The following is a 115,343-nucleotide window of genomic DNA, read 5'->3' as shown; positions in this document are numbered from 1 at the left end:
CGAAATCCGTACCCCCATGAACGGCGTGCTGGGCATGACCGAGCTGTTGCTGGGCACGCCGTTGTCGGTGAAACAGCGGGACTACGTACAGACCATCCACAGCGCCGGCAACGAACTGCTCACGCTGATCAACGAGATCCTCGACATCTCCAAGCTCGAATCCGGGCAGATCGAACTGGACGACGTGCAGTTCGACCTCAACGCATTGATCGACGACTGCCTGAGCATCTTCCGCGCCAAGGCCGAACAACAGAACGTCGAGCTGATCAGCTTTATCCAGCCTCAGGTGCCACGCGTCATCAGTGGCGACCCGACCCGCCTGCGCCAGGCGCTGTTGAGCCTGCTGGAAAACGCCCTGCAAAAGACCGATGAAGGCGAAGTGCTGATCGTCGTCGCCCTCGATGAACGCAGCACCAAGCCGCGCCTGCGCATCGCCGTGCAAGACAGCGGCCTGCCGATGGAAGCGGCCGAACGCGACGCGCTGCTGCACAGCGAACTGCACAGCAAGAATTTCCTCTCGGCCACCCGCTTGAGCGGCCACCTGGGCCTGGTCATCGCCCGACAACTGATCCTGTTGATGAACGGCGAGTTCGGCATCAAGAGCGGCAGCCACCAGGGCAGCACCCTGTGGCTGACCCTGCCGCTGGACCCGGAACGCCTGGAACACCCGACGTCCGACCTAGACGGCCCGCTCAAGGGCGCGCGCGTTCTGGTGGTGGACGACAACGACACCTGCCGCAAAGTGCTGGTGCAGCAATGCACGGCCTGGGGCCTCAACGTCAGCGCCGTACCTTCGGGCAAGGAAGCCCTGGCGCTGCTGCGCACCAAGGCGCACCTGCGCGACTACTTCGACGTGGTCCTGCTGGACCAGAACATGCCCGGCATGACCGGCATGCAACTGGCGGCGAAGATCAAGGAAGACCCGAGCCTGAACCACGACATCCTGCTGATCATGCTCACCGGCATCAGCAATGCGCCGAGCAAAATCATCGCGCGCAATTGCGGGATCAAGCGCATCCTCGCCAAGCCAGTGGCGGGCTACACCCTCAAGACCACCCTGGCCGACGAACTGACCCAACGCAGCAAAGGCACCGTGCAATCACGCCCGACGCCAAGTGCACCGGCCGCCGTGACCGTGCCCGCCGACTTCCGCATCCTGGTGGCCGAAGACAACAGCATCTCCACCAAAGTGATCCGCGGCATGCTCGGCAAACTCAACCTCAACCCGGACACCGCCAGCAACGGCGAAGAAGCCCTGGAAGCGATGAAAGCCCAGCGTTATGACTTGGTGTTGATGGACTGCGAAATGCCGATCCTCGATGGCTTCTCGGCGACCCAGCAACTGCGCGCGTGGGAAGTGAGCCACCAGCGCATCCGCACGCCGGTGGTGGCGCTGACCGCACACATCCTCTCCGAACACAAAGAGCGCGCGCGCCAGGCCGGGATGGACGGGCACATGGCCAAGCCGGTGGAACTGTCGCAGTTGCGCGAGTTGGTGGAGTACTGGGTTGCACAGCGCCAGCAACGCCCAGAACACGCCCCCTCCTGACCTGCAATGCAGTTCCCCTGTGGGAGACCCCATGGTGGAGGGGCAACATCTTCACCAGCAGTGCCGCCGCCTTCGCAGCCTCGCTAAAGCTCGACAACTCCCACAGGAGATTGGCAGTGTCTGGGCGATCTCCAGCCGAACACTCACTACCCATCAACACCAATCACCTGTGGGAGCGGGCTTGCCCGCGAATGCGGTGGTTCAGCCAACACCTCTGCCAACAGTACCGCCGCCTTCGCAGCCTCGCTAAAGCTCGACAACTCCCACAGGGGATTGGCAGTGTCTGGGCGATCTCCAGCCGAACACTCACTACCCATCAACACCAATCACCTGTGGGAGCGGGCTTGCCCGCGAATGCGGTTGTTCAGCCAACACCTCTGCTAACAGTACCGCCGCCTTCGCAGCCTCGCTAAAGCTCGACAACTCCCACAGGGGATTGGCAGTGTCTGGGCGATCTCCAGCCGAACACTCACTACCCATCAACACCAATCACCTGTGGGAGCGGGCTTGCCCGCGAATGCGGTGGTTCAGCCAGCACCTCTGCCAACAGTACCGCCGCCTTCGCAGCCTCGCTAAAGCTCGACAACTCCCACAGGGAGTTGGCAGTGTCTGGGGGATCTCCAGCCGAGCGCTGACAGCCCAGCAAGCCCGCTCCCACATTTGATCTCTGGCGCCTGATAGACTCGACACACTTCTCTCATCGCGAGCCACTCACATGCTCCACGTGTTATTCAGCGTCTACCTGAAAATGCTGGTGCTCTACAGCCCCTTCTTCGTGCTGTCCTGCTTTATCAGCCTGACCCGTGGTTACTCCAGCAAGGAGCGCCGACGCCTGGCGTGGAAGGTCGCGCTGGCGACCCTGGTGTCGAGCGTGTTGCTCTACCTGTTCGGCCGTGTGATTTTCAGTGTGTTCGGGATCACCGTGGATGCGTTCCGCATCGGCGCCGGCAGTGTGCTGTTCATCTCGGCCCTGGGCATGGCCCAAGGCAAGTCGGCGGTGCAGACCGACAACGTGCAGCAGGACGTCACCATCGTGCCGCTGACCATTCCCCTGACCGTCGGCCCCGGCACCATCGGTGCGCTGCTGGTGATGGGCGTCAGCCAGCCGCACTGGGACGACAAACTCACCGCCATCCTCAGCATCGCCCTGGCCAGCCTCACGGTGGGCGTGGTGCTCTACCTGTCCAACCGCATCGAGCGGATTCTGGGCGACCAGGGTTTGCAGATTGTCAGCCGCTTGATGGGCCTGTTCGTCTGCGCCCTGGCCGCGCAAATCATCTTTACCGGGGTACGCGGCTACCTGGTGCCTTAGATCCGGTACTTGGCGATTGCCAGCTGCACCTTGTCACCCGCGCTCTCGCGCATCAGTTGGATGGTTTTTTCGTTGACCACCGAGGTATTCAGCACCAGGCACGTCTGCCCGCTGAAGGCCTCGAACGAGGAACTGTCCCACTCCAGGAACGGTAGGCCGACCTGCTTGCTCACGCCGAGGGTGCTGTAGGTCACCAGCACCATCGTCACTTCGCCATCGGTTTGCGCACAGGAGGCCAGGCCGAAATCCCCCCCTTGCTGCATGGTGCTGTTGCGCTTGAACAGCTCGAACGACGCTGGCGCCTGTTTCAAGGCCTCCAGCGCATCCGCCGCCAACTTAGGCAACGCCGCGAAAGCCGGCCCGACCAGTGACGTCGAGGCCAACATCGCCGCGATCATATTCAATGCCGCCAGTTGCACCGTCAGGCCCTTGCCGCTGCTGGAAACCCGCTCAAAGCTGCTACGCAACGGTAGCCAGCCCAGGCTGATCATCACCTTGATAAATTCGTCGTACCAGCCCTCGGTGCCGCGCTGGACCTTCAACACATCGCTGACGTAACTGCTGGCCAGCAAATAGCTTTTGCGGATGTACTCACGATTCAACGCCGACATGCCCTCGACGAACGAAATCACGCCGTTGTTCACCACCGCCGCATTGCAGTCATCCGCCATATCCACCGGCAGCGCGGCATTCAATCCCGAAGCCCCCGGCAGCTTGTAGGCGGCGATCAATTTACGCCTCTTGGTACTGTTGATCCTTCTTTTTTGATGTCGCTCCATTTCCAGTTCTCCACAAACACCCCACATGGGGCTTACCTGCACACTAGTCCAGCGGCTGGCGGGCTTGCCAGGCGACAAACATGCCTTGGCCGGGCGTGTCAGCCCCCAGCGTCCAGCAACCGCGCGGGCCTTGCGGATTTCAGCACGCAAAAAAAGAAAAAGCCCCGGACAACCGCAGGTAAATCCCTGGGTCATTCGGAGCTTTCGGGCAGCCACGAGGCTGTTTTCAGGAGAGGGGTTTTTCGCCGTACCAGCGTGGCGTGTACACCCACTCACCACCACCGGCGCGCGGGAACGCGCAGGTGGTGGACGAGCCGATCAACACCATGGTGCGCATGTCCACTTGCTCGGGCGTGAGCTGCCCCAGGGTGGTGACGCGCAAGGTCTGGCCCGGTCGACCGATGTCGCGGCCCAGCACCACCGGGGTTTGCGGCGTGCGGTGCAGCGCGACGATTTGCAGGGCACGCCCCAGTTGCCACGGCCGCGAGCGCGAGATCGGGTTGTAGAACGCCAGGGCAAGATCGGCCTGGGACGCGAGGTCCAGGCGCTTTTCGATGATTGCCCAAGGCTTGAGGTTGTCCGACAGCGACATCACGCAGAAGTCGTGCCCCAACGGCGCACCCGCCTGGGCGGCGGTGGCCAGCGAAGCCGAGACGCCCGGCAGGATCTGCAGGTCGACCTGATGCCACGCCGGATCGCTGGACTCGTGCAGCGCCTCGATCACCGCCGCCGCCATGGCGAACACGCCCGGGTCGCCGGACGACACCACCACCACCGAACGGCCTTGCGCGGCCAGCTCGAACGCGTGGCGCGCGCGCTGCATTTCTTCGCGGTTATCGGTGCAGTGCTGCACCTGGTCGTCACGGAACGGCCCGGCCATGCGCACGTAGGTTTCGTAACCCAGCACATCGGTGCAGCGTGCCAATTCGGCCTTCACCGCCGGCACCATCAATTCGGCCGCGCCAGGCCCCAGGCCGATCACGGCCAGACGCCCGCGCACACGCCCTACCTGGGACAGGTCCAACGGCTGCTCGGCAACGGTGATCACGATGTCGGCGTCCTGGCTGACGCAGGCAAAACGCAGCGGCACCCCCAGTGTCGCCGCGGCTTCATGCAACGACGCCTCGGCCATCTGCGTATCACTGGCCAACAGGCACGCCAGGGATTGCACGGCGATGCCCGCCTCACGCAACGCCGTGCGCACACGCTCGGCCAGTTGCGCGCCGGGCTTGCAGGTCACGCTGACGTTCTTCGGATAGATCAGCAGTTCGTTGGCCGCAGGCGTGCGCTCGGCACTGCCCACGTGAATCGCCAACTGCGCCTGCTGGTCCTGGCGCAGGTTGGCTTGATCCAACCACGGCGCCGCGCCTTCAATGCGCACGCTTGCGCCCGCCAGCAGGTCCGAGACAAAGCGCTTGCCCAGCTCCAGGTCGGCCAGCTCATAACCACTTGGAGGATTGAGCAGGCAGGTGCCGAAACGCAACTCGCCGCTGGTAGTGATCGCCGCAGCCACGTTCAACGCTGCCGCGATGTCCCGCGCCATGACGTTCACACCGCCCAGGCCACCGAGCAGCGGCACCACGGCGCTGCCGTCTTCGGCCACGGCCAGCACGGCGGGCTCTTCGCCTTTTTCCAGCAGCAGCGGCGCCAGGGTGCGGATCACGATACCGGCGGCACACAGCGCAATCAGCGGCGTGCCTTGTTGGTACAAGTGCCGCAGGGTCGCGCCGAACTCGCTGTAGGTCTGGTCCGCGCCTTCAACCCGTGCGGCCAAGCCGTGGATCAATGCGCCCGGGTAAACCTGCTGAATCTTGCGCGCAGTGGCCAGGCTGCCCTGGCCCAGAATGACAATCGCCGGCGTCATCAACCTTGCCACCGTTCACCGGGCACGATGATCAGCGAAAAGTACGGCGACGACGACGGGTCCACCTGATCCAGCGCCACGATCTTCTGATTCGCCATGGTGGCGCGTTCCACATACAACGCGCGCCCGGCCAGGCCGAGCTCTTCCAGCACCTGGCGCACCTTGGGGAAGTTGCGGCCCAGCTTCATGATCACCGCCGCGTCGGCATCGGCCAGGCGGCGCTTGAGATCGTCATGGGGCAACACGCCGGAAAGCACCGACAGGCTCTGGTTGCGATACACCAGCGGCGCGCCCAGCACCGAGGCGCCACCGAGCATCGAGCACACGCCAGGAATCACTTGGGCTTCATAACGTTCGGCCAGGCGGTCGTGCAGGTACATGTAGGAGCCATAGAAGAACGGATCGCCTTCACAGATCACCGCCACATCGCGGCCGGCGTCCAGGTGCGCGGCCACATCGACACTGGCCGCGTCGTAGAAATCGCTGATCACTTGCTCGTATGACATCGGCGCCGGCAAGGCTTCGGTGGTCACCGGGTACACCAGCGGCATCAGGGTCTGCTGCGCCACCAAGTGATCCTCGATGATGCCGAACGCGTTGCCCTTCTTGCCCTTGGCCACGAAGTACGCCACCACCGGCGACTCACGCAGCAGGCGCAGGGCCTTGAGGGTGATCAGTTCCGGGTCGCCGGGGCCTACGCCCAGGCCGATCAACCGTCCGCGAGCCTGCATTATTCGACCTCCGTGGCCAGGGCATTCACCGCGGCGGCAGCCATGGCACTGCCGCCCAGGCGGCCCTGCATGATCACGAACGGCACGCCACGGCTATCGGCGGCGAGCATCGCCTTGGATTCGGCGGCGCCGACAAAGCCCACCGGGAAGCCGAGGATCAGTGCCGGTTTCGGTGCGCCGGCATCCAGCATTTCCAGCAGGTAGAACAACGCGGTCGGCGCGTTGCCGATCACCACCACGCTGCCTTCCAGGTGCGGGCGCCACAGTTCCAGCGCCGCAGCGGAACGCGTGTTGCCCAGCTCCCGCGCCAGCTCCGGCACACTGTCGTCGCGCAAGGTGCAGATCACCGCGTTGTTGGCCGGCAGGCGCGTACGGGTCACGCCTTCGGAGACCATCCGCGCATCGCACAGAATCGGCGCGCCGGCCGCCAGCGCATCGCGCCCGGCCTTGCCCGCACCTTCGGAGAATTGCAGGCCGTCGATGGCGTCGACCATGCCGCAGGCATGAATCACCCGCACCGCGAGTTTCTCCAGGTCGGCCGGGATGCGCTCCAACTTGGCTTCCGCGCGAATAATGGCGAAGGAGTTGCGATAGATCTCCTGACCGTCGCGGATGTAATCAATCATCGGTGTTGCTCCGTGGGCGGGCGCGCAGCAAGGCACCCGTCGCTTCAATAGAAAGGGCGTGCGCGTGCAGCCGGCCGAAACCCGGGTGGGCTGCATCGCGAAAATAGAGGTCGTAGTGGCCGGGGCTTACCGCCAGCAAGGTCACCGGCGCGATGTGCGCGGCGGCGCAGGAACGCGGGCAGCCGGACAAGTGCACACCGTGCCCCGGGTCCAGGGCGGCGAGTCGCACGGCGTCGGCCTTGGTATCGGCCAGGGCCTTGGCGCAACCGCTGGAGCCGGTGCAGGCGGTCATGTGCGCCAGGGGCTGGTCGACTGAGCAGAGGAAGCCCAGTTGCGCCAGGCGTTCGGTCACGGCATGGGGTTTTTCGACGCCGGGCAGCAGCACGCCTTGCCAAGGGGTGAAGCGCAAGGTGCCGTCGCCGTGCTCGCTGGCCAGTTGCGCGACGCCTTTGAGCATCGTCGAATCCAGGCGCCCCAAGGGCGCGATGGCAGCGACATAGAACTGATTTTTTTGCACCTGTGGATAAGTCCCCAGGTGCAATAACGCGCCGCTGGGCGGGCGTTTGAAGCCATCCGCTGGCAGCAGCGGCAGGCTGAGGTGGCTCAATAACTTATCCACAGCCAGATGGCGCATGCGGGTTTGCGCCGGGGTCGCCAGGTCGAGAAAGGCTTCCAGCACCGCCACCACCAGCGCATGGCCCTGCTCCAGCGGCACGGCGGCCACCGGCGCATCGAGCCCCGGGCAACCGGCCAGGCCGAACGCGAGGAGCGTCTGGCCATCGCGCACGAACGCCGACAGCCACAGGTCATGATGATGTTCGAGCATCGCCAGGTCCTCGCCGCCATCCAGTTGCACGGCGAACTTGGCCGACAACTCGTGGAAACGCGGGTGGCTTTGCAGGGTGTTCAGGATCTGCCCGGCCAGCGGGCGCGTGTCGAACAGCATCTGCGGGTCGATCCCGGCGCTGGGGCTGAGCATCAGGTTGCGCACGTCGTCGCCAGCGGCGTTGTTGGGGCCGAGGTCGGCGGCCAACAGCATCGCGATCAAGGCCCCCTCTTCGGTGCCGATCCCGCGGATCTGCAGGTTGGCGCGATTGGTCGCCTCGATCACCCCGCCTGCATAGGTCTGGGCGGCTTCCGCCACCGCATGGGCCTGGGCGGCGGTGATCGAACCGCCGGCCAGTTTGATCCGGCAAATACCGCCATCCAACGCCTGGACGATACGCAGCAACCCCGGACAAGCCGAGGGGCGCAAGGTATTCACAGCGGGCGTTGGTTTCACGGGGCTTCCGGTTGACGGGTAAAGGCGCGGTATTATGCCTGCTTTGTCCGGCAGCATGAAAAGCCTGCCCGTCGGATGTCGCTCAAGGAATTTTTATGTCGCCCTGGCTGACGGTTGTAGGCATCGGTGAAGACGGCTTCAAGGGGCTGGGCAGGAATGCCCGGCATGCCCTGTTGCACGCTTCGCGGATTATAGGCGGCCAACGCCAGTTGGACCTGTTGCCGGTGTGTATTCGTGGTGCGCGCGAGGTGTGGCCGAGCCCGTTTTCCCTGGAGCCGGTACTGGCCCGGCGCGGTACGCCGGTGTGCGTGCTGGCCAGCGGTGATCCGATGCTCTATGGCGTTGGCGCGAGCCTGGCGCGGCAGGTGGCGGCGGATGAACTGCTGATCCTGCCGGCGCCGTCGTCGGTGTCCCTGGCCGCAGCGCGGTTGGGCTGGCCGTTGCAAGAGGTGGTGACGCTGTCCGTGGTGGCCCGGCCGTTGGCGGCACTGCATGCCCATCTGGCCAGTGGCGTGCGCTTGTTGGTGTTGAGCAATGACGGCAGTAGCCCGGCGTTGATCGCTGCTTTATTGGCCGAGTCGGGATTCGGACCGAGCCGTGTGAGCGTGTTTGAACACTTGGGCGGCACGGGTGAGCGGCGTCTCGATGGGTTGGCTGCGGATTGGCAACATACTGGAATCGCCGATTTGAACCTGGTTGCCATCGAGTGCGTGGCCTCTGGCGAAACACCCCGCCTGTCACGCTTGGCAGGCCTGCCGGATTCGGCGTTCAAACACGACGGCCAACTGACCAAGCGCGATGTGCGCGCCATGACCCTGGCCCGCCTCGCACCGATGCCCGGCGAACTGCTGTGGGACGTGGGCGCGGGCAGCGGTTCCATCGGGATTGAATGGATGCGCACCCATCCCAGCTGCCGAGCCCTGGCGATTGAAGCCGACGAGGGCCGCCAAGGCCTGATCGAACACAACCGCGACGCCCTCGGCGTGCCCGGCCTGCAACTGATCCGCGGCAAGGCCCCGGACGCGCTGCACGGCCTGCAAGCGCCAGATGCAATCTTCATCGGCGGCGGCGTCACCCGCGACGGCGTGCTCGACACCTGCTGGCAACACCTGCGGCCGGGCGGGCGCTTGGTCGCCAACGCCGTGACCCTGCAAAGCGAAATGACCTTGATGGACTGGCGCGCCCGGCATGGCGGCGAACTGACGCGCATCCACGTGGCCCAGGCGCAGCCGCTCGGGGACTTTGATACGTGGCGACAGGCGTTGCCGATCACCTTGCTGGACGTGGTCAAGCCACGATGAAACGCATCCTGCTGCTGGGCGGCGTGACCGAAGCCCTGGCCATTGCCCGCACATTGGGCCCGGAACATATCTACAGCCTGGCCGGCGTTGGGCGGGTGCCGACCGATCTGACCTGCCAAGTGCGGGTCGGTGGGTATGGCGGCGCCGAGGGCTTGGCGCGGTTTGTCCGGGATGAGGGCATTAGCTTGATTCTCGACGCAACCCACCCGTATGCGGCACAGATCAGCCGTAATGCCGCCGAGGCGGCGCAGTTGAGCGGCGTACCATGCTGGGCCTTGCGCCGCCCGGCGTGGCAGCCGCAGGCGGGGGATGATTGGCGGGAGGTCAGCGATTGGGCCGCCTTGATAGAAGCGTTGAAACCGTTCAAGCGCCCGCTGTTCACCTTGGGACGTGAGCCGTTGCAGCACCTTGATGAGATCCCGCCGGACCAGTTCTGGACACTGCGCGCACTGGATGTGTACCCGGGCAATGAGCGCTGTGAAGTGATCGGCGCACGCGGGCCGTTTCTGATCGAGGATGAGCGGGTGTTGTTCGAGCGGCGTGGGATTGATGTGCTGATCAGCAAGAACAGCGGCAGCACGGCGACGGAGCCGAAGCTGGAAGTGGCAAGGGAGCTTGGGGTGCCGGTGTTGGTGTTGAAGCGGCCGGTGTTGGCGGCGGTGGATCGAGAATTCACCACCGTGCCTGCGTTACTCCAGGCAATCACCACGCTCTAAACACCACAAATCCCCTGTGGGAGCGGGCAAGCCCGCTCCCACATTTGGGCGGTATTGTCAGGCAGCAGTTGTCGCTGGGCCGCAGCCCTTGTGCACACGATCAGCCAGCAACTGCGCCAGCTCAATCAATTGCGCAACGCCGAGCAACTCCTCTCGTTTCGAGCCTTCCAGGTTAAATGCCAGATCGCAGCTCAGCGCATTGGCTGAGGCGAGGGTTTCGCCGAGGTTGACCAACAGGTCTTCGGTGCTGATGCCGTCGGCAACGGTGAAGAGCCGGACGGGGGGATTGGGGGTGGGTTTGATCATTGTGAAGCTCCGGAGAAGTAAAAAGGAGCTGCCACTGATCGCCGCGACGCGATGAGGGTGGCAGCTGTACGCAGGTTCGCGGACCGATTCTCCAGAACACCGGCATACCCGAAGGTATCCCGCGCACAGCCGCCATAGCGCCGCACAGTAGACGATAAAAAAACGCCAACTGAAAGGAGACAATGACGCTTCAACGTCTGGAGAAATCCGGGCCGCGACGCCCGACCGCTGCGCTTGCAGCGGTGTACGGAGACTAGGGATTGAGTTTCCTAGGGGCAACCTTAAAGGCTTGTCGGATATTTCTGTCGAATGACTCCATATTCGAGCCGAACACAATCCAAAATGTGGGAGCGGGCTTGCTCGCGAAGACGGTGTGTCAGTCACCCCATGTATTGGCTGACACTGCGCTTTCGCGAGCAAGCCCGCTCCCACATTTAGCACCGCATTGCCCTTGATATCGGCAACCTATCCGTTCCCGTCTATCCTCAACCATTGAGTGTGCGACACCAAACCACACCACCCTTTTTTACTTATCCCCTACGATCAGGCTAAATACCCGCCTGATCGTTTAACCCTACGGATTGTCCGCCATGGCCCGTCAACGCTTTGCAATCGTCTGGATCGCCTGCTTTGCAGTGCTGTTCAACGCCTTTGCCATGCCGCTGGCCAGCGCGATGCAACAGTCCAAGGACCCGGCGCAGCAATTGCTGTGGGGCAGTTTCTGTTCCTCCAATGGCGCCAGTCTCAAGACCATCGCCCTGGGCAAGCTGGAGATTCCGGCGCCGCAGCAGGACGATCATTCCACCATGCAGCATTGCTGGTGCTGCTCGGGCTCGGCGCCGTTGGTGGCGTTGCCGGGGCATGTGCCGCAGTTGTACCTCACCCAATTCAACACCTCACAAAGCTTGCCGCCGCCCCGGCTGCAAGGCCCGACCCCGCGCCAGCAATGGCCGAGCCTCAATCCCCGCGCCTCTCCAACGGTCTGATGTCTTCGCAAGTGAACTGCGTTTAGAACCGTTCTGGAGAACTGCCATGCTCAAATCTTCCCTGCTTCTGGCCGCGTTGTTGCTGCCGGTGTTCAGTGCTGCCAATGCCGATGACTACAAAACCGGCGACCTCGTGGTCAGCGACCCCTGGTCCCAGGAGTTGCCGCCGAATGCGCCCACCGTCGCGGCGTACTTTGTGATTCATAACACCGGGGAAACGCCGGACCGCCTGCTCAGTGTCGAGACGCCGGTAGCCGACAAAGCCGAGCTGCACGAGCACGTCATGCAGGGCGACCTGATGAAGATGCAGCAAGTGCCCACCGTCGCCGTCCCGGCCAAGGGCGACCTGACCTTCGCGCCCATGGCGTATCACGTGATGCTGCTGGGCCTCAAAGACCGCAGCCTGCTGGCCAACGGCAAGCACTTCCCACTGACCCTGACCTTCGAAAAAGCCGGCAAGGTCGAGGTGCAAGTGTCGGTGCAGAAGATGCCGCCGATGGCCGGCCACGAGCATAAACACGCCCAATAGGCCAACACTCGATGGGCGTCCCCCGCGCCAGGTTGTCCCCACCGTCGCGTGTGAAACGCGGCAGTTGGATCAGCCTGTTCGCCATGCTGATGATCTTTATCGGTCCGCTGATTTCCCAAGCGATGCCGATGGATCATCACGCCGGTATGTCGATGGACATGCCGATGGACCACGGCGCCGCCCATCACCCCAAGGCGCCTGACGAACACCACGCCCTCTGGTCCAAGTGCGGCTACTGCGACCTGCTCTACAGTTGCCCCGCCCTGCCCGGTGGCGTCTCGACATTCACCCTGAACACCCCACCACCGGCCCACGCCCTCACCCCCGCCACGCGCCTGGGCCATGCCCGGCAGAGCATCTTCCCCGGCGCCCGCAGCCGGGCGCCGCCCATCATCTCGTAGGCACTTCACAGCGTTACTTCACCCCGGCCGACTCTAGACAGACAGCCGCAGGCTGCTGGCCGTGTTGTTTACGATTGATTGATGGAATTTGTCATGTCCAGGTTTACTGCTGACTCCCGTTTGGGATGTACCCCCGTGCTCGCTGCCCTGTGCGGCGCGCTGCTCGCCCCCCATGCCCTGGCCGATGAACATGCCGAGCATGAACTGAGCCCCACGGTGATCACCGCAATCGCCCCCAGCTCACCGCTGACCGTAATCACCAACCCCAAGGACCCGCGCCAACCAGTGCCCGCCAGCGATGGCGGCGACTACCTCAAGACCATCCCCGGCTTCGCCCTGGTGCGCAACGGCGGCACCAACGGCGACCCGGTGCTGCGCGGCATGTTCGGCTCGCGCCTGAACATCCTCACCAATGGCAGCATGATGCTCGGCGCCTGCCCCGGCCGCATGGACGCGCCGACCTCGTACATTTCTCCGGAAACCTACGACAAGCTCACCGTGATCAAAGGCCCGCAAACCGTGCTCTGGGGCCCGGGCGCGTCCGCCGGCACGATCCTGTTCGAACGAGAGCCTGAGCAGTTCGGCGAACTGGGCACGCGCCTCAACGCCAGCGTGCTGGCCGGTTCCAACGGGCGCTTCGACAAGGTCATCGATGCCGCCGCCGGTGGCCCGCTGGGCTACGTGCGCGTGATCGGCAACCAGGCCCACGCCGACGATTACAAGGACGGCAACAACGACACCGTGGCCTCGCGCTACGACAAGTGGAACGGCGACGTCGCCGTCGGCTTCACCCCCGACGCCGATACCCTGCTGGAACTCACTGCCGGGCGCGGCGATGGCGAAGCACGCTACGCCGGACGTGGCATGGACGGCTCGCAGTTCCTGCGCGAAAGCCTCGGGCTGCGCTTTGAAAAATCCAACCTCGGCGAGGTGCTGGACAAGGTCGAGGCCCAGGTCTACTACAACTACGCCGACCATGTGATGGACAACTACAGCCTGCGCACACCGTCAGGCACCGGCATGATGGCCGGGCCGATGGCGTCCAACGTCGACCGCCGCACCCTCGGCGCACGCATCAAGGCCACCTGGCGCTGGGCCGATGTGCAGTTGATCAGCGGCCTGGATGCGCAGACCAACGAACACCGCCAACGCAGCAGCATGGGCGTGGACACCTACAAGGATCTGCCGCGAAACAAGGATGCCAACTTCCATAACTACGGCGTGTTCGGCGAACTGACCTGGTACGCCGCCGACCGCGAACGCCTGATCAGCGGCGCGCGCCTGGATCGCGCCTCGGCTAAAGACTTCCGGCAAACCACCGGCTCCGCAATGATGAAGCGCGCCAACCCGACGGCCGACGACACCCGTGCCGACACCCTGCCCTCCGGTTTCGTGCGCTACGAGCATGATCTGGCCGACAGCCCCACCACCCTCTACGCGGGCCTGGGCCATTCGGAGCGTTTCCCGGATTACTGGGAGCTGTTCTCGCCGAACACCGGCGCGGTCGGCTCGGTGAACGCCTTCGACGGCGTGAAGCCAGAGAAGACCACTCAACTCGACTTCGGCGCACAGTACAAATCCGCCGACCTCGAAGCCTGGGCCTCGGGTTACATCGGCCGTGTACAGGACTTCATCCTGTTCGACTACAAGCCCGGGATGATGGGCACCACCTCCCAGGCGCGTAACGTCGACGCACGCATCATGGGCGGCGAACTGGGCGCCGCGTACAAGCTGACGCGTAACTGGAAAACCGACGCCACCCTCGCCTACGCCTGGGGCAAGAACAGCAGCGACGGCAAGGCGCTGCCGCAAATGCCACCGCTGGACGCCCGCCTGGGCCTCACCTACAGCGAAGACGACTGGAGCGCCGGCGCCTTGTGGCGCGTGGTCGCGGCGCAAAACCGCATCGACCAGAACAAGGGCAACGTGGTCGGCAAGGACTACGACAAGAGCGGCGGTTTTGGCGTGTTCTCGCTGAACGCGGCGTACCGCATCAACAAAAACTTCAAGGTCAGCACCGGCGTCGACAACCTGTTCGGCAAGGCTTATGCCGAGCATCTGAACCTGGCCGGCAACGCCGGGTTCGGCTACCCGGCCAATGATCCGCAGGCCATCAAGGAGCCCGGTCGCACCCTGTGGACCAAGGTCGACATGAGCTTCTAAAAGCTTCGCGGGCAAGCCCGCTCCCACAGTTTGGAATGTGTTCACAAATCTGAATGTGGGAGCTGGCTTGCCTGCGATGGCGGCCTAACCAACAAAATAATCCAAGCCTTTGCGGAGCATCCCTGATGAGCACCCCCAAAATCTCCTTCTACAACCTGGCCTGGCGCTGGCATTTCTACGCCGGCCTGTTTGTCGCGCCGTTCATGGTGCTGCTGGCCCTGACCGGCATCATCTACCTGTTCAAGCCCCAGCTCGACCCGCTGATGTACGGCCACTTGCTCACGGTCCCGGTCGCCGAACACCGTCTGAGCGCCGACGAACAACTGCAACGCGCCAAGGCTGCCTATCCCAAGGCCGCCATCAGCAAATACCTGCCCCCGGCCGACGCCACCAGCAGCGCACAATTCGTGATGCACAACGACGGCCGTGAAGTGACGGTGTTTGTCGACCCGTATCGCGGCACAGTCCTCGGCGAGCAAGACGCCAAATACAACCTGCAAGCCATCGCCCGTGCCCTGCACGGCGAACTGATGATCGGCACCGTCGGCGACCGCCTGGTGGAGCTCGCCGCCGGTTGGGGGGTGATGCTGGTGGTGTCCGGCGTGTACCTGTGGTGGCCGCGCGGCAAGTCGTCGGCCGGTGTGTTGTGGCCGCGTTTCAACACGCGCGGTCGCGTATTTTGGCGCGACCTGCACGCCGTCACCGGTTTCTGGGGCGCGTCATTGTTGCTGGTGATGCTGCTCAGCGGCATGACCTGGACCGGCTTCTGGGGCAAGCAATACGCCGACCTGTGGAACACCTTCCCGGCGGCGATGTGGAACGCCGTGCCGCAGTCCGACCAGCAGGCCCGCGTGCTCAATACCGCGACGCAACAGACCGTGCCATGGGCCCTGGAAAACACGCCGATGCCGATCTCCGGCGACCACGCCGAACACATGAACCACGGCGCCATGCACGCCGCTCCTGCCGCCCCCACGTTGCGCCTGCAACAGGTGGTGGACCTTGCCACCGCACTCAAAGTCGAACCCGGCTACAGCATCACCTTCCCCACCACCGCCGAAGGCGTGTTTACCGTCGCGGTGTTCGCCAACGACCCGCGCAACGACGCCACCCTGCACGTGGACCAGTACACCGGCAAGGTCCTCGCCGATGTGCGCTGGGAGCACTACAGCACGGTCGCGCGCGCCACCGAGACCGGCGTGATGCTGCACGAAGGCAAGATGTTCGGCTGGGTCAACCAACTGATCGTGCTGCTGATCTGCCTGATGATCCTGCTCAGCGCCGTCAGTGGCGTGGTGATCTGGTGGAAGCGCAAACCCCAGGGCAAGCTCGGTGTGCCGCCACTGCGTCACGACCTGCCAAAGTGGAAAACCGCGATGGTGATCATGCTCGGCCTGGCGATCATTTTTCCGCTGGTGGGCGCGTCGCTGATCGCCGTGTGGGTCCTGGATCGCCTGATCTTCTCACGCTTTTTTGGCCAACATGAGCCCGTCTCAGGTTCGTCATGAGCCCGGTGAGATGCCCGTTGCAGAGCACTTCTGTAGCCTTGCGCGACTTTTGCCGCGCAGCGAATAAGTGTTAACTTATAACACTTGTTGCGTTATCGTTGCTCGCCGCCACACGCGGCGAGCATCCCTAGAAGAAGACTGAACACCCCATGAACAAGTACCTAGCGTCCGGCCTGTGCCTGCTCGCCCTGCACACCCATGCCCAGGCCCTGACCCTGCCCGCCAGCGCTGTCAACGCACCCGCCGTGGACGACGAACATGTCGACCTCAAGACCCCGACCACCGCCGGCTCGCGCCTGAACCTCAGTGCCCTGCAAACCCCCGGCAGCGTCGAAAGCCAGACCGGCGCGCAGATCCGCGCGCGCGGCGACGCCAGCGTGCAAGACGCGATTTCCCGCGCCACCGGCATCAGCCGCACCGGCACGCCGGGTGACGGCGGCACCTCGTTGGCGGCCCGAGGCTTCAGCGGCCAGGGGTCGGTGATGCAGCTCTATGACGGCAACCGCATGTACATGGGCATGGGCACCTCGACCTTCCCGGTGGATACTTGGGCGGTGGAACGCGTCGACGTGCTGCGCGGCCCGGCCTCGGTGCTGTATGGCGAAGGCGCCACGGGTGCGGTGATCAACACCGTGCCGAAAAAGCCGTTTGAAGGCGCGATCGAAAACCACATCCGCCTCGGCTACGGTTCCTATGACCGCCAGCAACAAGCCCTCGACAGCGGCGGTTCGCTGAGCGACACCCTGAGCTATCGCCTCAACCTCAATCGCCTGCGCAGCAACGGTTTCATCGATCGTGGCGATTCCTCAAGCGACTTCATCAGCGGCGCCCTGCGCTGGCAGGCGGCCGACAACCTGAGCTTCACATTGGCCAGCGACTACGGCGACCAACGCCCGCAAAACTACTTCGGCACGCCGCTGATCAACGGCCAATTGCACAAGGGCCTGCGCGACAAGAACTACAACGTGCGCAACGACGAGCAGCATTACAACGACCAGTGGACGCGCCTGACCAGCGAGTGGCAGATCAACGACAGCGTCAGCGCCACCAACGAATTGTTCTACCTGAAAAACCAGCGCCGCTGGCAGAACGCCGAGAACTACAACTTCACTAACGGCCAGCTCACCCGCAGCGGCAATTACGGCATCAAGCACAACCAGGAACAGGTCGGTGACCGCCAGACCTTCACCTTCAAGCACACCCTGTTCGGCCTCGACAGCCAGACCGTGACCGGCGTGGAATACAACCGCATCCGCTTCCGACTGGCCAGCAATTCGCCGTTCACCGACAGCTTCACCGATGGCCAACCCATCGATGTGAATCATCCGGCACCCGGTCAGTTTGCAAGCAACAGCGCGTTCCTGCCGCTGTTCGCCACCACCACCAAAACCGTCGCCGGCTTCGCCGAAAACCGCCTGCAACTCACCGACAAGCTGGCGCTGGTCACCGGTATCCGCCGCGACTACGCCCACGTCGACCGCGATGATCTGCGCGATGGCAGCCAGGCCGACAAAACCCTCACCGGCAACAACTGGAAGGCCGGCCTGGTCTACGCGATCACCCCGGACACCTCGGTCTACGGCCAGCAAGCCACCAGCACCGACGGCGTCGGCGGGCTGATTTCCCTGAGCCCCGGCCAGCAACAATTCGACCTGTCCAGCGCACGGCAGACCGAGATCGGCATCAAGCAAGCCTTCTGGGACCAGCGCGGTGAGTGGACCCTGGCCGCGTATCACATCGTCAAAAAGAAACTGCTCACCGACGTGCCCGGCAACCCGGACCTCAAGCAGCAAGTCGGCCAGCAATCCTCCCGTGGCCTGGAGGCCAGCCTCGACCTGCAACTGCCGGACGCCTGGCAGCTGCAAGCCAACGCGGCCATCGTCCACGCGCAGTACGACGACTTCAAACAGGCCGTCGACGGTGTGCAAGTCTCCCGCGACGGCAACCGTCCGGTAGACGTGCCGCGCCGCACCGCCAACCTGTGGCTGAGCAAGGCCGTGACCGACGACATCCGCGCCGGCGCCGGCGTGCGTTATGTGGATGCGCGGTATGCCGACATGGCCAACCAAAATGAGCTACCGAGCTATACCGTGGTGGATGCGACGGTTTCGTGGAAGGCCATGCGCAATACCACGTTGGGGCTGCAGTTGAATAACCTGTTTGATCGCACCTATGCGGTCAGCCAATACAATGACGGGCAACAGTGGCTCCTCGGTGAGCCGCGCTCGTTCTTCGTGACGGCGGACTACACCTTCTAACCGATACACCACAGGTCAAAAAGTGTGGGAGCGGGCTTGCTCGCGAATGCGCTGGGTCAGTAACAGATGTATTGACTGATACACCGCATTCGCGAGCAAGCCCGCTCCCACATTTGGACCGGTTTTAACTTGAGAGACTTGATGACTTCACTCAGCCTCACCGACCTTACCTGGTCCCCCGCAGGCCACTGCCATCACCAGTTCCACCTGCGTGACGCCAGCCTGCAGGTCGGTGCGGGGGAGTTCGTCGGCCTGATCGGCCCCAACGGCAGCGGCAAGACCAGCCTGTTGCGCTGCGCCTATCGTTTCACCAGGCCCGCACGCGGCGACGTGCTGCTCGACCACCAGAACGTGTGGAAGCAAAGCGCCAAATGGTGCGCCCAGCGCATCGCCGTGGTGCTGCAGGAGTTCCCCGACGCCTTCGGCCTGCGCGTGGATGAAGTGGTCGCCATGGGCCGCACGCCCCACAAAGGCCTGTTCGATGGCGACACGTTGCACGACCGGCAACTTGTTCGCAGCGCGCTGGAGTCAGTGGGCATGCTCGGCTTCGAAGACCACGGGTTCGCCACCCTCTCCGGCGGCGAAAAACAACGTGTGATCCTGGCCCGCGCCCTGGCCCAGCAGCCGCAACTGCTGATCCTCGACGAGCCCACCAACCACCTCGACCCACGCTATCAGCTGGAGTTGCTGCGTCGGGTCAAGCGCTTGAACATCGGCACCCTGGCGAGCATCCACGACCTCAACCTGGCCGCCGCGTTCTGTGATCGCCTGTACGTGATCAACCACGGCCGCATCGTCGCCAGCGGCACGCCCCATGAAGTGCTGACCGCCGAACTGCTGCGCGAAGTGTTCGGCGTCGAAGCACTGATCGACACCCACCCCCTGTCCGGCTACCCCCGAATCACCTGGATAACCCAACCATGATCCTGCGCGCTCTCCTAGCCTTCGCCTTGTCTCTCGCGGCAGCCCCCGCGTTCGCCGACGCCACCCACTACCCGGTCACCGTGAAAAGCTGCAACCGCGACGTGACCTTCCAGCAAGCCCCCAAGCACGCCGTCAGCCATGACATCAACATGACCCAGATGATGCTCGCCCTCGGCCTCAAGCCGCGCATGGCCGGCTACAGCGGAGTGACCGGCTGGAAGTCGGTCACCCCCGAAATGGCCTCGCTCCTCGACGGCCTGCCAGAGCTGGCGAGCAAATACCCGTCGGTAGAAACCCTGCTCAACGCCAACGTGGACTTCTTCTTCGCCGGCTGGGACTACGGCATGCGCGTGGGCGGCGACCTCACGCCGAGCAGCCTGCAACCCCTGGGCATCAACGTGTACGAACTGACCGAATCCTGCGCCTTCGTGATGAAGCGCCCGGCCGCGACCCTCGACGACACCTATAACGACCTGCGCAACCTGGGCCGGATCTTCGACGTGCAGGACCGCGCCCACACCCTGATCGCGCAGATGCAGGCCCAGGTCGATGAGGTGCAACAAGACCTGCCTGAAGACAAGCCGCGGGTGTTCCTCTACGACAGCGGCGAAGACCGCGCCATGACCTCCGGGCGCCTGGGTATGCCCCAGGCGCTGATCGACGCGGCCGGCGGGCGCAACATCCTCGATGACGTCGACGCCAGCTGGACCCGCGTCAACTGGGAGACCGTGGTGGAACGCAACCCGCAGGTGATCGTGATCGTCGACTACAGCGAAACCACCGCCGCGCAGAAGCAGCAGTTCCTGCTGGACAACCCGGCGCTGCAAGCGGTGGACGCGATCAAGAACCAGCGCTTTATCGTGATCCCGTACGTGCAGGCCACGCCGGGGATCGACAACGTGCTGGCGGTGGAAACCCTGGCCAAGGGGTTCCACGGCGAATGACCTCCCGTCGCTACGCCTTGCTGCTGGTCGCCCTCGCGGCGCTGTTGCTGGCCTCGTGCGTGATCTCCCTGGGCTTTGGTCCGGCGCGGGTGCCGGTGGACGTGGTGTGGCGGATCATGCTGTACAAGGCTTTGGGCATCGGCGAGGTGAATTGGCCGGCGGGGCAGGAACATATTGTCTGGCTGATCCGCGTACCGCGCATGCTGCTGGGGGCATTGGTCGGCGCCGGTTTGGCGTTGATCGGCGCGGTGTTGCAGGCGGTTACGCGCAACCCGCTGGCCGACCCGCACCTGCTCGGCGTGACCTCCGGCGCGACGTTGGGCGCGGTGATCGTGGTACTGCATGTGGGCGAAATCATCGGCCTGCTGACCCTGCCCATCGCCGCGTTTATCGGTGCCATGCTGAGCATGCTGGTGGTGCTGGCGGTGGCCAGCCGCAATGGGCGGCTGGAGAGTGATCGCCTGCTGCTGTGCGGGGTGGCGGTGTCGTTCGTGATGATGGCGGCAGCCAACCTGTTGTTGTTCATGGGCGACCACCGCGCGGCCTCGGCGGTGATGTTCTGGATGCTCGGCGGCCTCGGCCTGGCGCGTTGGGAACTGCTGGCGATCCCGTGCGCCACGGTGCTGCTGGGTCTGCTGGTATTGCTGGGCATGGCCCGCCCGCTGAACGCATTGATGGCCGGCGAACAGACCGCCGTGACCCTGGGCCTGAACGCCCGCACGGTGCGCTTGAAGGTGTTCCTGGTAGCCTCGCTGATGACCGGCGTGCTGGTGTCCATCAGTGGCTCCATCGGCTTTGTCGGGCTGATGGTGCCGCATATCGCAAGGCGTCTCGTCGGTGCCGAGCATCGCCGGTTGTTGCCCACGTGCGCGCTGCTCGGCAGCCTGTTCCTGGTGTGGGTCGACGTGGCGGCACGCACCCTGATCGCCCCCGAAGACCTGCCCATCGGCGTAGCCACGGCGGCGATTGGCGGGGTGTTTTTTATTGGCTTGATGCGCAAACGCTGAACCCCGGGTGTTCAGAATTCGTCTTTTTCAGGGTGCGTCGGCTGCACCTGGATCGGTGGCGGCTGCTCGTCGACACTGAGCGTCCAGTTCACCTTCACCACACCTTTGCGTGTCCAGTAGTCATCTGTATCGAGTACATCGAGCACACCATCGGTCGCTAATCGAGCGACCCATGCCGTCGGCGCGTAATCGTCCGGGCCGAAGAACAACTGCCCGGTAAACAGGTCCTCCTCTTGCGGGTAGAACCCGGGCACATATTTGAGCAGTGCGCCTTGGCGTGTGGACAGATAACAAAAAGCACCTTTCACCCCGCCGACCTTCAACAGGTTTCGATAGAAGCCCAGCTCGTCCCGAGCAACAAAATGCTCGCCGAGCTGCTGGTCTGCGGGGGCCCAATCGCGACGTGCCCCCATCGTTTTGTAAAACACATGCGCCGCCAGCAACTGAAAACCTGCCGGATACGCCGGCTTCGGCGGCGAAGGCCCGAGCAGGGTGTCCGCATACAAAAACAGACGCTGCGGTACCGGCGACTCAATCCCCTCATCCTTGAGGGGCTCAGCGGCGACATACAGGGTTTGCCTTTCATCGACCAACACCAGGCCTACGAACGCATGACGCTCGAAACGACCGGCGCGATGACGGGCATGCCGTGCGGCATCGTCAGGATGGCAAAACAACGGACCGAATCTCAGCGCCGCAGCGCGGGACACAACCGGCGCAGGCGAATTCATTCGCCATTGCGGGCTGACGGCACCCGGCGTGTGCCAAAGGCCGCTGGTGACTAACACTGTCATTGGCCAGGCTGCCGCCACTTGTCGGACGTATGCCTGGGGCTTGAGTGTGCCGGCCTGCAAGCGCGACCACGCGGTAGCCACCTGCGGCACGAACGCTTGGGGGTCGCGCCGCTCGAACGTGAGCCAGGCACCATCGGTGCAGCCCAGGTAAATCGGCAAGTAGCCCTGGCCGTTCGGCCCCTTGAGATTCACCACGCGCGCCAGGTCCCGTGGGCTGACGAAATGGGGATAGATCGGATCGCTGGCGAGTATGTCAGGCTGCACAGGAGGGCAAAGGTAAAGGCCCTGTACGTCATACCCCTGGGGCGCCAACCCATCGACGAACACACGATCGAGCGTCAACGCCGCGTCGGCGGCCACCAGGGGAAAACTCCCCAGGTAATGCGCGGCCTTGCGCGCTTTCAAGATCAACCCGAAGACCAGGTGCCGGCGCTGGGCGGCCTGGCGATGCAGGTAATGCAACAAGTCCGGCAACTGCACAAACACTGCACTGGTGCCCGTGTCCATCATCACCGGTTCCAATAGGTCCTGCGCCGTACCGGGCTCCCACTGTCTGATCTGGCGGGGGCGTCCCCACACGGCGCTGCCTTGCACCACGCGAAGCATACCGGCACGCGCGACGCGGTTGACGTATTCCACCGGCGTCAGTTGGCAATCACGCAGGGCCTGTTCCAGTCGGTTGTCCTTGGGATGATTGCGTGAAGCACTGGCCACTTGGCTGGCCAGTGAATGCTCCAGCGCACCGCCCCTGACGGTGTAACAGAGAATGGCACCGTCGGTGCAGAACCGGTATTCGCAGCCAAGGGTGTGTTTGAGGGGGACAGTCGAAGGCCGCAGCACTGCGCCGAGAAAATCGCTGGCGAACATGTCCAGGTACACCGCGCGCTGCACGTCGGCAAGACCGAAGGGCGGCTCACACGCGACGGCCGAATGGTAGCGCGCCACGGCGGTACTGGCCGCCAGAAACCGGGCCTGGTTGACCAGCTCGTCCAGGCGAATCCAGCTCGGCGCAAAGTCTTCCACACCCACCGGCAGCGGCTCTGTGGCCGTGAACAAGCCATCGCTGCGGCGCAGGATCAACCCACCATAGACACGGTCACGTCGGCTGCCCAGCGTAAACAGCGCATGCCGCGCGGCGTCGTCCTGGGAAATAAACACTGGCCCCAACAGGCGCCGGGCCACCTGCGCAAACGGTGCCCAAAGAGCGCCGACCGGCCCTGACACATCCCAATAGTCACTGGTGACCAGCACCGACAACTGCCCACTCTGGGCGACCTGCTGCACCAGGCTATGGGGCGTCAGGGTCAAGGCGAGTTTTTTCGCCAGCACCTGTTCATCCACCTGGCCCGACTCATTCTTGAACAACGGATGCGGATCCTGCTGCGTGCGGTACTCCAGCAGCGCACCATCGAGTGTCGACAGGTACAACGGCAACGGTGCAAGCCCGACACCACGGCGAACACCTTGTTGGTCGTACAGCGCAGCATAAAAGTCCAGCGCACCGATAAAGTGTCGAGCCAGCCAGGCCTCTTGTCCCATCACCCCGTGGGGCAACCCACGTGCCGAGTAATACACGGCATGCACCTGGAACGTTGCGGTGAGTGCCGTCGCGCCAAAACGACTGGCGTGGTACAGCCTGTCCAGGCGTGGGCCACCAACCGTCTGCGTGGCCACGAACTCATCACGCGCCTGGTGTTTGAGTACCAGCCCCAGGCCACAATGGTCCAGGCCATAGCGGCTGCGCCAATGGGTGCAAGCGGCCTCCACGGCTGCGCGGGCCGAGGTGTGGACCGGGCCGAGCTGCGGCTGGCCGGGCACCTCGGCCAGGTCTGCGGCGCCGGCCGGGACCCAACGGCTGTCGAGCGGCCCGGGCGGGCCCCATATGCGATTGCCGACCACCACGCTCAGTAAGCCGGACAAGGTCATTTCGCTGACCACGTCGCTGGGCACCAGCGTGCCGTCGTTCAACGCCTGGAACAGGCGGCTGCCGCCCTCACCGGGTTGTGCACGCTCCAGCAAGCGATGCGTCATATCCGGCAGGTAGGGTCGATAAGCCAGCAGGCAGTCCGCCGAACCTGACAGGTAAGCCACCGGCAGGCCAGGCATTGCCAGGATGCGCTGGATGTCGGTGTCCATGAACATCTGCGCCCCCACCCGCGCCTCATCACCCTCCCAATGGCCGTGGTAATCATCCAGCCAACGCGAGCTGTACACCCCATGCAGCACCTGTCCCGACGTCAGGGCAACCGGCAATCCCGACCGGTCGGTCGGGAAATACCGGTTGAAGTCAAAGCGTTCACCTTTGAATGCCATGGGTTCGGTAGCAACAAAGCGCTGGTCGTCACGCTTCAAAATCAAGCCGAGATAACCGCGCTCGCGACGGCTGCCAATCCGTTCGTGGGCATGCCGGGCCGCATCATCCGCCTGCACAAAAGCCGGGCTCAACACAGGCCGATGCAGACCCGCGTAAGGCTGCCAGTCACGCCCGACCCTGGCGGCGACGTCCCACAGGCTGCTGGTCTTGAGCACATGCAACTGGCCTGTGCTACGGAGCTGTCGCACAAAGTCGCTGGGGGTCAGCGCGCCTTTATCCAGGTCGGCTTGCAAGCCATTGTCAATCGGTTGGGTGGACGAATGGAGCGGGTTGAAAAATGGCATTGGGGCCTGAGGGGCCGCCACGGTGTAGCGCAACTGCGCACCGTCGAAGGTACTCAGGTAATACGTAAAACCCTTCTTTTTCAGGCCATGGGCCAACCACAGGGCTTCAGCCAGCATCCGTGGTGAAAAAAAGCGTTCGTACAGCCAGGGTTCCTTGGCCGTCTCAGGGGCGGGCCTGTCCGGGGCAAAGCTGTAGACGCCGACGATATCGCATTGGCACGAGTAGATAAGGCGACCATCAGGGGTTGTCGGAAATACCGCGGCCGGATCAAACGGGTTCGCGCTCACCGCAACGGGCTCGGTGACCATGTAGTTCTCAACGTGTTGGTGCTTTAGCAAAAAGCCAATCTGGAGCACTGTCGGATGGCGCATCATCAACGGGTGTGCAAAAGCCAGGGCCGACGCCGCATCCGGAAAGATCGGGCTCACCCACGGATCAGGGGTCGCAGGGACCGGGTCGGGCACATACGCTTTCCATTTCGGCGTCAATGTGCCGCGCCATCCCGCCCAAATGGCAGACGTCACGATGACCTTGAGCTGACCAAAGTCCCTCAGACGGCGCACATATTCCTCGGCCGATGCCTCCAGCACCGGTTCGGGTTCTGCGTGTATCCGCGCGTTCAGCCTGTGGAAGTAATCCGCCACACCGGGTCGGTCGATCAGCCCGAACCTCACAAGTGAGCCCTCAGGCCCAATCCGGTAGAACACCACGCCAAGCTGGATACACGACACTACCGCCTTGGCCGGCGCAACACTCTGCTGCAAAGCGATGCTGTCCGCTGACCACGCTGGGCGCAGCCTGGCGATTTGCGCGTGCCGATCAATGTCGAAAAAGTAATAGCCCACATACCGATACCCTGCGGGCAACCGACGGTCCCTGCTGCTCTCCATGCTGATCGCGTCTTCGAACAACAACTCATCGAGCGAACCACGAAGAGGTGCCGAGGCATAGCAACGGCCATCATCCGCATTGAGAATGTAGCCGCCCTGAGAATAGGCTGCCTGCCGATCGACCTGGGCGAGCGCATAACGCGCCGCGTCATCGCAAGCCGCAAAAGCCGGGCTTAATGTATGCAATAACCGCTGTGCGGTGATTGTCTTGAGGTTGTCCATTACCTTTTATCCTTGACGTTTTTTTGCGCGTGTTTGAGGTCCGTGTACACCCGGCACCTCAGTTCAAAGCTCATCTTTTTCGGGCGCACCCGGCGTCACGCCGTTTTGAGGCAGCCCCTCCTGCCCCAGTGCACCGCGTCTTGCCCAGAAGCTGCCTGCGTGCACAACCCGCAACTCGCCGATGCGTGCCAATTCAGCGATCACCCAGGAAGGTTCGGGCGCAAACTGTGTGTACCCATGCTCCTCGGACCATTTGCCGGTGGTGGCCAGCAGGTTGTATTCCGCGTCGCTGAAACGCGGGGTGTAGCGCAGCAGTGCACCATCGCGGGCGCTCAGGTAGAACGCGTCGATGGACAGGCCATCGCGGGTCAATTGATGGATGTAGTACGCCAGTTCGCGCCATGACACGAAGTACTCGCGGTAAGGGTCCTCAGCCACGGCGGGCGGCTGGTCGAGGCCGGCATGAAACACCAGGTGCGCCGCACACAACCGATAGCCCTTGGGCCATTGCGCCCCGGTAAACACCCGTGGCGCCATCGTGGAAGGAAAGCCCGCATCCACCACCGGCATCATCGCAACCCAACTGCTCGCCGCAGGATTTTCCAGCAGCGCCCCCAGGTATTGCGTACCGCTGAAGCGTCCGATGCGCCCATGCACGTAGCCCACCGCGTCATCCGCATGCGCATGGATCGGCCCCAAGCCCCCTTGCGTCGCCGCACCCTGCGGCCAGTTCACGCTGGACACCAACACGGTCAACACGCCGGCCGCCCGCATGCGCTGGATAAAGTCGGCCGGACGGAGTAACCGCAAACGCAGTTTCAACTCATCGCCGTAGCCGACAAACCGGGGGTCTCGCACCACAAACCGCAGCAGTGCGCCGTCTGCGCAGGACAGGTACAACGGCAGGCTCTGGCGCGTACTCGTGGCGTGTACTTGAAACATCGCCTCGATCAGGTCGGTGGGTGAAAACAACCCCTGATAAATCCCGTCGCTGCTTTGCTCACGGCCCTCGGGATAAAACCCCGCCGGCCGCGAAACGCACAGATACAGACCCGCCAACTGGTAGCCATAGGGATAACCGGCATCGCTGAATACACGGCGCCGCGCCAGCCTGGAACCCGCATCGCTGACCGGCAGGGTCGCAGTGTATTGGCCGTTGTGCCGAGCCTTGAGCACGTAGCCAAAGCGTAATTCGGTACGCTCCATCGGCAGGCCATGCACGTGCCGCGCCGCGTCGTCGGCCTGGCTGAACAGCGGGGTGCACGCCGGATCATGGCGCGCCATGGGGTAACCACGCGCCGTCGCCACCTCCGACACCAGCGGGTGCCACCCCGCCACCACGCCCTGCGGGCCCCATAACGGGCTGCCGATCACCACCTGTAAATCAAAGCTGTCGGCCACGCGGTTGACGTAATCAATCGGCATCAGTTCGGCGTTGCGCAGTTGGCGCTCCAGCGGGCTGTCCAGCCAGTCATGACGGTGGCGAGGCTTGAGCTTGAGCTGAGCCGCGCTGATCAGCGGGTTGTCCACCTGGGGCGCGCCGAGCAGGCGCAAGAGTGCACCGTCACTGGCCAGCAAATAGTGATACTGCCTGGCGGACGCGTCCTCTATCGCCTGGGCCAGTTGCCGAGTGGAAAACATCGTGCCGTACACTTTGGCCTGGACCGGCGACAGAAACAGCGGCACCACCCTTGCAGGCCGAGATACGTAGCGCGCCACCACCGAGGTGCGTACCGGGTACAGCCCGCGAGTCACCAGCTCATCCGGAAACACCCACGCGATGTCGAACACTTCATCCCGCACTTGCAGCGGTTCGGTGGCGACAAACCAGCCATCGTCGCGGCGCAGGATCACGCCACCGTAGTGCAGCGCCAAGTCAGTGGGCACCCGTTGCCGCACATACCGAGCCGCGTCGTCCATCGACACAAAGGCCGGGCTCAGGCGACGCCGCTCAAGAAACCGGTAGGGGCTCCACAACCCGGAGACCGGCCCCTCGCGATCCCAGCACGGGCTTGTGCGGATCACCCGTAACGCCCCGGACATCGCGAAACGCCGCACCACCTGCACCGGCAGCAAGGTCCCGGCATTCAGCTTGGCCTGCAACACCTCGGCTGAATCCCCCTCGCTTTGCGCCTCGAACAGGCCACGCGCGGACGGCGACTGGTAACGCAGCAAGGCGCCTTCCGGCGTGGCGATGTACACCAACGCGCCATGGGGCGGCATCGGTGCATTGAGCCGGGCCTGGGCGATGGCCGTGTTCAAGTCTTGCAGGCCGATGAAAAAACGCTCCAGCCATGTTGTCGACGTACTGCTTGCCCACGGCTGGGTGTAGAACAGGCCATGACAGCTGAAACCCGCCGGCAAGGTGTCGCCGTACAGGCCCGACAGTGACAACAGCGGTGACTTGCGGGTAACGGGGATCGGCTCGCTGGCCAGGTACTCATCCTTGTTATCGGCCTTGAGAATGAAGGCGAAATAGCGGCTGACGTGCTGTTCACCAAAGTCCTGCACGTCGCGCTCTAGCAGGTCGAGGGCAGCGCCGTCGGCACTCGCGAACAGCGCGCCGTGGCTCACTGGCTGCGGTCGTTGATAATCGAGCACCTGGGTGAATGGCGCCCAATCCGCGTCAAGCGTGCCGGCCGGCCCCCACAGCGCGTTGCCCTGCAGTACCCGCAGCGTGCCGCCTTCGGTCAGCTTGCGCACCACATCCACCGGTTTGAGCGAGCCGTGGGCAAGGTTGCGTGCGATCGGGCTGTCACCGGTCTTGGAGTCGGTTATCCATTGCGCCCGCCACTGTGCCGTGGACTCGCCCAATTGATAGGCCAGCAACCCCTCCTGGGCGCAAGAGAGATACGCCATGAGCCGATGGTGCAACAACGCTTCGATATCCTGGTCGTGGAACATCTGCGCATCCACCTGCGTATCCTCGCGCCGCCAGGCGGGTTGCGCCAAGGCACTGGGCTCAAACACCGAAATCGCCGGGCGCGAGCCATACACGGCATGCCGCTGGTGACCGGCGTGCAACACGATCGGTTGGCCCTGGCGGTCCTTGGGATAGGGCCCGCCCTCGGTAAACGGGTGGGTACCGACGGACACTGGCGCGGTGATCACGAAACGGCCGTCCTGACGTTTGAGCACCAAGCCGCCATACGCATGCCCACGCAGTGCGTCGATGCGTTCATGGGCATGGCGTGCGGCATCGTCGGCCGTCAGGAACGCACGACTGAGGGCCGGCAACGAAAAATCCGCATAGGGTTGCCACTGCGGGTCGACCACTCCGGGGCGGTCCCACAGGGCACTGGTTTTTTCCACACTCAGCTCACCCGCTGCAGCGACTTGCCACACATAGTCACGGGTCAGCCGTTGCCCACTCGACAAGGCCGCCTGGATGCCGTGGTCGATGACCTCACCGTGCTCATCCCTGGTGAATAACTCGGATTCGGCCGCCGAGCCTGAAAAACGGTAGCGCAATACGGCCTCATCGCGCATGCGCAGGTACAGCGAGGCGCCCAACGTGGGCTGCCCGCCCTGACTGTACTGACGAAATCGTGCGATGTGGCCGGCCAACTCGGGCGGGCTGACAAAGTTCTTGTAGAGCCAGCCCTCCAGCGCCGGGTAGTGCCCAGGCAAAGGCCGGGAATGGACGTAGATGCCGTGCAGGTGCCAGCCCGCCGGCAGCAATGGCAATGCATCGGGCGTCTGCGGCTCGCTGGCCACATAACCTTCGCCCGCCGTCTGTTGCAGGATCAACACCTGTTGTCGCGCCGCAGGTGTGCGCTGGATCAGCGACCAGGCATAGGAGAACACCTCAAGCTTGTCGTTGAACACCGGGCCGCAGGCGACTGGCAGCGCGGCCGCACTGAACGCCCGGTAAGGCTGCCAGTCGGCCGGCACCGCACCGATCGAACCACCCCAGGCAGCGCTGGAGAGCACAAAGGTCAGTTGCCCCACCGACGCGAGCTTTTTGTAGACCCCCTCCAATGTTCCATCGTGAGCGTGCACCGACTCCCACGGGCCATTGGTGTCGAGCCAATGCACAAACCCGGCCTCGGCCGCCGAGCCGCTGGGCTGGTACTTGAGCAACGCGCCATCCGGCCCGGACAGGTACGCCGCGGTAAAGCGTGCACGGTCCTGATAGTTGAAGCTGATGTCCGGGACCGAATAGAAGCTCATGAACGCCCTGGCCTGTTGCTGCGTCCAACGCGGGTTCTGGTGCTGGGTCGTCGCCAACGTATCGGGATGGGAGTGCAGGCTGGCGACAATGCGATAGCCGACCGGGTGGATAAACTCGCCGGTGGCACGGTCGCGGTCCAGCAGCCGGTTCCAGTCGAAAGACGTCGCCTTGCCCATCACCGGCTCGCTGGCGACAAACCATCGATCCGACAGGCGCTGCAGGATGACGCTCGCGTATTCGACGCTACGCCGCGCGCCAATGCGCTGGTGGGCCCAGCGCGCAGCATCATCGCTGCTGAGAAACGCGGGGCTCAGTCGGCCCGGCTTGGGGAGGAGTTTTTCGTCCATGAATGCACCTGAAACCTGAAAATGAAAGGTGCCCACCATCCTGATCCCGTGCCTGCGACGCTGGCGCTACATAGTTAAATCGTGCACGCACCATGACGGTGCCCATCGCGCACCAACGCCGCCGTCCGGCGCCTATTCAGTGCGCGAGCCGCGTACCGCCATCTGCCCGCAGGCCCCAGCCACGCCCTTTTCGAAAGCAGGCACAGCCTTTGCAATCGCCCCTGTATCTGTCCAACAACAACACTTGGGTTCTCGGAGATCGCACCATGAAGCGTCGCAGCTTGATCAAGGCTTTCACTCTTTCGGCATCCATCGCCGCCATGGGCATGACCTGGACCCTCCAGGCCGCCGAGACCATCAAGGTCGGCATCCTGCACTCGTTGTCCGGCACCATGGCCATCTCCGAAACGTCGCTTAAAGACATGGCGCTGATGACGATCGACGAGATCAACGCCAAGGGCGGCGTGAACGGCAAGATGCTCGAACCCGTCGTCGTGGACCCCGCCTCCAACTGGCCGCTGTTCGCTGAAAAAGGCCGGCAGTTGCTGACCCAGGACAAGGTCGCCGTGGTGTTCGGCTGCTGGACCTCGGTGTCGCGCAAATCCGTATTGCCGGTGTTTGAAGAACTCAACGGCCTGCTGTTCTACCCGGTGCAATACGAAGGCGAAGAGATGTCGCCGAACGTGTTCTACACCGGCGCAGCGCCGAACCAGCAGGCGATCCCGGCGGTGGAATACCTGATGAGCGAAGAAGGCGGCAGCGCCAAGCGCTTCTTCCTGCTGGGCACCGACTACGTGTACCCGCGCACTACCAACAAGATCCTGCGTTCGTTCCTGCATTCCAAAGGCGTGGCAGACAAAGACATCGAAGAGGTCTACACCCCGTTCGGCCACGCCGACTACCAGACCATCGTCGCCAACATCAAGAAGTTCTCCGCCGGCGGCAAGACTGCGGTGATCTCCACCGTGAACGGCGACTCCAACGTGCCGTTCTACAAAGAGCTGGCCAACCAGGGCCTGAAGGCCACCGACGTACCCGTGGTGGCGTTCTCGGTGGGCGAAGAAGAACTGCGCGGCATCGACACCAAGCCGCTGGTGGGTAACCTCGCGGCGTGGAACTACTTCCAGTCGGTGGAAAACCCGGTAAACAAAAAGTTCGTCGCCGACTGGAAAGCCTACGCCAAGAAACACAACCTGCCGGGCGCCGACAAAGCCGTGACCAACGACCCGATGGAAGCCACCTACGTGGGCATTCACATGTGGGCGCAGGCGGCGGAGAAAGCCAAGTCCACCGACGTCGACAAAGTGCGTGAAGCCCTCGGCGGGCAGACGTTTGCCGCACCGTCGGGCTTCACCCTGACCATGGACAAGACCAACCACCACCTGCACAAGCCAGTGATGATCGGCGAAATCCAGGCCGACGGGCAGTTCTCGGTGGTATGGCAGACCCAGGAGCCGATTCGTGCGCAGCCGTGGAGCCCGTACATCCCGGGCAACGACAAAAAGCCGGACTATGCGGTGAAAAGCAACTAAGCCCTACCTCGGTTCAACTGTGGGAAGGAGCTTGTGTGGGAGCGGGCTTGCGCGCGAAGAGGGAGTGTCATCCAGTACACCTGATACTGATACACCGCATTCGCGAGCAAGCCCGCTCCCACATAAAGCCAGTCCGCGCATGATCAGGACACTTTGTTATGCCTACTGCCCTGTACCGTTTCATTATCACGGCGCTGCTGTTGCTGCCTCTGGCCGCACACGCCAGCGACGCCGAAGATTTCATCAACGCCAACCCGGCCCAGCAAGCCAAGCTCCTCCAGGACTGGGCCGCCCAGCCCGACCCGGCGCGCATCGAATTGGTCGACGCCCTTGAACAAGGCCAACTCAGCGTCAACGGTGAAACCAAAACCGTACGCCTGAACAACCGCCTGCGCGGCTTGATCGATAACGTGCAAGCCAGCCAGCAACTGCTCGCCGCCGACCCCAAGGTGCGTCTGGCCGCAGCACAGACCCTGCAAAAAAGCGCGCAACCTGCGCAGCTCAAATTCCTCGACCAGCGGGTCGCCGCCGAAACCGACGAAGACGTGCATACCGCGCTGAGCCTCGCGCTGGCCAACCTGCAACTGGTCGACGCCGACCCCGTGGTGCGCCTCGCCGCCGTGCGCCTGCTCGGCAGCACCGGCGACCCGCTGGCGCGCACGCGCCTTGAAGCGCTGCTCGCCCCCGGCGTGGAAACCGATGCCGCCGTGCACACCGCCGCCGAGACCAGCCTGGCCCAGGTCAAACGCAAGCTGATGTTTGGCGAGATCCTCGGCCAGGCCTTCAGCGGCATGTCCCTCGGCTCGATCCTGCTGCTCGCCGCCCTCGGCCTGGCGATCACCTTCGGCCTGCTCGGCGTGATCAACATGGCCCACGGCGAGATGCTGATGCTCGGCGCCTACTCGACCTACGTGGTGCAAATGCTGATGCAGCGCTACGTGCCGCAGGCCATCGAGTTCTACCCGCTGATTGCGCTGCCGGTGGCATTTTTCGTCACCGCCGCCATCGGTATGGCGCTGGAGCGCACGGTGATTCGTCACCTGTACGGCCGCCCCCTGGAAACCCTGCTCGCCACCTGGGGCATCAGCCTGATGCTGATCCAACTGGTGCGCCTGGTGTTCGGTGCGCAGAACGTCGAAGTGTCCAACCCCGTGTGGTTGTCCGGTGGCATCCAGGTGCTGCCCAACCTGGTGCTGCCATACAACCGCATCGTGATCATTGCCTTCGCCCTGTGCGTGGTGGTGCTGACCTGGCTGCTGCTGAACAAGACGCGCCTGGGTCTCAACGTGCGCGCCGTCACCCAGAACCGCAACATGGCGGCGTGCTGCGGCGTGCCCACCGGGCGCGTGGACATGCTCGCGTTCGGCCTCGGTTCCGGCATTGCCGGCCTGGGCGGCGTGGCGCTGAGCCAGATCGGCAACGTCGGCCCGGACCTGGGCCAGAGCTACATCATCGATTCGTTCCTGGTGGTGGTATTGGGCGGCGTCGGCCAGTTGGCCGGTAGCGTGACGGCCGCGTTTGGCCTGGGGATCGCCAACAAGATTCTCGAACCGCAGATCGGTGCCGTGCTCGGCAAGATCCTGATCCTCGCGCTGATCATTCTGTTTATCCAGAAACGCCCGCAGGGACTCTTCGCACTGAAAGGACGGGTGATCGACTGATGAACCAACCATTGATGCTCACGGCCACGCAAAAGGCCGGCCCCAAGGTGACGATTGCCGTCGGCGCCGTGATCCTCGCGCTGCTGCTGGCGCTGCCGTTGCTCTCACTGCTGCCAGCCGACAGTGCCTTTCATGTGTCGGCCTACACCCTGACGCTGGTGGGCAAGATCCTCTGCTACGCCATCGTCGCCCTCGCCCTGGACCTGGTGTGGGGTTACGCCGGCATGCTGTCCCTCGGCCACGGTTTGTTCTTTGCCCTGGGCGGCTACGCAATGGGCATGTACCTGATGCGCCAGGCGTCCGGCGATGAATTGCCGGCGTTCATGACGTTTTTGTCGTGGACTGAATTGCCGTGGTACTGGGCTGGCACCGACCACTTCCTCTGGGCCCTGTGCCTGGTGGTGCTGGCCCCCGGTTTACTGGCGCTGGTGTTCGGTTTCTTCGCCTTCCGCTCACGGATCAAGGGCGTGTATTTCTCGATCATGACCCAGGCGCTGACCTTCGCCGGGATGCTGCTGTTCTTTCGCAACGAGACCGGGTTTGGCGGCAACAACGGCTTCACCAATTTCCGCAGCATCCTCGGTTTCGGCATTACCGAACCGGGCACGCGGGCGGTGTTGTTCGTGGCCACGGTGCTGCTGCTCGTGACAAGCCTGTACATCGGCTGGCGCCTGGCGCAGAGCAAGTTCGGCCGGGTGCTGACCGCGCTGCGTGACGCCGAGAACCGCCTGATGTTCTGCGGCTACGACCCGCGGGGGTTCAAATTGTTCGTGTGGGTGTTGAGCGCGGTGTTGTGTGGCCTGGCCGGGGCGCTGTATGTGCCGCAGGTGGGCATCATCAACCCCAGCGAAATGTCACCGACCAACTCCATCGAAGCCGCCGTGTGGGTCGCCCTCGGTGGGCGCGGCACGCTGATCGGCCCGCTGCTCGGCGCCGGTGTGGTGAACGGCATGAAGAGCTGGTTCACCGTGGCGTTCCCGGAATATTGGCTGTTCTTCCTCGGGGCGCTGTTCATCATCGTCACCCTGTACCTGCCCAAGGGCGTTATCGGCCTGCTGAAGAAATGAGGAACGTCATGCTGGAACCTATTTTCGACGCAGGCAGCGGCCGTGAGGCCATCGGCCTTGGCCAGGTCGCGGGCAAGGGCCTTAACACCCGCCATGGCACCATCCTGACCCTGGAAGACATCAGCGTCAGCTTTGATGGTTTCAAGGCGCTCAACAACCTGAACCTGTACATCGGCGTCGGCGAATTGCGCTGCATCATCGGCCCCAACGGCGCGGGCAAGACCACGCTGATGGACGTGATCACCGGCAAGACCCGGCCCAGCCACGGCACCGCCTGGTTCGGCGAAAACCTCGACCTCACCGGCATGAGCGAAGTGCAGATCGCCCAGGCCGGTATCGGCCGCAAGTTCCAGAAACCCACGGTGTTCGAAGCCTTGAGCGTGTTCGAAAACCTGGAGCTGGCGCAGAAGACCGACAAATCCGTATGGGCCAGCCTGCGTGCACGCCTGAGCGGCGAGCAGAAAGAGCGTATCGACGAGGTGCTCGACACCATCCGCCTGACCGCCTCGGCACAGCGCCCGGCGGGGCTGTTGTCCCACGGGCAAAAGCAGTTCCTGGAAATCGGCATGCTGCTGATGCAAGACCCGCAACTGTTGCTGCTCGACGAACCTGTGGCGGGCATGACCGACGCCGAAACCGAGTTCACCGCCGAACTGTTCAAGCGCCTGGCGGGCAAGCATTCGCTGATGGTGGTGGAACACGACATGGGGTTTGTCGGCTCGATTGCCGACCACGTCACCGTGTTGCACCAGGGCAGTGTGCTGGCTGAGGGGTCGTTGGAGCAGGTGCAGGAAAACGAGCGCGTCATTGAGGTGTACCTCGGTCGCTAACCCAGACAAGCACTTGCTTTATGTGGGAGCGGGCTTGCTCGCGAATGCGGTGTATCAGTCACTACACCTTTCACTGACCCACCGCATTCGCGAGCAAGCCCGCTCCCACAAGGGATTTGAGGAGAATTGGAAGATGTTGCAAGTCGAAAAATTGCACCAGTACTACGGCGGTAGCCACATCCTGCGCGGGCTTTCATTTGATGTGAAAGTCGGTGAAGTCACCTGCCTGCTCGGCCGTAACGGCGTGGGCAAGACCACCTTGCTCAAATGCCTGATGGGCCTGCTGCCTTCCAAGGAAGGCGTGGTGAACTGGGAAGGCAAGGCCATCACCACGTTCAAGCCGCACCAGCGCGTGTATGCCGGGATCGCCTACGTGCCCCAGGGCCGCGAGATTTTCGGGCGGCTGACGGTGGAAGAAAACCTGCTGATGGGCCTGGCGCGCTTCCCCGGTGCCGAAGCCAAGGAAGTCCCGGCCTTCATCTACGAGCTGTTCCCGGTGCTGCTGCAAATGAAACACCGGCGTGGCGGCGACCTGTCCGGCGGCCAGCAGCAACAGTTGGCCATCGGCCGCGCGCTGGCCAGCCGTCCACGCCTGCTGATCCTCGATGAACCCACCGAAGGCATCCAGCCCTCGGTGATCAAGGAGATCGGCGCGGTGATCAAGAAACTCGCCGAGCGTGGCGACATGGCGATCCTGCTGGTGGAGCAGTTCTACGACTTTGCCGCCGAACTGGCCGACCAGTACCTGGTGATGTCCCGTGGCGAAATCGTGCAGCAGGGCCGTGGCGAAAATATGGAAAGCGAAGGTGTACGCGGCCTGGTTACGATCTAATCTGTAGCGTCCTAACGATAAGCACAACGACATGAACCTGCCCTCTGCCCTGTTCACCCCCAGCTGGCACGCCGAGCTGAACCTCGGCTACGCCCGCTTCGGCGACACCACGCGCCCGGTGATGCGCCGCCACCTCGGCCCGCTGCGCGTGCAAAAACACCTGTACGCCGAAGGCCCCGAGGTGTGCCAGCACATCATCGTGCACCCGCCCGGCGGGATTGCCGGCGGTGACCGCCTGGACATCAGCGCCCACGTCGGCAGCGGCGCCTGGGCGCAATTGACCAGCCCCGGCGCGGCCAAGTGGTATCGCGCCAGCGGCCCGGCGTTTCAACAACTCGAGCTCACGGTTGAAGCCGGCGCGACCCTGGAATGGTTGCCCCAGGAAACCATCGTATTCAGCGCGGCCCAGGCCGAACTCACCACGCGCATCGCGCTGCAGGGCGATGCACGCCTGTTCTACTGGGACGTGATCGCCCTCGGCCGCCCGGCCAGCGGCGAGCGTTTTGACCTTGGTCACTTTCAATCGCACCTGGACATCCGCCGCGACGGCCAGTTGCTTTGGCATGAGCGCCAGCGCATTGTCGGCGCCGACGCTTTGCTCGACTCGCCGATCGGGCTGGACGGGCAACCGGTGTTTGCCACGTTGCTGCTCACGGGTGACATCGACCCCGACCTGCTGGAAACCTGCCGCACCCTGCCCCATGCGGTACGCGGCGACCTGACGCAATTGCCCGGCTTGCTGGTGGCCCGCTGCCTGGCCGCTGAGGCGCTGTTGGCAAGGGCATGGTTGATTGACTTATGGAAACTGTTACGCCCAGCCGTACTGGGCCGAGAAGCAGTTGCACCGAGAATCTGGAGCACATGACGATCCAAATGTGGGAATCGGTTTGTGTGGGAGCGGGCTTGCTCGCGAATGCAGTGTGTCAGTCAATGCATCTATTGCTGATCCACCGCATTCGCGAGCAAGCCCGCTCCCACACAAGCTCACTCAACATTTGATCTCGGGTGTATTTGAGAATGTATTGATGAAGGATCTTGAACCATGGACCTGACCCCACGGGAAAAAGACAAATTGCTGATCTTCACCGCCGGCCTGGTCGCCGAGCGTCGCCTCGCGCGTGGCGTGAAGCTCAACTACCCGGAGACCATCGCCTACATCTCCGCCGCGCTGATGGAAGGCGCCCGCGATGGCCGCACGGTGGCCGACCTGATGCACTTCGGCACCACCCTGCTCAGCCGCGAACAAGTGATGGAAGGCATCCCGGAAATGATCCCGGACATCCAGGTGGAAGCCACCTTTCCCGACGGCACCAAGCTCGTCACCGTCCACCAGCCCATCGCGTGAGGCACGGCCATGATTCGTGATGCACTTGAAAGCGACCTGCCGGCGATCCGCGACATCTACAACGATGCGGTGCTGAATACGACGGCGATCTGGAACGAGCACCCCGTGGACCTGGCTAACCGCCAAGCCTGGTTCAACGCACGCCAGGCGCAGCGCTATCCGATCCTGGTGTCGGTGGAAAACGGTGAAGTCACCGGCTACGCCTCGTTCGGTGACTGGCGGCCCTTCGAAGGCTTCCGCTACAGCGTCGAGCACTCGGTGTACGTGCGCAACGACCAGCGCGGCAAGGGCCTTGGCCCGCTGCTGATGCAAGCCCTGATCGCGCGCGCGCGCAGCGCTGGCAAACACGTGATGGTCGCCGCCATCGAAAGCGGCAACCAGGCCTCGATCCGCCTGCACGAGCGCCTGGGCTTCGTCACCACCGGGCAGATGCCGCAAGTGGGCATCAAGTTCGGCCGCTGGCTGGACCTGACCTTCATGCAACTGGCGTTGAACCCGGGTGCCGAGCCGCCCAAGGAGTGAGATCGATGAGCGCTACACAACTGCGTCGAGTCAATGCTGAAAGTTTTGCCCACTACCGCTTGGGCTTGATCGAGCTGTTGCTGGACGCGGTCAGGCACGGCGCGTCGGTCGGGTTCATGGCCGACTTCGACGAGGCCCAGGCCCGCAGCTATTTGAGCGGCGTGCAGGCGAGCATCGAAGACGCCAGCCTGTTGCTGTGGGTGGTGGTACGCGATGAACACGTGATCGCCAGCGTGCAATTGGCGCTGTGCCAGAAGGCCAACGGGTTGAACCGCGCCGAGGTGCAAAAACTGCTGGTGCACAGCAGCGCACGGCGCCACGGCCTCGGCCAACAGTTGATGAACACCCTGGAACTCGCCGCACGCCAGTACAAGCGCGGCCTGCTGTACCTGGACACCGAGGCCGGCTCACCGGCCGAAGCGTTCTACCAGTCGTTGCGCTACACCAAGATCGGTGAGTTGCCCGACTACTGCCAAAGCCCGGACGGGCGCTACAGCCCGACCGCCATCTACTTCAAGACCCTGGGGCAACCCTCATGATTCCTGGTGAATATCAGATCCAGCCTGGCGACATCGAACTCAACGTCGGCCGCCGCACCATCAGCCTGAGCGTGGCCAACAGTGGCGACCGGCCGATCCAGGTGGGTTCGCATTACCATTTTTTCGAGACCAATGACGCGCTGACGTTTGACCGCGCGGCGAGCCGTGGCATGCGCTTGAACATTCCGGCGGGGACGGCGGTGCGGTTTGAGCCGGGGCAGAGTCGCGAGGTGGAGTTAGTGGATTTGAGTGGGGGCCGGCGGGTGTTTGGGTTTGCCGGGCGGGTCATGGGTGATCTTTAGGGCCTCTTCGCGAGCAAGCCCGCTCCCACATTTTGACCGCGTTCGCTTGAACAACACCGATCCCATGTGGGAGCGGGCTTGCTCGCGAAAGCAGTCTCACATTCAACACAAATATTTCAGGGCAACCACATGAAAATCAGCCGCCAAGCCTACGCCGACATGTACGGCCCCACCGTCGGTGACAAGGTCCGCCTGGCCGACACCGAACTGTTCGTCGAAGTCGAACAGGACTTCACCGTCTACGGCGAAGAAGTCAAATTCGGCGGTGGCAAGGTCATCCGCGACGGCCAGGGCCAGAGCCAATTGCTCGCCAGTGAAGTGGTCGACACCCTGATCACCAACGCGCTGATCATCGACCACTGGGGCATCGTCAAGGCTGACGTCGGCCTCAAGAACGGGCGCATCCATGCGATCGGCAAGGCCGGCAACCCGGACATCCAGCCCGGCGTGACCATGGCCATCGGCGCCAGCACCGAGGTGATCGCCGGCGAAGGCATGATCCTCACCGCCGGCGGCATCGACAGCCATGTGCATTTCATCTGCCCGCAGCAGATCGAAGAAGCGCTGACCAGCGGCGTCACCACCATGATCGGCGGCGGCACGGGACCGGCCACCGGCACCAATGCGACCACCTGCACCTCGGGCCCATGGCACCTGGCGCGCATGCTCCAGGCCAGTGATTCGTTCCCGATGAACATCGGCTTCACCGGCAAGGGCAACGCCAGCCTGCCGGAGCCGTTGATCGAACAGGTCAAGGCCGGCGCCATCGGTTTGAAGCTGCATGAAGACTGGGGCACCACCCCGGCAAGCATCGACAACTGCCTGAGCGTGGCCGACGACTACGACGTGCAGGTGGCGATCCACAGCGACACCCTCAACGAGTCGGGCTTCGTCGAAACCACCCTAGCCGCCCTCAAGGGCCGCACCATCCACACCTATCACACCGAAGGTGCCGGCGGCGGCCACGCGCCAGACATCATCAAGGCCTGCGGCTTCCCCAACGTGCTGCCCAGCTCGACCAACCCGACACGCCCGTTCACCCGTAACACCATCGACGAACACCTCGACATGCTGATGGTCTGCCATCACCTGGACCCGAGCATTGCCGAAGACGTGGCCTTCGCCGAAAGCCGCATCCGCCGCGAAACCATCGCCGCCGAAGACATCCTGCACGACCTCGGCGCGTTCTCCATGATCAGTTCCGACAGCCAGGCCATGGGCCGCGTCGGCGAGGTGATCACGCGCACTTGGCAGACCGCCGACAAGATGAAAAAACAACGCGGCCCGCTGCCCGGCGACGGCCCCGGCAACGACAACTTCCGCGCCAAGCGCTACATCGCCAAGTACACCATCAACCCGGCGATCACCCATGGCGTGAGCCACATTGTCGGCTCCATCGAAGTCGGCAAGTGGGCCGACCTGGTGCTGTGGCGCCCGGCGTTTTTCGGTATCAAGCCGACCCTGATCCTCAAGGGCGGTGCGATTGCCTCCAGCCTGATGGGCGACGCCAACGCCTCGATCCCCACGCCGCAGCCGGTGCACTACCGCCCGATGTTCGCCAGCTTCGGCGCCTCGCTGCACGCCACCAGCCTGACCTTTATCAGCCAGGCTGCCCAGGACGCCGGGTTGCCCGCAGCCCTGGGCTTGAAGAAGCAGATCGCGGTGGTCAAAGGCTGCCGCGACGTGCAGAAAACCGACCTGATCCACAACGATTACCTGCCGGACATCGAGGTAGACCCCCAGACCTACCAGGTCAAGGCTGACGGCGTGTTGCTGTGGTGCGAACCGGCCGAGGTGCTGCCGATGGCCCAGCGTTACTTCCTATTCTGAGGCGTACGCCCCATCAAGCGGTCAGTCAGCCGGCGCAGGACGTTTTTGCGTTCCTCGCCGAGCTTGGCCATCTCGGCAAAATACTCGTCGTCGCGGATGTCCTGCAGGACCGCATACCGGTTAATCAATACCTCGCTCCTGGCGTTGACAGCCTCGAACTCAGCGGGAAACTCCGCCTGTACATAGTCGACCCAGAACGGTTGGTCGATGATGCCCTCGCGTAACAGCTCGCCACGCTCCAGCGCGACGACGCGCGTGTAGGCGTCTTCGATCATCGCGTCGGTGACGTCCGGTTCCCGGTACAACATGCCCGTCTGCCACGGCAGGTCCAGCCGATCGGCCAGCCGCGTGACATAGGCCAAATGAATTTCCACCTCATCGATACTGGGCACCGGGCGGCCCTGGGCGTCGACCTGCTGAATCAGGCCGCCCTCGCTGTCGTATTGGGGGAACGGGCGCCCCTGGTCGACCAGCTCACTCACCCGGGCATGGGCGATGCGTCCCAGCTCATCGAGCCGTGCCTTGCCCCTGGCCAGGTCCAACAGTTCCAACCGCTTCAAGTCAGGATTGGGCAGCAACAACGCCTCATGCAGCAGTACCTCGACCCCCATGGCATTGAACAACTGCGCCCCTGCATCGACACAGGTGGTGGGCGCCGCGGCCATCTGGAACAAGCGCTCGCGCAGGTCGGCACTACCCGCCATCGCCTCCAGCATGCGCCAGACCTTGGCGGTCAAGTCGATCTTGTACGCCTGCGGTCGTTGATCCAGGTGTTCGCCGAGCTTGCGGATTTCATCGAAAAACGGCTCGCTGTCCACCGCCTCTTCCAGGTCATTCCAGTCCATTTGCTTACTCAGCCACTGCTCCTGGGTCAGCCCACTCATCCAGTGCGCGCTGTCCTGGGCGCCGCGTGGCGGCAACCGTCGATCCGGGTCCAGGCCGACGGATTCGAGGTACAACTTGAGCTTGACGAGTACCTCGGGGGCCAGCCAATCCCGGGTCACCGCCGTCCTGGCCAGGACCCTTGCCCGCTCGGAACCGGGGGCAACGTCCGGGATGGCCGTGAGGCGGTTACCGGTCAGTTCCAACAGAAACTCCCGTGGCCGTGGGAAGGCAAATATTCCGACGGGCCACGCCTGCAAATCGCAACCCGACAGATACAGCCATCGCAGCCGTGGCATACGGCTGATGTCCACTGGCCTGGACAACGGGTTGCCCTGCAGCGCCAGCCATTCCATGCGATGCATGGCGCGGATCTGCAACGCAGCCTCCTGTGTGAGCACCACTGCGTTGTCGGACAGGTCCAGGCCTTCGATGTACCGCATGTCCGCACACACTTCGGGCAAGCGCGTCAGTTGGTTGCCCTCCAGGTTGAGGATGCGTAAGCGACGAAAAGCCGATAGAAATCCCGCCCCCTGATCGGTCAACCCGCACCCGGGCAAGTGAATGCTGGTGACATGGTCGAAGTTACCCGGCAATGGCGGCAGGGTTGCGATTTGTGCGCCCATCGCCGTGTCATTCAGACGTATCCGCTGCCCACGGTAGTTGCCCTGCACATCGACATCCCACTCACCGCTTTTGGCCCAGACCGCTTTAAGGGTGTCATACAGCCTGCGGCGGAGCCTGAGGGTCGCCCTGTCCCTGGGGCCGTCCACCAACCAGCGGCTCAAGACGCTGTCCAGTAGCTTGAACTCGGCTTCCAACGCCTTGAGCCAGCTGTCATCTTCCAGGTTGCGGCCGCGCAGGTACTCCTCCATCTGCGCGGGGTTGATGGTGCGGTAGAGGTTCCTCACGCGCTCTTCGATGATCCCGCGCCAAGTGCCGCGCCCACGCCCGCTGAGGGGATAGCCCAAACGGTTGTCGGACAGGCGTTGCGGCCACCTGAACCAGGGTTTGCGTACCGACTGCATACCGAGCACCTGGCGCAGCCGCTCGCGGGGCAGGGCCTTGGCGATCAGCAGGTTTTTCAGCTGTTCGCCCTGCCCGACATGGGGCAAGCCGATCGCGTTGCGGTGGGCGTCGGTCAATGCATGTTGCAGGGCCCCGTACAGACCGTTCACTCCATGCAACTCCTGACCCTGGGCATCGAACGCCTGATACTGCCCCTCAGCGACCCGCACCAGCGCCTTGTACTGCGCGGCATCCGCCGCACCGAAACTGGCACGCAATTGGCCCCCCAGGCTGCCTTCGAGCACCTCCAGGCGCAGGCCATCGTGCCAACCGGGAAGGTTGGCCAGGCTGTTGAGCACCAGGGCTTCGGTGTCTTGGTTGGCCAGGGCTTCGAGGTAGAGCCCTTCGTATGCATGTATCAGCCGCACCCGTTGCTGCAGCCGTCGCGCTTGTTCCGCCAACCGCAACGGCACCCGCACTCCGCGCGCCAAGGCCGCCTGCTCTGCCGGTGTGGCGTCGGCCAGCATCTCGCGCACCATCAAGCTCGGTAGCCCCTTGAAGTCACGCTGCACCAACTTCACCGCCGCGTCGGTCATCGGTTCGGCAGAGGTGTACACGCTGCGCATCAGGCGGGAGCGGCAGTAGTGCGCCCGGGCCTGCAACTGCTGGCGCAAAGCGGCGGTCCGCGACGGCACGTCGCGCCGCGTTTGGCGGCCCACGAGGGTATCGAGCTCGGCTTCGTCGAGGAATTCAACGATGCGCCGGGGTAATTGCCCGGTCATCAGCTCGCGGCGGCTGACCGTCAGGGTGTCCGCCGCGCTCGCCAGGGCGTCGCCGTACCTGACCGAGGCCTCGTACAGGCCAGCGTCCGCCAGTGCTTCGATCGCCTTGCCCGGCGGCCAGCCAGGCAGCTCGACGACCAGCGACGCCGCATAGCCGCACAGATCGGCGGGCAATAGGCCCGCACCGATCCCACGGGCCACTTCCATCGCAGCGTCGTAGGCACGGAACTGGCGAATCGTATCCAACAGCGCCGCCGGCACCGGTTCGCCGTCCACATGCAGGCGGCGCAGCACGTCTTCTTCTACGCCACTGACACGGCGGATCTGTTCCAGTTGCAGATCGCTGAACCCCTCCACCACCGGCCCCAGACGACGCATCAACGTCACCCCTTGCCAACTCAGGGGCTGCTCCAACTCGTGGTTCCAGGCGCCGTTGCCGTTTTCCACCAGTTGCGGTCGATAGGCATCGGGGCGACTGGGATGCTCGATGTAGTAACCCTCGCTCAGCGGGTCCTGGCGCACGCTGTAGCGCTTGCCCTCCAGGGTCAGAAAATGACGATCACCGACCTTGTGCAGCCCGCGCTCATCGCGAACCGGCTCACCGGGCAAAGGGCTCGTGTGCTCGTAGGCAGACAGGTCGGGGTTCCACAGGCGCGTCTTGCCGCTGGGCAATTGCACCGACTGCAGGTGTTCGATAAACGGCGACACCGTGAAGTGAAACACCGCCGCACCCGCCGCCAACTGCGCCAGGTTTTCCAGCACGTCGCTGATATGCGCCCAACCCGCCTCGCGGTCGCCCTGGCTGAGTTCGATCACACCGTCGAGCACTTCATAGAGCATCTGCCCGACCATCACCACCGACATCACCGCGCCCAATGGCGGTACGGCAATGGCCAGCAGGTTGACCGCGAACAGGCCGATATTCAGGTAATGCTGCAGGCGCAGGGCGCCGGCGGCCTTGTCGGCGTCGGCGGTGGGAATGGCCTGGGCGCGGCCGTCATCGAGCACACGCCGACGCATCGCGTCGAAGCGCTGCGGCCACAGGTCGAACTCGCCCCACATGCCGCCGATGGCGTCAGCATTGATATTGAACTCAGGGTCGGCGATCGGTACGCGCACCTGCGGTTGCGCCGCGCCGGGCAGGGAGTTGAGCGGTGCCAGCGACGGCGCGATGATCTTCGCGGCCAGTTTGCCCCACTCCGAACGCAGCCACTGCGCGGCGAACGGTTGCGGCGGCGCGTCCACCACCAGTTCGGTGAGACGACGGAAATAATGCGGCCGATCCTTGTAGGCAATGAACCGGCTGATAAAGCGCTGGTAGTCGTCCTGGCGGCCATTGCGGGTCTTGAGGCGCCGGCTCAGGTCATTCTGGAACTCGCTAAAGGAGGCATAGCGCTTGATGGGGTGATCGGGGTCATCGGGCAGATAGGCGATAAACCAATCCGAGTACCCGTATTTGACGCAAGGCTCGATGATCAGGCAATCGTGCAGGTGCAGGTTCATCAGACACGGCGTGCGGTACCACACCTGCTTGTCGCCGAGCATGATCGGGCGCTCGCCGGCGGCGACCCTGAGCAGCAGCGCATGGTCGTCGGCGCCGATATCACCCTTGAGCAGCGCGAGGAATGCCGCGGCCAACAGCGCGTCTTTCTGGTAGCGCAGGTAACGTTCGCGCAGGACACCTTCGGCCACAGTGTCCGACGGGTAGAGCAAGGCGTTGAGGTGGGCCTGGTAACGCGCGCCCAAGTCGAGTTGCCGGCACAACTGGACGAACGTGTCCAGGGGCATGGCAGTGGTGTCGCGCTCGAAGTGCCCGCGGGCGTCCGGCGCGGTGATAAACCCCGAGGCGACGTTGAAATAACCGGCGGCGGCCTCCCGCGCTTCGAAATTGTTCAGCGCCGCCTGCAACAGGGACAGGGTCTTGACCTGAAACCCCGCCGTGGCCACCCCGAACGCATCCTCGGCGGGGCTGTACAGGCGCAGCCAGGTGCGGTTCACATCCAGTGGGAAACCCGCGTCTTTGAGCGCCGCCTCCAACAAGGGTTGGCCGAAGGTCTGCACCGACTGCAGCTTGCCCAGGGTTTTCTCCAGCGCATTGAGCGATTCGCAACGCGCGTCCAGCAGAGCCTTGAGCTGTGCCTGCTGGGACTCGCTGCTCGCCGCGTACCATGCCGGCACCTGTGGCGACGTGTGCTTGAGCGCCTGCCGACGCTCGGGGGAGGATTGCACCAGGCAGGACGAGACCGCCTGGCGAATGAACGCATAATGCCGACCTTGCTCGCCAGGTCGTAGGGTTGGGGAATCAGGCATGGCATAACCAACTTTCAGGAGTGAAAGAAGGCCATCCTAGGCCGCGCGGTTTGGCGCGCGGCGCTAACTATCTACCCGCCGCCGTTCAGTCCAGGGGGTGTTCAAGCAGTTCCTGACGCGTCAGGCTTTCGATCAGGGCCGACTCTTCCACTGCCAGTTGTGCCTGCAAATCCTTGGCTTGGGCTTCATAGGTCGCGCGGCTGAGCGAGCCCGCTTCAGCCTGGTCATGCAAGACCGCCAGGCGTTCGTGGTAGGGCTTGCTGAGGGTGTCGAACTGCGGGCGGTATTTACTGGTGATGAAATCCTGCCAAAACTCCCTGGCCATCAACGCCTGGAACTCCTGCGGCGACCCGTTGAGCCTGAGCACCTGGGCCTCGGCCGCGTCGAGCATGGCCGGGGTGACCCGGCCCAGTACGGTAAACCGCGTCTGGTCGGGCTGCCCCGGTAGGTCCAGGCGCTGCGGCCCCTTGAGCCCCACGCGGTAGGCCAGCCGGATTTCCACTTCTTCAAGCTGGGCGATGCGGTGCTGTTTTTGCGCCGTCGACAGGCTCGGGTCCTGGTTGATCGCCGCAGTGCGCGTGGCGATATCGTTCAAGGCGATGCTCTCGACCTGATCCAGGCGAAACAACCCGCGGGACAGTTTCATCAACGCCGGCCCCTGGGCCAGGTCAGTGGCCTGCGCTCGCGCCCGCTCCACCAGGGTCATGACTTCCACATTGCTGAACGACAACGCGGCGCGGTCGCAGCAGGCGGCGCGTCCGGCCCAGTCGAACATGCGCTCGCGCAAGGCTTCGGACTCGGCCGTGTGCTCGGTGACGCTATCGATCACCTCCCACACCCGTCGCTGCAACTCCGCGTGGCCGACCCCGGCCTCCTGCAGGTCGTTCAACATCTGGAAAAAGCCGTCCGAGCCCGCCTGCCCGCGCAAACCTCGCCACTGGGCTCTACGGGCAATCACCTGAGCAGCGTCGAGACCTTGGGTCCAACGCTGGAACGGGGCGGACACAAAGTCTGCATCAAGAAGAGCGCTGCGCCTGCCGGCCGTGCTCACCAAGGCATTGGGCCGCTGCGCAGTGAGCAGCCCGGCCTCACGCAACCGGCCGGCATACGCGTTGACTTGCTGCAGCGTGGCGTCGGACAGCGGGTTGTCCGCGAGGAGGGTCACGCCGCTGATCCGCGCACTGTGCGCCAGGTCTTCAGGGGGCGGGTTGATCAGTGCTGCCGGAATGTCGGTCAGTCGGTTGTCACTCAGGTCGATACGGTCCAGCAACGGTTGCTCCCACAGCCCCGTGGGCCAGGTGTCGAGCCCGGCACTGTGCAGGCTCAATGACCGCATATCGCCAATGTTGCTGAAGTCCGGCGACATGCCCAGCGGGTTATTGTCCAACAGCAGCGCACGCAGGGTCACGCGCCCGGCCAGGATCTGCCGGGTCTGCGGCGTCAGGCGAAGCCGGTTGTTTTGCAGGCTCAAGCGGGTCAAGCCTTGCATATGCTCCAGCGCGGGGGGCAGCTCGCGCAGTCGGTTGTTGGACAGGTCCAGCCAGCGCACACCGCGAAAGTTCATCAGGAAGCTCTCCGGGGAAGTCTCCAGCCCCATGTTGCTCAAGTTGAGCGAGCCCACATGGCTGAAATCCGCCTCCAGGCTCGGCAGGCTGGGCAGTGGCAGACCGCTGAGGTCGAGCGCGAAGCCGATGGGCGTGCCGTCACGTGCGTTTCGCGTCGGCGCGTCACGCAGCCAGCATTTGACGATCAGCTCCCGGGCAGTGAAGCGTGCATCGCGGGTCGGGACGTTGCGCTGCAAACGGTCGCCACGGATATAACGCTGATGCGCCCCCCCTCCAGAAAAAGCCCAGGCATTGAGCTGTTCGTAAAGTCGATCGAATTCCTGCACCTGGAGCGTCAAATGGGCCTCGGCGTCCTCCCCCAAGCTCCAAATCAGCTCCCTGGCACGCATGTACGTCATGTCGGGGTGCATGTGCAGCACTTGCCGGATCATTGGCGATTCGACGCTGAAGGCGTCGGTGATACTACTGGTGAGCAATTCGGGGTGCTGCCGGGAGAGGCGCAGCCAGTAGTCGTCCACTTGGCGAGCCACCTCGGGTGGAAACGGATTGCCCGCGATCAGGGTCACGCCGTTGATGCGCACCCTCTGCTGGAAATCCTCGGGGGCCGGCTCCAGGTTTTCCCTAGGGATTGCGCGCAGCCGATTGAACTGCAAATCGAAACGCTGCAGGTTGAGCTGATCGCGCACCCCGGCTGGCCACTGCTCGATCCCGGCGTATTTCAAGTCCACGTATTTGAGCTGGGGCATGCCGCTGAAGTCCGGCGCAATCCCCAGGTTGTTGTGGGACAGGTCCACGTACTCCAGGCGTTCCAGCGCCGCCAGGCGGGCCGCGCTGTGCGCCGTCAGTCGCAAGCCATTGTTCTGCATCGACAGGTAGGTCAGCTCGCGCATGGCACCGATGGCCTCGGGCAATTGCTGCACGCCACTGCGGTCGAGCGTGAGCACCTTGAGGCCAGTGAAGTTACTCAGAAAGGTGTCCGCCTCGGGCGACCAGCTCATCGCGCGTATGACCACCGTCTGAACATGCCCGAAGCCGGCGGTGAGCGCAGGTAAACCATGGGGTTGGGCCGGGGTCAGGCGCAATTCGCTGCCCGTCTCGCGCCGCCAGCAGCGTTTGATTTGCTGGGCGACATAGCGCGCATTGCTCTGCGAGAGCGGCGAGGCATGACGAGTGCTGTGGACCCAGGCTTTGAGGTGCTGCTTGAGGTCGGCGTACTCGGTTTCCAGCCGCGTCAACTCACCGCGTACGTTGGGGCCCAATGACTCGATAAAGCCTGTGATTTGCTCATCGCTGAACGTACGAAACAGCCGGCGCACACGCACTTGGGGTGTACGCAGGGCATTGGCGGTACTCGCCAGCAATTGCGGCAACCCGCGACCGCCACCGAGCAGGCGCATCGCCGGGTCATAGGCGGGTTTGACGATGGGGTGTTCCAGCAGCACCGTGCGCAATGGCGCCCGTGGCAACGGCGTTTGCGCGATGGCCGATTTGAGCTCGGCCACGTTATTCACGCCCAGGGCCTGGCGCTCGGCGCTGCTCAACAGGTGCCACAAGGCCGAGTGGAAGTCGCGCCCGCCCGGGCTGTCGAATTGGCCATCCGCAGTCAGGATCAGGCTGCGCCGGGCGCCCGCGTCCGGGGAGCCGATGGCATCGAGCAGCTCACCGTCGGCCGAAAACTGGCGCAGCTCGATTCGCGAACCGCGCTGCCAGCCCGGCAAGGTTTCCAGCGTGCGCAGGGCCAGGCGCTGGGTGTCGAGGCCCGCCGATTCATCGAGGAACAGCCCTTCATAGGCGCGGGCGACACGGGTTTCCTGCTCCGCCCAACGCGCCCGCTCATCCAGCGTCTCGGGCAGCCGGCCGCCATTGCCCAGGGCCTGGCGCTCGAGCGTGCTGGTGCAGTCGAGCAGTGACCGGGCAACCGGCACCGGCAGTTTCGGGTACTGGGTCAAGAGCTGCTGGACTGCCGGATCGGCGTCCGGGTACAGCGCCCGGTAGCGCTCCTCAAGCAGCGCGTGCTTGAGGTCCGCGGCCTGCTGCGCCAGGTATCGGCGCAGCAGGGTCGCACGCTGGTCGATGCTATCGGCGGCAGTGCCGGGGATGTCCTTGAGTTCGGGGTCTTGGTCTTGCAGGGTGCGCAGCACCTCGGTCAGCCCTGCGCCATTGGCATCCTGCACGTGATTGAGCACCACTTGCGTACGCGGGGTAGCGGCCGGTGCCGGATCGTCCCAGAGCACCTCGCCGGTACTGCCCAACACCCGCAGCGGCTGGTTGCCGAGCAAGCCACGGCGCAGCATCAGGTCCAGTTGCGCGGCCAGGTCGGCCTGCGCGTAGGTGGCCGGGTCGGCACTGCCCAACTGTTCGATGAAGGTAGTCAGCTCCTGGTGCAGGCGAAAGCGCTGGAGGGAGTCGGCCAGCAGCAGTGGCGTGGGTTGCTGATCGGCGTGCACGGTGCGCAGGGTATCGGTGTCTATGCCGCTGGCCAGTTGCGCCTGCTGGCGCGCCTCGCTATTGAGGGACTGCACATCATGGCCTAGGCGCCTGAGCACGGTTGTGGCGTCCCAGGTCAGCGGTTCTTCGGCCTCGTGGCTCCAGGCACCCTGCTGGTTGTGTTCCAGCAAGGGCTCGTAGGCGTGCGGCCGGGTGGGGTGTTGTACGCGGTAATCGCCGCTGTCGACATCCTGCCTGACGCGGTAAAAATCGCCATCCAGGGCCAGCACTTTTTGCCCCTGGTGCTCGAACAGGCCCAGGGCATCAGGCTGGGCGTCCGGTGCCAGTTCGAGGTCGACCTTGTAGGGCGCCAGGTCCGGTTTCCATAAGCGCTGTTCACCGTTCGATAAAGTGACCGGCTTGAGTTGCTCGGCCACACGCGACACCTGAATGCGCGGCAGCACGTACGCGCCGGCGCCGATAAACCCCACGTTCAACGCCACGCTGGAAAAGTGCGCCCACATCGCGCGGATGTCGTCATTTTCAAAAGCCTCGATGCCTTCATACACCTCGTGGCACATCTGCACCGCTCCCACCGCCAGCATGATCGGCCCCAGGCCGGGCACCACGAAGGCGGCCAGGTTGAACACGCTGACCACCGCATCCAGATAGCTCTGTAGCCGCTCCTTGCGCGCCTTGCTGTCTTCATCGCCGGTAGGCACGGCTACGGCGCGAGCGTCGGCGCGGATTTTCTCGACCATCGCCCGGCGCAATTGCGGCCACAGGTTGCCCCTGAGGGTGACGTCGCCCAACGGCAGCTGGGCGGGGTTCGACCGCAATGGGAAATCGCCTTGCGCGTCCCTGTCCGTGGGCTGGTACAGCCGGTTGAACTTGCGAAAGAACTCACCTTGCTGGCGCACCGGAATAAAGCGGCTGAAGAATCGCCGGTAGGCGACGCTGTGCAGGCGCATCCTCAGGTCCGCCATGAACGCGGCGCTGTGCTCATACTCGCGTAACGGTTGTTGCGGATCGTTGGGCAGGTACACCACCAGGCGCTGGGGCGTGCCGGCGCCGGACCGGCTCGGCCCGATCAGCAGCGGGCCCACCAGCACAATACCGAATACCTTGAGCGCCTGGACGACCACCGGCCGGCCATCCAGGGTGATGGCCGGAGCATCGGCCAGCAGCTGTTTGAGCATGTCATAGACCGGCGCGCTGATGCCGGACGCCACTTGGGTACTGTTCGGTTTATGCGCATATTGCAGGTGCGCGATTTCGGTACTCACCGCCAGATGCTGGCGCTGGTGCTCTTCCAGTTGCCCCTCCAACGCCTCGCGCTCGCCGGGGTCGGCCGGTTGCAGGATGTCATTGATGTGTTGTTGGTAGCGCGTGCCCAGGTCGAGGTTACGGCAGAGCGTGGCGAACAGATGGGGGGCGATGGCGACGGCTTCGGCGCTGACCGTGGGATAGCGCACAATAATATCGCCGTCGTAGCTGCCCCATCGGGTGATGACCTGGCAATCGCTGCAACGCGGCGGCTTTTGCTCGGCGGGTTCGAAGTTGGCCAAGGCCGCTTCCAACAAGGAAATGCCACGGTATTCATGGTTCAGCGACGGGTCGTTGGTGCGGTCCAGCACCAGGAAGCCCCACAGGTCATCGCGATCCTTGAACGCATACTTGCGCGCGAAATAGACATTGCGCACATCCACATCAAGACCGAAGCGGCTCTTGATCGCGTCCTTGAGCGGCTGTTCGGCGAACTCGAAAATGTCGTTGAGGTTGCCCAGGCGGTTTTCCAGTTGGTTCAACGCCTGGCGAAAATGACGGTGTGCGCTCGACAACGCAGCGTGCTGCTGCGGCGTCGCCCGGCGATACCAGGACGGCAGATGCAGTTCGTAGTTGCCCAACTCGGCCTGGCGCGATGCCGGGGCCTGGGAAAACCAGGCCGGCACACGCTCCTTGAGCACGTCGTAATGAACGCCGCGCAGGTCGGCATTGAGGGTGCCGCCTTCGGCGGGCGGAGGTTGCAGGTCAGGCATGAGGGTCATCCATTAGGTGTGAAAAGACCCTCAGCCTACTGAGCCTGTGCGCCGAAAAAGCCTGACTATGTACCCCGTGCTCGCTTCACGGGAACAAGGCCTTGACCATGTTTTCGGTGTAGCGGTAATTCAGGCGCAGCTCGGCTCCCGCGGGGATATCTTGCGACGCCCACAGCGTATTGAGCAGCAGGTCCTTGGTCACCGTGCGGGCATTCGGCCCCATACCCAGCAGCATCTCGACCTCCACGGCAAAGGGTATGTTCTTGAGGTTGTACCCCTCGCTCGCCTGGCGCACCGGTTTGCCCTGGGCGTCATACTCAAACAGCGTATTGATCCTTGAGAGGATGTTGTCCCCCGTCTGAACGATCGGCTTGGTGACGAGCGCACCGCCCTCAACCACCCGGCGACTGCCCACGGTCATGGCGAACGTGTGCCCCTCAGTACCCTCGACTCCCGCGGGCAGTACAGTACCGCCGTAGACCCCGACGATTTCGCCTTTGGCGATACGCCGGTTGGCCACCACCGTGATTTGCCCCACCAGTGCCTGCTCCCCCGGCGCCTTCATATCCGCCGGGGTGAACGTGCGCACTTGCAGTTGCTCGTCATACAGCCTGGCCACGTCCTCGTACCCGCCGAACCGGATGTAAGGCTTGATCTGATCGGAGCTGTACTTGACCCCGCCGATTTCGACGACCTTCTCCAACTGGGTGATGCGCATCGCTCGGCCCTGGAAATCGCGCAGCGGGTATTTACCGTTGTTGACGCGGTTGTAGGTGCCCGGCAGATTGCGCGTGGTCGCGAAATGGTCGGCGCGGCGCATCGCAGCGCGTTCCTCGGCGGTGTAGGGGGCGGCCGGCATGGATTCCGAGGCCACCTCGAACTCATCGTCGGAGCGATCCGAGGCCGATGCAAATTCATCATCGGACGGCGTCGTCAGGCCCCCGCCGAGCGATCCCCGGCGCCGCCACACGCCGTTGATGTCGGGTTTGGCGAGAATCCCACTGCTGACCAGCGCTTGCGGATCATTCGGTGCAGCTACCCGCAACACATAGTGCAAGCCATCCCCGGCATCCGGCATGCTCGCCACGAAATAGGTCTTGCCGTTGAATGAGATCGCCCGGCCCTCCGCACGCGGCATGCGGTAACCGCTGCCACGGCTGGAGCCAGGCAGCGCTTCCATACCGGACGCACTCACCGGCGCAGACAACGCTGCCACCTCCTGGCGCGACAGCTCCAGCAGTTTCTGGTTGCGCTCAATCGCCCGCTCCACCTCCAACGCCTGCAGGGCTTGGGCGTAAGCCTCCGTGGAAATGTCCGGATGCTCATCCTCGATCTGGTTCTGCTTCTGCGCGGCGCGCTGCTGCAGCGCGCTAAGTTGATCGGGGTAGAGGTCTTCGAGGTAGCGCACCCAATAGTCGCGGGCAATCAGGTCGTCATAAAACGCCTCGGTCGTTTCCCGTCGCTCCACTTCACGCAAAGCCTGGGAGCGGGCTTCGCCATCGATGGGCGTACTGTAGCGCATATAGTGGGGCTGGCCGGGCAACGGCAGACCGTCGCGCCATCCATGGGTCAGGCCGATGCGGTAGCTCAGGCGCACCTCGGCGGGGTCGTGGCTGGTCCTTGCACGTTCATGCGCCAGGCGCTCCACCTGGTCCAGGCGGAACAACTGGCGTGACAGACGCAGCAGCGCCCGCCCGCGGTGCTCCAGGCCCGGCGGCACATCGCGCAAGGCGTTGTACTCGAAGACTTTCACCTCCAGCTCGCTGAAGGCCAGCGTGCGCCCGTCCGCACAGGTGCCGTGGGTACGCGACATGCTGAACAAGGTTTCACGCAGTTCGGTATCGCGCTCGGCGGCTTCCAGCACACTCCACACACGACGCGTGAGGTCGGCGCGAAACAGGCGGAATTCCTGGGTGTCCTGCAGGGTCTGGAGCAGGTGGAAGAAGTGCACGTTATCCGGCTCGTTGGCCAGCCGCTGCCACAACGCGCGATAGTCGGCGACGTCCGTGGTGGGGACGGGGGCCAGCCAGGGCGCCAGTTGTCCGGGAATCGCCTCGATGGTCTCTGGCTCGATCACTTCATCAGGCGCGATTGGCTGTTCGATATCCGACCCATCATCGTCACTGTGCTCGCCCATTTCATCCCGGGCATAGCCCAGCGCAGTGTCACGGCCCCGGCGCTCGGCGTATGCCCTGAGTCGCTCCAGACTCTCGCGGGACAAGTCGGGGTTCATGCTGAGGTCGGTGCCCTCCATCAAGGTGTCATGTTGGCCGTCCAGGGCCTGGGCCGGGATCGAGGTGATCTCGTTACCGCTCAGGTCCAGGGTGCGCAGGCGCGGCGCCTGCAACACTCCGGCGGGCCAGGCCTGCAGCAGGTTATGGCTGAGGTCGAGTGCCTCCAGGTTATCCAATCGCTCGACGCTGAAGGCTGGCAGGTTGTTGTAGCCCAGGTCCAACGAGCGCAGGTGCGCCAATTGTCGCAGTGTGGGGTACAACGGTTCGGGGTCGGTCAGGTCCAGGGTCGCCAGGTCGAGTTGCTCCAGGCGCGGCATGCCCGACACGGCCCGGGGTAGCTCGGGCAGGTACTGGCCGTTAAGCGTGAGCCTGCGCAGCTCGGTAAACGCCTGTAGAAAATCGTTGGAGCCTTGGGCGGTGATGCGCACGCCCGTCAGGTCCAAGTGCTGCACATGGGAGAAATCACCCGGCAACCCTGGCAGGTCACCCAGTTGCAGGCCGCTGAAATCCAGGCTGGCGAATGGTCGCACGTACCCGCCAGGCACGCCTTGGCGCCAGCATTCGACGATCCGCGTCGCCGCCAAGGCGCGCCCCTGTGAGGAGATCTGCCAGCCTTCGCCCGACGTTTGGCGTACAAATACCCAGCCGTTGAGCTCGACGGTCAGCGCGTCGAGCGTCTGGTTCCATTGGCGCAGCCTTGCCTCCATCACGGCCTGCGACAGCCCCTGGCGCTCCAGCTGTTCGAGACCTTGGCGCAGTTGATCCGCCGAGAAGTCCGGGCATAGCCGTTGCAGACTTTGTGTGCGCCACAGCGGGCCTTCGCCGTCCGGTAGCGCCGGGGCCAAGGGCAGCAGGTGGCGGGCAACCGACGTAGCGGTTTCCTGTGGCGCAAACTCGGTAGACGACTCTGCTTGCGCGGCAAATCGCGCCAACGCCCCCTCGGGCAGGCCACGGTTGCGTTCGACGCGCTGCAGGGCTTGGGTCAGCGCAGTCTGCGCGGTTTCATCCAACGGCGCCCCCAGCAGGTTGAGGCTGAGCACCAGCTCGTCCCGGGCCAGCGCCGCCGGGGCCAGCGAGGTCACTGCAGAATCGCGCAGGTCCAGCCAGCTCAACTGGGCAAGCTGCTCGACCCCCGTGGGCAAGGCTTGCAGGGCGCTGCCACCGAGGTTCAATGCTTGAAGCCGATCCATGGCGCTGACATCCAGACGGGTCAACGGGTTCTTGCCCAGGTCCAGGGTTTCCAGCAGCGACTGGTCAGCGGCGGCCAGCGGCAGTTCGCCCAAGGCGCAGTCGCTCAGGTCGAGGTTGCGCAGTTGGCCGAACCCACGGATAAACCCGCGCAACGACTCTAGGGGCGCGCGCAACCCACGCAGGTTCAGGGTTTGTATATGGCTGAAGCCTTGTGCAGGTAACGGCGGCATCTCCAGCACCGACAACGCGGGCAGTTCGAGGGTTGTGGCGTAGTGCGGCGCGTTGTAGCGCTGTAGCAAGCCGTCGTACCAGGCATTGTCGATGGCTTGCGCCGCCCGCATGCGCATCAGGTGATCTGCCGAGTAGGTCTGCGGGCCTTGCCATGTGGCCAGGTCCGCGCTCAAGGCAGCCTGTTCCGCACTCAGCGCCTCGATGGCTTGGAACCTGGACCGAGCACCTGTCCACCGGACCAGAAACGCTTCCTGCAGTGCCGCTGAACGTGCCAGCGAGCGTGAATAGTCGACCATCATGTTGTTCCGTGTGCCGAGCCGAGTCAGTTCAGCCTGACAGTACTCTCGCACCATTTCTTCCTGGTCGACCCAGTGCTCGGCCTGCGCCTGCACGTACTCATAGGCAGCACGGAATTGTTCGGGATCAAGCCGTGACCAGTCCAGCGACAAACCGCGCCACAGACGCTCATGCCCAGGCGTGAGCAGCTCGGGCGGCAAGCTGCGCACCGACATACGCTTGAAGTCCACTCGCTCAAGATGGGGCAGCCTCAGCAGTTCTGCAGGAAGCTCGGACAGGAAGCCCCCTGACACCCGCAGATAGCGCAATTGGGTAAAGCCGCTGAAGTCCATCTCCTGGTTGAGTTCCATCACATTCTGCAGCGTCAGCGAGCGCAGTTGGGTCAACCGCTGCAGCTTGGCGACCTGGGTATCGACGAAGGCCGGCGTCGATATATCCCGGGTGATTTTCAGCTCCGTGAGCGCCGACAGGTTCAGCAGCGCATCGGGCACTCTGCGCAGGTCCGAGCTAGTCATCCTGATCTCAAGGTTCTGCACGTTGGAGAACGTTGCCAACAACGGCTCCACGGTAGCGTCCGTTAACCCTGCACCGCCCACCACCAAGTGTCGCACGTGGGAAAAATCAGCTTCCAGCGGCGGCAATGGTTCATTGAAAAACAGCTCCAGCCGGGCGAACTGTGGATCCTCCGCCAACGGTGCTCGCTGCCAACTGCCTTTGATCGCATCGGCCACCCCGCCTCGTCCCAATACCCAGAGATTCCTGCCGGTGAGCGATGGCTGCTGTGCGCCGGTCCATTGGTCCAATGTCGACTCCAGGGCCTGCCATTCGCGCTGGCGATTGTTGAGCAGGTGGACGATGTCCCGCTCCGATTTTCCACTGAGCATTTGCCGGAGGATAAACCCGTTGGCCTGATCATCTGTCAATCGCGTGTACACCGCCTGCACCCTCGTCGTCAGGTCCGGCGACGCCCCTGCGCCCCGTCCACTGGCCGGGTACCCCACCAGTTTGTCAGCGATGCGCTGCGGTGGCCGGAACCAGGGCTGTTGGTGAAGACGCCCGGTGACGATCCGGGCGGACGCCAGGCGGTGCTCTAGCGCGTGATCGCGGATCAGGCGCTGCAACCTTGCGTGCTCGCCCACATGGGCAACGCCGAGGGATTGGCGCGCTTCATCCGGCAAGGCATGCATGAGCGACGGGAAGAAATTGTCACCGTACGCCGGCACGCTGTTGAGGGCCTCGCCCCTTTCATCAAACGCCTGGTAGGTGGGCCCGCGCTTGACCAGGTATTTGCGCTGGGTGGCCGCCTCGCTGCCGATCCCGTCGAGCAAGGTCCCGGCCATGTTGCCCTCACGCACCTCCAGGCGCAGGGTCGACGGCCAGCCGGGCAGGTCGGCCAGGGTTTGCAACGCCAAGTGACGGCTGTCGGCCGAGGCCATGTTCTCTCCGGACAGACCGGCAAAGGCCCGTGCCAGTCGTCCCTGCTGGGCGTACCAACGGCCCTGCTGCAACAGGTGCAACGGCACTGTATTGCTGGCCTGCATGCGCGCGACTTCCTCTCCATCGGCCTGGGCCAGCACCGCTTGCGCCGCCGGCTCGCTGAGCCCGGGGCACTCGCGTTGCAGCCGGGTGACCCACGGCGCGTGCGGCTCGGTGCCGTTGTAGAGGCTGTCGAAGATCGCCGGTTTACGGGTGCGGGCAAAATCGGCCAACTGCTTGCGCAACTCCTGGGGCCTGGCAGCCACCACGCGCGCTGGCTCACCGCCCAGCATGCCGGTGATTTCCGCTTCGTCCAGTTGGGCCAGGATGCGCTGGGGCAACTCGCCACTGAGCACATCGGCGCGGCTCACGCGGATCGCCGGTTTGCGCTGGCGCAGGCCAACCAGACGCTCAACCCCGTACTGGATCGAAGGCCCCGCCAACTCAGGGCCTTCGAACACTTGCAGCACCCGCCCCAATGGCCAGCGCGGCATTTGCGTGACCAGGGGCAGGCTGTAGAAATAACGGCCATTGATCGGCTGCGCGCCTTCCAACTGCTCGATCACCTCCTCGACGCCGCGGTCGGATTCGAACAAACGCAACGCATCGACCAACGCGGGCGGCGGCAGGGCATTGTCCAGGTGCATTTTGCGCAGGGCAGCCTCATCGACACCGCTGATGTCGGCGGCCCTGAGCAGCGTTTCGTCGCTCAAGCCCTCGACCGCTGGGCCCATGCGCCGCAGCGACGTGAGACGATCCCAGTGTTGCGGACGCTCCAGGGCCAGGCGCCAGGCACCGGCGCCATTGTGGCTGAGCAGTGGCTGATAAGCCTCGGGATCGCTGGGGTGGCGGATACGCCAGCGCTGCTGCGTTTCGTCCCACGCCTGTTCGTAGACCTTGCCGTCGAGACGGATGTAGGTCTTGCCATTCAACCGGAATTGACCTTGCGCGTCAGCGTCGCCCGGCAGGCTGACGGCCTGTTCATAGCCCTTGAGGTCCGGTTTCCACAAGCGTTGTTCGCCACTGGGCAAGGTCACCGGTTCAAGGTTTTCGATCACCGGTTGCGCCTTGACCGACGCCAGTTTGGCCAAGCCTTTACCGACCCCCGCCGTGACGGCGAGGAAGGCAAGGTTTTGCGCCACGTCCAACAAATGCGCCTTGGCCGCCTGGCGGTCGCCTTCGCTCCATTCGATCGCGCCCGCGAAACTTTCGTACAGCAGTTGTGCGGCCATCACCCCCATCATCAACTCGCCCAGCACCGGCACGAACATCGACACGGCGGTGAACAGCAGCATGCCGATGTTGAGCAGGCGCGCGAGTTTTTCCGAGCGCACCCTGGCATCTACGTCCGCCGTCGGCACAGCGTGGGCACGGGCGTCGGCAACCAGCTTGGCGCGATGCTGGTCGAACAGGTAATCCCACAGGTCCACGTTGTCAGCCCAGAGACCATGGCCTGCGCGTGGGATGTCCCGGGGAGCCAGGAACGGGTCGGGGTTCGCTTGCCTGGGCGGTGGCGAGCCAGGCGGCAGATGGCGCAACCCGGTAAAAATGGCAAACGGATTGACGCCCTTGGCAATCTCATTGAGCAACGGTGCATAGCTCGCCACTTTATGGCTGAACGACGGATCTGGCGCGGCTTTCGTCAGTTGCCTGAAGTAATCAGGCAGGTCGGCATACGCGACGAAACGGCTGAAAAAGCGTTGGTAGGGCGTCGGGCTGCCGTCATCCGGGGCCTTGGCATCGCGCTCGGTAAAGCGCTGCTTGAACGCGCGGTCCATGGTCGAGGCGCTGTAGCGTTTGAGCGGTGCGTAGGGGTCGTGGGGCACGTAGAGGATCCACTCGTCGGTGTACCTGTACTTGTCACTGATCACGAACAGCACGCAGCCGGTCATGCGGTGCTTCATCAGGCTCAGGTCGCAAAACCACACCGGTTTGCCGCCCAATCGTGGAAACCGCTCGCCGTCGGCGACCGCCAGCAGCATGCGGTAGTCGTCGGGTTCGATGTCCTTTTTAAGCAGCGCCATTTCTGCGGCCGCGCGCAGTGCCGCTTTCTGTGCGGTGGTGAACTTCTCGCGCAGTACAGTGCGGGTGACTGCGTCTTGGGAATAGAGGTAATCCTTGAGGTAGGCCTGGTACTGCGCACCGATGTCGAGGCTGCGGCACAGGCTGGTGAATTGCTTCACGCTAATGCCTGTTGTGATGGCCTTGAACGTGCTGGCGGTGTCCTGCTCAAGAAACCCGGAGGACTCATGAAAAGCGCCGCTTTCGCACTCCGCGGCTTCGAAGTTGTGCAACGCGGCCTGCAACAACGGCAGTTTCAACACCTCATAGCTGGCAATATCGATGCCGAGAACACCCACTTCGACAGCCTGCCTGAGCTGCAAAAACGTCGTGTTGACGTCGAGGGTGACGTTGAATTTCTCCTTGAGGGCATGAACCAGCAGCGGCTCGGCAAAGCGGTCGATGCCTTGCAGGCCGGCCATGGCTTTATCCAGGCGCGTCTGGGTAGTGAATGCAGCGCGAGTTTGCGTGTGCAGGGCCTGGCGCTGCGCCGCCGTGGCGTGTCGGTACCAAAGGGGGGGCTGGGTGGGACTGTCCCTGAAGGCGGCCAGGCGTTCGGGTGTGGCATCGACCAGCCAATCGGGGATCGACCGTTCGATGAAGTCGCCGTGCAGGCTGCGGGAAATCGGCGGATGCGCCGGCGCCGTGGCCGGCGCGGCAGAGGTGAGATCGGGCATGGCTTAGCTCCTTGGATTGGGAGCGTCAGCACACCATGCCCGACGGAGCAGCCCGCGCTAGATAGTTAGCGCGGCGCTCGATGCCTCAGAAATTCTCGCGAGGGTTGAACGCGGCTTTTTTAGCCAGTTCCTGCCACAGGGAGACTGTCTCGTCGTCGGCCGTCTTAGGCATCACGGCCTTGAGCTGGATAAACAGATAACCGCGTTGCCCGCTCTTGTTCAGCAACCCATGGCCCTTGGCACGCATGCGCTGGCCGTTCTGGCTGCCGGCAGGCACCTTGAGGTTGATCTTGCCGGTGAGGGTCGGCACCGCAACTTCCGCACCCAACGCCAACTCCCACGGCGCCAGCGGCAGGTTGATGATCAGGTTTTCGCCATCGACCTCGAACTTCGGATGCGGCGCGAACTTGATGATCAGGTACAGATCACCGTTGGCACCACCGCCAATGCCCGGGGCACCCTGGCCCTTGAGCCGAATGCGCTCACCGTCGGCGACGCCGGCGGGGATCTTCACGTTCAGGCTCTTGGTGGTGTTGCTCACATGACGGCCCGAGGCGTCGTATTGCGGCACCTGGAAGCTGATTTGCTTGGACTCGGTAGAGAGTGTCTCTTCCAGGAACACCGACAGCTGCATCTCCACGTCCTGGCCCTTGCGCCCGGCAGGACGGCGCTGACCGCCGCCGAAACCGTCGCCGCGCGAACCGAAGATCGAGCTGAAGAAGTCCGAGAAGTCCTCGCCGCCGCCACCGCCGCCAAAGCCGCCACGGCTCTGCCAGCCCGGTGGCCCCTGGAACGGTTGGCCATGCTGGCCGTATTTGCGCAGCTCGTCGTATTCGGCGCGCTTGTCGGCGCTCTTGAGCGCTTCGTAGGCTTCGGACGCGTCCTTGAACTTGGCTTCGGCGTCTTTTTCCTTGCTTACGTCGGGGTGATATTTACGCGCGAGCTTGCGGTAGGCCGCCTTGATTTCCTTGTCGTCGGCCGTCGGCTCTACGCCCAATATCTTGTAGTAGTCTTTGAAATCCATCGGCGGTTCACCATCCTTAATCGAGATCGCACAGCCCGGGGCACAACGTGCGCAGCTTTGCACCTGTTGAGTCTTGTGGCCAGGGGGTGCGTCAAAGTGTTATCGGCATTCACCGTATGCAGCAGATGTGGGGGCGAATCCCGCACTTTCAAGGCGTATTTACAGATAGCCGGCCTACGCATCCGCCGCCGACTGGCATACACTGCGCGGCCGTTTTTCGACCGGAACCCGATAGACATGAACAACCCATCCCCAGCCCGTGCCTGCGGCATCGACTTTGGCACGTCCAACTCCACCGTCGGCTGGATCCGCCCCGGCGAGGAGACGCTTATTGCGCTGGAGGACGACAAGATCACCCTGCCGTCGGTGGTGTTCTTCAACTTCGAGGAACGCCGCCCGGTGTACGGTCGCCTGGCGCTGCACGAGTACCTGGAAAACTACGAAGGCCGCCTGATGCGCTCGCTCAAGAGCCTGTTGGGTTCCAAGCTGATCAAGCACGACACCAGCGTGCTCGGCACCGCGATGCCGTTCACCGACCTGCTGGCGCTGTTTATCGGCCAGCTCAAGAGCCGCGCCGAAGCCAACGCGGGCCGTGAGTTTGAAGAAGTGGTGCTGGGCCGCCCGGTATTTTTCGTCGATGACGACCCGATGGCCGACCAGGAAGCCGAGAACACCCTGGTGGACGTGGCGCGCAAGATCGGCTTCAAGGACATTTCGTTCCAGTACGAGCCCATCGCGGCCGCGTTCGACTACGAGTCCACCATCCAGAAGGAAGAGCTGGTACTGATCGTCGATATCGGCGGTGGTACGTCTGACTTTTCCCTCGTGCGCCTGTCGCCGGACCGCCGCCACAACGACAACCGCCAGAGCGACATCCTCGCCACCGGCGGCGTGCACATCGGCGGGACCGACTTCGACAAACAGCTCTCGCTGAACGGCATGATGCCGCTGTTCGGCTACGGCAGCCGCATGAAGAGCGGCGCCTACATGCCCACCAGCCACCACATGAACCTGGCGACCTGGCACACCATCAACTCGGTGTACTCGCAAAAGTCCCAGTTGGCCCTGGGCAGCATGCGCTACGACATCGAAGACACCGGCGGCATCGACCGCCTGTTCAAGTTGATCGAACAGCGCGCCGGGCACTGGTTGGCCATGGAAGTGGAAGAAACCAAGATCCAACTGACCCACGAAGACAGCCGCCACGTCGCGCTGGACCGCATCGAACCAGGCCTGAGCGTAGACCTGAGCCGCGCACTGTTCGAGTCGTCCATCGATACCTTGCTGGAGCGTGTGCGCGGCAGCGTGACGCAGTTGCTCAACGACGCTTCGGTGAGCGTGGCGCAGGTGGACACGGTGTTCTTTACCGGCGGTTCCAGCGGGATTCCGGCACTGCGCCACAGCATCTCGGCGATGTTGCCGAAGGCGCGGCATGTGGAAGGCAATATCTTTGGCAGTATCGGCAGTGGTCTGGCGATTGAGGCGAGCAAGCGGTACGGCTACTGAGTTTTAGCTGAAAGACTGCGGCGCGCCCTTCGCGAGCAAGCCCGCCCCCACATTTACGGTGTTTACACATTTAGACTTGTGAACACAGTCAGCGTGGGAGCGGGCTTGCTCGCGAAGAGGCCAGCCCAGGCAACACAATCCTTAAACCATCCCCCCAAGCTTCAGCTCACTTTTGAGATACGCATAATAAATCGGCCCCGCCACCACACCGGGCAAGCCGAACGCCGCCTCGAACACCAGCATCGCCAGCAACAACTCCCACGACTTGGCACTGATCTGCCCGCCGACGATCCGCGCGTTGAGGAAGTACTCGACCTTGTGGATCACGATCAAATAGCCCAGCGCCGCCACCGCCACCCAGATCGACAGGGACAGCGCGACGATGGTGATCAGCGTGTTGGACATCAGGTTGCCGATCACCGGCAGCAGGCCGAGCAGGAAGGTCAGCACGATCAGGGTTTTGGTCAGCGGCAGGTGAATCCCGCACAACGGCAACACCACGGCGAGGAATACGGCGGTGAAGGCGGTGTTGAGCGCGGCGATCTTGATCTGGGCGAAGACGATGTTGCGAAAGGCCTGGACCAACAGGTGCAGGCGGTCGAACAGCGCGGCGGCAAGGGGTTTGCGTTTGGTCAGGTCGGGCACGCGCTGTAGGGCGATGATCGCGCCGAGCACCATGCCGATCAGCAGGGTGACGAACATGTGGGCGGCGTCTTTGCCGACCAATTGCAGTTCGCTCAGGTGCTTGCTCATCCAGTCGCCGATGGCCACGCGGAATTCGGCGGCACTGGCGGGCAGGTAGGCGTCGATAAACGGCGGCAATTGGCCGCGTGCGCGATCAACCACGCCCATGAATTTGTCGAGGGAAGCCCCGGGGTTTTCCGCTTCGTGGAGCAGGAAGCTGATGGCACCGGCAAAAATCAGGGTCAGCACGCTGACGATCAAAGTGCCGAGCAAGGCCACCGCCAACCAGCGCGCACGCCGGCCTTCGATCAGCCGTTGCAGTTGGGGGGTGAGCATGTTGACCAGTTCATACACCAACAGGCCGGCCAACAGGCTGGGCAGCAGCTTGAGCGGCAGCACCAGCAGCAAACCGCCGAAAATGATGATGTAGCTGGCCAGCAACAACACAGGACGCTGAGAAAACGTTGGCATACAGCCTCAAAACAAACGGCGTTAAAGGATGGGCAGTCTGCCAGCCTTGAGGGAATCAAGCGAGAGCTCTGAAAATTGTGAACACCGTCAATGTGGGAGCGGGCTTGCTCGCGAAAGCGGTGTATCAGTCGCCAGATTTGTTGACTGACCCACCGCTTTCGCGAGCAAGCCCGCTCCCACAGGGTATGTGCGCTGTCAGTTGCCTTTGAGGCAAGTGCTCATAAAGGTCTTGCGCGCATCGCCAGTCAGCGCCTTGGTCTTCGCCGAGGCATTGCAGTCTTTCATCTTCTGCTGCTGCGGCGTCAGGGTCTTGGCGTCATTGGCCGCCGGGGCCGACAGGCAGGTTTTCATGAACGCCTTGCGTTCGTCACCCTTGAGGGTCTTGGTGGTGGCTTCGGCGTTGCACGTGGTCATTTTGTTCTGCTGGGCGGTGGCGGCAAAGCCCTGGGAACACAGCAGCAGGCCCATCATCAACAACGGAATTCGCAGCATCTTCATGGAGTTTTCTCCCTGTTACCGTACCGAGGGGCACGGCCTACCCTGCAGTGTAGTCAAACCCTGTTACATCTTCACCCACCACGAATCGTGGTCCGCCGGTACTGCTCCGGGGTGCAACCGGCGTGGCGTTGGAACATCGCAATAAAGGCCGAGGCAGTGCTGTAGCCCAGGTCGAAGGCCACGTGTTGCACGCTGTGTTCGCTGTTTAGCGCCTCGATAGCCGCAAGGTAGCGCAGACGCTGGCGCCATTCGCCAAAGCTCATGCCCAACTCGCGCACGAACTGGCGCGCCAGGGTGCGTTCGCTGACGTGCACGTGCGCCGCCCAGTGGGCCAGCGGGCGGTTGTCGCCGGGGTCGGCCTGCATGCCTTCGAGCACACCGAGCAGGCCGGGGTGGCGGGCGTAGGGCAAGAAACAATTGTGGATCGGCGCCTGCTTGAGTTGGTCCACCAGCACCTGGGCCAGGCGGATGTCGGCTTCGCTCTGCGGGATGTTCACGTCGCGCCGGGCGAAGTCGCTGAGGATCGCCTTGAGGATGTCGCTGATCGCCAGGGTGCAGGGTTGCTGCGGCAGTTGCGCGCAGAGCGCCGGAGCCAGCCCCACCGAGTGGTAGACAATCGCCTAGGCGTTGTAAGAACTGTGCTCGGTGTGCGGCGGCACCCACACCGCGTACTGCGGTGGCGACATAAAGCGATTGCCGGCCACTTCCATACGCATCACGCCGCTGGCGGAGTAATCCAGCGAACCCCAGCCGTGCCGGTGCGGGGTGCATTCGGTGTCGGGGGCAAAATCCGAATAGCGGAAGTACACCGGGCTCGGCAGTTGGGGGAAATCCGGGAGGCGTACGTTGTGCTTGGCCATGTTGTCTGGATACATCAGTCATTTGTCCGGATCGCAGTATAGGCTGCGATCCAGACAAGGGATAATCGCCCCTCATCAACACACCTGGTTTCTTTCAATGCAATACGCGTATCCCCTGCTGGCCATCTTCATTTGGGCCGGCAACACCGTGGTCAACAAGTTGGCCGTGGGTTCGATCTTCCCCTCGGAGATCGGCTTTTACCGCTGGCTGCTGGCGGCAATGCTGTTTACCCCGTTCATGCTCAAACCGGTGCTCGCCCACTGGGCGCAGATCCGCCCGAACCTGGGCAAGATCGGCATCCTTGGCGTGCTGGGCATGGCGGTGTACCAAAGCCTGGCGTACTACGCCGCGTCGCTGACCACGGCGACCAACATGGGCATCATCCTGTCGCTGATGCCACTGATGGCGCTCACCGCGGCGATCATCAGCCTCGGCCAGCGCCTGACCTACGGCGCGCTCACGGGGGCCGTGCTGTCGTTTGCCGGGGTGGTCGTGGTGGTGTCGTCCGGCAGTCTTGGTGCGTTGCTGCAGCATGGGGTCAACCTGGGCGATGCGATGATGCTGGTCGCCACCCTGGCCTACGCGGTCTACAGCACCTTGCTGAAAAAATGGCAACTGCGCCTGCCGCCACTGGTGTTGCTGTACTTGCAGGTGCTGGTGGCGGTGGTGGTGCTGTTTCCGCTGTTCGTGTTCTCGGAAAAGGCCGGGCTGGGCTGGGCGAATATTCCGCTGGTGTTGTACGCCTGCCTACTGGCTTCGATGCTGGCGCCGCTGGCGTGGATGCACTCGGTGAAGACCCTGGGGCCAAGCCGAACCACGCTGTTTTTCAATTTGCTGCCGTTGATCACGGCGCTGATTGCGGCGCTGGTGCTAAAGGAAGAGCTGGCGCTGTATCACTTGGTGGGGGGCTTGCTGACACTGGGCGGGGTGATTTTGTCGGAGCGCTGGACCACGCCGGTCAGAGCGGCCTGAACGCGATCAAAATGTGGGAGCGGGCTTGTGTGGGAGCGGGCTTGCTCGCGAATACGGTGTAACAGTCGCCAGATTTGCTGCCGACCCGCCGCTTTCGCGAGCAAGCCCACAATTGGACCGAGTCAACTGTTTAGACCCCGGCGGCCTTGAGCCTTTGGGCATGTTCGGTAAACAACCGGATCGGCTCGGCCCCCTTGCCCACCAGGCCGAGGGACTGGTTGACGATGTCAAAGTGGTCCAACGGAAAGTCATCACCGATCACCAGCCCCAAGTGTGAACTGTAGCGCCCGACCATGCCATCGCACTGGCCCTTCTCACGAACAAAGCTGCGGGCGAACAGGCGACAGCTGCGGTTCGTGCCATCGAGCAGGTTGCGGCCGCGATCGGTGATGCCCGGCTGCAAGGTGCCGGACCACGAGTAATAACGCACCCCGTTGACCACCTCATCGCCGTGCCCGCCCCAGGTCTCGGGCAATCCTTGCGGGTACTGACGATTGAACAGCGCCACCCCGGCGCTGGTCAGGGAATGGTGGGAGGCCTGTAAATCCGCCTTGAAGCGCGGCCCGCGATAGCCGGTTTCCAGCGCACCCATTACCCACGCCGCCAGATGAAACAGGGCGCTGATGATCCGCCCTTTCACGCCGTCGATGGGGTAATGAACCTGGATATGGTCGGCCAGTTCCGAGCCATGGTTCGGCCCGGCCACCGAGGTCACCGAGGCCACCCATTCCGGACGCTGGGCCGCGGCATAACGGGCGGTCAACGAGCCCTGGCTATGACCGATCAGGTTGACCTTGTCGGCGCCGGTCTCCCGGCGAATACGCTCGATCTGCACCAGCAACTGCTCGCCGCGCACCTCGCTGGAGTCCAGCGGCGCCACTTGCACCGCAAACACCTGCGCGCCACCCGCGCGCAATGCCGGGACGATGCCGTACCAGTACGGGAACCACCCCAAACGCACAAACCCAAGCATGCCGGGCACCAGGACCAGGGGGTAACGCGTGGCTAACGACTGCGGCATGGTGCGAACGTCCTCGAACCTGATCACTTGAGCGCCAGCCTAACCCAGCCTCAAGTCGCGCTGATGACGCCCGGGGTAAATCCGATAAAACTTTTTGCTTGGTCCGGGACTCACAACTTCGAGCGATCACGCCGACAGAGCGTGGCGCAAAACCGGATTAGCACCAGGAGATTGAGATGACTGAAGCACACCTGACAGACGTTGCAACCCTGCGCAGCCGCGCGCGCCAAAACGTCGAAAATGGCGCCGTGACCGAAGGGTATGACGCCGACCGCGAAGAAATCATCCGCCTGCTCAACGCGTCACTGGCCACGGAGCTGGTCTGCGTGCTGCGCTACAAGCGTCATTACTTCATGGCCAGCGGCCTCAAGGCCTCCGTCGCCGCCGATGAGTTCCTCGAACACGCCACCCAGGAAGCCGAACACGCCGACAAACTCGCCGAGCGCATCGTGCAGTTGGGCGGTGAGCCGGAGTTCAACCCGGACCTGCTGTCGAAGAACTCCCACGCGCAGTACGTGGCCGGCAAGGACCTGAAGGAAATGGTCTACGAAGATCTGGTAGCAGAACGGATTGCGGTGGACAGCTACCGCGAGATCATCCAGTACATCGGTGATAAAGACCCGACCACACGCCGGATCTTCGAAGACATCCTGGCCCAGGAAGAAGAACACGCCGATGACATGGCGGATATTCTGCAAGGTCTCTAACAGGCAACACCTAACAGTGTGGGAGCGGGCTTGCTCGCGAATCCGGAGTATCAGTCAACTTACATGTGGCTGACACACCGCATTCGCGGGCAAGCCCGCTCCCACATTTTTGACTTTGATTTGTGCCGTTAGCCCTTCACCGTTTTCGGCGCCTTGCCCTCTTTCATCTGCTGCAACAACGGCGCGCACTGGTTCGGCACATCGCCGCTGGGTGCCACCAGCGCCAGCAAGCCGGCCGCCGGGGCAACGATCACGCCCAAAGCCACCATGCCCGCGCCGCGCAACATCAGTGGGACCGCCTTCACGCCAGCGTTGGGCTTGATGAACGGCCCGTTGACGTACAACGGTGACCGCAGGGAGAACAGGCGAAAGCCCTTGGATTCCGGGGTGATGATCAGGTCCAGTTGCTCGGTGGCCATGTTGGCGGTGCCATCGATGTAGATGATCGCGTTCTCGGTATCGAACACAAACAAGCGCGTGGTCGCCAGGCCGTTCTTGACGCCGAAGTCCGCCGCGGCGCAGTTGATCTTCACTTCCTTGTCGCCGAACAGGCGGCCGACCACGTAGTTACCGACGTTGAGCCCGGCGATTTCCATCAGGCCACGGCTGATCGCGCCGTCGTTGATCAGCATCTTCAGGTCACCGTTGGAACTGCCCAGCAGCGCCGCTACGGAGTTGCCGCGCCCGGCGATATCGGCGTCGCCGTTGAGTTCGCCGAAGCTGGTTTTCATCGGTTCGAAGGTCGGGAACAGTTGCTTGAGCTTGAAGTTGCGCGCCGTGAGTTTGGCGCGGCCTTCCATGGGCGTGATGCGCCCGTTCAGGCGGATCTGCGCGTCGAGCTTGCCGCCAGCCACGCCGAAGCGCAGGGGTTCGAGGCTGAGTTGGCCATCGTTGAGTAACACGTGGGTGTAGAGGTCGGTGAAGGGCAATTCGGCGCTGTGCACGATACGTTTGCCGGTGAATTCCACGTCGGCATCCATGTCACGCCAGCGTTCGGTGCGGAACTCTTCCACCGGCAGCACTTTGGTCGCGGGCTGTTTGCTTTCGCCGCCACGGGCCTTTTGCTTGGCGTTGGAGTCGGCGCCGATCAGCGGTGCGAGGTCGGTCATCAGCAGTTGGTTGGACACCAGCGCGCCGCTCAGCTTGGGGCGTGGCTGGCTGGCGACATAGGCGAGGTTGCCGTGGATGTCGCTGTTGCCGATCTTGCCGTTGAAGTTGTCGTAGCTGAATGATGCGCCGCTGGCCTCGTGCAGCTTGGCGATCAGGCGGCCGTCGGTGGAGTAGGCCGGCGAGTCCGGCAGGGTCACGCCGGTCAGCGGGTACAGATTGCCGAGGCTGGCGCCGGCGAGTTTCAGGCGCAGGTCGAGGGCGCCGAGGTTGAGAGGGTCGGTCAGGGTGCCGGCCAGGGCGATGCTGGTGTCGGCAATCCTGACTTGGGCTTGCAGCGGAAACGGCTTGGCCGCGTCCTGCAAGGCGAGCAGGCCGCCGATCTTACCGGTGCCGTCGAGTTTCTGGCCGTGGTACTGGCCTTTGACCTTGAGCGCGAACGCGTAGTCCTGGGGCGCCGAGCCTTTTTCCAGGGCCTTCTTCGCATCGGCGTCGCCGACGATTTCGCCGAAGGGGATGGGTTTGCCCAGGGGATCGATGATCACGTCGAGTTGGGTCTTGAGGGTTTGGTCGTCGAGGGTCACGTGGCCCTTGTCGAAGCCGATGGCGCCGATGTCTACAACCCAGTTGGAGGGCTCGGCGTTGGGGTCTTTAGGGTCGAACTTGAAAGTCCAGTTGGCGCGGCCGTCGGCCAGGCGCTGCAACTCGGCGCTCGGCTCGGTGAGATCGATACGCGGGATCACCACGCGCTGCACCAGCAAGGCCAGGGGCGAGATGCGCAGCTCGACCTTTTTGAGGCTGACCATCTGCGGTTTTTTTGACCAGTCGGGGTTGCCAAGGCTCAGGTCTTCGGCGATCACGTGCGGCCAAGGCACCCAGGCGCGCCAGCCGCCTTCATCGGGTTCACGCGCCCACACCACTGCCAGGTTGCCGTTGATGGCGAACGGGCGGTGCAGTTCTTCGGAGACCTCGGCGTTGATCTGCGGCTTGAGGCGGTTCCAGTCGAAGAACACCAGCACCAACACCGCCACGGCGATTAATAGAACGAAGCTGGTACAGCTCCAAGCGACGATTTTGCGCGTGCGCGTCATTGCACAGGACTCCTGAATACGACCGGCTGGGTGACAGCCGTTTAAGACAGCTTATAGGACTACGACTGGCAAACCGCGCGGGGGTTTAACCGGATCGGCCATTTGCCAGGAAAAAGGCGTTTTTCTGACCATCTCGACAGATTTATCCCTATGTCGGCGCACCATTGTTACCCGTGCACGTGTCGAAAATACCCACCCCGGTGCAAAACCGCGGGCTTGAGAGGTGCGGTCTAGAGCCATCTCTTGGAACAATCAATTCTGTTGATTATTACCATTGTGTTTATGAACTTTTATATCGAGTTATCAAGAGTAGCATTAGCCCTGTACCCACTTTATCGCCCTCCCAAGGAGCAACCCATCATGAAACGCCAAGTACTCGCTACCGTCCTGTTGTCCGTCCTGGCTTCCAGCGCTTTCGCCCTACCAGCTGCCGAACAGGCCATCCCACAGAACAAAGCACAAGCCGTCCAGTCCAGCCAGACCCTGGCTCGCAGCGGCTCGCAAGAAGAAGAAAACCGTGACTACGCCAAAGGCATTGCTGAAGGCGGCGCTGAACAAGCCAACGACCGTGCTTACACCCAAGGTGTTGCCGAAGGTGGTGCTGAACAAGCCAACGACCGTGCCTACACCCAAGGCGTCGCTGAAGGTGGTGCTGAACAAGCCAACGATCGCGCTTACGCCCAAGGTCTTGCCGAAGGTGGTGCTGATCGCCTGAAAGAACTGCACGAAGCCCAGAGCTAAGCCCGTGGTGGCCGAGAAAAAAGCCCGATCTGTCGATCGGGCTTTTGCTTTCCTGTAGACCGCATCACGCAGTACCCCGCCAAGTTCGACGCCAACAGAGCTGGTTTGCTAGAGTGCGTCGCTGTACTTGCCGACTAAGCCCGCCCGCCATGCTGCCCCGCGCCGAACAGAAGCAACAGACCCGCCTCGCCCTGATGGACGCTGCTCGCCATCTGATGGAGTGTGGCCGTGGGTTCGGCAGCCTGAGCCTGCGTGAAGTGGCCAAGACCGCCGGCATCGTCCCCACAGGTTTCTATCGCCACTTTGCCGACATGGACCAGCTTGGACTCGTGTTGGTCAGTGAAGTCGGCCAGACCTTTCGCGCCACCATCCGCCTGGTGCGCCACAACGAATTCGTGATGGGCGGCATTATCGATGCTTCGGTGCGCATCTTCCTGGATGTGGTCGCCGCCAACCGTTCGCAATTTTTGTTTCTCGCCCGCGAGCAATACGGCGGCTGCCTGGCCGTGCGCCAGGCCATTGGCGCCTTGCGTGAAGACATCACCCGCGACCTGGCCGCCGACCTGACATTGATGCCCAAGCTGCAACACCTGGACGGCGAAGGCTTGCACGTGATGGCCGACCTGATCGTCAAAAGTGTGTTCGCCACCCTCCCCGACATCATCGACCCGCCCGCCCAGGCCCTGCCTGCGCACCTCACGCCCCAGGCAAAAATCACCCAACAGCTGCGCTTTATCTTTATCGGCCTCAAGCATTGGCAAGGGCTGGGCAGCACCGAGTAACGCGGTCACCCCGCCGAGTGGAAACGCTTGGCAGTCGTGTAGTTCCTGTTCCAGTAGTTGTTGCTCAGCGAGTCGATGCGCACGGTCTTGCCGGTGCGCGGCGAATGGATGAACTTGCCCTCACCGATATACAGGCCCACATGGCTGACCTGGCCACGCCCGTTGCCGCTGAAGAACACCGCATCGCCGGGTTTCAAGGCATTGCGCGGGATGGTCGCGGCCGTCGAACGGTGCATCGCCGCCGTGGTGCGCGGCAGCTGGATATTCGCTTCGGTCTTGAACAGGTAGACCAGGAAACTGCTGCAGTCGAAGCCCTGCGTCACTGAGTTTCCGCCATATTTATAGGGCGTTCCCAACAGCGCGTGGGCGCGGTCGACCACATTGTTGATGTCCGCCTTGCTGAACATAGGGCGGGGCTGGAAATTGGCTGACGCGGTAGATACGGAAAAAGACAGGCTGATAAAAACCAGACACAAAAATGACTTGATCATGATGAACGTCGCAGTGGATTAAACACGGCGCGAAGCCTAATCAATCACCCTGCAACACCCTGAACGGCGAATCCCCAAGCCATGTAGGAAAAATCTCAAAACGCCCGCAACAAGTGCGCTATAGCAATCAATGCACCACATCGGCGCACACCAAAATTCCCACCGCGCCCTGTTTCGTGGCGCCATCGTGCCTGCCTACAGGCAATTCCTACTCGCTCCCGGGGTTGGCAAGCCCCTTGCTCTAGCACTGTCATCGCTCATTGCTGGAAGCCTTCTGATGCTGGTGATCCACCGCCGAATCGCCCCCCAAGCCCTCTGGGCCGCCGAGTTGCTGCTGAATTTCGAAGCCCGCAGCAAAAGCCGCCTGCGCTGTTTCAGTGCCGACGGTGAAGACGTCGGCCTTTTTCTGGAGCGCGGTCAGCCACCGCTGCACGACGGCGAATTCCTACAGGCTGAAGACGGACGCGTCGTACGCGTCTGCGCCCGTCCTGAACAACTGCTGCATGTCACCTGCAGCAGTGCCTTTGAACTGACCCGCGCCGCCTATCACCTGGGCAACCGCCATGTGGCGCTGCAAGTCGGCGATGGCTGGTTGCGCTTGCTTGATGACTACGTGCTCAAGGCCATGCTCGAACAACTGGGGGCCAGCACCGCGACCATCGAAGCGCCGTTCCAACCGGAACATGGCGCCTACGGCGGCGGCCATCACCACTCACGGCATGGCGACGAAGATTTCAACTACCCGCCCAAGCTGCACCAGTTCGGCGTGCGGCTATGAACCCAGCCTGGGCGCTGCTGCGTCTGGCCAGCCCGCAATTGCCGATTGGTGGCTACAGCTACTCCCAGGGCCTGGAGATGGCCGTGGACAACGGCCGGGTGCATGACGCGGGCAGCGCCAGGCGCTGGATCAGTGACCAGTTGCTGCTCAACCTGGCACGCTTCGAAGCACCGCTGCTGCTCGCCCATTGCCACGCCGCGGCACAGGAGAATTGGCCAGTGCTGGCAACCCTGTGTGAAGAGCACCGCGCCAGCCGTGAGACCCGCGAGTTGCATCAAGAAAGCCGGCAGATGGGTTATTCGCTGCAACAACTGCTCAACGGCTTGCCCGAACTGGACGACAGCGCGCGCGCCTTCCTTGAACAACGTGCCGAACCCCATCTCGCCCTGGGCTGGGCCCTCGCCGCCCGCGCCTGGGCCATCAGCCCCGCCGATGCCCTCGCCGCCTGGCTGTGGAGCTGGCTGGAAAACCAGTTGGCCGTGCTGATGAAGACCCTCCCCCTGGGTCAACAAGCCGCCCAACGCCTGACCAGCGAACTGCTGCCGTTGCTGCAACAAGCCCAGCAGGACGCCACCCACATCGACCCCAACCATGTCGGCAGCGCCGCGTTCGGCCTGTCCCTGGCGTGCATGGCCCACGAGCGCCAGTACAGCCGCCTGTTCCGTTCCTAGGAGAAGCACTACATGAACACACAACCTCTGCGCGTCGGCATCGGCGGCCCGGTAGGTTCCGGCAAGACCGCCCTGACCCTCGCCCTGTGCCTGGCGCTGCGCGATCGCTACAACCTGGCCGTGGTCACCAACGACATCTATACCCGCGAAGACGCCGATTTCCTGGTGCGCAACCAGGCCCTCGCGCCCGAGCGCATCATTGGCGTGGAAACCGGCGGCTGCCCGCACACCGCAATCCGCGAAGATGCATCGATCAACCTCGAAGCGGTGGACCAACTCAACCGCCGCTTTCCCGGCCTGGACCTGATCCTGGTGGAGTCCGGCGGCGACAATCTGTCGGCCACCTTCAGCCCGGAGCTGTCGGACCTGACCATCTACGTGATCGATGTGTCCGCCGGCGACAAGCTGCCGCGCAAGGGTGGGCCGGGTATTTGCAAGTCCGACCTGCTGGTGATCAACAAGATCGACCTGGCGCCGCTGGTCGGCGCGTCGCTGGAGTTGATGAACAGCGACACCACGCGTATGCGCAACGGCAAACCCTTTGTGTTCAGCAACCAGAAAACCGGTGTGGGCCTGGAAGAAATCGTCGCCTTCATCGAACGCCAAGGCTTGCTGACCGCTGCCTGATAAACCACAAGGAGCCTGTTTATGAGCCTCAAAAAACTCTTCACCGCCGCCGCATTGCTGCTGGCCCCCGCCCTCGCCTTCGCCCATCCGGGGCATGGCGACAACGGTTTGATCGCCGGGATCAGCCACCCGCTGGGCGGCCTCGATCATTTGCTGGCGATGCTGGCGGTCGGTCTGTGGGCCGCGCAACAGCAAGGCGCGGCCCGCTGGGCACTGCCGTGCACCTTTGTCGGCACCATGTTGCTCGGTGGCGTGCTGGGCTTTGAAGGCATGCAATTGCCAGCGATGGAAAGCGGGATTGCCGCTTCGGTGCTGGCCCTGGGCCTGGCGGTAGCGTTGGCGGTGCGGCCGCCGTTGTTCATGGCCGTCGGTGCAACAGCCTTGTTCGCCTTGTTTCATGGCGTAGCGCACGGTTTGGAGCTGCCGGACATGTCCAGCCCGTGGGCGTATGCCGCAGGTTTCGTGGGGGCGACAGCGGTGTTGCATGCGGCCGGGTATTCCGTGGTGCGCTTCCTGCCGGCGGCGGCTGCGCCGTTGGTGCGGATTGCCGGGGCGGCTTCGGCGGCGACGGGGGCCTGGTTGTTGGTGGGCTGATTCGCGGCGTTGATTCGGGCCTCTTCGCGAGCAAGCCCGCTCCCACATTTAACTGCGTTCTACCTTTGAAATACGCTCGAATGTGGGAGCGGGCTTGCTCGCGAAGGCGGCGGCACAAACAACAGATAACCCAAGCCTGCTACCATGCGCGCCTACACCCCTGCCGTGACGACGCCAGCCAATGCCCACCGCTCCAAGCTCCGCCCTGAATGCCGTGCTCAATCACTTCCACACCTTGATCGTGCCGCTCTGGCAAGGCCCAGGCTGGAATGCCGACCTCGCGCTGCCCTATGAAGCGCTGGACGCCGATCACCAACCGCTGCCCCCGCAGCGCTACCGTGCCATGGCGTGCGCCCGGCAGTTGTACCTGTTTGCCAACCTGATCGGCGAACCCGGCGCAGCGTTTGCCGAAGAGCGCGCGGCGGCGTTGTTCCGCTCTCTGCAACGGCATTTTCACGACGCCGAGCATGGCGGCTGGTTCTACAGCATCGACCCGGCCGGGCAGCCACTGGACAAGCGCAAAGACCTCTACACCCACGCCTTCATTATTTTTGCCTGCGCCCACTACTGGGCCAAGGTGCGCGAGCCGTTGGTGGAATCGGTGCTCAACGCCGCCCTGGCAGTGGTCGCCCAGCGCTTTTCCAGCGGCGACGGCCTCTACGAAGCGGTACTGGAGCGCAACTGGTCATCCCTCAAATCCGGCCCGCTGCAAAACCCATTGATGCACCTGGCCGAAGGTTTCCTCGCCACCCTCGCGGTGCGTGAAGACGCCGACGTGCAAGCCGCATTGCTGGGGTTGGCGACGGCCATGCAGCAGCGCTTCATCGACCGCCAGCATGGCGTGATGCTGGAGAAACCGCTGGGTGCTGTGGATAACTGGTTTGAACCGGGCCACCAGTTCGAGTGGTTCTTCTTGCTGGAATCGTCGGACATCCTGCGCGGTACGCCGTTGCATGCCTCGTTGACGCGGGCATTTGCCTACGCCGAGCTCAAGGGTGTGGATAACTTGAGTGGTGCTGTCAGCGGCATGCTGGCCCTCGATGGCAGCGTACGTGACGGGACCCAACGCATCTGGGCCCAGGCGGAATACCTGCGGGCACTGACATTGCGACCGGGTAGCGAGGCAGTGTTGCAGCGGCAACTGCTGGCGCTGCAACAACACTTTTTACATAGCAAAGGCTGGAATGAATGCCTGGATGCCCAGGGAGTGGTGAGTCGGTGGGATATGCCGTCAACTACGCCGTATCACTTGGCGACTTGCTATCAGGGCCTGATCCAGCATCTGGGCTGATCTTCAGGGCCTCTTCGCGAGCAAGCCCGCGCCCACATTTAACTGCGCTCTAGCGTTGAAATGCAGTCGCATGTGAGAGCGGGCTTGCTCGCGAAAGCTTCACCCCGGTCTATCTGCCCCTCACGCAATCCACTTGCGATCCCCGGTAAAACTGATGGTCAACCAGCGCGCCGCATCCGGTTTGCCGAGCCCTGTGGATATTTCTTCGCGCAGCCCATCCAGGGTCGCCACGTTATCCACCGGGTAATCCGCCGGCAACACCACATGAATCTCGATAAACCGTGCCCGTCCGTGCTTTTGCACGTAGGACACGTAATCGGCGAAACCATGCTTGGCCTGCGCCGTGTCCATCACTTCGCGCACCTTGTCGTCCAACTGGTCCGGGGCGATCCCCAGCACCTCGCGCAACGCCGGGCGCAGGATCTTGAACGCCGGCGCCAGCATGCTCAGGGCCAGCAGGATCAGGATCAGCGGGTCGACATACATCGCCCACTCATCGTAACCCTGGGACTTGAGCAACAACGCCGCCAGGAAGCTGATCAGCAAGCCGATCGAGAGCATGGCGTCCACTAGCCAACTGATGTTGTCAAACTGGATCAGCGACGATTTCAGCGTGCGATTGCGATACCGCACATAGAAGAAGTAGGCGAATTCCAGCACGGTAAATACCGCCGCGTAGATGATCACCAGCCCCAACTCGATCTCGCGCCCGCCATTGATAATGCCGAACACACCGTTGAGAAACGCGTAGATGGCGATCAGCAACAGGAAGCTGCCTTCGATCAACAGCACCATAGGCTCCAGGTGCCAATAGCCGAACTGGAAGCGTTCGTTGCTTTTCTTGGCGATCAGCTTGGCCGTGATCAGCATCAGCACCTTGATGGCGGTGGCGATCAGCGAGAAAAAGCCGTCGAACAGAATGGACTGGGCGCCGGATACCACACCCGTGACAATCCCGGCGATCGCGACTGCGAACATCAGGATGGTCGATTGTTTGAGCAGTGCCTGCTCACCTCGGTTACTCACATTTCCTCCCGTCAAAACCTTGAATCCACAGAGTGCGGAGGGGTTTTACCGGGTGGAGTGTACCTTATGTCGTATTTTGGCCGATTTGACGCCTTCGCGAGCAAGCCCGCTCCCACACTTGACCGCATTCGAAGGATGTACTCGGTCAACCTGTGGGAGCGGGCTTGCTCGCGAAGCAGGCGGCGCGGTTTAAAGCCTTACTTGGCCCCACGCTCAATGGCAAACCCAGCCCAGGTCTGGCTCACTGGCATCAGTTCCAGGCGGTTGATGTTCACATGCGCTGGAGTGTTCATCACCCAGAAGATAGTGTCGGCAATATCCTGCGGCTGGATCGGCTCGGCACCCGCGTACGTCGCGTCATACCGCGCCTGATCGCCACCAAAGCGCACCAGCGAAAACTCGCTTTCACAAAGGCCTGGCTCGATGTTGGTCACACGCACGCCGGTGCCTTGCAGGTCACAACGCAGGTTCAGCGAGAACTGCTTCACGAACGCCTTGGAGCCGCCATACACATGGCTGCCCGGGTACGGGTAGTTGCCGGCGATGGAACCGAGGTTGATGATCCCGGCACCACGGCCGTGGGCGATCAGACGCGGCAGCAGCAGGTTGGTGGTGGTCAGCAGGCCCTTGATGTTGGTGTCGACCATGGTCTCCCAATCGTCGAGGTCGCACTTGGGCGCAGGGTCGGTGCCCACGGCCAGCCCGGCGTTGTTGATCAGCCCGCGCAGCTTGGCGAACGACGGCGGCAGGTTGGCGATCGCCTCTTCCATGCCCTTGCGGTCACGCACATCCACTACCAGGCCGTGCACTTCGGTCTGCTCTGACAGCTCTTGCACCAATGCATTCAAGCGGTCGGCGCGACGGCCGGTGAGCACCAGTTTCCAGCCGGCTTGGGCAAAACGACGGGCACAGGCCTCGCCGAAACCTGAGGTTGCGCCAGTAATAAACAGCGTGTCGGACATGGTGTTCTCCTTGCGGGCATCGGGAAAAAAGTTGCCAGCAGAATGCCCGTACGCCGCCGCGGCGGCAACCGTTAAGCACACAACTCGACACACGCCTGATCAATTTTTAACCATATCTAGCAAAGCCTTTTAAACCGTGGCTTACAGCCATATGCGCGCAGGTTATCCACAGCTGCGCCCACAGTCTCTGGGGGCAAGTCCAAAACAGCCCAAGCCGCTGTATGCGTGGCTTTCAGAGGGTTTTAGAAAGTTTTTTGCTTGACCTCTGCGAGGGCGTATGTAGGCCCACTGCCAGCGGGGAAATTCGAACGATGGCTCCAGGCCAGTCATTCCGGCCTCTGCGGCTGTCTTTCCAGAGTTTAGTCACAGACTTATCCACAGGCCTCACGGACATAAATCAGTCATATACCTGTGTCTATAAACAGGTTGACAAAGCCCTCGACAGGCCGAGAAAAAGTCCTTGATCAAAAAACGACCATCACGCTACAAGCCACGGTTTTAAAGGCCTTCAGCAGAGTACTACCACGTTACCCACAGCCGGTTCCACAGCAGGTGGGGACAAGTCAAAACTGTGACAAAACAGGGATTTGCGGCGGCTATATGTCGCGCTTTGGAGGGGAGCCAGATTTGTTTTCCACAATTTGGTATCGGCCTTATGAACACCGTAAAACAAATGTGGGAGCGGGCTTGCTCGCGAAGGCGGTGGATCAGTTTCAGATGTACTGACTGACACACCGCTTCCGCGAGCAAGCCCGCTCCCCCAGGGGCCTGCGTCAAACTTCAGGTCAGTGCCCGCCGAGGTAGGCGTTGCGCACTTCCTCGTTCACCAGCAGCTCTTTACCCGTGCCGGTCAGGCGGATCTCGCCGTTGACCATCACATACGCCCGATCCGACAAGCGCAGCGCATGGTTGGCGTTCTGCTCCACCAGGAAGATGGTCATCCCGGTAGACGCCAGCTCGCGCAACGTCGAGAAGATCTGCTTCACCACAATCGGCGCCAGGCCCAGACTCGGCTCGTCCAGCAGCAACAGCTTGGGCCGGCTCATCAGCGCGCGGGCGATGGCGAGCATTTGCTGCTCGCCGCCGGACATGGTCATGGCCCGCTGGTTACGCCGTTCCTTGAGCCGTGGGAACAACTCGAACATGCGCTGCATGTCTTCCTGGGCGTATTTGTCGCCAATCGGGATGGTGCCCATCAGCAGGTTTTCCTCGACGGTCATGTCGGGGAACACCCGCCGCCCTTCCGGCGACTGCGCGATGCCGTTGGAGGCGATGTAGTGGGACGACTTGTGGGTAATATCGACGCCGTTGTACAGAATCTGCCCCGACTCGGCCCTTGGTTGGCCGAAGATCGACATCAGCAGCGTGGATTTACCCGCGCCGTTGGAGCCGATCAGGCTGACGGTTTCGCCTTCGTTGATGTGCAGCGAGACTTTTTTCAGGGCCTGGATCGGGCCATAGAACACGTCCAGGTCCTTCATTTCGAGGATAGGTCCGCTCATACCAACTCCTCTTCGTCAGCGCCCAGGTAGGCGGCAATCACTTTCGGGTCGTTGCGGATCGCATCCGGGCCGCCTTCGGCGATCACGTTGCCGTGGTCAAGCACCACGATGTGGTCGGAAATACTCATCACCATGCCCATGTCGTGTTCGATCAGCACCACCGTAAGGTCGTGTTCGTCGCGCAACAGGCGAATCATCGCGCTGAGGGCTTCGGTTTCCTGGGGGTTGAGGCCAGCAGCCGGTTCGTCGAGACAGATGATCTGCGGCCGCGTGCACATGGCGCGGGCGATTTCCAGGCGCCGTTGTTGGCCGTAGGAAAGTTCGCCAGCGAGGCGGTTGGCGCAGTCCACCAGGTCCACCACCTCCAGCCAATAGAAGGCGTGGTCGAGGGCGTCGCTTTCGGCCTTGCGGTAGCCCTTGGTGTTGAGGATGCCCGCGAGCATATTGCGGTTGACCCACATGTGCTGGGCCACCAGCAGGTTTTCCACCACCGACATTTCCTTGAACAGGCGAATGTTCTGGAAGGTCCGCGCCAGGCCAGCGCGGTTCACCAGATGGGTGCCGCCGAACATCTTGTAGAACACCCGGCTGAAAAAGCTTTTGGGCGACACGAAATCGGTGGGCTGGAAGCGCTCGCCGAGCAGTTGGATCACGTTGGTGCGCTTGCCGCGCACGTTGAGCTCGATCTTGCCGCCGCTGGCTTTGTAAAAGCCGGTGAGGCAATTGAACACCGTGGTCTTGCCCGCTCCGTTGGGGCCGATCAGGGCGAAGATCGAGTTGCGTTCGACCTTGAGGCTCACATCGCTCAAAGCCTTGATGCCACCGAAGTGCATCATCAAATGTTCCACTGAGAGGACGACTTCCTTGCTCATGGCGCTACCCCCTTGCGTGGTGTCACACCGGTCCGGCTGATGCGGATCAACCCGCGCGGTCGCCAGATCATCATCACCACCATCAACACACCAAACAGCAGCACGCGGTATTCGGAGAAGCTGCGCAGCAGTTCCGGCGCAACCGTCAGCACGAACGCGGCGATCACCACGCCCACCGTCGAGCCCATGCCACCCAACACCACGATGGCCAGGATCAGCGCCGACTCGAAGAAGGTGAACGACGACGGGTTGACGAAGCCTTGGTAACTAGCGAAGAACACCCCGGCAAGACCTGCGGTGGAGGCACCAATGGTGAATGCCGAGAGCTTGACCAGCACATGGTTCAGGCCCATGGAACGGCAGGCGATTTCATCTTCGCGCAGGGCTTCCCAGGCGCGCCCGACCGGCATGCGGGTCAGGCGGTGCTTGATGTACAGCACGGCCAGCACCACCAGGAACAGCACGATGTAGATGAACATGAACTTGATGTTGGGGTTGTAATCGATGCCGAAGAACTCGTGGAACGGAACCCCGCCGTCCTTCGCCTTGCGCCCGAACTCCAGGCCAAGGAAGGTCGGCGACGGCACCGGCATGCCGTTCGGGCCGCCAGTGAACGACAGCCAGTTGTTCAGCACCAACCGGATGATTTCACCAAAGCCCAGGGTCACGATGGCGAGGTAGTCGCCGTGCATTCGCAACACCGGGAAGCCGAGTATGCAGCCGGCCAAAGCCGCCGCGATGGCCGCCAGTGGCAGTACCGTCCAGAAACCCAGGCCGAGGTATTGATACCCCAGGGCCAGGCCGTAGGCGCCGATGGCGTAGAACGCCACGTAACCCAGGTCGAGCAGGCCGGCCAGGCCAACCACGATGTTCAGCCCAAGGCCGAGCAATACGTAGATCAGCCCGAGGATCACCACGGTCAGCAGGTATTTGTTGGCGAAGATCGGGAACACGATGGCAATCACGATCAGTGCCGGGATGATCCAGCGCAACCGCGACTTGTAGTCCGGCGCCAGCACATGCACACCCGAACCGCTGCTCTCGAAACCTTGCAGGACCTTGAGGCCCTTGGGCGTTTGCAGGAACAGGCTCAGGGCAAACCGGCCGACCATCACGATGGCGACCAACGTGGCCACGCGGGCCGGTTCCAGGTTGAAGCTATAGCCGTCGAGGACTACGCCGACGATCGGGCCGAACACGACCAGGGAAATAAGCCCGGCAAGGATCGTATCGACCACACTTTTCTTGATATCGATGGGTTTGGCAGCAGACATGTTTACACCTTAGCCACGAGTGGGCGACCCAGCAGGCCCTGGGGACGGAAGATCAGAATCACCACCAGCAGGGAGAAACTGAACACGTCTTTGTAGTCAGAGTTGATCAACCCCGAGAACAGCGACTCGGAGATGCCGAGGATGATCCCGCCGAGCATCGCCCCAGGCAGGGAGCCGATGCCGCCGAGAACCGCAGCGGTGAACGCCTTGATGCCGATGATGAAGCCGGCATAGAAGTCGAAGGTGCCGTAGTTGAGGGTAATGAGCACACCGGCGAGGGCGGCCATGGCGGCCCCGATGACAAACACGTAGGAAATCACGCGGTCGGTGTTGATGCCGAGGATCGAAGCCATCTTGCGATCTTGCTGAGTGGCGCGGCACATGCGGCCGAGCTTGGTGTACTTGATCACGTAGGTCAGCAGGGCCATGCCCGCGAAGGCGGCGACCAGGATGAAGACCTTGGTGTACGTCAACTGCACGAAACCGGTGCCGATGTCGACACGCCAGGCCCCGGCCAGCAAGGTGGGAATCCCTTGTTGCTTGGCGCCCTGGGCGATCTGCGCGTAGTTCTGCAGGATCAGGGAGATACCGATGGCGCTGATCAGCGGAGCCAATCGGGTGGAGTTGCGCAGCGGTTTGTAGGCGACACGCTCGATGACCCAACCGTACACGCCGGTGACCACCACGGTGAAGATCAAGGTGCCGAGAATGAGCAGCGGGAAGGATTCAATGCCGAAGTAGGCCAGCAGGGCCAGAGTGATCGCCGCGAGGTAAGCGGAAATCATATAAACCTCGCCGTGGGCGAAGTTGATCATGCCGATGATGCCGTAGACCATTGTGTAGCCGATGGCGATCAGGCCGTAGACCGACCCGAGGGTCAGGCCGTTGACCAGTTGCTGCAGGAAAATACCATCCATAACGCAATCTCACGCGGTGAGCACCTGCACACCTGTGGGTGTGCGGCGCTTCTGGAGGAAAAGACAGATCTTGATCACAACACAGTCCCCCTGTGGGAGCGGGCTTGCTCGCGAAGGCGGGGTGTCAGAAACACATTCAGAGACTGACACGCCGCATTCGCGAGCAAGCCCGCTCCCACATTAGGTCCGCGGTGTTTGTACTTACTTCTGTTTTTCCAGCTGATGGTATTTACCGTCTTTATCCCACTGGTAAACCACGTAGTCGGAGATTTTCAGGTCGCCCTTGCCGTCCCATTCCTTCTTGCCCATGACGGTCTGGACCGGGTTGGCCTTGAGCCACTTGGCCGCGTCTTCGCCCTTGTTGGACTTGGCGCCGTTGAAGCCGGCAGCCAGGGCCTGGACCGAGGCGTAGGCGTACAGGGTGTAGCCTTCAGGCTCGGTGCCGTTTTTGCGGAACTCTTCCACCACGGCCTTGCTGTCCGGCAGCAGGCGTGGGTCGGCGCCGAAGGTCATGTAGACGCCGTCGACGTATTGCGCGCCGCCAGCGGTGGCGACCAGTTCGTCGGTGACAATGCCGTCATCGGACATGAACTTGACGTCTTTCAGGCCGGCTTCACGGATCTGGCGAACCAGGGGACCGGCTTCCGGGTGCAGGCCGCCGAAGTACACGACGTCGGCGCCCAGGGAACGGATCTTGGTGACCAGGGCGCTGAAGTCTTTCTCGCCACGGGTCAGGCCTTCTTCCAGCACCGGCTTGACGCCACGCTTGGTCAACTGGGCAGCAGTGGCGTCGGCCAGGCCTTTGCCGTAGGTGTCCTTGTCGTTGATGACGGCGACTTTCTTGCCCTTGAGCACGTCGACGATGTAGTCGCCCGCCACGATGCCCTGCTGGTCGTCACGCCCGCACATACGGAACATGGCGCCCAGACCGCGTTCGGTGACCTGTGGGTTGGTGGAGCCTGGGGTGATCGCGATGATGCCCGCTTCGTCGTAGACCTCGGAGGCCGGGATGGTGTTGGACGAGCAGAAGTGCCCGACCACGCCGATGACTTTGTCCTGATCGGCCAGGCGGTTGGCCACGGCTACGGCCTGCTTGGGCTCGCAAGCGTCGTCGCCGGCCACCAGGACGATTTTCTCGCCATTGATGCCACCGGCCTTGTTGATGGTATCGGCCGCCGCCTGGGCACCCTTCATGTACTGCTCACCGAAAGCGGCGTTTGCACCCGTCATGGGCCCCGCTACGCCAATCTTCACATCAGCTTGAACAAACGTAGAAACACCCAGGGCCGCTGCAACGGCGAGGGCAAGAAAACCTTTCTTGTAAAACGTCTGGGACATGAGTGGTGCTCCGATATTTTTGATTTTTGGCACTACAACTTGCGTTCAAACTTTCCACTGAAAGCCCAGAGCAAAGCGCGTGCCAGTAGGTTTTTATTCTTCAAAAAGACACGGTGTCATTGGAATTACAGGCGTTTCGGCTCCGTTCGTCAGGACGTGCAACCCTCTAGGATCAATAGGTGCAACCAATGAGCGAAAAAAGTACAACCCTGGCAGGTCGCACCTGCAACCAGGCCTATAAACGACAGTTCCTACAGCTGTAACAGGCTGCGTAACGGAACTGCACATTTACAGTGCGCGACTGCTACGACTTGCACCAATACAGATTAGTAGCCGGCTAAGAAAATGCGGGCTTCTGAGCGGTATTTCGCTGATCAGATCACGATCCGCAGACATTGCCCGGCGTGATACAGCGAGAATCCAGCCTCATACAAGCAACTGCGCAGGCCCACCCCGGCCAGCGGCTGCATGGGTGCAAAGGGGATCGGTAAGGCCTGGGGATTCTGGTGACATAGATAGTCGGCAAACGCCTTGCCGACCACACTGCCGGTGGTCACGCCACGCCCGTTATAGCCGGTAACGGCCACCAGCCCCGGCGCCGGTTCGAACAGGCGCATCAAGTGGTCGGGAGTGAAGGCGATGCAGCCGGTCCAGGTGTACTCCCACTGCACCGATTTGAGGTACGGGAAGTAATGCTGCTGCACCCGATCGGCCCACGCCTTGAGAAACCAGGCGGGTTTCTGGTTGCCATTGCCCAGGCTGCCAAGGAGCAGGCGGCCATCGGCGTCACGGCGGATGCTGCTCAGTACTTGGCGGGTGTCCCACGAGCCCTGGCCACCGGGAAGGATCTGTTGGGCAGCGGCATCCGTCAGCGGCGCCGAAGCGACCTGATAGTAGTAGCCGGGGAAGAAATTGCGCCGCAGTTCGGTCCATTCGCCTTCGGTGTAGGCGTTGGAGGCGATCACCACTTGGCTGGCCTGCACCGAGCCCTGGACGGTCTGCACCGACCAGTGCGCGCCCTGGCGTTCCAGCTGCGTGACCGGCGAATGATCGAACAACTGCCCGCCCAAGCCGACGGCAGCATTCGCCAGACCACTGGTGTAGGCCATCGGGTTCAAGGTGCCGGCGCGCCGGTCGAGCAAGGCAGCGGCGATTTTCTGCGTGCCGGTGGCCTGCTCACAGGCCTGGCCGGTGAGCAGCTCCACCGGCGCACCACGGCGCTTCCATTGTTCTTCGCGGCTGCGCAAATCCGCCTCGCCCCGGGCGTTGTGCGCCATGTGCAAGGTGCCCTCGCGACGCAATTGGCAATCGATGTTGTACTTGTCGATCAGGCTGAACACCAGTGCCGGCGCCGCACCCAGCATGCGATTGAGCTGGCTGCCGACCGCTTCGCCAAAACCGGCTTCGATGTCATCCGGCGGAATCCACAGCCCGGCGTTGACCAGCCCGACATTGCGCCCCGAACCACCGTGGCCGGTGCGATGGGCCTCCAGCACGGCGACGCTTTTACCTTGTTCCAGCAAGTGAATGGCCGCTGACAAACCGGTGATCCCGGCGCCGATCACGCACACATCCACCTTGACCTCGCCCTTGAGCGCGGCGCGGTCTGGCCGGCTGGGGGTGAGGTGTTCCCACAAACATGCTTCGCGTAATGCCATTGCCAGACTCCGATGAGACCCAACAAACCACTCAATTCAGTTTCGACTTGGTAATCCAATCAAATGTGGGAGCGGGCTTGCTCGCGAATGCGGTGGATCAGCTGTAAATCTGTTGACTGACACACTGCATTCGCGAGCAAGCCCGCTCCCACATTTTCAACCGCGTTCCGACAGTGTTTTAGTCGAAGGTAATGCCCTGGGCCAGCGGCAATTCCAGCGAGTAGTTCACGGTATTGGTCTGGCGACGCATATACCCGCGCCATGCATCCGAACCCGACTCACGCCCGCCGCCCGTCTCTTTCTCCCCGCCAAACGCGCCGCCGATCTCCGCGCCGCTCGGGCCGATGTTGACGTTGGCGATGCCACAGTCACTGCCCACCGCCGACATGAACTGCTCGGCCTCGCGCACGTCAGTGGTGAAGATGCACGACGACAAGCCTTGCGGCACCGCGTTGTTCAGGCGCAAGGCTTCAGCGAAATCGGTGTAGCCGACCACGTACAGGATCGGCGCGAAGGTTTCGGTGCACACCACGTCGCTTTGCTCGGGCATTTCCACGATGGCCGGCGACACGTAGTAGGCATTCGGGAAGGTGTCTTCCAACTGCCGCTTGCCGCCGAACACCTTGCCGCCTTCGCTCAAGGCTTGCGCCAGGGCATCCTGCATATTGTCGAAGCCGTGCTTGTCGATCAGCGGGCCGATCAGGTTGCCTTCCAGCGGGTGGCCGATGCGCACCTTGGAATAGGCGGCCTTGAGGCGGGTGACGATTTCTTCCTTGACCGATTCGTGAGCAATCAACCGGCGCAAGGTGGTGCAGCGCTGGCCAGCAGTGCCGACAGCGCTGAACAGGATCGCGCGCACGGCCATGTCGAGGTCGGCGCTGGGGCCGAGGATCATCGCGTTGTTGCCGCCCAGCTCTAGGATGCTGCGGGCAAAGCGCGCGGCGACTTTGGGCGCCACTTCGCGGCCCATGCGCGTGCTGCCGGTGGCGCTGATCAGCGCGACACGCGGGTCATCCACCAACGCGGCGCCGGCATCGCGGCCGCCGATGATTACTTGGCTGAGGTACGGCGGCGCATCGTTGAAGTTCTTCACCACGCGCTCGAACAACGCCTGACAGGCCAGGGCGGTGAGCGGGGTCTTTTCCGACGGTTTCCAGATCACCGCGTTGCCGCATACCAGCGCCAGGGCGGTGTTCCACGCCCACACCGCGACCGGGAAGTTGAAGGCACTGATCACGCCGACCACACCCAGCGGGTGCCAGGTTTCGCGCATATGGTGGCCAGGACGCTCAGAGGCGATGGTCAAGCCGTAGAGCTGGCGGGACAGGCCGACGGCGAAGTCGCAGATGTCGATCATCTCCTGCACTTCACCCAGGCCTTCCTGGGTGATCTTGCCGGCTTCCCAGGAGACCAACTCGCCGAGGTCGGCCTTGTATTCGCGCAGCACATCGCCAAATTGGCGCACCAGCTCACCGCGACGCGGCGCCGGCACTTTGCGCCAGGCCTCGAATGCATGCTCGGCGCGACTGACCTGTTGCTCCACCTCGGCGGCACCTTCCCAGTGCACACTGCCGATACGGCTGCCATCAATCGGCGAATGCACGGGTTGTTTCCCCGCCTGGTACAGCGCCGGGTTTACCCCGAGACGATCAAGCAATGCGGCAACCATGGGTCACTCCTTCAGTCTGCAGACCTAAAAATTCGCGCCGCGAGGAACACGACGATCCAGAGCTTATTTGTAGCTGGCGCAAGACTTGCCAACAAACGACGATTAGGCGAGATATCATTCCATTAATTCATGCAAAACATAAAAAGAGGCACAGCGTGCTGAACAAAAGACATTTGCCCTCGATCACCGCCCTGCAGTGCTTCGAAGCCGCCACCCGCCACCTGAGCTTTACCCGCGCCGCCGAGGAGCTGAACCTCACACAAAGTGCGGTGAGCAAGCAGGTGGCGCAATTGGAAGAACTGCTCCAGCACCTGCTGTTTCGCCGCGTGCGCCGACGTTTACAGATGACCCCGGCGGGCGACCTGTACCTGGTGGAAGTGAGAAAAATCCTCACGCAAGTGGAGATGTCCACCCACTACCTGCGTTCCTACGGCGGCGAGACCGAAGTGCTACGGGTGTCCACGCCCTACACCTTCGGCGCCCGCTGGCTGGTGCCGCGCCTCAAGGGCTGGCGGCTGCGTCACCCGCAGATCCACCTGGACCTGTGCAACGAACAAGACCCGGACGAGCTGCTGCAAGGCAAGGCCGACATGGCCTTCTACTTCGGCCAAGGCTCACGCCCGGGCACCGAGAGCCTGAAATTGTTCAGCGAAGAGCTGGTGCCCGTCTGCGCCCCGGAAAGCCTGCCCGCGCAGCCATTCACCGACCCGACGCAACTGAGCGACTTGGTGCTGCTGCAAAACGCCTCGCGCCCCCAGGGCTGGCACGACTGGTTCGCCAGCCAGGGCTACCAGACCGAACACAGCTACCACGGACCGCGTTTCGACACCTTTTACATGTGCATCCGCGCGGCGCAGGTGGGCTGCGGCGTGGCGCTATTGCCACGGTTCCTGGTGGAGGAGGAATTGGCCGACGGCAAACTGGTAATCCCCTGGCAGCATGCGATGCCGAGCCAGGACGCGTACTACCTGGCGTACCCGGAGCATTCGGCGGAGGTGCCGAAGGTGCGGGAGTTTGTGAGGTGGATGATGGAGCAGGTTTAAAGCAGGCACCATTCCACCACCTGCTCACTACGCGTGATCTTGTCGGAGAAGGGCCAACTACGTACCTGGTAGCGTTCGATCAACATTTTCGGCAGGACCTCGCCCGTCTCGAAATGCCGAACCCCATCTCCTTTCGCGACGTAATCGCTATCAGGGAGCCGACCCACCTTCCAATACCCACTGACCGGACAGGCTTGGCCGCTGTAGCAGTTGGGTGAAAACAAGTGGGCCTGGGTGAATGCCGGTGAGCCCGGCAACCCTTTCCCGGTGCCAGGGTCGAGCAGTTTGGCGTTGGCCAGTTGATGGATCAGTGCTTCGCTGGGCTTGGGTGGCGGGACGTTGGCCAGGCGCGCTTCCAGCCATTGCAATTTGCCGTCCCAGGCGGGGAGTTTGGCTGGAGGCAGGGGGACAATCTGGTTGATTTCGGGGACTTTGGGGTCAGCGTAGGAGTATCTCGCTAATATTCTCCAGATTGTTTTATAGCGCTCGGCGCGTTCAAGGTCTTCTTTCTGGTCGAGGTAGTACAAACGGTCTTCCGGCAGTGGGCCTCGAAAACCTTTGCCCAAGCGTGAGGCAGAGCTTTCTTCTCCTGCGGCCACTCCCAGTTGAAGCACCTCCAAAGCAGCTTGGTACTCGCCCTCATTTTTGAGATCGATGCCCAACGCCACTGCTGCTGCTCCATTCCCTTGCTCAGCTGCACAGCGGCGCATCTGTCTGGCGATCGCTGGCGCGACGCTGATCGGCGCCAATATGTCCCCGAGAATCGTTTGAGCTTGGGCACTGCCTTGGTCTGCGGCCTTGCGGTAATAACGCAGGGCCATTTCCTCGTCCAGCGCCAAACCAGCGGAACCCTGCTGCAGGAAGACCCCAATGAAGTAATAGCCGGTCGCGACACCAGCATCGATCAGTTGCTGACTTAGTCGCAGATATTCTTCGCCATGAAGCTTGAAGCGGCCGCGCATGCTGCCGGCTTGTAGATTGATATTGGCTTTGTAGTGACCGTTTTCAGCAGCGATGCGGTAAAGCCGCTCGATCGCAACGTCGACGGCCTTGTCTGGTATGAGCTGATTATTTTTTTGCAGCCAGCGAGCGTACTGGAACAACATGTCAGCTTCGGCAGCCGGCTGAGGAATGGTTTCATGCCTACAGATAAAGGTAAGTTTTTGTTTAGCCTCGGTAATCGGATTCATCGGAATGTCCTTGTTCAGTTGAATAGGCCCAGCACTGTTGATACAAGCGGCCAGCAGCAGGCTTGAGAGCAGAAAAAAACGGCGCATCAGTCGAGGTCCTTCAGGGTTCTTTTGCCGTAATAAAACTCGACGAGGGGTGTGCAGGGCGTCGAAGCTTTGGACTCGCGCTCTTTGTTTTCATTGATGATCTCCGTCCAAACTACAAACGCCTCCTCCGGATCATCCTGAGCCCCCCTCCCATCCGTATGCAGCCCCCATAATCTGCGCCGCAACCCCTGCGTCACACTCCCCCACTCATGCGCAATATTCAGCTCGCTATCGACCTGCATGCTGCGGGTGTTGATGTTCGCTGAGCCCAAGGTCGTAAACACGTCATCCACAATCATCAACTTCGAGTGGATATACACCGGCATCCACTGCCGGCCGGCGGGTGAGTCAGGCGCCACTAGCGAACACATGTGAATTTTCAACCCTGGCAGCTCTTGCGGAACAACCATGCTGTCCTCGATCGCCTTGGTTTTTTGATCGAGTTCGGCCTGCCATTTAGTCAACTCCCTTTGCCCTACATGATCCCGTGGATCAGGTGATGGCCGGGGAGGTGCGGCCGCTTTCATCCGCTCGATACGCCGAAGCTTGGTCACGCCGGGAATCGTGTCGGCACGTCCCAGGCTCTCAAGCATGCGCTGGGTATTGAGCGTGCCCGCACCTATGCCGTCATCGGTCGCATTGGTGATCACAAACAGGTGCAACGAGCCGTGTACACCTGGATCACGCCCTCCACCAGTCTGATCCGCCGCCGTCTTCTTGATCGCTTCGGCCAGCGGTGGCCAGCGAAAATACTGGTTCTCGATATAGATAAACTGCGTCGCGTTGTTGACCGCATTCAAGTAGGCCTTCTCGATCTCACGCTTGCCCGCTTGCGCCTGGGTGCGCAGCACTTGGGCCAGCTGGCGCGTGACGCCGGGCATGCATTGCAGGTGCGGCCCGACCTGCTTGGCTTGGCGAAGGTCGAGCAGGTTCTCCCCGGTTTCCTTGAGCCAGGCACTGGCGAAGTTATGGTGCAGGTGCTCCAGGATCGGCCCGCTCAGTTGAGTGGAAATATCCTGGCGCGGAGTGTCACCACGTGGCCCGCGATTGGGTGCAGGTTTGCTCTGTTCAGATCGGCCCAAAGCCGAGTGTTTGTCGGTATCCCAATACGCATCGAGCATGTTGTGGCCCATGACAAAACCTACAGCGCAGTCCGGCAGTTCGTAGTCGACCAGCACGCTCTTCTGGTGATGGCTGGCGGTCCATCGCAATGCGTGACGCATCTGGAGGCTGATCTCGGGGTCGAGGCTTTCCTCTTTCAGGCTGCGGGCGATCTCGGCCCGCTCATTCAGGTCGAAACCACGACTGATAAAGACCGGGAGCCCGCGCGCTGCCTGCCCGGCGGCCTTGCTGTCCGACACCGAGCATTCGGCGAACCATCGACGGTCCTCGTCGTATTGCGCCTGGGTAGACGTCTGTAGCGCCCGATCGCTGATGCGTACCGAGCCTTTACCGGGCAAGTTCGCCTCACCTGCAACACCGGCAGAGTTAAGCGGCATTTCCCACGTCAATACGCGAACCCTGACTCCCTCGCGAGCCTTTGCCTTGAGCAGTTCGCCAATGCTCGGGCTCTTGCCGTCGCGGATGAAATACATCGACGGCTGGAACCCCCAACAGATGATGTCGACGGTTTTGCTGGCCCTGGCAATCGCCAAATGCACGGCCTTGAAGGCTTCTTCGCCATTGATCAGCGGTTGATAAGTGGCCTCCACAGGATGGTATTCACTGCCCTGCACGTACCAAGGCGCGTTACAAGTGACGGTCTGCGTATGCTGCAAGGCGACGGGCGCGACAATGGCAGGGCGATTCATTCCTCTACTCCCTCGGCTAGGTGAAAGCCCAGAGCGTAAAGAGTTGCTATCCGTGACGAATGTCAGAAGGTTCGTCTTTCAAAGCGGGACGCTTCTCGATCACGCAAAAAACACTGGCAAACCACCCCCCGCCTATGCGCCACTAGCCCCCATCCTTAATTGTGCGTAAAGGTCGGCGCCCATCGCCGATCCGTCTGGAGAGTCCCGTTATGAGCGAGAGTGTGTTTGCCGATCGCATCGTGCAGAACCTGCTCGACACCGACTTCTACAAGCTGACCATGATGCAGGCGGTGCTGCACAACTACCCGAATGTGGAAGTTGAATGGGAGTTTCGTTGCCGCAACAGTGAGGATTTGCGCCCGTACCTGGCGGAAATCCGCTACCAGATCGAGCGCCTCGCCGAGTTGAGCCTGAGCCCCGACCAACTGGGTTTCCTGGAGCGCATCAGCTTTATGAAGCCGGATTTTTTGCGCTTCCTCGGGCTGTTCCGCTTCAACTTGCGCTATGTGCAGACCGGTATCGAGAACGGTGAGTTGTTTATCCGCCTGCGCGGGCCGTGGCTGCATGTGATCCTGTTTGAAGTGCCGATGCTGGCCATCGTCAGCGAAGTACGTAACCGCTATCGCTACCAGAGCGTAATCCTCGAACAGGCCCGCGAGCAGTTGTACCGCAAGTTCGATTGGCTGACGGCCAACGCCAGTAGCGATGAATTATCCGAACTGCAAGTCGCCGATTTCGGCACACGCCGGCGTTTTTCGTACCGGGTGCAGGAGGAAGTGGTCAACGTGCTCAAGCATGACTTCCCCGGCCGCTTCGTCGGCACCAGCAACGTGCACCTGGCCCGCGAGTTGGACATGAAACCGCTCGGCACCATGGCCCACGAATGGATCATGGCCCACCAGCAACTCGGCCCGCGCCTGATCGACAGCCAGATCGCCGCCCTCGATTGCTGGGTCCGCGAATACCGTGGCCTGCTGGGCATCGCCCTGACCGATTGCATTACCACCGATGCGTTCCTCGGCGATTTCGATCTGTACTTCGCCAAGCTGTTCGACGGCTTGCGCCACGACTCCGGTGATCCCGTGCAGTGGGCCGAAAAAGCCATCGCCCACTACCACAAGCTGGGCATCGAGCCGATGAGCAAGACCCTGGTGTTCTCCGACAGCCTGTCGCTGCCCAAAGCGCTGGAGATCTTCCGGGCGCTGCGTGGACGGATCAATGTGAGCTTTGGCATCGGCACCAACCTGACTTGCGATATTCCAGGGGTGGAACCGATGAGCATCGTGCTTAAAATGACCGCCTGCAATGGCCAGCCCGTCGCGAAAATTTCCGACGAAGCGGGCAAGACCCACTGCACCGATCCGAACTTTGTCGCCTATTTGCGTCACGTTTTCAAAGTACCTGCCATCTCTAGCAAGGAGTGAATCATGCAAGCCGTACAGCGTGAGATTGCTGAACAACTCAAGGTCCAAGCGCCGTTCAACGACCAGGCGGCCCTGGAGGCCGAGGTGGCCCGCCGCGTGGCCTTTATCCAGGATTGCCTGCGCAATTCCGGGCTGAAGACGTTGGTGCTGGGCATCAGCGGCGGCGTCGACTCCCTGACCGCCGGACTCTTGGCCCAGCGCGCGGTAAAAGAACTGCGCGAAAACAGCGGTGATGCGGCCTACCGCTTTATCGCGGTGCGCCTGCCGTACGAAGTCCAGTTCGATGAAATCGACGCCACGGCCTCGGTGGACTTTATCGAGCCGGACGAGCGCCATACCGTCAACATCGGCCCCGCGGTGAAAGCCCTGGCGGCCGAAGTGGCGGCGTTTGAAGGCAAAGCCGCAGTTTCCCGCGACTTCGTGCTGGGCAACACCAAGGCGCGCATGCGCATGGTGGCGCAGTACACCGTCGCCGGCGCGGCCGGTGGCTTGGTGATCGGTACTGACCATGCGGCGGAAGCGGTGATGGGCTTTTTCACCAAGTTCGGCGATGGTGCGTGCGACCTGGCACCGTTGAGCGGGCTGGTGAAAAACCAGGTGCGTTCGATTGCACGCTACTTTGGCGCGCCGGAATCGTTGGTGGAGAAGGTGCCGACGGCGGACCTGGAAGACTTGTCGCCGGGCAAGCCGGACGAGGCGTCACATGGCGTGACGTATGCGGAGATTGATGCGTTCCTGCACGGTGAGCCGGTGCGTGAGGAAGCGTTCCGGATTATCTGCGAGACCTACCGCAAGACTGCCCACAAGCGGGTCATGCCGTTCGCGCCGTGAGGTGGGCCTGGCAGTTCTGTATTGATTGTTAAGTCGCCTTCGCGGGCAAGCCCGCTCCCACACTTGACCGTGCTCCAACAGGGGAATGCGGTCGAATGTGGAAGCGGGCTTGCCCGCGAAGAACGATAACGCGGTCTTACTTGACGACCACCGTGCCTTTCATCATGGAGATGTGGCCCGGGAACGAGCAGAAGAACGCGTAGTCAGTCCCGGCGGCCAGTTTCGACACGTCGAAGGTCACCGAATCTTTCTCGCCGGCACCGATGATCTTGGTGTGGGCGATGATGCGTGCATCACCTTCCTTCAGGTAGTTCTTGTCGATGCCAGCGGCCATGCCGTCAGTGGCAACCGGTTGCATGTCGGCCGCGCTGGTCAGTACCCAGTTATGGCCCATGACGTTTTTCGGCAAGCTGCCCGAGTGTTCCAGGTTCACGGTGAACGTCTTGCAGCTCTTGTCGATCGTGATTTCCTTGGTGTTGAAGGACATCTGGTCAGTGGAGTCGACGGTGACCTTGCACTCTGCAGCAAGCAACTGGCCGCTAGCCAGAGTCAGCAGGGAAACAGCAACGAGTTTGGCGAACATGTGAATCTCCAAGGCAGGGTTTAAAAAACGCGGATTGCGACAAGGGTGCCTCAAGCAGGCATGAGTTCTTATGATCTGAGTCAACAGATTGTATACAACTTTAGGCTATCAGACTTATCAACACAATCTAACGGCCAAAGTACTACAACCGCCCTATGATCGGCCCACCAACCACTGGAGCCCGCATCATGCACCTCGACCAACTGTTCAACGGCCTGCTGGCCGCTTACGCCTGCGGTAAGTGAAGGCCAAGCGCGCTGCTAAGCTGCTACCATGGCAGCCCAAGGCAGCTGCGCGCCGCCACCCTCACCTTCGACCCTAGAGGATCGCCCATGGCCAAACCTAATTACTCCTTCGCCAAACGTCAGAGAGACTTGGCCAAGGAGCAGAAGAAAGAGGAAAAGCTGCAACGCAAGAAAGCCGCTGCAGAAGACGAAGCCAATGGGCTGAGCACCGATGTCGACGCTGAAGAAACGAACGACGAGAGCGAAACGCCAAAAGATCCGGCGCAATAATTGAGCGCTCCCACCTTGTGGTGAGCAGGCCCAGGGTATCTACACATCTTCTAAATCCCTAGGCGAATCCTGTAGTGAGCGGGCTTGCCCGCGCTGGGTGGCGCAGCCACCCTAAATCCAGGCGCCTCGGTCTTTCTGAAACAGCGCGGCGGCCCTATCGGGGCGGCTGCGCCGTCCAGCGCGGGGCAAGCCCGCTCACGACAAAAAGCCTGATAGCCAATCATTCCAGCGGCATCACCGTCACCCGCACCTCCGGGTCATGGCTACCGCCCCCCAGAATCACTCCCCGCAACGGCGACACATCGGAGAAATCCCGGCCCCAGGCCAGGGTGATGTGCTCCAGGGCCGGCTGCACATTGTTGGTCGGATCAAAATCCACCCAGCCCGATACCGGGCAATACACCGAAACCCATGCGTGGGACGCATCGGCGCCGATCAGCCGTGGCTGGCCGGGCGGAGGCTGGGTGAGCAGGTAGCCGCTGATATAACGCGCCGCCAGGCCACGCGAACGCAGGCAAGCGAGCATCAGGTGCGCAAAGTCCTGGCACACGCCACGGCGGCGCTCCAGCACTTCCACCAGCGGCGTGGCGACTTGGGTGGCTTCGGCATCAAAGGTGAATTCGCTGAAGATTTTTTCCATCAGCGCCTGCACACCGAGCAACAGCGGACGCCCCGGTGGGAAACAGCTGGCGGAGAACTCGACGAAGTTTTTCTTCAGGTGCACGTAGGGCGATTCGAAGCGGTAACGGATGGCTTCGATCAACTCATCGGACAGCGGCTGGCTGCTGTAGGTCAGGCTGTCACGGGCCTGGTCCCAGGCGGGCGATTGCTGGAAGTCCAGCGTCGGACGCGCCAGCACCTCCACGGTCAGCCCGGCGTTCACCAGCAGTTCGTCGTGGGGGCGCTCGAAGGCCAGGCGGGTGATCGGGTTGCCGAACACGTCCAGCTCATCGCGCCGCGACGAGGGCTGCGGGCTGATTTCCAGTTGCTGCTGGGTGCAGCGCTGCCACGCACACGGCCGGGGCCACAGGTGCGCCAACTGCTGGGCCAGGGACACCGGGCTGTCATAGTGGTAATGGGTATCGTGGAAAATCTGGTAGTGCGCACTCATCACACCGACACCGTTTGCTGGCTGACATCATCCACGTGGGCAAAATGGCGCAGCGCGAGGCGATCCGACACTTGCCCACTCTCATCGGCGACCGCTTGCAGCAGGTCGGCCAGGCCGTCCAGCGCGGCACGTACGCTGGATTCGCCGAACAGCGGGTTCTCCAGGCAACCCAGGTCGAAATGCGCAAGGCGCTCGACCAGCGGGCCAAGCCCGGTTTCCCGGGGCACGCCAAAATCATCGTTCAAGCGCCGCAGGGTGCGGCTCACCAGTTTCAATTGGAACAGCACTGCATGGGGGTTCTGCTCGTCCAACAGTAACAAGTCGAGCACCGGGATCAACTGCGGCACCGCCAGGTAGCGTGAGCGGTAGGTGATGCTGCTGTTGCCCAGTTCGAGCAACCACTCCAGCCCCGCCTGATCGAACACCGCCACACCCCGCAGAAACGCCGCCAGGCTGCTGCTCAGAAATTGCAGGCGCTCGATGCGTCGGCCCATCATCAAAAAGCGCCAACCTTCGTCACGGGTCATGTCGTCCAGGGCAAATCCGGACAGCGCTGCCAGGGACATCACCAGGCGGTTGAGGAAATCCAGCAATTCGCCGAAATCCGGCGCTTGGCTTTCCAACTCCAGGGCTTCGCGCTGCAACTCCACCAGCGCCTGCCAGTTCTCCCGGGACAACTTGCCCCGCACCTGGGACGCGGCCCACTGCAAACGCTGCAGATTGGCGCGCAGGCTCGACGGCCAGTCGTCACCGAGCATGGCACCCAGCAGGCGTTCGGGTAGCTCGCCCTCCTCCGGCAGCAACCGCAGGTTCTCGCCCAACTCCACCGCCGCTTGCAAGGCCAGCGGATCGTCGCCATCGACATAACGCCCCAGCACGATGCGCAGCCAGCGCGCACTGTCATCGCAGCGCTCGCAATAACGACCGAACCAGAACAGGTTTTCCACCACGCGGGACGGCAGGTAAGGATCGCGGCGCACCAGGTCATGGGCGCCGATGGTGCGCTGCGCACGCCATTGCTCGCCACCCGGCGCGCGTTCGCCGAGCACCCAGGTGTCCTTGCTCGCGCCGCCTCGTTGCATCGACACCACTTCGGCATCGGCTTGCGCCGCTACACGCGTCAGGCCGCCGGGCAACACGCGATAACCGTCATCGCTGGCCACGGCGTACACTCGCATGCCGATGGCGCGGTGTTGCAGATGGTCCTCCACGGTGTGCCACACCGGCGCCTGGGACAGCTGCGCCAGCTCTTGGGCGACGTAGGCGTAAGGGCGCGCGCGCATGCGTTCGGCCAGGGCCAGGCGTTGTTTGTCGTCCAGATCGCGCCCGAACACCGGAGCAAAACTCTGCGACGCAAACGCCGGCTTGATCAGCAGCTCGGGCAGTTTCTCAAGCGCTTCGGCCAGTACCGGCGCTTCACCGCACCACCAGGTGGCGATGGAGGGCAGGATCAACGCCTCGCCGAACAGGAACTCATTGATCTTCGGCAGGAAACCAAGCAACCCCGGCGACTCCAGCACGCCGCTGCCCAAGGCATTGGCCACCAGCACATTGCCTTGGCGCACGGCATCGAGCAGGCCGGGTACGCCCAACGCCGAGTCGGTGCGCAGTTCCAGCGGGTCGCAGAAATCGTCGTCGAGACGGCGCATGATCGCGTGCACCCGGCGCAGGCCGCTGAGGGTCTTGAGGAACACACTGCTGTCGCGCACGGTGAGGTCGCCGCCCTCCACCAGCGGGTAGCCGAGCTGGCGCGCGAGGTAGAGGTGTTCGAAGTAGCTTTCGTTGAAGCGCCCCGGCGTGAGCAGCACGATCAGCGGCGGCTGGTCATCGCCGGGGGCCTGGCGGGCCAGGGTTTCCTGCAGGGTGCGGAAGAAACCGGTGAGGTGCTGCACCTGCAAGTCGCGGTACAGGTCCGGAAAGGCGCGGGACACGATGGTGCGGTTTTCCAGTGCATAACCGGCGCCCGACGGCGCCTGGGTGCGGTCGGCAGTGACCCACCAGCGGCCGTCGGGTGTGCGCGCCAGGTCCACGGCGTAGAGATGCAGGAACGCACCGTCCGGCGGTTGGATGCCCTGGCACGGCCACAGGAAGTTGTTGTGTCCAAATACCAGCTCGGCCGGCAGCAGGCCTTCCTTGATCAGGCGCTGCGGGCCGTATAGGTCGGCGAGCACGGCATTGAGCAGGCGCGCGCGCTGGACGATCCCCGCTGCCAGGTGCTGCCACTCTTCGGCGGCGAGCACATGGGGCAGCAGGTCCAGTTCCCAGGGACGGTCGGCGCCCTTGGGGTCGGCGTAGACGTTGTAGGTCACGCCGTTTTCCTGGATCTGCCGGGTCAGCAGCGCCTGGCGCTGGGCCAGTTGCGCGGGGGTGCTGCGTTGCAGGTGGTCGAGCAAGCGCTGCCAATGGGCACGCACCGCACCGCTGTCGTCCAGCAGTTCGTGATAAGTGCCCGCGGTCAGCGGGTAACGGTCGAGCAAGTCGGACATGGAACGCTCGGCAGAGGCAAAGAAGGTCGGATTCACCACAGTCTAATGTGGGAGCTGGCTTGCCTGCGATAGCAGTGGGTCAGTCACCAGAAGTATCGACTGGTACACCGCTATCGCAGGCAAGCCAGCTCCCACATTTTGAACTGCGTTCAGTCATTTTTATTGGGGAAGCGTCGTAGATCCAGGGTCATTGGCAATTCATCATTGATCACCAGAGACGGCACCGGAAGCTTCCCTGGGCTATGCCCAAGGCGGAAAAACCGCGCCATCCGCCGACTCTCCGCCTCGTTGGCATTCACCGGCAAACTGTCGTAATTGCGCCCGCCCGGATGGGCGACGTGGTACTGGCAGCCGCCCAGTGAACGTTGCATCCAGGTATCCAGCAAATCAAATACCAGCGGCGCATGCACCGGGATGGTCGGTTGCAGGCAGTTGGCCGGTTGCCAGGCGCGGTAACGCACGCCGGCGACAAACTCGCCCACGCGGCCGGTGGCCTGCAATGGCACCGGGATGCCGTTGCAGGTCAGCAGGTAGCGTTGCGGCGCCAGGCCGGTCAACTTGACTTGCAGGCGCTCCAGGGACGAATCCACATAGCGCACCGTGCCGCCCACCGCGCCCTCCTCGCCCAGTACGTGCCAAGGTTCGAGGGCCTGGCGCAGTTCCAGTTCGATACCGCTGACGGCGTAGTCGCCGACCTTGGGGAAGCGGAACTCCAGGTGCGCGGCAAACCATTCGGCGCGCAGCGGGTAGCCGGCGGCGTTGAGTTCGACGATCACGTCAGCGAAGTCCTGCTCGATAAAGTGCGGCAGCAGGAAGCGGTCATGCAACTCGGTGCCCCAGCGCGCCAGCTTTGGCGGCGCGTAGGGTTCGCGCCAGAACCGAGCGACCAGGGCACGCAGCAGCAGTTGTTGGGTCAGGCTCATGCGCGCATGGGGCGGCATTTCAAACGCGCGTAGTTCCAGCAAGCCCAGGCGGCCGGTGGCGCCGTCCGGCGAATAGAGTTTGTCGATGCAGAATTCGGCGCGATGGGTGTTGCCGGTCACGTCGATCAACAGGTTGCGCAGCAGGCGATCGACCAACCACGGCGGACATTCTTCACCCGGCTCAGGCATTTGCGCGAAGGCGATTTCCAGTTCATACAACGCGTCGTTACGTGCTTCATCCACCCGTGGTGCCTGGGACGTCGGGCCGATAAACAGCCCGGAAAACAGGTAGGACAACGAAGGATGGTTATGCCAGTAGCTGATCAGGCTGCGCAGCAGATCAGGTCGGCGCAGGAACGGTGAATCCTTGGGCGTCGCGCCGCCGAGTACAAAATGGTTACCGCCGCCGGTGCCGGTGTGGCGCCCGTCGATCATGAATTTTTCCGTGGTCAGGCGGGTTTGCCGCGCCTCTTCGTAGAGGAATTCGGTGCGTTCGACCAGCTCGTCCCAACTGGCGGACGGCTGCACGTTGACCTCGATCACACCCGGGTCCGGCGTCACGCGGAAGTTGCTCAGGCGTGCATCGGCAGGCGGTTCGTACCCCTCCAGCAGCACCGGGCAATGCAACTCTTCGGCAGTGGCCTCGATGGCGGCGACCAGTTCCAGATAATCCTCGACACGCTCCAGCGGCGGCATGAACAGGTAGAGGCGCCCTTCCCGCGCTTCGGCGCACAACGCGGTGCGGGTCAGCCAGTCGGCGGATTCGTCCACGCTGGGCGTACGCTCATCGCTCGGCGCAGGTTCGCCGTGGCTGTTCAACTGGGCGGTCGTGGGCAGCCCCGGCTGATCCTGGTTCGGGTCCGTCGGGTGCACAAACGGATACTCCGCCGCCGTCACCCACGGCTGCGACGCCAACGGCAGGCGATAGCCCAAGGGCGAATCCCCCGGCACCAGGCGGCAGTGGTTATCGCGCAAGTACCAGCGCCCGCTCTGCCAGCGGTCGTTGGCAGCCGTACGCGCCAGCGGCAGGACCTGGCCGATGACTTTGTCCAAGCCCTGGCTGAACACTTTGCGCAGGCGTTCGCGCTCCAGGTCGTCGCTTAGACGCGGGTCCTGGGCGGTGACGTTTTGCGGCAACGCGCCTTCGCGCCACAGGTAGTAGAAGTTGTCTTCAAACGCCGGGAATACAAAACGCGCCGGCAGTTTGAGGCGCTCGGCGACGCTGGCGAGGAAACGCCCGGCCATGGCGCCGTCCGCGCCGTAGTCTTGTTGTTCATCGGCGATCAGCGCGCTGTTGTGCCAGATCGGTACGCCGTCGCGACGCCAGTAGCAATTGAGTGACCAGCGCGGCAATTGCTCGCCGGGGTACCACTTGCCCTGGCCGAAGTGCACCAGGCCCTTGGGCGCGTAGTGCTTGCGCAGGCGCTGGAACAACTCGGCAGACAGCCGGCGCTTGTCCGGGCCGAGGGCCGCGGTGTTCCATTCGGCGCCGTCGGGGTCGTCGATGGAAACGAAGGTCGGCTCGCCACCCATGGTCAGGCGCACATCCCCCTTTAGCAGGTCGCCATCGATCTGCCGGCCGAGGGCCTGGATCGCCAGCCATTGTTCTTCGGTGTAGGGCTTGGTGACGCGCGGCGCCTCCCAAATCCGCTCAACCGACATTTCGTGGGTGAATTCGCACTCGCACGGTTCCACCAAACCACTGATCGGGGCGGCAGACGATGGATCGGGACTACAGGCCAACGGGATATGGCCTTCACCAGCAAACAGACCGGAGGTGGCATCCAGGCCGATCCAGCCGGCGCCGGGCAAATACACTTCGCACCAGGCGTGCAAGTCGGTGAAGTCCACCTCGGTGCCGGACGGCCCGTCGAGGGCTTTGACGTCGGCGGTGAGCTGGATCAAGTAGCCAGACACAAACCGCGCCGCCAACCCCAGGTTGCGCAGCAATTGCACCAGCAGCCACGCCGAGTCACGGCAGGAACCGGAGGCGTTTTCCAGGGTGAACTCCGGCGTCTGCACGCCCGGCTCCATGCGGATCAGGTAGCCGATGTCGGCAGCCAGGCGTTGGTTGAGGCCCACCAGGAAATCCACCGCCGGCAATGGCGTGCGGTCGATACCGGCCAGGTAGGCGGCGAACTTCGGCGTCAACGGCAAGGTTTCCAGGTACGGCGCCAGCTCGCGCTGCTCATCGGCGGCATAGCTGAAAGGGATTTTTTCGGCGTAGGGCTCGAGGAAAAAGTCGAACGGGTTGAACACCGCCATCTCGGCGACCAGATCGACTTCGATACGCAGCTCGGCAGTCTTTTCCGGGAACACCAGACGCGCCAGGTAATTGCCCTGGGGATCTTGCTGCCAATTGATGAAATGCTGCTCGGGCAGCACTTTCAGCGCGTAGGACAAAATCCGCGTACGGCTGTGGGCCGCCGGGCGCAAACGCACGATCTGCGGGCCGAGTTCGACAGCGCGGTCGTAGCGGTAATGCGTAACGTGGTGCAACGCGACATGAATCGACACGGCGGCCTCCTGCGAGCCAGGGCATGGGGTTTGACGCGCGCAAGACTTATGCCAGCGCGGCAGTCATTGCACTTTGTCGTACGGCCCGGTGCAGTACAGCACCAAAACGGCGCCAACGTAGGTGCCCTGGTGCAACAGTTGCACATATTTGTAGCGGGCGTGGGGGATTACCTCGGTTTCTTTATTCTTATTATTGCGCGCTCGTGTTTGCGTCGTTTCTCGATGGCGTCCATTACCTTGCTGCGCAGGCGGCGAAGTTCTACGCAGTTGGCACGCATTTCCCCGTGGCGTTTACTGCTAAGCAGTACTAAACCGAGCAGCGGCCATACGACGCTTTCTACGTAAATAAATGGATGCGGTGAAAACCGAAAAGCCGGTAAAGCGAACAATAGGCAGGCGATGAAAAGACCGTACATGCCCCAGACCCATTTTGGTCGCCCGTAAGCGATCATGAAATTGCAGAGGGTGATAAAGAGGGCCAACACGACACAGGCTTTCTCAGCAGCAGACGCCGATAAAGCCCACGGAGCTGTGCGCGGGTAGTAGTGTTCCAACAGCGCCACGACAGCGGTCCCGCCTAAAATACCCATGAAGATGGCACCCATAAAGACGGGAAAAAACCGCAAAAGAAAGGGGCGCACCGGTATAAGAAATCTCACTCTGAAAAATTTCATTCCGAGATTTCCTCATGCAGCCCAACCGCGATAATCCGGATGTTCCCAGACCTCACACTGCCAGCAATACTCGATACGGCGCCAAGGGCATCAAGCATCTGAATCATGGTCCCACGCCTTACTTCAGACGAAGTGAAACGCTTGGGCATCTCACCAGTCATCTGCTTTAGCTTGAGCATTTTTCGGGATATTTCCGGATGGTTGATACTTATCAGCTCCTTGGTGAGCTTCACCCGCTCCTGCCGATTCAACCCTTTGAGCACTTGGTGTGTACTTCTCCCCGTTGCCTTTTTGAGCGAATTAACCATTCGAATCGTAGACCTTGCTGTGTTGCCAGCACCTAGTAATGAGGCGGCGTCTAGCCCAAGCGTTACGGCTTGATACCATTCGTTGCGGTCGAGTTCATCATTAAGTGCTGGGTCTACAAATTCATTTCGCGTTCGTCGCATACCAATCGCGCATTGGAGAGTGCTTGCCGAAGCGCCTACGACGCTAATCGCGGCAACTACACCTGTGGCTCCAAAAGTAAACGGGGTCAGCGCTGCGCCCCCCAGTATCACGAACCAACTGATCACCGCCGAAGCACACGCAACCCCCGCATTCACCGCCTCAAACGTCACATCCGCCTCTCGCGGTTCATTCGCCAGCCGCCGTGCAAACTCCACCCGCCCGACATAACTGGGCGCCTCCCGCAAAATCACCTTCTTGGGCACAACGCTGCAAATCGGCTGGAACTCGCGCAACACGATCACCCGCAACTGCGCATCGAGGTACACCACGCCAGCACCGACAATCGCCGGATCAGCATCAATGGCGGCAAACAACTTACGCAGATCAATCGTGCTTTCCACCCACTGCCGCGTCGTCAAGTGCGCACTGGGGAACCCGTCTTTCAACACACTGGAAGTCATCCCTTAACTCCGGTTTTTCACAAGAGCGCAGAGGGTAAAGACTGGGCATCGCGTAAAAATGTCAGAAGCTTCGCTTTATCCAGACAGGCACTTCCTGATCACGGTGTAGCGTCTTGTAGGCCATGTCCCGAATAAGAAAAAGTACGCCCCGCGCCACTACCGGCGGACATCATTACAGGGAACGACAATAGGGGAGTCACCTCGATTTCTTTATTCGGATTATTGCGCGCTCGTGTTTGCGTCGTTTCTCGATGTCCACCGTGACTTTGCGGCGCATATGACGAAGCTCTACGGCCGTGGCGCGCATTTCTCGATGGCGCTTGCTGTGAAGCAGTAGAAGACCAAAGGCCGGCCAAAAAACACTACTGGCGTAAACAAATGGATATGGCGAAAACTGAAAAGCTGGCAAAGCAACCAGTAAACAGGCAAAGAACAGGCCGTACATGCCCCAGGCCCACTTCGGTCGCCCATAGGCGATCATGAAATTGCAGTGCGTGATAAAGCAGGCCAGCACCACAGCCGCAGCTTCAGCAGCCGAATTCGATAAGGAGGGTAAGTAATAGTTTTCAACCAGCACGACAGCGGCAGCACCACCGAAGAGACCCGAAAAAATCACGCCGATAAACACGGGAAAATTAAGGACCAGAAAAGGTCGAAGTGGCACGAGGAATTTCATTCTGACGCTTGCTCGTAGAGTCCTAACGCAATTGTCCGAGTGTTCCCGGACCGCACACTGCCAGTAATGCTTGAGATAGCGCCAACGGCGTCAACCATCTGCACGACGGTCCCACGCTTTATTTCGGCCGAGGTGTAGCGCTTGGGTAGCTCTCCAGCCATTTGCTTCAGTTTGATCATTTTCCGGCTGATTTCTGGGTGGTTGATACTCAGTAACTCCTTGGTCAACTTTACCCGTTCCTGTCGACTCAGCCCTTTTAGTACCTGATGCGTGTTTTTCCCCGTTGTTTTTTTGAGCATGCTGACAAATCGAACCGTCGACATCGCCGCATTACTAGCACCTAACAACGAAGCGGCATCCAATCCGGCCATTACGGCCTGGTACCACGGTTCACCATCCAAAGCGTCGTTACGAGCAGGGTCAGTCATTTCGTTGTAAGTCCGACGAGCGCCGATCACGCATTGAACTGAACTGGCTATCGCTGACGAATAACCAATGGCAGCAACCACACCCGTCGCCCCAAAGGTAAAAGGACTCAGCGCCGAGCCGCCCACCATCACCAACCAACTGATCACCGCCGAAGCACACGCAACCCCCGCATTCACCGCCTCAAACGTCACATCCGCCTCTCGCGGTTCATTCGCCAGCCGCCGTGCAAACTCCACCCGCCCGACATAACTGGGCGCCTCCCGCAAAATCACCTTCTTGGGCACAACGCTGCAAATCGGCTGGAACTCGCGCAACACAATCACCCGCAACTGCGCATCGAGGTACACCACGCCAGCACCGACAATTGCCGGATCAGCATCAATGGCGGCAAACAACTTACGCAGATCAATCGTGCTTTCCACCCACTGCCGCGTCGTCAAGTGCGCACTGGGGAACCCGTCTTTCAACACACTGGAAGTCATCCCTTTACTCCGGTTTTTCACAAGAGCGCAGAGGGTAAAGACTGGGCATCGCGTAAAAATGTCAGAAGCTTCGCTTTATCCAGACAGGCACTTCCTGATCACGGTGTAGCGTCTTGTAGGCCATGTCCCGAATAAGAAAAAGTACGCCCCGCGCCACTACCGGCGGACACCAGTACAGGGAACGACAATGGCAACTGATATGTTTTTGAAGTTGGGCGACATCAAGGGCGAATCCAGGGATCAGGCCCATCGCGATGAAATCGAGATCAGCCGCTGGGGCTGGGGCATGTCGCAGACGGGCTCGATGCATAGCGGCAGCGGCGGTGGTGCGGGCAAGGTCAATATCGAGAACCTGTCCATCTCGAAAGTGATGGATAAGTCCTCACCCAACCTGATGATGGCCTGCTCCACCGGCAAGCATTACCCGCAAGCGCGGCTGGTGGTGCGCAAGGCCGGGGGCAGCAGTGCGGTGGAGTATCTGGTGATCACCTTGAAGGAGGTGATGGTGACGTCCTACCAAACCGACGCGGTGAAAAACAGTGACGAACTGACAGAGGTCATCGGCTTGAATTTCGCAAGCGTCGAAGTCAGCTACCAACCGCAGAAAGCCGACGGCGGCAAGGACGGCGGTGCGGTGAAATACGGTTGGAACATTCGTCAGAACGTGAAAATCTGACCACGCGAGCCAAGGCTACAGCCCCGCCTTGGCCGCCTCACGCAAACGGCGCACACCCACCAGCTTGCCCACCATCGCCCGATAGCCCTTGCCGTTGATCAGCAACAACCCCAACAGTGGCCAGAACAGACATTCGCTGTAGATAAACCAGTGGGGGCCATAGGCCAGTGTCGGCAGGGTCACCAGCAGACACACCACGAAAAACCCGACCATACCCCACACCGCCCAGGCGTGCCCGCGCACGACCAGGATGTTGCTGAGGGTCACGAACAGCGCGGCAAACAGCACCACGAACCACGACACCGTCGCGTTGGTAGCCATCGGCACGTCGGCGAAGTAGGTGCTGGCAGCCAGGGAAATAGCGCCGGAGCCGCCCAGGCAGCCTGCGAGAATCACACCGATGAACGACGGGAAATGTTCCAGAAGGAATGGTTTCAACGACGGCACAACACGCATTATTCGGACTCCTCGTACAAGCCAATCGCCAGGGTTTTCTTGACGTTATCCGAACGAGCCAGCCCCCAGCTGCCGAGCCCGGCGCCGAAGGCGTCGCCGATCTGCACGATGGTGGCGTGCTTGAGCTGGGTCGGGGTGAACCGCTTGGTCAACTCGCCACGCAGTTGCAGGAGCTTGCGCATCTTGGTCGACATCTGCGGGTCAGCAAGTTTCAGCAATTCCTTGGTCAGCTTCTCCCGCTCCTGGCCGTTGAGGCCCTTGAGCACCTGGCGCAAGCTTTTGCCGGTGGAGGCGCGGGTGACGTTGATCAGTTTGACCGTGGTCAGCGTCGACGCGCCCACGCCGACCAAGGCCGCGCCGTCCATGATTTTTGTCGCGGTCTGATACCACTCTTCGTTATCCAGGTAGTCGTTCATGCCTGGGTTGACGATTTCATTGCGCGTGCGATACGCGCCGAAGAAGCACGAGGCGGTACTGGCCGTGGCGCTGGCATAGCCGATCACGGTCATCACCGAACTGGCGCCGGCGGTGAACGGCACGGCGATAGTACCGCTCAGGACAACGAGCCACCCGATGATCGCCCCGCCGCAGGACAATGTGGTGTTGATGGCTTCGCCGATCAGCCGTCCTTCGCGCGGGTTGTTGACGACCTGGTCGGCGAACTGTGCCGGCGCGATGTATTTCTGTGCCTCGCGCACAATGATGCGCTTGGGCAGGATGCTGCAGATCGGCTTGAATTCGCGCAGGGTGACAACGTTGAAGTCGGCGTCGATATACACCACGCCGGCGCCGACGATAGCGGGGTCGGCGTCGATGGCGGCGAATAGCCGGGGTACGTTGATTTCACTTTCTATGCGCTGGCGCGCCATGAACTGGGAGCGGTTGGAGTCCATGCCGATGCCGGCCAGGGGGTTGCCCATGGGGGTGTTCTTCCTTGAAATTGATGTTGGCTGACCTGACGCCTTCGCGGGCAAGCCCGCTCCCACATTTGGCCGCATTCCCACAGGATAAACGCGGTCATCTGTAGGAGCGGGCTTGCCTGCGATGGCGATTGAATGGGCGCCACCTTAACAAACCGGCGCGCCACCGAATAGAAAGCAAAACGCCAGCACTCGGCTGGCGTTTTGCATATTCACGCGTCGATCAACGCGGCACCACCGGCTTGCGCGCAGGCTTGCCGCCCTTGCCCTTCGCCGCATCGCTACGTTCCTTGGCGGCCTGCTTGTTGCGGGCCTGGGCCGCGGCCTTGGCTTGCTCACGCTTGTCCCACGGGTTGCTGCCGTCACTGCCGCGCGGTGGCAGACCGGTGTGCTGGGTGAGGATCCTGGTGGTGGTTTCCTTGGCGACCTTATGGCTGCCGGCCGGCGTCGAGTTCTTGCGACGGGCGCTCTGGTAGCTGTCAGTGCTCGGCTGGTGCAGCGGGATCAACTGCTCCTTGCCCGGACCGATCAGGTCGGCGCGGCCCATGCGGGTCAGTGCCTCACGCAGCATCGGCCAGCCTTTGGGGTCGTGATAACGCAGGAACGCCTTGTGCAGACGGCGCTGCTCTTCGCTCTTGACGATGGTCACCGCGTCGCTCTTGTAGGTGACCTTGCGCAGCGGGTTCTTGCCCGAGTGGTACATGGCCGTGGCGGTGGCCATTGGCGACGGGTAGAACGCCTGCACCTGGTCGGCACGGAAGCCGTTGCCCTTGAGCCACAGGGCCAGGTTCATCATGTCTTCATCGGTGGTGCCCGGGTGGGCGGCGATGAAGTACGGGATCAGGTACTGCTCCTTGCCCGCTTCCTTGGTGTACTTCTCGAACATGCGCTTGAACTTGTCATAGCTGCCAATGCCCGGCTTCATCATCTGGTTGAGCGGACCTTCCTCGGTGTGTTCCGGGGCGATCTTGAGGTAACCACCCACGTGGTGGGTTACCAGCTCCTTGACGTATTCCGGCGACTCGACCGCAAGGTCGTAGCGCAGGCCGGACGCGATCAGGATCTTCTTCACCCCCGGCAACGCACGAGCGCTGCGGTACAGCTGGATCAGGGAAGAGTGGTCGGTGTTCAGGTTCGGGCAGATGCCGGGGAACACGCACGACGGCTTGCGGCACGCGGATTCGATTTCCGGACTCTTGCAGGCGATGCGGTACATGTTCGCGGTCGGACCGCCGAGGTCGGAGATCACTCCGGTAAAGCCCGGGACCTTGTCGCGAATCTCTTCGATCTCGCGAATGATCGACTCTTCGGAACGGTTCTGGATGATGCGGCCTTCGTGCTCGGTGATCGAGCAGAAGGTGCAGCCGCCGAAGCAGCCACGCATGATGTTCACCGAGAAGCGGATCATGTCGTAGGCCGGGATCTTCTCCTTGCCATACGCCGGGTGCGGGACGCGGGCGTAAGGCATGCCGAACACGTAGTCCATTTCTTCGGTGGTCATCGGGATGGGCGGCGGGTTGAACCACACATCCACTTCACCATGCTTCTGCACCAGGGCGCGGGCGTTACCTGGGTTGGTCTCCAGGTGCAACACGCGGTTGGCGTGGGCGTAGAGCACCGCATCGCCGCGGACTTTTTCCACGGAAGGCAGGCGTATCACCGTTTTGTCGCGGGTCATGCGCGGGCTGGCCAGGATCTGTACGACCTTGGCTTCTTCCGGGTCATCCACCGGCCCCTTTTCCTGCTCGATGGCGCAGGCCTGGGTGTCCTGGGTGTTGACGTACGGGTTGATGATCTTGTCGATCTTGCCCGGGCGGTCGATACGCGTGGAGTCCACTTCGTACCAGCCTGCCGGCGTGTCACGACGAATGAACGCGGTGCCGCGCACGTCGGTGATGTCTTCGATCTTGTGGCCCCACGACAGGCGCTGGGCGACTTCGACAATCGCCCGCTCGGCGTTGCCGTACAGCAGGATGTCGGCGCAGGCGTCGATCAGGATCGAGTTGCGTACGCGATCCTGCCAGTAGTCGTAGTGCGCGATGCGGCGCAGGGAGGCTTCGATGCCACCGAGCACGATCGGCACGTGCTTGTAGGCTTCCTTGCAGCGCTGGCTGTACACCAGGCTGGCGCGGTCCGGGCGTTTGCCGGCCATGCCGCCGGGGGTGTAGGCGTCGTCGGAGCGGATTTTCTTGTCGGCGGTGTAGCGGTTGATCATGGAGTCCATGTTGCCGGCCGCGACGCCGAAGAACAGGTTCGGCTCGCCGAGCTTCATGAAGTCGTCTTTGGACTGCCAGTTCGGTTGGGCAATGATCCCGACGCGGAAGCCCTGGGACTCCAGCAGCCGGCCGATGATCGCCATGCCGAACGACGGATGGTCAACGTAGGCATCACCAGTGACGATGATGATGTCGCAGGAATCCCAGCCAAGCTGATCCATCTCCTCCCTGCTCATGGGCAGGAATGGCGCTGGACCGAAGCATTCGGCCCAATACTTGGGATAGTCAAATAACGGCTTGGCTGTTTGCATGACGGTGACCGGTGTTGAGATGAAAAATCGCGGGGGCGGAATATAGCACAAATTTTGACCAATTCCGACGGCAATGGTCGGCTTTTACCACGCCCCCTGCTTAATCCGGCAACAAGCCTAATTTGCGGGTGTGCGGGGCCTAATCCGCTAGGCCCTTGCCCTACGGCGCCATGAATAGGCTTTCGCAACGCCCCCTATTCCGTTGGAAATGCCGATGAACAGTCACACCGCTCTATCCCCGCCCGCCCCGGGCCCCGATGCCCACGCAGACTTCATCAAAACCCAGCTCCCCACATGGCTGGCCCGAGCGCCGGCGGATATACGCACCGCCTTGCGCAACAGTTTGCTCAAAGGCAATCAATCCAGGCATCAACTTCAAGCGGTCTTCGATCGCATCCAGAGCCCGGAGGCGTTCGCGCTCCCCCTGCTCGAGCAGGCCATGAAGAGTGAGTACTTGACGCTGCTGGATGCGAAGACGTCGATCCTGGTTCGCGAGTGGAAAACCAGCCACCTGCTCGGACTGCTGCATACCCACGCACGCACCACCGAACAATCCCTTCTGGAAGCGGCGCTACAGAACTTCGAGGCGTCGGAGGCTGAAGACGATGGCATGGAGGCAGGCTCGAAGATTCTTAACACCAGCGCCTCCGGGCGCATTGATACATTGCAATCACCCACCCTCTTCGCCGGCTTCTGTCGCCGGCTGGACCTGGGCGGCAAATACCTCAACCATATTCGCGCGGTCATCAAATCCAGCGTGGTGGTGCGCGGACACTTCCGCGAGCACGAACAACACAAGCTCGCCGTGGCTGCTCAGTTGGCCTACCTTAAGGGCGACATACCGCAAACCCTTTACGAGGACTTGAGCGGCCTCACAGAACACGGCCATCACGTTGCCCTGACCTGCAACCATCTGACCATCGGCGGGGTGGTGCTGCCCAGCGTTCTGGTTATCTACGCCCTCCGGGCCGAGACCCAGCCAATCCTCTACACCCCCGAAGATCCGACAGCCCCCATCCGTCTACACCAGACGATGCAGGAACTGGAAACACAACTCACCGCACGCCTTCTGCAACCGCAATACCTGGCGTTTTTCAAAGGCCTGGTCCCCGTGCACTTGCGAGAATCACTACTGGCCGTGAAGCCCAGTTGGGTGGATTGGCTGCCTGTTGGCTCACCGGGAAAAATCAGGCCCGCCCACCTGGAAAAACCGCTGACACTGACTGGCATCACTGGCCATCTGTTCCAAGCCATCAGCTTGAAGCGTTTCGCGCAGATCGAAAGCGACGCTTGCGCAGTGGCAGTCCCCACAGCACAGGCCGACATTATCAGCCGACAAAAGCGCTTGCAGTACTACATAGACCTGGGCAAATCCCTGCTGTTTTTCGCTGCATCGTTCGTGCCCATCGTGGGTGAAGCGCTCCTGATTGTCACCGGCGCGCAATTGATCGGCACGGTCTACAACGGTTTTGCCGCCTGGCGCCGAGGCGACAGCCACGCAGCGCTCGAAGATCTGTTGGACGTGATCGACAATGTCGCCATGGCCGTCGCCACCGCCGGCGCCATCAAGGCCGGACGGTTCACTGCGGGGCTGGTGAAAGTACAGGTGCGCAACCAAGGATGGCGCCTGTGGCACGCTGACCTGAAGCCTTACCGTCAGCCGGAAGCGCTGCCCAACCATTGGGTTGCCGACAAACAGGGGCTGTATTCTCACGAACAGCAGTACTACGTGAAACTGGATGACCATGCCTATGCCGCCCGACGCTCACCCATTGGCAGCCAATGGGAGCTGTCACACCCCTCTGACCCGCATGCGTACTCGCCGCCGCTGCTCACCAATGGCGCAGGCGGTTGGCGCCACGCGCACGAGACGCCCCTGGACTGGGACAACTTCAAACTGATCAAGCGACTGGGCCCCGACGCTGCCAACATCAAGCCACACGCCGTCGAACCTATCCTGTTGCTAAGCGGCGCAGACACCACGACGATACGCCTGGCCCATGAAGAGATGGTCCGTCCACCGCCCTTACTGCGTGACACCGTCAGGCACTTCAACCTGGACCAGGAAATCAGTGATTTCAACCTGGAACGCGCCGAGGGTGCCTCGGTGACAGCGCTATCGCCACTTATTCAGTTTCACCTGCTGGGCTCGCTGCCGGAGTGGCCCGCCTCGTACGTATTGAGGGTCGTGGACAAGCAACAGAAAATTTTGATGAGCGCCGGCAATGGAACACTGCAAATCAACGTCAGTGAGGCCCGGTTCAGAAAGGGAGAGCTGTTGCATGTGGTGCAAGAGCAGTTGCCACAGACCGAGTTCAATCAGCTTTTGCCCCCTACCCCCATCGACTATTTCACCAAAACCGAAAACCTGGCCACGGTATTGACCAAGCACGCCTCGCAAAAAAAACAGTGGCTGTTTTCCCAGCTCAATGGCGCAAGTGAAACCGCCATCACCCCGGCTGAAACAAGCATGCGCACACTCATACCGGAACTGACCAAAAGCCACCTCGAAGAACTGGAGTCCACGCTTACGCAGCCGGAACACCAGCGCCTGCAAAAGGGCGAAGGCCTGCCCGACCTATTGCTTGAGGAGGCCAACGCCTACCGCTGCGCGGCAGACGCCACGCGGCTAAAAAGCAGTATTTTCCTCGGCTCGATGCGCAACCGCGAGAGCGTGCCGATGGCGCTGTACACCCTGGAACAGATTCCCGGCTGGCCTACCTCCCACAGGCTTGAACTGTATGATGGCAGCGCCGACGGCCCGCTTCTGGGGAGTATCGGTGACGGCGAGGCCAGCGCACCGCATGCCTTGATCCGACAAGGCGAGCTATACGCCATCCACGACGCCCAAGGGGCACAACCGAGCGCCCCCCTTCCTCTGCCTGAGGCGATTGAGCAAACACTCTCCCCCACTGAACACAGCGCACTGCTCAGCCAATCGGGCACAACCAGCCTTGAGCAGGCTCTGCACAAAACCGCCCAACGGCTATTGGCCGAGGGCCCGACGCCTTGCCGAGCCTTGCCGCCTTTCCCGCCGGCATCAAACGGCGCAGGAATAGCACTCGACCCGCTATTCGCGGAAACGGCGCCGTTGTCCGGGCTGACAGCAGGGCCTGACAACATCCATCGAACCCCTGCGCTATCGGACGGCAGTTGCCGTTATTACATTCAAGACAGTCAGAAATATTACCGAGTCAAACCTGCCCATCCGGGATGGCGGCTGATCGACACCCGCAGCCCTTTCAGGTTCTATCAACCCTACCTGCGTAACAAAGCCGGAGGGGGGTGGGAAATTGATCCCGCCAAAGGAAAATTACTCGGCGGAGGAAACTCCCCTACACCGTCAGCTGAAGACATGGATTCGAGTGCGGATTTTGAGTCGACCCACACCTCCAGCACGTACCTGTCCGCCGAAGAGGGCTGGGTAAAGGCGCAATACACACGTCAAGAACTGAACCACATGCGCGCCGAGCGCGGCTATCAATTCAGCCAAAACTACCGGGGTCATTATGATCGTGCCAACAACGGCCGTTATCCGCTACGCGACCAACAAGGCAAGCCGATGCGTATTCGGCTGCTACAAAGTCGAGGAAGATCGTTAACGTCCAACCGTGTATACGAGAATATTCAGCTTCGTCCATACATCCGGTGGGAAGGCTATGAAAGCGTCGCACAGCTTTATGAAGACAAACTCGAGGTGGTGCCCTTCACAGCAGCCCATCAACGATTTCCCCAAGAAGCCTCGCTGATCGGCCAAGCCACCGTTATCAGCCGGCGCCCCCTCGCAGCCGGTGAAGCACTGGGTGTCTACGGTGGAGAGTTGTTGCCCCTGTTCATTGCCAAGGCGCGCAGGGACCCTTATCTGATGGCAGTGAAAAACGTCAGGCCGACCACTCCCTTTGCAGTGAATACCCAGCCAGTGCTCTCTGGAGACAATGTGCTGTCGCGGATCAACACCCTATTTGACTACGACACTGCGGGCACCCCGGTCCGGCAGGCCGCCACTGGCTATAACGTTGAAGCCGCGCAGTTTCGGGTCCAGGCCCAAACAGGCGACGGCCCTTCGGAGCAACTGATCCTCACCGGGCTTTTTGCCAGCGAAAACATCCAAGCGGGCAGTGAGTTACGCTGGAACTACCAATACGACGAAGCCACGATCCGGGATCTGTTTGCCAGGCCTTAGCCAGCGTTACTCGTCATCGTCGAAGTTGTAGCTACCCGGCGCCAGGTTCTCGAAGCGAGTGTACTTGCCGATGAACGCCAGGCGGATAAAGCCGATCGGCCCGTTCCGCTGCTTACCGATGATGATTTCGGCGATGCCCTTGTGCTCGGTCTCGGGGTGATACACCTCGTCGCGATACACGAACATGATGACGTCGGCGTCCTGCTCGATCGCTCCGGATTCCCGCAAGTCGGAGTTCACCGGGCGCTTGTTGGGACGCTGTTCCAGGGAGCGGTTGAGCTGGGACAACGCCACCACCGGGCAGTTGAATTCCTTGGCCAGGGCCTTGAGGGACCGGGAAATCTCGGAAATCTCGTTGGTGCGGTTGTCGCCGCTGGAGCCGGGGATCTGCATCAATTGCAGGTAGTCGATCATGATCAGCGCAATGTCGCCGTGCTCACGCACCAGGCGGCGGGTACGTGCGCGCATCTCCGACGGGCTGATGCCCGCGGTGTCATCGATGAACAACTTGCGATCGTTGAGCAGGTTGACCGCCGAGGTCAGGCGCGGCCAGTCGTCGTCTTCCAGGCGACCGGCACGGACCTTGGTCTGGTCGATACGGCCCAGGGACGAGAGCATCCGCATGATCAGCGATTCACCTGGCATCTCCAGGGAGTACACCAATACGGTCTTGTCGCTGCGCAACACGGCGTTTTCCACCAGGTTCATCGCAAAGGTGGTTTTACCCATGGATGGACGGCCGGCGACGATGATCAGGTCGGCCGGTTGCAGGCCGCTGGTCTTCTCGTCGAGGTCGGTGTAGCCGGTGGAAATACCGGTGATGGCGTTGTCGGTGTTGAACAGCGTGTCGATACGGTCGATGGCCTTGGTCAACAGCTCGTTGACGCCCACCGGGCCGCCAGTCTTCGGGCGTGCTTCGGCGATCTGGAAGATTTGGCGTTCGGCTTCGTCGAGGATCTCGGCGGCGGTGCGGCCTTCGGGGTTGAAGGCACTGTCGGCGATTTCGGTGCTGATGCCGATCAACTGGCGCAGGGTGGCGCGCTCGCGGACGATCTGCGCATACGCCTTGATGTTGGCGACGGACGGCGTATTTTTTGCCAGTTCACCGAGGTAGCCCAGACCGCCGACTTGGGAGGTCTGGCCTTCCTTGTCCAGCTGCTCGGCCAGGGTCACCACGTCGATCGGCGAGTTCTGGTCGGCCAGCTTGGCGATGGCACGGAAGATCAGGCGGTGGTCATGGCGATAGAAATCACCGTCCGAGACTTGATCCAGCACGCGCTCCCAGGCGTTGTTGTCCAGCATCAAGCCACCGAGCACGGCCTGTTCGGCCTCGATGGAATGCGGCGGCACCTTCAGGGCAGCGGTTTGCAGATCGTATTGCTCAGGAGCTGAAATATCGTTCATGGCCACTTGGAATTTGGGGTGTGTAGAAAAACAAAAGGCACGACCTGTAAACAGGATCGTGCCCGATGTTAACCGGCTGACACCGTAGGTGCCAGTCAGTTAGGTGCGACTTAAGCTGCTACCACGACAACGCGTACGGTGGCTTCAACTTCGGCGTGCAGGTGCACGGCTACGTCGAATTCGCCTACGTTGCGGATGGTGCCGTTCGGCAGACGAACTTCGCTCTTCTGCACTTCAACGCCGGAGGCGGTCAGTGCATCAGCGATGTCGTGGGTGCCGATCGAACCGAACAGCTTGCCTTCGTCACCGGCGGTGGCAGTGATAGTCACTTCCAGCTCAGCCAGTTGGGCAGCGCGAGTTTCGGCCGAAGCTTTCTTGTCTGCTGCTGCTTTTTCCAGCTCAGCACGACGCTCTTCAAACGCAGCCAGGTTGGCAGC

Annotated in this window: 81 protein-coding genes and 1 pseudogene (2 of these 82 cut by a window edge); 40 read left to right on the top strand and 42 right to left on the bottom strand. The window is 62.4% G+C overall.

The window, feature by feature from the left end:
* Positions 1 to 1,549: the 3' portion of a hybrid sensor histidine kinase/response regulator gene (locus PSH81_RS03095; protein WP_226455667.1), read on the top strand. Its footprint begins 1,223 nt before the window's first position; the window shows 1,549 of its 2,772 coding nt (coding positions 1,224-2,772); its start codon lies off the left edge, out of view; it ends in the stop codon at positions 1,547 to 1,549.
* A gap of 715 nt (positions 1,550 to 2,264) precedes the next feature.
* A complete protein-coding gene (locus tag PSH81_RS03090) occupies positions 2,265 to 2,861 on the top strand; it encodes a MarC family protein (RefSeq protein WP_003171467.1) in 597 nt (198 codons plus the stop codon).
* Here the strand turns inward: PSH81_RS03090 and PSH81_RS03085 are convergent.
* The 5 genes from PSH81_RS03085 to cobG all read right to left on the bottom strand — a co-directional run bounded on the left by PSH81_RS03085 (position 2,858) and on the right by cobG (position 8,200).
* Positions 2,858 to 3,640, bottom strand: a complete 783-nt coding sequence (locus PSH81_RS03085; RefSeq protein ID WP_226455666.1) for a hypothetical protein — start codon at positions 3,638 to 3,640, stop codon at positions 2,858 to 2,860. The genes PSH81_RS03090 and PSH81_RS03085 overlap by 4 nt on opposite strands.
* Positions 3,641 to 3,866: 226 nt before the next feature.
* Positions 3,867 to 5,504: a precorrin-3B C(17)-methyltransferase gene (cobJ, locus tag PSH81_RS03080; protein ID WP_305391992.1), complete on the bottom strand. Its 1,638-nt coding sequence runs from the start codon at positions 5,502 to 5,504 to the stop codon at positions 3,867 to 3,869.
* On the bottom strand, positions 5,504 to 6,235 hold the full coding sequence (locus PSH81_RS03075) for a precorrin-2 C(20)-methyltransferase (RefSeq protein ID WP_226455664.1): 732 nt from the start codon (positions 6,233 to 6,235) through the stop codon (positions 5,504 to 5,506). The genes cobJ and PSH81_RS03075 overlap by 1 nt, the downstream gene beginning before the upstream one ends.
* Positions 6,235 to 6,861: a precorrin-8X methylmutase gene (locus tag PSH81_RS03070; protein ID WP_226455663.1), complete on the bottom strand. Its 627-nt coding sequence runs from the start codon at positions 6,859 to 6,861 to the stop codon at positions 6,235 to 6,237. The genes PSH81_RS03075 and PSH81_RS03070 overlap by 1 nt, the downstream gene beginning before the upstream one ends.
* Positions 6,854 to 8,200 carry a precorrin-3B synthase gene (gene cobG, locus PSH81_RS03065; RefSeq protein WP_226455662.1) on the bottom strand — a complete coding sequence of 449 codons (1,347 nt, stop codon included), beginning with the start codon at positions 8,198 to 8,200 and terminating at the stop codon, positions 6,854 to 6,856. Before cobG ends, PSH81_RS03070 begins: the two co-directional genes overlap by 8 nt.
* Before the next feature lie 38 nt (positions 8,201 to 8,238).
* Between cobG and cbiE the strand changes: the two genes are divergently transcribed.
* Together cbiE and PSH81_RS03055 are read left to right on the top strand one after the other, a co-directional pair.
* The gene (gene cbiE, locus PSH81_RS03060) at positions 8,239 to 9,444 is read left to right on the top strand and encodes a precorrin-6y C5,15-methyltransferase (decarboxylating) subunit CbiE (RefSeq protein ID WP_305391991.1); all 1,206 of its coding nucleotides are present in this window, start codon (positions 8,239 to 8,241) and stop codon (positions 9,442 to 9,444) included.
* A complete protein-coding gene (locus PSH81_RS03055) occupies positions 9,441 to 10,160 on the top strand; it encodes a cobalt-precorrin-6A reductase (RefSeq protein ID WP_305391990.1) in 720 nt (239 codons plus the stop codon). The genes cbiE and PSH81_RS03055 overlap by 4 nt, the downstream gene beginning before the upstream one ends.
* Before the next feature lie 57 nt (positions 10,161 to 10,217).
* On the opposite strand, the gene PSH81_RS03050 is transcribed toward PSH81_RS03055, so the two are convergent.
* Complete coding sequence (locus PSH81_RS03050; protein ID WP_226455659.1) at positions 10,218 to 10,466, bottom strand: DUF6124 family protein; 249 nt, start codon at positions 10,464 to 10,466, stop codon at positions 10,218 to 10,220.
* Positions 10,467 to 11,056: 590 nt separating this feature from the next.
* Between PSH81_RS03050 and PSH81_RS03045 the strand changes: the two genes are divergently transcribed.
* From PSH81_RS03045 to PSH81_RS03005, 9 genes are all read left to right on the top strand, one after another.
* Positions 11,057 to 11,452 carry a DUF2946 domain-containing protein gene (locus PSH81_RS03045; RefSeq protein WP_226455658.1) on the top strand — a complete coding sequence of 132 codons (396 nt, stop codon included), beginning with the start codon at positions 11,057 to 11,059 and terminating at the stop codon, positions 11,450 to 11,452.
* Positions 11,453 to 11,498: 46 nt separating this feature from the next.
* Entirely contained in the window at positions 11,499 to 11,981 is a 483-nt protein-coding gene (locus PSH81_RS03040; protein WP_305391989.1) for a copper chaperone PCu(A)C, read from the top strand.
* An 11-nt stretch (positions 11,982 to 11,992) separates the two neighbouring features.
* Complete coding sequence (locus PSH81_RS03035) at positions 11,993 to 12,382, top strand: DUF2946 domain-containing protein (protein WP_226455656.1); 390 nt, start codon at positions 11,993 to 11,995, stop codon at positions 12,380 to 12,382.
* Between the two features lie 93 nt (positions 12,383 to 12,475).
* Positions 12,476 to 14,545 (top strand): TonB-dependent copper receptor, encoded by a 2,070-nt coding sequence (locus tag PSH81_RS03030; protein ID WP_305391988.1) that lies wholly within the window; start codon positions 12,476 to 12,478, stop codon positions 14,543 to 14,545.
* Positions 14,546 to 14,670: 125 nt separating this feature from the next.
* Positions 14,671 to 16,053, top strand: a complete 1,383-nt coding sequence (locus PSH81_RS03025; protein WP_305391987.1) for a PepSY domain-containing protein — start codon at positions 14,671 to 14,673, stop codon at positions 16,051 to 16,053.
* Between the two features lie 149 nt (positions 16,054 to 16,202).
* Entirely contained in the window at positions 16,203 to 18,311 is a 2,109-nt protein-coding gene (locus PSH81_RS03020; protein ID WP_305391986.1) for a TonB-dependent siderophore receptor, read from the top strand.
* A 141-nt stretch (positions 18,312 to 18,452) separates the two neighbouring features.
* Positions 18,453 to 19,235, top strand: coding sequence for an ABC transporter ATP-binding protein (locus PSH81_RS03015; protein ID WP_305391985.1), 783 nt, complete (start codon positions 18,453 to 18,455; stop codon positions 19,233 to 19,235).
* The gene (locus tag PSH81_RS03010) at positions 19,232 to 20,179 is read left to right on the top strand and encodes an ABC transporter substrate-binding protein (protein ID WP_305391984.1); all 948 of its coding nucleotides are present in this window, start codon (positions 19,232 to 19,234) and stop codon (positions 20,177 to 20,179) included. Before PSH81_RS03015 ends, PSH81_RS03010 begins: the two co-directional genes overlap by 4 nt.
* Positions 20,176 to 21,186 carry an iron ABC transporter permease gene (locus tag PSH81_RS03005; RefSeq protein ID WP_305391983.1) on the top strand — a complete coding sequence of 337 codons (1,011 nt, stop codon included), beginning with the start codon at positions 20,176 to 20,178 and terminating at the stop codon, positions 21,184 to 21,186. The genes PSH81_RS03010 and PSH81_RS03005 overlap by 4 nt, the downstream gene beginning before the upstream one ends.
* 11 nt (positions 21,187 to 21,197) lie before the next feature.
* Here the strand turns inward: PSH81_RS03005 and PSH81_RS03000 are convergent, their stop codons facing one another.
* Complete coding sequence (locus PSH81_RS03000; RefSeq protein WP_305391982.1) at positions 21,198 to 25,751, bottom strand: hypothetical protein; 4,554 nt, start codon at positions 25,749 to 25,751, stop codon at positions 21,198 to 21,200.
* Between the two features lie 63 nt (positions 25,752 to 25,814).
* Positions 25,815 to 30,272, bottom strand: coding sequence for a DUF4329 domain-containing protein (locus PSH81_RS02995; protein ID WP_305391981.1), 4,458 nt, complete (start codon positions 30,270 to 30,272; stop codon positions 25,815 to 25,817).
* 266 nt (positions 30,273 to 30,538) lie between these two features.
* Here PSH81_RS02995 and urtA point away from each other — a divergent pair, with 266 nt between their 5' ends.
* The 11 genes from urtA (at position 30,539) to ureC (ending at position 40,732) form a co-directional block, all read left to right on the top strand.
* Entirely contained in the window at positions 30,539 to 31,804 is a 1,266-nt protein-coding gene (gene urtA, locus PSH81_RS02990; protein ID WP_305391980.1) for an urea ABC transporter substrate-binding protein, read from the top strand.
* Between the two features lie 158 nt (positions 31,805 to 31,962).
* Positions 31,963 to 33,465: an urea ABC transporter permease subunit UrtB gene (gene urtB, locus PSH81_RS02985; protein ID WP_305391979.1), complete on the top strand. Its 1,503-nt coding sequence runs from the start codon at positions 31,963 to 31,965 to the stop codon at positions 33,463 to 33,465.
* A complete protein-coding gene (urtC, locus tag PSH81_RS02980) occupies positions 33,465 to 34,532 on the top strand; it encodes an urea ABC transporter permease subunit UrtC (RefSeq protein WP_226455645.1) in 1,068 nt (355 codons plus the stop codon). Before urtB ends, urtC begins: the two co-directional genes overlap by 1 nt.
* A complete protein-coding gene (gene urtD, locus PSH81_RS02975; protein ID WP_226455644.1) occupies positions 34,529 to 35,362 on the top strand; it encodes an urea ABC transporter ATP-binding protein UrtD in 834 nt (277 codons plus the stop codon). Before urtC ends, urtD begins: the two co-directional genes overlap by 4 nt.
* Positions 35,363 to 35,495: 133 nt before the next feature.
* Positions 35,496 to 36,194, top strand: coding sequence for an urea ABC transporter ATP-binding subunit UrtE (gene urtE, locus PSH81_RS02970; protein WP_226455643.1), 699 nt, complete (start codon positions 35,496 to 35,498; stop codon positions 36,192 to 36,194).
* Positions 36,195 to 36,225: 31 nt separating this feature from the next.
* Positions 36,226 to 37,059, top strand: a complete 834-nt coding sequence (locus tag PSH81_RS02965) for an urease accessory protein UreD (protein ID WP_305391978.1) — start codon at positions 36,226 to 36,228, stop codon at positions 37,057 to 37,059.
* A 177-nt stretch (positions 37,060 to 37,236) separates the two neighbouring features.
* Positions 37,237 to 37,539 carry an urease subunit gamma gene (locus PSH81_RS02960; RefSeq protein WP_010213535.1) on the top strand — a complete coding sequence of 101 codons (303 nt, stop codon included), beginning with the start codon at positions 37,237 to 37,239 and terminating at the stop codon, positions 37,537 to 37,539.
* A gap of 9 nt (positions 37,540 to 37,548) precedes the next feature.
* Entirely contained in the window at positions 37,549 to 38,061 is a 513-nt protein-coding gene (locus PSH81_RS02955) for a GNAT family N-acetyltransferase (protein ID WP_305391977.1), read from the top strand.
* Between the two features lie 5 nt (positions 38,062 to 38,066).
* Positions 38,067 to 38,600: a GNAT family N-acetyltransferase gene (locus PSH81_RS02950; protein ID WP_305391976.1), complete on the top strand. Its 534-nt coding sequence runs from the start codon at positions 38,067 to 38,069 to the stop codon at positions 38,598 to 38,600.
* A complete protein-coding gene (locus PSH81_RS02945) occupies positions 38,597 to 38,902 on the top strand; it encodes an urease subunit beta (RefSeq protein WP_017737512.1) in 306 nt (101 codons plus the stop codon). Before PSH81_RS02950 ends, PSH81_RS02945 begins: the two co-directional genes overlap by 4 nt.
* 129 nt (positions 38,903 to 39,031) lie before the next feature.
* Entirely contained in the window at positions 39,032 to 40,732 is a 1,701-nt protein-coding gene (ureC, locus tag PSH81_RS02940) for an urease subunit alpha (RefSeq protein WP_305391975.1), read from the top strand.
* Here the strand turns inward: ureC and PSH81_RS02935 are convergent.
* From PSH81_RS02935 to PSH81_RS02920, 4 genes are all read right to left on the bottom strand, one after another.
* A complete protein-coding gene (locus tag PSH81_RS02935) occupies positions 40,717 to 45,714 on the bottom strand; it encodes a dermonecrotic toxin domain-containing protein (RefSeq protein WP_305391974.1) in 4,998 nt (1,665 codons plus the stop codon). The two genes, ureC and PSH81_RS02935, sit on opposite strands and share 16 nt — an antisense overlap.
* 85 nt (positions 45,715 to 45,799) lie before the next feature.
* Entirely contained in the window at positions 45,800 to 51,745 is a 5,946-nt protein-coding gene (locus PSH81_RS02930; protein ID WP_305391973.1) for a dermonecrotic toxin domain-containing protein, read from the bottom strand.
* An 85-nt stretch (positions 51,746 to 51,830) separates the two neighbouring features.
* The gene (locus PSH81_RS02925; protein ID WP_305391972.1) at positions 51,831 to 59,912 is read right to left on the bottom strand and encodes an NEL-type E3 ubiquitin ligase domain-containing protein; all 8,082 of its coding nucleotides are present in this window, start codon (positions 59,910 to 59,912) and stop codon (positions 51,831 to 51,833) included.
* Positions 59,913 to 59,997: 85 nt separating this feature from the next.
* Complete coding sequence (locus PSH81_RS02920) at positions 59,998 to 60,936, bottom strand: DnaJ C-terminal domain-containing protein (protein ID WP_226455635.1); 939 nt, start codon at positions 60,934 to 60,936, stop codon at positions 59,998 to 60,000.
* Positions 60,937 to 61,173: 237 nt separating this feature from the next.
* Between PSH81_RS02920 and PSH81_RS02915 the strand changes: the two genes are divergently transcribed.
* The gene (locus PSH81_RS02915) at positions 61,174 to 62,442 is read left to right on the top strand and encodes an Hsp70 family protein (protein ID WP_226455634.1); all 1,269 of its coding nucleotides are present in this window, start codon (positions 61,174 to 61,176) and stop codon (positions 62,440 to 62,442) included.
* Between the two features lie 141 nt (positions 62,443 to 62,583).
* Here the strand turns inward: PSH81_RS02915 and PSH81_RS02910 are convergent, their stop codons facing one another.
* From PSH81_RS02910 to PSH81_RS02900, 3 genes and pseudogenes are all read right to left on the bottom strand, one after another.
* Positions 62,584 to 63,597, bottom strand: a complete 1,014-nt coding sequence (locus tag PSH81_RS02910) for an AI-2E family transporter (protein WP_192300227.1) — start codon at positions 63,595 to 63,597, stop codon at positions 62,584 to 62,586.
* A 195-nt stretch (positions 63,598 to 63,792) separates the two neighbouring features.
* On the bottom strand, positions 63,793 to 64,095 hold the full coding sequence (locus tag PSH81_RS02905) for a PsiF family protein (RefSeq protein WP_226455633.1): 303 nt from the start codon (positions 64,093 to 64,095) through the stop codon (positions 63,793 to 63,795).
* Positions 64,096 to 64,166: 71 nt separating this feature from the next.
* Positions 64,167 to 64,955 (bottom strand): annotated as a pseudogene (locus tag PSH81_RS02900) (helix-turn-helix transcriptional regulator).
* Between the two features lie 97 nt (positions 64,956 to 65,052).
* On the opposite strand from PSH81_RS02900, the gene PSH81_RS02895 reads away from it, so the two are divergent.
* The gene (locus PSH81_RS02895) at positions 65,053 to 65,928 is read left to right on the top strand and encodes a DMT family transporter (protein ID WP_305391971.1); all 876 of its coding nucleotides are present in this window, start codon (positions 65,053 to 65,055) and stop codon (positions 65,926 to 65,928) included.
* Between the two features lie 130 nt (positions 65,929 to 66,058).
* Here the strand turns inward: PSH81_RS02895 and PSH81_RS02890 are convergent, their stop codons facing one another.
* Complete coding sequence (locus PSH81_RS02890; protein WP_305391970.1) at positions 66,059 to 66,949, bottom strand: triacylglycerol lipase; 891 nt, start codon at positions 66,947 to 66,949, stop codon at positions 66,059 to 66,061.
* A 176-nt stretch (positions 66,950 to 67,125) separates the two neighbouring features.
* Between PSH81_RS02890 and PSH81_RS02885 the strand changes: the two genes are divergently transcribed.
* The gene (locus PSH81_RS02885; protein WP_192300231.1) at positions 67,126 to 67,656 is read left to right on the top strand and encodes a bacterioferritin; all 531 of its coding nucleotides are present in this window, start codon (positions 67,126 to 67,128) and stop codon (positions 67,654 to 67,656) included.
* Positions 67,657 to 67,784: 128 nt separating this feature from the next.
* On the opposite strand, the gene PSH81_RS02880 is transcribed toward PSH81_RS02885, so the two are convergent.
* Positions 67,785 to 69,854, bottom strand: a complete 2,070-nt coding sequence (locus PSH81_RS02880) for an AsmA family protein (protein WP_305391969.1) — start codon at positions 69,852 to 69,854, stop codon at positions 67,785 to 67,787.
* Positions 69,855 to 70,214: 360 nt separating this feature from the next.
* Here PSH81_RS02880 and PSH81_RS02875 point away from each other — a divergent pair, with 360 nt between their 5' ends.
* Together PSH81_RS02875 and PSH81_RS02870 are read left to right on the top strand one after the other, a co-directional pair.
* The gene (locus PSH81_RS02875) at positions 70,215 to 70,595 is read left to right on the top strand and encodes a hypothetical protein (protein ID WP_192300233.1); all 381 of its coding nucleotides are present in this window, start codon (positions 70,215 to 70,217) and stop codon (positions 70,593 to 70,595) included.
* 149 nt (positions 70,596 to 70,744) lie between these two features.
* Positions 70,745 to 71,377: a TetR family transcriptional regulator gene (locus tag PSH81_RS02870; protein WP_192300234.1), complete on the top strand. Its 633-nt coding sequence runs from the start codon at positions 70,745 to 70,747 to the stop codon at positions 71,375 to 71,377.
* Positions 71,378 to 71,382: 5 nt separating this feature from the next.
* Here the strand turns inward: PSH81_RS02870 and PSH81_RS02865 are convergent, their stop codons facing one another.
* Positions 71,383 to 71,868 carry a C40 family peptidase gene (locus tag PSH81_RS02865; protein WP_226455629.1) on the bottom strand — a complete coding sequence of 162 codons (486 nt, stop codon included), beginning with the start codon at positions 71,866 to 71,868 and terminating at the stop codon, positions 71,383 to 71,385.
* A 277-nt stretch (positions 71,869 to 72,145) separates the two neighbouring features.
* Between PSH81_RS02865 and ureE the strand changes: the two genes are divergently transcribed.
* The 5 genes from ureE to PSH81_RS02840 all read left to right on the top strand — a co-directional run bounded on the left by ureE (position 72,146) and on the right by PSH81_RS02840 (position 75,829).
* Positions 72,146 to 72,646, top strand: a complete 501-nt coding sequence (gene ureE, locus PSH81_RS02860) for an urease accessory protein UreE (protein ID WP_192300236.1) — start codon at positions 72,146 to 72,148, stop codon at positions 72,644 to 72,646.
* Entirely contained in the window at positions 72,643 to 73,317 is a 675-nt protein-coding gene (locus PSH81_RS02855) for an urease accessory protein UreF (protein ID WP_305391968.1), read from the top strand. Before ureE ends, PSH81_RS02855 begins: the two co-directional genes overlap by 4 nt.
* A 12-nt stretch (positions 73,318 to 73,329) precedes the next feature.
* Entirely contained in the window at positions 73,330 to 73,944 is a 615-nt protein-coding gene (ureG, locus tag PSH81_RS02850) for an urease accessory protein UreG (RefSeq protein WP_017737493.1), read from the top strand.
* A gap of 21 nt (positions 73,945 to 73,965) precedes the next feature.
* A complete protein-coding gene (locus PSH81_RS02845; RefSeq protein WP_226455627.1) occupies positions 73,966 to 74,538 on the top strand; it encodes a HupE/UreJ family protein in 573 nt (190 codons plus the stop codon).
* Positions 74,539 to 74,719: 181 nt separating this feature from the next.
* Positions 74,720 to 75,829 (top strand): AGE family epimerase/isomerase, encoded by a 1,110-nt coding sequence (locus PSH81_RS02840; protein ID WP_226455626.1) that lies wholly within the window; start codon positions 74,720 to 74,722, stop codon positions 75,827 to 75,829.
* Positions 75,830 to 75,949: 120 nt separating this feature from the next.
* On the opposite strand, the gene PSH81_RS02835 is transcribed toward PSH81_RS02840, so the two are convergent.
* The 9 genes from PSH81_RS02835 to PSH81_RS02795 all read right to left on the bottom strand — a co-directional run bounded on the left by PSH81_RS02835 (position 75,950) and on the right by PSH81_RS02795 (position 87,047).
* The gene (locus tag PSH81_RS02835; protein ID WP_226455625.1) at positions 75,950 to 76,855 is read right to left on the bottom strand and encodes a cation diffusion facilitator family transporter; all 906 of its coding nucleotides are present in this window, start codon (positions 76,853 to 76,855) and stop codon (positions 75,950 to 75,952) included.
* A 197-nt stretch (positions 76,856 to 77,052) separates the two neighbouring features.
* A complete protein-coding gene (locus tag PSH81_RS02830) occupies positions 77,053 to 77,817 on the bottom strand; it encodes an SDR family oxidoreductase (RefSeq protein WP_192300241.1) in 765 nt (254 codons plus the stop codon).
* 785 nt (positions 77,818 to 78,602) lie between these two features.
* Positions 78,603 to 79,319 (bottom strand): ABC transporter ATP-binding protein, encoded by a 717-nt coding sequence (locus PSH81_RS02825; protein ID WP_192300242.1) that lies wholly within the window; start codon positions 79,317 to 79,319, stop codon positions 78,603 to 78,605.
* Positions 79,316 to 80,191, bottom strand: a complete 876-nt coding sequence (locus tag PSH81_RS02820; protein ID WP_192300243.1) for an ABC transporter ATP-binding protein — start codon at positions 80,189 to 80,191, stop codon at positions 79,316 to 79,318. The genes PSH81_RS02825 and PSH81_RS02820 overlap by 4 nt, the downstream gene beginning before the upstream one ends.
* Entirely contained in the window at positions 80,188 to 81,465 is a 1,278-nt protein-coding gene (gene livM / locus PSH81_RS02815; protein WP_305391967.1) for a high-affinity branched-chain amino acid ABC transporter permease LivM, read from the bottom strand. The genes PSH81_RS02820 and livM overlap by 4 nt, the downstream gene beginning before the upstream one ends.
* Before the next feature lie 2 nt (positions 81,466 to 81,467).
* Positions 81,468 to 82,382 (bottom strand): branched-chain amino acid ABC transporter permease LivH, encoded by a 915-nt coding sequence (locus PSH81_RS02810; RefSeq protein WP_192300245.1) that lies wholly within the window; start codon positions 82,380 to 82,382, stop codon positions 81,468 to 81,470.
* Between the two features lie 201 nt (positions 82,383 to 82,583).
* Positions 82,584 to 83,720 carry a branched-chain amino acid ABC transporter substrate-binding protein gene (locus PSH81_RS02805; protein WP_305391966.1) on the bottom strand — a complete coding sequence of 379 codons (1,137 nt, stop codon included), beginning with the start codon at positions 83,718 to 83,720 and terminating at the stop codon, positions 82,584 to 82,586.
* Between the two features lie 374 nt (positions 83,721 to 84,094).
* Positions 84,095 to 85,378, bottom strand: coding sequence for an FAD-binding oxidoreductase (locus tag PSH81_RS02800; RefSeq protein WP_305391965.1), 1,284 nt, complete (start codon positions 85,376 to 85,378; stop codon positions 84,095 to 84,097).
* 178 nt (positions 85,379 to 85,556) lie between these two features.
* Entirely contained in the window at positions 85,557 to 87,047 is a 1,491-nt protein-coding gene (locus tag PSH81_RS02795) for an aldehyde dehydrogenase family protein (RefSeq protein ID WP_226455622.1), read from the bottom strand.
* Positions 87,048 to 87,202: 155 nt separating this feature from the next.
* Between PSH81_RS02795 and PSH81_RS02790 the strand changes: the two genes are divergently transcribed.
* Positions 87,203 to 88,090 (top strand): LysR family transcriptional regulator, encoded by an 888-nt coding sequence (locus PSH81_RS02790; protein WP_226455621.1) that lies wholly within the window; start codon positions 87,203 to 87,205, stop codon positions 88,088 to 88,090.
* On the opposite strand, the gene PSH81_RS02785 is transcribed toward PSH81_RS02790, so the two are convergent.
* Together PSH81_RS02785 and PSH81_RS02780 are read right to left on the bottom strand one after the other, a co-directional pair.
* Positions 88,087 to 89,367, bottom strand: a complete 1,281-nt coding sequence (locus PSH81_RS02785) for a sel1 repeat family protein (protein ID WP_305391964.1) — start codon at positions 89,365 to 89,367, stop codon at positions 88,087 to 88,089. The two genes, PSH81_RS02790 and PSH81_RS02785, sit on opposite strands and share 4 nt — an antisense overlap.
* Entirely contained in the window at positions 89,367 to 91,178 is a 1,812-nt protein-coding gene (locus PSH81_RS02780; protein WP_226455619.1) for a phosphatidylserine/phosphatidylglycerophosphate/cardiolipin synthase family protein, read from the bottom strand. The genes PSH81_RS02785 and PSH81_RS02780 overlap by 1 nt, the downstream gene beginning before the upstream one ends.
* A gap of 209 nt (positions 91,179 to 91,387) precedes the next feature.
* On the opposite strand from PSH81_RS02780, the gene pncB reads away from it, so the two are divergent.
* Together pncB and nadE are read left to right on the top strand one after the other, a co-directional pair.
* On the top strand, positions 91,388 to 92,602 hold the full coding sequence (gene pncB, locus PSH81_RS02775) for a nicotinate phosphoribosyltransferase (protein WP_192300252.1): 1,215 nt from the start codon (positions 91,388 to 91,390) through the stop codon (positions 92,600 to 92,602).
* Positions 92,603 to 92,605: 3 nt separating this feature from the next.
* Complete coding sequence (gene nadE / locus PSH81_RS02770; protein ID WP_192300253.1) at positions 92,606 to 93,433, top strand: ammonia-dependent NAD(+) synthetase; 828 nt, start codon at positions 92,606 to 92,608, stop codon at positions 93,431 to 93,433.
* A 136-nt stretch (positions 93,434 to 93,569) separates the two neighbouring features.
* Here nadE and azu read toward each other — a convergent pair whose 3' ends face one another.
* Entirely contained in the window at positions 93,570 to 94,016 is a 447-nt protein-coding gene (gene azu, locus PSH81_RS02765) for an azurin (RefSeq protein WP_192300254.1), read from the bottom strand.
* Positions 94,017 to 94,348: 332 nt separating this feature from the next.
* Here azu and PSH81_RS02760 point away from each other — a divergent pair, with 332 nt between their 5' ends.
* Positions 94,349 to 94,531: a hypothetical protein gene (locus PSH81_RS02760; RefSeq protein WP_192300255.1), complete on the top strand. Its 183-nt coding sequence runs from the start codon at positions 94,349 to 94,351 to the stop codon at positions 94,529 to 94,531.
* A 220-nt stretch (positions 94,532 to 94,751) separates the two neighbouring features.
* On the opposite strand, the gene PSH81_RS02755 is transcribed toward PSH81_RS02760, so the two are convergent.
* The 7 genes from PSH81_RS02755 to PSH81_RS02725 form a co-directional block, all read right to left on the bottom strand.
* Entirely contained in the window at positions 94,752 to 95,642 is an 891-nt protein-coding gene (locus tag PSH81_RS02755; RefSeq protein ID WP_226455617.1) for a transglutaminase family protein, read from the bottom strand.
* Complete coding sequence (locus PSH81_RS02750; protein WP_305391963.1) at positions 95,642 to 98,128, bottom strand: circularly permuted type 2 ATP-grasp protein; 2,487 nt, start codon at positions 98,126 to 98,128, stop codon at positions 95,642 to 95,644. Before PSH81_RS02750 ends, PSH81_RS02755 begins: the two co-directional genes overlap by 1 nt.
* Before the next feature lie 149 nt (positions 98,129 to 98,277).
* Positions 98,278 to 101,568, bottom strand: a complete 3,291-nt coding sequence (locus PSH81_RS02745) for a DUF2126 domain-containing protein (protein WP_226455615.1) — start codon at positions 101,566 to 101,568, stop codon at positions 98,278 to 98,280.
* A 167-nt stretch (positions 101,569 to 101,735) separates the two neighbouring features.
* Positions 101,736 to 102,242: a hypothetical protein gene (locus PSH81_RS02740; protein ID WP_226455614.1), complete on the bottom strand. Its 507-nt coding sequence runs from the start codon at positions 102,240 to 102,242 to the stop codon at positions 101,736 to 101,738.
* Positions 102,239 to 103,153, bottom strand: a complete 915-nt coding sequence (locus PSH81_RS02735; RefSeq protein ID WP_305391962.1) for an NAD synthetase — start codon at positions 103,151 to 103,153, stop codon at positions 102,239 to 102,241. Before PSH81_RS02735 ends, PSH81_RS02740 begins: the two co-directional genes overlap by 4 nt.
* A 196-nt stretch (positions 103,154 to 103,349) precedes the next feature.
* Entirely contained in the window at positions 103,350 to 103,829 is a 480-nt protein-coding gene (locus tag PSH81_RS02730; protein WP_226455613.1) for a hypothetical protein, read from the bottom strand.
* The gene (locus PSH81_RS02725) at positions 103,826 to 104,740 is read right to left on the bottom strand and encodes an NAD synthetase (protein ID WP_226455612.1); all 915 of its coding nucleotides are present in this window, start codon (positions 104,738 to 104,740) and stop codon (positions 103,826 to 103,828) included. The genes PSH81_RS02730 and PSH81_RS02725 overlap by 4 nt, the downstream gene beginning before the upstream one ends.
* A gap of 187 nt (positions 104,741 to 104,927) precedes the next feature.
* Between PSH81_RS02725 and PSH81_RS02720 the strand changes: the two genes are divergently transcribed.
* On the top strand, positions 104,928 to 105,416 hold the full coding sequence (locus PSH81_RS02720) for a type VI secretion system tube protein Hcp (protein WP_192300261.1): 489 nt from the start codon (positions 104,928 to 104,930) through the stop codon (positions 105,414 to 105,416).
* A gap of 15 nt (positions 105,417 to 105,431) precedes the next feature.
* Here PSH81_RS02720 and PSH81_RS02715 read toward each other — a convergent pair whose 3' ends face one another.
* The 3 genes from PSH81_RS02715 to PSH81_RS02705 all read right to left on the bottom strand — a co-directional run bounded on the left by PSH81_RS02715 (position 105,432) and on the right by PSH81_RS02705 (position 109,319).
* On the bottom strand, positions 105,432 to 105,872 hold the full coding sequence (locus PSH81_RS02715; protein WP_305391961.1) for a hypothetical protein: 441 nt from the start codon (positions 105,870 to 105,872) through the stop codon (positions 105,432 to 105,434).
* Entirely contained in the window at positions 105,872 to 106,792 is a 921-nt protein-coding gene (locus PSH81_RS02710; protein ID WP_226455610.1) for an NAD synthetase, read from the bottom strand. Before PSH81_RS02710 ends, PSH81_RS02715 begins: the two co-directional genes overlap by 1 nt.
* 223 nt (positions 106,793 to 107,015) lie before the next feature.
* Entirely contained in the window at positions 107,016 to 109,319 is a 2,304-nt protein-coding gene (locus PSH81_RS02705; RefSeq protein WP_192300264.1) for a YgiQ family radical SAM protein, read from the bottom strand.
* A gap of 214 nt (positions 109,320 to 109,533) precedes the next feature.
* Here PSH81_RS02705 and PSH81_RS02700 point away from each other — a divergent pair, with 214 nt between their 5' ends.
* Positions 109,534 to 113,502 carry a dermonecrotic toxin domain-containing protein gene (locus PSH81_RS02700; RefSeq protein WP_305391960.1) on the top strand — a complete coding sequence of 1,323 codons (3,969 nt, stop codon included), beginning with the start codon at positions 109,534 to 109,536 and terminating at the stop codon, positions 113,500 to 113,502.
* Positions 113,503 to 113,508: 6 nt separating this feature from the next.
* Here PSH81_RS02700 and dnaB read toward each other — a convergent pair whose 3' ends face one another.
* Complete coding sequence (dnaB, locus tag PSH81_RS02695) at positions 113,509 to 114,906, bottom strand: replicative DNA helicase (RefSeq protein ID WP_192300266.1); 1,398 nt, start codon at positions 114,904 to 114,906, stop codon at positions 113,509 to 113,511.
* A gap of 110 nt (positions 114,907 to 115,016) precedes the next feature.
* Positions 115,017 to 115,343 carry the 3' portion of a 50S ribosomal protein L9 gene (rplI, locus tag PSH81_RS02690; protein ID WP_003171376.1) on the bottom strand. The gene runs 120 nt beyond the window's last position, so 327 of the gene's 447 nt are visible here — the last part of the coding sequence; its start codon lies beyond the right edge, outside the window — the gene reads right to left on this strand; its stop codon occupies positions 115,017 to 115,019.

The sequence above is a fragment of the Pseudomonas sp. FP2335 genome (assembly GCF_030687535.1).
Classification (GTDB): domain Bacteria; phylum Pseudomonadota; class Gammaproteobacteria; order Pseudomonadales; family Pseudomonadaceae; genus Aquipseudomonas.
Note: the sequence above shows the minus strand (reverse complement) of the source record. Positions and strands in the feature narration are given on the sequence as shown.

What these genes read in the sequence shown, in the direction of transcription:
- PSH81_RS03075 (WP_226455664.1), bottom strand. Translation starts at nt 6,235, where the DNA reads ATGCAGGCTCGCGGACGGTTGATCGGCCTGGGCGTAGGCCCCGGCGAC.
- PSH81_RS02845 (WP_226455627.1), top strand. Translation starts at nt 73,966, where the DNA reads ATGAGCCTCAAAAAACTCTTCACCGCCGCCGCATTGCTGCTGGCCCCC.
- PSH81_RS02955 (WP_305391977.1), top strand. Translation starts at nt 37,549, where the DNA reads ATGATTCGTGATGCACTTGAAAGCGACCTGCCGGCGATCCGCGACATC.
- PSH81_RS02700 (WP_305391960.1), top strand. Translation starts at nt 109,534, where the DNA reads ATGAACAGTCACACCGCTCTATCCCCGCCCGCCCCGGGCCCCGATGCC.
- PSH81_RS02960 (WP_010213535.1), top strand. Translation starts at nt 37,237, where the DNA reads ATGGACCTGACCCCACGGGAAAAAGACAAATTGCTGATCTTCACCGCC.
- PSH81_RS02910 (WP_192300227.1), bottom strand. Translation starts at nt 63,597, where the DNA reads ATGCCAACGTTTTCTCAGCGTCCTGTGTTGTTGCTGGCCAGCTACATC.
- PSH81_RS03035 (WP_226455656.1), top strand. Translation starts at nt 11,993, where the DNA reads ATGGGCGTCCCCCGCGCCAGGTTGTCCCCACCGTCGCGTGTGAAACGC.
- PSH81_RS02865 (WP_226455629.1), bottom strand. Translation starts at nt 71,868, where the DNA reads ATGATCAAGTCATTTTTGTGTCTGGTTTTTATCAGCCTGTCTTTTTCC.
- PSH81_RS03085 (WP_226455666.1), bottom strand. Translation starts at nt 3,640, where the DNA reads ATGGAGCGACATCAAAAAAGAAGGATCAACAGTACCAAGAGGCGTAAA.
- PSH81_RS02920 (WP_226455635.1), bottom strand. Translation starts at nt 60,936, where the DNA reads ATGGATTTCAAAGACTACTACAAGATATTGGGCGTAGAGCCGACGGCC.
- PSH81_RS03090 (WP_003171467.1), top strand. Translation starts at nt 2,265, where the DNA reads ATGCTCCACGTGTTATTCAGCGTCTACCTGAAAATGCTGGTGCTCTAC.
- PSH81_RS02805 (WP_305391966.1), bottom strand. Translation starts at nt 83,720, where the DNA reads ATGTCCCAGACGTTTTACAAGAAAGGTTTTCTTGCCCTCGCCGTTGCA.
- urtC (WP_226455645.1), top strand. Translation starts at nt 33,465, where the DNA reads ATGAACCAACCATTGATGCTCACGGCCACGCAAAAGGCCGGCCCCAAG.
- PSH81_RS03000 (WP_305391982.1), bottom strand. Translation starts at nt 25,751, where the DNA reads ATGGACAACCTCAAGACAATCACCGCACAGCGGTTATTGCATACATTA.
- PSH81_RS02830 (WP_192300241.1), bottom strand. Translation starts at nt 77,817, where the DNA reads ATGTCCGACACGCTGTTTATTACTGGCGCAACCTCAGGTTTCGGCGAG.
- PSH81_RS03015 (WP_305391985.1), top strand. Translation starts at nt 18,453, where the DNA reads ATGACTTCACTCAGCCTCACCGACCTTACCTGGTCCCCCGCAGGCCAC.
- PSH81_RS02890 (WP_305391970.1), bottom strand. Translation starts at nt 66,949, where the DNA reads ATGCCGCAGTCGTTAGCCACGCGTTACCCCCTGGTCCTGGTGCCCGGC.
- livM (WP_305391967.1), bottom strand. Translation starts at nt 81,465, where the DNA reads ATGTCTGCTGCCAAACCCATCGATATCAAGAAAAGTGTGGTCGATACG.
- PSH81_RS02930 (WP_305391973.1), bottom strand. Translation starts at nt 51,745, where the DNA reads ATGCCTGACCTGCAACCTCCGCCCGCCGAAGGCGGCACCCTCAATGCC.
- PSH81_RS02870 (WP_192300234.1), top strand. Translation starts at nt 70,745, where the DNA reads ATGCTGCCCCGCGCCGAACAGAAGCAACAGACCCGCCTCGCCCTGATG.
- urtB (WP_305391979.1), top strand. Translation starts at nt 31,963, where the DNA reads ATGCCTACTGCCCTGTACCGTTTCATTATCACGGCGCTGCTGTTGCTG.
- PSH81_RS03010 (WP_305391984.1), top strand. Translation starts at nt 19,232, where the DNA reads ATGATCCTGCGCGCTCTCCTAGCCTTCGCCTTGTCTCTCGCGGCAGCC.
- pncB (WP_192300252.1), top strand. Translation starts at nt 91,388, where the DNA reads ATGAGCGAGAGTGTGTTTGCCGATCGCATCGTGCAGAACCTGCTCGAC.
- PSH81_RS02905 (WP_226455633.1), bottom strand. Translation starts at nt 64,095, where the DNA reads ATGAAGATGCTGCGAATTCCGTTGTTGATGATGGGCCTGCTGCTGTGT.
- PSH81_RS03030 (WP_305391988.1), top strand. Translation starts at nt 12,476, where the DNA reads ATGTCCAGGTTTACTGCTGACTCCCGTTTGGGATGTACCCCCGTGCTC.
- urtD (WP_226455644.1), top strand. Translation starts at nt 34,529, where the DNA reads ATGAGGAACGTCATGCTGGAACCTATTTTCGACGCAGGCAGCGGCCGT.
- PSH81_RS02950 (WP_305391976.1), top strand. Translation starts at nt 38,067, where the DNA reads ATGAGCGCTACACAACTGCGTCGAGTCAATGCTGAAAGTTTTGCCCAC.
- ureG (WP_017737493.1), top strand. Translation starts at nt 73,330, where the DNA reads ATGAACACACAACCTCTGCGCGTCGGCATCGGCGGCCCGGTAGGTTCC.
- PSH81_RS02825 (WP_192300242.1), bottom strand. Translation starts at nt 79,319, where the DNA reads ATGAGCGGACCTATCCTCGAAATGAAGGACCTGGACGTGTTCTATGGC.
- PSH81_RS02895 (WP_305391971.1), top strand. Translation starts at nt 65,053, where the DNA reads ATGCAATACGCGTATCCCCTGCTGGCCATCTTCATTTGGGCCGGCAAC.
- PSH81_RS02725 (WP_226455612.1), bottom strand. Translation starts at nt 104,740, where the DNA reads ATGACTTCCAGTGTGTTGAAAGACGGGTTCCCCAGTGCGCACTTGACG.
- PSH81_RS03055 (WP_305391990.1), top strand. Translation starts at nt 9,441, where the DNA reads ATGAAACGCATCCTGCTGCTGGGCGGCGTGACCGAAGCCCTGGCCATT.
- PSH81_RS03020 (WP_305391986.1), top strand. Translation starts at nt 16,203, where the DNA reads ATGAACAAGTACCTAGCGTCCGGCCTGTGCCTGCTCGCCCTGCACACC.
- PSH81_RS02735 (WP_305391962.1), bottom strand. Translation starts at nt 103,153, where the DNA reads ATGACTTCCAGTGTGTTGAAAGACGGGTTCCCCAGTGCGCACTTGACG.
- PSH81_RS02785 (WP_305391964.1), bottom strand. Translation starts at nt 89,367, where the DNA reads ATGCGCCGTTTTTTTCTGCTCTCAAGCCTGCTGCTGGCCGCTTGTATC.
- PSH81_RS02755 (WP_226455617.1), bottom strand. Translation starts at nt 95,642, where the DNA reads ATGAGTGCGCACTACCAGATTTTCCACGATACCCATTACCACTATGAC.
- nadE (WP_192300253.1), top strand. Translation starts at nt 92,606, where the DNA reads ATGCAAGCCGTACAGCGTGAGATTGCTGAACAACTCAAGGTCCAAGCG.
- PSH81_RS02885 (WP_192300231.1), top strand. Translation starts at nt 67,126, where the DNA reads ATGACTGAAGCACACCTGACAGACGTTGCAACCCTGCGCAGCCGCGCG.
- PSH81_RS02730 (WP_226455613.1), bottom strand. Translation starts at nt 103,829, where the DNA reads ATGAAATTCCTCGTGCCACTTCGACCTTTTCTGGTCCTTAATTTTCCC.
- PSH81_RS03050 (WP_226455659.1), bottom strand. Translation starts at nt 10,466, where the DNA reads ATGATCAAACCCACCCCCAATCCCCCCGTCCGGCTCTTCACCGTTGCC.
- PSH81_RS03025 (WP_305391987.1), top strand. Translation starts at nt 14,671, where the DNA reads ATGAGCACCCCCAAAATCTCCTTCTACAACCTGGCCTGGCGCTGGCAT.
- cobG (WP_226455662.1), bottom strand. Translation starts at nt 8,200, where the DNA reads ATGCTGCCGGACAAAGCAGGCATAATACCGCGCCTTTACCCGTCAACC.
- azu (WP_192300254.1), bottom strand. Translation starts at nt 94,016, where the DNA reads ATGTTCGCCAAACTCGTTGCTGTTTCCCTGCTGACTCTGGCTAGCGGC.
- PSH81_RS02965 (WP_305391978.1), top strand. Translation starts at nt 36,226, where the DNA reads ATGAACCTGCCCTCTGCCCTGTTCACCCCCAGCTGGCACGCCGAGCTG.
- PSH81_RS02750 (WP_305391963.1), bottom strand. Translation starts at nt 98,128, where the DNA reads ATGTCCGACTTGCTCGACCGTTACCCGCTGACCGCGGGCACTTATCAC.
- PSH81_RS02915 (WP_226455634.1), top strand. Translation starts at nt 61,174, where the DNA reads ATGAACAACCCATCCCCAGCCCGTGCCTGCGGCATCGACTTTGGCACG.
- PSH81_RS02935 (WP_305391974.1), bottom strand. Translation starts at nt 45,714, where the DNA reads ATGCCTGATTCCCCAACCCTACGACCTGGCGAGCAAGGTCGGCATTAT.
- PSH81_RS02810 (WP_192300245.1), bottom strand. Translation starts at nt 82,382, where the DNA reads ATGGATGGTATTTTCCTGCAGCAACTGGTCAACGGCCTGACCCTCGGG.
- PSH81_RS03005 (WP_305391983.1), top strand. Translation starts at nt 20,176, where the DNA reads ATGACCTCCCGTCGCTACGCCTTGCTGCTGGTCGCCCTCGCGGCGCTG.
- ureE (WP_192300236.1), top strand. Translation starts at nt 72,146, where the DNA reads ATGCTGGTGATCCACCGCCGAATCGCCCCCCAAGCCCTCTGGGCCGCC.
- PSH81_RS02800 (WP_305391965.1), bottom strand. Translation starts at nt 85,378, where the DNA reads ATGGCATTACGCGAAGCATGTTTGTGGGAACACCTCACCCCCAGCCGG.
- ureC (WP_305391975.1), top strand. Translation starts at nt 39,032, where the DNA reads ATGAAAATCAGCCGCCAAGCCTACGCCGACATGTACGGCCCCACCGTC.
- cobJ (WP_305391992.1), bottom strand. Translation starts at nt 5,504, where the DNA reads ATGACGCCGGCGATTGTCATTCTGGGCCAGGGCAGCCTGGCCACTGCG.
- PSH81_RS02705 (WP_192300264.1), bottom strand. Translation starts at nt 109,319, where the DNA reads ATGCAAACAGCCAAGCCGTTATTTGACTATCCCAAGTATTGGGCCGAA.
- PSH81_RS02880 (WP_305391969.1), bottom strand. Translation starts at nt 69,854, where the DNA reads ATGACGCGCACGCGCAAAATCGTCGCTTGGAGCTGTACCAGCTTCGTT.
- PSH81_RS02925 (WP_305391972.1), bottom strand. Translation starts at nt 59,912, where the DNA reads ATGCCCGATCTCACCTCTGCCGCGCCGGCCACGGCGCCGGCGCATCCG.
- PSH81_RS02760 (WP_192300255.1), top strand. Translation starts at nt 94,349, where the DNA reads ATGGCCAAACCTAATTACTCCTTCGCCAAACGTCAGAGAGACTTGGCC.
- PSH81_RS02720 (WP_192300261.1), top strand. Translation starts at nt 104,928, where the DNA reads ATGGCAACTGATATGTTTTTGAAGTTGGGCGACATCAAGGGCGAATCC.
- PSH81_RS02710 (WP_226455610.1), bottom strand. Translation starts at nt 106,792, where the DNA reads ATGGGCAACCCCCTGGCCGGCATCGGCATGGACTCCAACCGCTCCCAG.
- PSH81_RS02945 (WP_017737512.1), top strand. Translation starts at nt 38,597, where the DNA reads ATGATTCCTGGTGAATATCAGATCCAGCCTGGCGACATCGAACTCAAC.
- PSH81_RS02875 (WP_192300233.1), top strand. Translation starts at nt 70,215, where the DNA reads ATGAAACGCCAAGTACTCGCTACCGTCCTGTTGTCCGTCCTGGCTTCC.
- PSH81_RS03040 (WP_305391989.1), top strand. Translation starts at nt 11,499, where the DNA reads ATGCTCAAATCTTCCCTGCTTCTGGCCGCGTTGTTGCTGCCGGTGTTC.
- urtE (WP_226455643.1), top strand. Translation starts at nt 35,496, where the DNA reads ATGTTGCAAGTCGAAAAATTGCACCAGTACTACGGCGGTAGCCACATC.
- dnaB (WP_192300266.1), bottom strand. Translation starts at nt 114,906, where the DNA reads ATGAACGATATTTCAGCTCCTGAGCAATACGATCTGCAAACCGCTGCC.
- PSH81_RS02740 (WP_226455614.1), bottom strand. Translation starts at nt 102,242, where the DNA reads ATGAAATTTTTCAGAGTGAGATTTCTTATACCGGTGCGCCCCTTTCTT.
- PSH81_RS02715 (WP_305391961.1), bottom strand. Translation starts at nt 105,872, where the DNA reads ATGCGTGTTGTGCCGTCGTTGAAACCATTCCTTCTGGAACATTTCCCG.
- PSH81_RS02840 (WP_226455626.1), top strand. Translation starts at nt 74,720, where the DNA reads ATGCCCACCGCTCCAAGCTCCGCCCTGAATGCCGTGCTCAATCACTTC.
- PSH81_RS02820 (WP_192300243.1), bottom strand. Translation starts at nt 80,191, where the DNA reads ATGAGCAAGGAAGTCGTCCTCTCAGTGGAACATTTGATGATGCACTTC.
- cbiE (WP_305391991.1), top strand. Translation starts at nt 8,239, where the DNA reads ATGTCGCCCTGGCTGACGGTTGTAGGCATCGGTGAAGACGGCTTCAAG.
- PSH81_RS02995 (WP_305391981.1), bottom strand. Translation starts at nt 30,272, where the DNA reads ATGGACGAAAAACTCCTCCCCAAGCCGGGCCGACTGAGCCCCGCGTTT.
- PSH81_RS02780 (WP_226455619.1), bottom strand. Translation starts at nt 91,178, where the DNA reads ATGAATCGCCCTGCCATTGTCGCGCCCGTCGCCTTGCAGCATACGCAG.
- PSH81_RS02795 (WP_226455622.1), bottom strand. Translation starts at nt 87,047, where the DNA reads ATGGTTGCCGCATTGCTTGATCGTCTCGGGGTAAACCCGGCGCTGTAC.
- PSH81_RS03070 (WP_226455663.1), bottom strand. Translation starts at nt 6,861, where the DNA reads ATGATTGATTACATCCGCGACGGTCAGGAGATCTATCGCAACTCCTTC.
- PSH81_RS03045 (WP_226455658.1), top strand. Translation starts at nt 11,057, where the DNA reads ATGGCCCGTCAACGCTTTGCAATCGTCTGGATCGCCTGCTTTGCAGTG.
- PSH81_RS02855 (WP_305391968.1), top strand. Translation starts at nt 72,643, where the DNA reads ATGAACCCAGCCTGGGCGCTGCTGCGTCTGGCCAGCCCGCAATTGCCG.
- urtA (WP_305391980.1), top strand. Translation starts at nt 30,539, where the DNA reads ATGAAGCGTCGCAGCTTGATCAAGGCTTTCACTCTTTCGGCATCCATC.